Origin of the sequence: Fundidesulfovibrio terrae, assembly GCF_022808915.1 — a bacterium.
GTDB classification, from domain to species: domain Bacteria; phylum Desulfobacterota; class Desulfovibrionia; order Desulfovibrionales; family Desulfovibrionaceae; genus Fundidesulfovibrio; species Fundidesulfovibrio terrae.
The window spans coordinates 458,040-571,686 of the sequence record NZ_JAKZFS010000001.1 but is presented as its reverse complement, the minus strand read 5'-3'; the positions used below and the strand labels follow the sequence as shown (position 1 = coordinate 571,686).

The 113,647-nt window shown below is 65.5% G+C and carries 105 protein-coding genes (1 of these 105 running past the window's edge); 49 read left to right on the top strand and 56 right to left on the bottom strand.

Going from position 1 to position 113,647, the window contains the following annotated elements; genetic code table 11:
* The 15 genes from ftsZ to mraZ form a co-directional block, all read right to left on the bottom strand.
* Positions 1-741: the 5' portion of a cell division protein FtsZ gene (ftsZ, locus tag ML540_RS02610; RefSeq protein WP_243358332.1), read on the bottom strand. It extends 618 nt beyond the left edge of the window; 741 of the gene's 1,359 nt are visible here — the first part of the coding sequence; its start codon is at positions 739-741; its stop codon lies off the left edge, out of view.
* Between the two features lie 61 nt (positions 742-802).
* Entirely contained in the window at positions 803-2,035 is a 1,233-nt protein-coding gene (gene ftsA, locus ML540_RS02605; protein ID WP_243358331.1) for a cell division protein FtsA, read from the bottom strand.
* 33 nt (positions 2,036-2,068) lie between these two features.
* Positions 2,069-3,004 (bottom strand): cell division protein FtsQ/DivIB, encoded by a 936-nt coding sequence (locus ML540_RS02600; protein ID WP_243358330.1) that lies wholly within the window; start codon positions 3,002-3,004, stop codon positions 2,069-2,071.
* Positions 3,001-3,903: a UDP-N-acetylmuramate dehydrogenase gene (gene murB, locus ML540_RS02595; protein ID WP_243358329.1), complete on the bottom strand. Its 903-nt coding sequence runs from the start codon at positions 3,901-3,903 to the stop codon at positions 3,001-3,003. The genes ML540_RS02600 and murB overlap by 4 nt, the downstream gene beginning before the upstream one ends.
* On the bottom strand, positions 3,893-5,272 hold the full coding sequence (gene murC / locus ML540_RS02590) for a UDP-N-acetylmuramate--L-alanine ligase (protein ID WP_243359640.1): 1,380 nt from the start codon (positions 5,270-5,272) through the stop codon (positions 3,893-3,895). Before murC ends, murB begins: the two co-directional genes overlap by 11 nt.
* Before the next feature lie 50 nt (positions 5,273-5,322).
* The gene (gene murG / locus ML540_RS02585; RefSeq protein WP_243358328.1) at positions 5,323-6,387 is read right to left on the bottom strand and encodes an undecaprenyldiphospho-muramoylpentapeptide beta-N-acetylglucosaminyltransferase; all 1,065 of its coding nucleotides are present in this window, start codon (positions 6,385-6,387) and stop codon (positions 5,323-5,325) included.
* Positions 6,384-7,523 (bottom strand): putative lipid II flippase FtsW, encoded by a 1,140-nt coding sequence (gene ftsW, locus ML540_RS02580; RefSeq protein ID WP_423747873.1) that lies wholly within the window; start codon positions 7,521-7,523, stop codon positions 6,384-6,386. The genes murG and ftsW overlap by 4 nt, the downstream gene beginning before the upstream one ends.
* Positions 7,520-8,839, bottom strand: coding sequence for a UDP-N-acetylmuramoyl-L-alanine--D-glutamate ligase (gene murD / locus ML540_RS02575; RefSeq protein ID WP_243358327.1), 1,320 nt, complete (start codon positions 8,837-8,839; stop codon positions 7,520-7,522). The genes ftsW and murD overlap by 4 nt, the downstream gene beginning before the upstream one ends.
* Before the next feature lie 2 nt (positions 8,840-8,841).
* Positions 8,842-9,918, bottom strand: a complete 1,077-nt coding sequence (gene mraY / locus ML540_RS02570; RefSeq protein WP_243358326.1) for a phospho-N-acetylmuramoyl-pentapeptide-transferase — start codon at positions 9,916-9,918, stop codon at positions 8,842-8,844.
* A complete protein-coding gene (locus tag ML540_RS02565) occupies positions 9,915-11,309 on the bottom strand; it encodes a UDP-N-acetylmuramoyl-tripeptide--D-alanyl-D-alanine ligase (RefSeq protein WP_243358325.1) in 1,395 nt (464 codons plus the stop codon). Before ML540_RS02565 ends, mraY begins: the two co-directional genes overlap by 4 nt.
* Positions 11,306-12,778, bottom strand: coding sequence for a UDP-N-acetylmuramoyl-L-alanyl-D-glutamate--2,6-diaminopimelate ligase (locus ML540_RS02560; RefSeq protein WP_243358324.1), 1,473 nt, complete (start codon positions 12,776-12,778; stop codon positions 11,306-11,308). Before ML540_RS02560 ends, ML540_RS02565 begins: the two co-directional genes overlap by 4 nt.
* Positions 12,779-12,782: 4 nt before the next feature.
* Positions 12,783-14,720, bottom strand: a complete 1,938-nt coding sequence (locus tag ML540_RS02555; RefSeq protein WP_243358323.1) for a penicillin-binding transpeptidase domain-containing protein — start codon at positions 14,718-14,720, stop codon at positions 12,783-12,785.
* A 35-nt stretch (positions 14,721-14,755) separates the two neighbouring features.
* On the bottom strand, positions 14,756-15,205 hold the full coding sequence (locus ML540_RS02550; RefSeq protein ID WP_243358321.1) for an FtsB/FtsL family cell division protein: 450 nt from the start codon (positions 15,203-15,205) through the stop codon (positions 14,756-14,758).
* Positions 15,202-16,209 (bottom strand): 16S rRNA (cytosine(1402)-N(4))-methyltransferase RsmH, encoded by a 1,008-nt coding sequence (rsmH, locus tag ML540_RS02545; protein WP_243358319.1) that lies wholly within the window; start codon positions 16,207-16,209, stop codon positions 15,202-15,204. The genes ML540_RS02550 and rsmH overlap by 4 nt, the downstream gene beginning before the upstream one ends.
* Before the next feature lie 9 nt (positions 16,210-16,218).
* Positions 16,219-16,674 carry a division/cell wall cluster transcriptional repressor MraZ gene (gene mraZ, locus ML540_RS02540; RefSeq protein WP_243358318.1) on the bottom strand — a complete coding sequence of 152 codons (456 nt, stop codon included), beginning with the start codon at positions 16,672-16,674 and terminating at the stop codon, positions 16,219-16,221.
* Positions 16,675-16,989: 315 nt separating this feature from the next.
* Here mraZ and ML540_RS02535 point away from each other — a divergent pair, with 315 nt between their 5' ends.
* Positions 16,990-18,006 (top strand): HD-GYP domain-containing protein, encoded by a 1,017-nt coding sequence (locus ML540_RS02535; RefSeq protein ID WP_243358317.1) that lies wholly within the window; start codon positions 16,990-16,992, stop codon positions 18,004-18,006.
* 93 nt (positions 18,007-18,099) lie between these two features.
* Here ML540_RS02535 and ML540_RS02530 read toward each other — a convergent pair whose 3' ends face one another.
* Positions 18,100-18,579, bottom strand: coding sequence for a CBS domain-containing protein (locus ML540_RS02530; protein ID WP_243358316.1), 480 nt, complete (start codon positions 18,577-18,579; stop codon positions 18,100-18,102).
* 97 nt (positions 18,580-18,676) lie between these two features.
* Between ML540_RS02530 and ML540_RS02525 the strand changes: the two genes are divergently transcribed.
* Both ML540_RS02525 and ML540_RS02520 read left to right on the top strand, forming a co-directional pair.
* A complete protein-coding gene (locus ML540_RS02525; RefSeq protein WP_243358315.1) occupies positions 18,677-19,150 on the top strand; it encodes a chemotaxis protein CheD in 474 nt (157 codons plus the stop codon).
* Complete coding sequence (locus tag ML540_RS02520; protein ID WP_243358314.1) at positions 19,147-19,995, top strand: HDOD domain-containing protein; 849 nt, start codon at positions 19,147-19,149, stop codon at positions 19,993-19,995. The genes ML540_RS02525 and ML540_RS02520 overlap by 4 nt, the downstream gene beginning before the upstream one ends.
* An 84-nt stretch (positions 19,996-20,079) precedes the next feature.
* Here the strand turns inward: ML540_RS02520 and ML540_RS02515 are convergent, their stop codons facing one another.
* Positions 20,080-21,336 carry an HD domain-containing protein gene (locus ML540_RS02515; protein WP_243358312.1) on the bottom strand — a complete coding sequence of 419 codons (1,257 nt, stop codon included), beginning with the start codon at positions 21,334-21,336 and terminating at the stop codon, positions 20,080-20,082.
* 125 nt (positions 21,337-21,461) lie between these two features.
* Here ML540_RS02515 and rplM point away from each other — a divergent pair, with 125 nt between their 5' ends.
* The 3 genes from rplM (at position 21,462) to ML540_RS02500 (ending at position 23,695) form a co-directional block, all read left to right on the top strand.
* Positions 21,462-21,887 carry a 50S ribosomal protein L13 gene (gene rplM, locus ML540_RS02510; RefSeq protein ID WP_243358311.1) on the top strand — a complete coding sequence of 142 codons (426 nt, stop codon included), beginning with the start codon at positions 21,462-21,464 and terminating at the stop codon, positions 21,885-21,887.
* A 15-nt stretch (positions 21,888-21,902) separates the two neighbouring features.
* On the top strand, positions 21,903-22,295 hold the full coding sequence (gene rpsI / locus ML540_RS02505; RefSeq protein WP_243358309.1) for a 30S ribosomal protein S9: 393 nt from the start codon (positions 21,903-21,905) through the stop codon (positions 22,293-22,295).
* A gap of 122 nt (positions 22,296-22,417) precedes the next feature.
* Complete coding sequence (locus tag ML540_RS02500) at positions 22,418-23,695, top strand: radical SAM family protein (RefSeq protein ID WP_243358307.1); 1,278 nt, start codon at positions 22,418-22,420, stop codon at positions 23,693-23,695.
* A gap of 142 nt (positions 23,696-23,837) precedes the next feature.
* On the opposite strand, the gene purM is transcribed toward ML540_RS02500, so the two are convergent.
* Positions 23,838-24,911, bottom strand: coding sequence for a phosphoribosylformylglycinamidine cyclo-ligase (gene purM / locus ML540_RS02495; RefSeq protein ID WP_243358305.1), 1,074 nt, complete (start codon positions 24,909-24,911; stop codon positions 23,838-23,840).
* 75 nt (positions 24,912-24,986) lie between these two features.
* On the opposite strand from purM, the gene ML540_RS02490 reads away from it, so the two are divergent.
* From ML540_RS02490 to ML540_RS02460, 7 genes are all read left to right on the top strand, one after another.
* Positions 24,987-25,328 (top strand): hypothetical protein, encoded by a 342-nt coding sequence (locus ML540_RS02490; RefSeq protein WP_243358304.1) that lies wholly within the window; start codon positions 24,987-24,989, stop codon positions 25,326-25,328.
* Between the two features lie 66 nt (positions 25,329-25,394).
* Entirely contained in the window at positions 25,395-26,408 is a 1,014-nt protein-coding gene (gene amrS, locus ML540_RS02485; RefSeq protein WP_243358302.1) for an AmmeMemoRadiSam system radical SAM enzyme, read from the top strand.
* Positions 26,409-26,615: 207 nt separating this feature from the next.
* On the top strand, positions 26,616-26,945 hold the full coding sequence (locus ML540_RS02480; RefSeq protein WP_243358300.1) for a PilZ domain-containing protein: 330 nt from the start codon (positions 26,616-26,618) through the stop codon (positions 26,943-26,945).
* 288 nt (positions 26,946-27,233) lie between these two features.
* Positions 27,234-27,563 (top strand): PilZ domain-containing protein, encoded by a 330-nt coding sequence (locus ML540_RS02475; protein WP_243358299.1) that lies wholly within the window; start codon positions 27,234-27,236, stop codon positions 27,561-27,563.
* A gap of 285 nt (positions 27,564-27,848) precedes the next feature.
* Positions 27,849-28,367, top strand: a complete 519-nt coding sequence (locus tag ML540_RS02470; protein WP_243358298.1) for a hypothetical protein — start codon at positions 27,849-27,851, stop codon at positions 28,365-28,367.
* Between the two features lie 240 nt (positions 28,368-28,607).
* Positions 28,608-29,864 (top strand): HD-GYP domain-containing protein, encoded by a 1,257-nt coding sequence (locus tag ML540_RS02465; protein WP_243358297.1) that lies wholly within the window; start codon positions 28,608-28,610, stop codon positions 29,862-29,864.
* 40 nt (positions 29,865-29,904) lie between these two features.
* Positions 29,905-30,594, top strand: a complete 690-nt coding sequence (locus ML540_RS02460) for a hypothetical protein (RefSeq protein ID WP_243358296.1) — start codon at positions 29,905-29,907, stop codon at positions 30,592-30,594.
* A gap of 2 nt (positions 30,595-30,596) precedes the next feature.
* Here the strand turns inward: ML540_RS02460 and ML540_RS02455 are convergent, their stop codons facing one another.
* A complete protein-coding gene (locus ML540_RS02455; protein WP_243358295.1) occupies positions 30,597-31,820 on the bottom strand; it encodes an ABC transporter permease in 1,224 nt (407 codons plus the stop codon).
* Positions 31,821-31,950: 130 nt separating this feature from the next.
* On the opposite strand from ML540_RS02455, the gene ML540_RS02450 reads away from it, so the two are divergent.
* Positions 31,951-32,700: a substrate-binding periplasmic protein gene (locus ML540_RS02450; protein WP_243358294.1), complete on the top strand. Its 750-nt coding sequence runs from the start codon at positions 31,951-31,953 to the stop codon at positions 32,698-32,700.
* 56 nt (positions 32,701-32,756) lie between these two features.
* Here the strand turns inward: ML540_RS02450 and ML540_RS02445 are convergent, their stop codons facing one another.
* Positions 32,757-34,376, bottom strand: coding sequence for an FmdE family protein (locus tag ML540_RS02445; protein WP_243358293.1), 1,620 nt, complete (start codon positions 34,374-34,376; stop codon positions 32,757-32,759).
* Complete coding sequence (locus ML540_RS02440; RefSeq protein ID WP_243358292.1) at positions 34,376-34,753, bottom strand: winged helix-turn-helix domain-containing protein; 378 nt, start codon at positions 34,751-34,753, stop codon at positions 34,376-34,378. Before ML540_RS02440 ends, ML540_RS02445 begins: the two co-directional genes overlap by 1 nt.
* 121 nt (positions 34,754-34,874) lie before the next feature.
* On the opposite strand from ML540_RS02440, the gene ML540_RS02435 reads away from it, so the two are divergent.
* The 3 genes from ML540_RS02435 (at position 34,875) to ML540_RS02425 (ending at position 37,680) form a co-directional block, all read left to right on the top strand.
* A complete protein-coding gene (locus tag ML540_RS02435) occupies positions 34,875-36,242 on the top strand; it encodes an MATE family efflux transporter (RefSeq protein WP_243358291.1) in 1,368 nt (455 codons plus the stop codon).
* The gene (locus ML540_RS02430) at positions 36,235-37,113 is read left to right on the top strand and encodes a DUF2156 domain-containing protein (protein ID WP_243358289.1); all 879 of its coding nucleotides are present in this window, start codon (positions 36,235-36,237) and stop codon (positions 37,111-37,113) included. Before ML540_RS02435 ends, ML540_RS02430 begins: the two co-directional genes overlap by 8 nt.
* A 93-nt stretch (positions 37,114-37,206) precedes the next feature.
* Positions 37,207-37,680, top strand: coding sequence for an RT0821/Lpp0805 family surface protein (locus ML540_RS02425; RefSeq protein WP_243359637.1), 474 nt, complete (start codon positions 37,207-37,209; stop codon positions 37,678-37,680).
* Between the two features lie 231 nt (positions 37,681-37,911).
* Here the strand turns inward: ML540_RS02425 and ML540_RS02420 are convergent, their stop codons facing one another.
* Complete coding sequence (locus tag ML540_RS02420; protein ID WP_243358288.1) at positions 37,912-38,145, bottom strand: hypothetical protein; 234 nt, start codon at positions 38,143-38,145, stop codon at positions 37,912-37,914.
* Positions 38,146-38,288: 143 nt separating this feature from the next.
* Here ML540_RS02420 and ML540_RS02415 point away from each other — a divergent pair, with 143 nt between their 5' ends.
* The gene (locus tag ML540_RS02415) at positions 38,289-38,732 is read left to right on the top strand and encodes a DMT family transporter (protein WP_243358287.1); all 444 of its coding nucleotides are present in this window, start codon (positions 38,289-38,291) and stop codon (positions 38,730-38,732) included.
* Positions 38,733-38,818: 86 nt separating this feature from the next.
* Here ML540_RS02415 and ML540_RS02410 read toward each other — a convergent pair whose 3' ends face one another.
* Both ML540_RS02410 and ML540_RS02405 read right to left on the bottom strand, forming a co-directional pair.
* On the bottom strand, positions 38,819-40,375 hold the full coding sequence (locus ML540_RS02410; protein ID WP_243358286.1) for a sigma 54-interacting transcriptional regulator: 1,557 nt from the start codon (positions 40,373-40,375) through the stop codon (positions 38,819-38,821).
* 201 nt (positions 40,376-40,576) lie between these two features.
* Entirely contained in the window at positions 40,577-42,400 is a 1,824-nt protein-coding gene (locus ML540_RS02405; protein WP_243358285.1) for a lysophospholipid acyltransferase family protein, read from the bottom strand.
* 170 nt (positions 42,401-42,570) lie between these two features.
* On the opposite strand from ML540_RS02405, the gene ML540_RS02400 reads away from it, so the two are divergent.
* Positions 42,571-43,197 (top strand): MerR family transcriptional regulator, encoded by a 627-nt coding sequence (locus ML540_RS02400; protein ID WP_243358284.1) that lies wholly within the window; start codon positions 42,571-42,573, stop codon positions 43,195-43,197.
* A 21-nt stretch (positions 43,198-43,218) separates the two neighbouring features.
* Here the strand turns inward: ML540_RS02400 and ML540_RS02395 are convergent, their stop codons facing one another.
* Together ML540_RS02395 and ML540_RS02390 are read right to left on the bottom strand one after the other, a co-directional pair.
* A complete protein-coding gene (locus ML540_RS02395) occupies positions 43,219-44,031 on the bottom strand; it encodes a DUF4124 domain-containing protein (protein WP_243358283.1) in 813 nt (270 codons plus the stop codon).
* Between the two features lie 217 nt (positions 44,032-44,248).
* The gene (locus ML540_RS02390; protein ID WP_243358281.1) at positions 44,249-45,031 is read right to left on the bottom strand and encodes a nitroreductase family protein; all 783 of its coding nucleotides are present in this window, start codon (positions 45,029-45,031) and stop codon (positions 44,249-44,251) included.
* A gap of 190 nt (positions 45,032-45,221) precedes the next feature.
* On the opposite strand from ML540_RS02390, the gene ML540_RS02385 reads away from it, so the two are divergent.
* The gene (locus ML540_RS02385) at positions 45,222-45,683 is read left to right on the top strand and encodes a winged helix-turn-helix transcriptional regulator (RefSeq protein WP_243358279.1); all 462 of its coding nucleotides are present in this window, start codon (positions 45,222-45,224) and stop codon (positions 45,681-45,683) included.
* A 10-nt stretch (positions 45,684-45,693) separates the two neighbouring features.
* Here ML540_RS02385 and ML540_RS02380 read toward each other — a convergent pair whose 3' ends face one another.
* The 6 genes from ML540_RS02380 to ML540_RS02350 form a co-directional block, all read right to left on the bottom strand.
* Positions 45,694-46,032, bottom strand: a complete 339-nt coding sequence (locus tag ML540_RS02380) for a hypothetical protein (protein ID WP_243358278.1) — start codon at positions 46,030-46,032, stop codon at positions 45,694-45,696.
* 222 nt (positions 46,033-46,254) lie between these two features.
* Entirely contained in the window at positions 46,255-47,709 is a 1,455-nt protein-coding gene (locus ML540_RS02375; RefSeq protein ID WP_243358277.1) for an N-acetylmuramoyl-L-alanine amidase, read from the bottom strand.
* Positions 47,710-47,716: 7 nt separating this feature from the next.
* Positions 47,717-49,540, bottom strand: coding sequence for a glutamine--fructose-6-phosphate transaminase (isomerizing) (gene glmS, locus ML540_RS02370; protein WP_243358275.1), 1,824 nt, complete (start codon positions 49,538-49,540; stop codon positions 47,717-47,719).
* A gap of 65 nt (positions 49,541-49,605) precedes the next feature.
* Positions 49,606-50,724, bottom strand: a complete 1,119-nt coding sequence (locus tag ML540_RS17900) for an XTP/dITP diphosphatase (RefSeq protein WP_341482616.1) — start codon at positions 50,722-50,724, stop codon at positions 49,606-49,608.
* Positions 50,725-51,918, bottom strand: a complete 1,194-nt coding sequence (locus ML540_RS02355; protein ID WP_243358273.1) for a two-component system sensor histidine kinase NtrB — start codon at positions 51,916-51,918, stop codon at positions 50,725-50,727.
* Positions 51,915-54,326, bottom strand: coding sequence for a mechanosensitive ion channel domain-containing protein (locus ML540_RS02350; RefSeq protein ID WP_243358271.1), 2,412 nt, complete (start codon positions 54,324-54,326; stop codon positions 51,915-51,917). The genes ML540_RS02355 and ML540_RS02350 overlap by 4 nt, the downstream gene beginning before the upstream one ends.
* 91 nt (positions 54,327-54,417) lie before the next feature.
* Here ML540_RS02350 and ML540_RS02345 point away from each other — a divergent pair, with 91 nt between their 5' ends.
* The 9 genes from ML540_RS02345 to ML540_RS02305 all read left to right on the top strand — a co-directional run bounded on the left by ML540_RS02345 (position 54,418) and on the right by ML540_RS02305 (position 63,305).
* A complete protein-coding gene (locus ML540_RS02345) occupies positions 54,418-54,849 on the top strand; it encodes a hypothetical protein (RefSeq protein ID WP_243358269.1) in 432 nt (143 codons plus the stop codon).
* Positions 54,846-57,779: a glycosyltransferase family 39 protein gene (locus tag ML540_RS02340; protein WP_243358265.1), complete on the top strand. Its 2,934-nt coding sequence runs from the start codon at positions 54,846-54,848 to the stop codon at positions 57,777-57,779. Before ML540_RS02345 ends, ML540_RS02340 begins: the two co-directional genes overlap by 4 nt.
* 9 nt (positions 57,780-57,788) lie before the next feature.
* Complete coding sequence (gene rimO, locus ML540_RS02335) at positions 57,789-59,096, top strand: 30S ribosomal protein S12 methylthiotransferase RimO (protein WP_243358264.1); 1,308 nt, start codon at positions 57,789-57,791, stop codon at positions 59,094-59,096.
* Positions 59,097-59,102: 6 nt separating this feature from the next.
* On the top strand, positions 59,103-59,798 hold the full coding sequence (ubiE, locus tag ML540_RS02330; RefSeq protein ID WP_243358263.1) for a bifunctional demethylmenaquinone methyltransferase/2-methoxy-6-polyprenyl-1,4-benzoquinol methylase UbiE: 696 nt from the start codon (positions 59,103-59,105) through the stop codon (positions 59,796-59,798).
* Between the two features lie 288 nt (positions 59,799-60,086).
* On the top strand, positions 60,087-60,623 hold the full coding sequence (locus ML540_RS02325; RefSeq protein ID WP_243358262.1) for a hypothetical protein: 537 nt from the start codon (positions 60,087-60,089) through the stop codon (positions 60,621-60,623).
* 86 nt (positions 60,624-60,709) lie between these two features.
* The gene (locus ML540_RS02320; protein WP_243358261.1) at positions 60,710-60,904 is read left to right on the top strand and encodes a hypothetical protein; all 195 of its coding nucleotides are present in this window, start codon (positions 60,710-60,712) and stop codon (positions 60,902-60,904) included.
* A 131-nt stretch (positions 60,905-61,035) separates the two neighbouring features.
* A complete protein-coding gene (locus ML540_RS02315) occupies positions 61,036-61,536 on the top strand; it encodes a hypothetical protein (RefSeq protein WP_243358260.1) in 501 nt (166 codons plus the stop codon).
* A 129-nt stretch (positions 61,537-61,665) separates the two neighbouring features.
* Positions 61,666-62,271, top strand: a complete 606-nt coding sequence (locus ML540_RS02310) for a class I SAM-dependent methyltransferase (protein WP_243358259.1) — start codon at positions 61,666-61,668, stop codon at positions 62,269-62,271.
* A 95-nt stretch (positions 62,272-62,366) separates the two neighbouring features.
* Positions 62,367-63,305, top strand: coding sequence for a UbiA family prenyltransferase (locus ML540_RS02305; protein ID WP_243358258.1), 939 nt, complete (start codon positions 62,367-62,369; stop codon positions 63,303-63,305).
* A gap of 95 nt (positions 63,306-63,400) precedes the next feature.
* On the opposite strand, the gene ML540_RS02300 is transcribed toward ML540_RS02305, so the two are convergent.
* On the bottom strand, positions 63,401-63,610 hold the full coding sequence (locus tag ML540_RS02300; protein ID WP_243358257.1) for a hypothetical protein: 210 nt from the start codon (positions 63,608-63,610) through the stop codon (positions 63,401-63,403).
* Positions 63,611-63,719: 109 nt separating this feature from the next.
* Complete coding sequence (locus ML540_RS02295; RefSeq protein ID WP_243358256.1) at positions 63,720-64,448, bottom strand: DUF2231 domain-containing protein; 729 nt, start codon at positions 64,446-64,448, stop codon at positions 63,720-63,722.
* A 156-nt stretch (positions 64,449-64,604) separates the two neighbouring features.
* Between ML540_RS02295 and ML540_RS02290 the strand changes: the two genes are divergently transcribed.
* The 8 genes from ML540_RS02290 (at position 64,605) to ML540_RS02255 (ending at position 74,138) form a co-directional block, all read left to right on the top strand.
* Positions 64,605-65,588 carry a hypothetical protein gene (locus ML540_RS02290; RefSeq protein WP_243358254.1) on the top strand — a complete coding sequence of 328 codons (984 nt, stop codon included), beginning with the start codon at positions 64,605-64,607 and terminating at the stop codon, positions 65,586-65,588.
* A 2-nt stretch (positions 65,589-65,590) separates the two neighbouring features.
* On the top strand, positions 65,591-66,055 hold the full coding sequence (locus ML540_RS02285; protein WP_243358253.1) for a universal stress protein: 465 nt from the start codon (positions 65,591-65,593) through the stop codon (positions 66,053-66,055).
* Positions 66,056-66,130: 75 nt separating this feature from the next.
* The gene (locus tag ML540_RS02280) at positions 66,131-67,432 is read left to right on the top strand and encodes a hemolysin family protein (RefSeq protein WP_243358252.1); all 1,302 of its coding nucleotides are present in this window, start codon (positions 66,131-66,133) and stop codon (positions 67,430-67,432) included.
* A 93-nt stretch (positions 67,433-67,525) separates the two neighbouring features.
* Positions 67,526-69,250: a 30S ribosomal protein S1 gene (locus tag ML540_RS02275; protein WP_243358251.1), complete on the top strand. Its 1,725-nt coding sequence runs from the start codon at positions 67,526-67,528 to the stop codon at positions 69,248-69,250.
* Entirely contained in the window at positions 69,237-70,166 is a 930-nt protein-coding gene (gene sppA / locus ML540_RS02270) for a signal peptide peptidase SppA (RefSeq protein WP_243358250.1), read from the top strand. Before ML540_RS02275 ends, sppA begins: the two co-directional genes overlap by 14 nt.
* 127 nt (positions 70,167-70,293) lie before the next feature.
* Positions 70,294-71,586, top strand: coding sequence for a diguanylate cyclase (locus tag ML540_RS02265; RefSeq protein ID WP_243358249.1), 1,293 nt, complete (start codon positions 70,294-70,296; stop codon positions 71,584-71,586).
* Positions 71,587-71,907: 321 nt separating this feature from the next.
* A complete protein-coding gene (locus ML540_RS02260; protein ID WP_243358248.1) occupies positions 71,908-72,606 on the top strand; it encodes a hypothetical protein in 699 nt (232 codons plus the stop codon).
* Positions 72,607-73,436: 830 nt separating this feature from the next.
* Positions 73,437-74,138, top strand: coding sequence for a hypothetical protein (locus tag ML540_RS02255; RefSeq protein WP_243358247.1), 702 nt, complete (start codon positions 73,437-73,439; stop codon positions 74,136-74,138).
* A 79-nt stretch (positions 74,139-74,217) separates the two neighbouring features.
* On the opposite strand, the gene ML540_RS02250 is transcribed toward ML540_RS02255, so the two are convergent.
* Positions 74,218-77,130 carry an insulinase family protein gene (locus ML540_RS02250; protein WP_243358245.1) on the bottom strand — a complete coding sequence of 971 codons (2,913 nt, stop codon included), beginning with the start codon at positions 77,128-77,130 and terminating at the stop codon, positions 74,218-74,220.
* 445 nt (positions 77,131-77,575) lie between these two features.
* On the opposite strand from ML540_RS02250, the gene ML540_RS02245 reads away from it, so the two are divergent.
* From ML540_RS02245 to ML540_RS02220, 6 genes are all read left to right on the top strand, one after another.
* A complete protein-coding gene (locus ML540_RS02245) occupies positions 77,576-78,607 on the top strand; it encodes an OmpA family protein (RefSeq protein ID WP_243358243.1) in 1,032 nt (343 codons plus the stop codon).
* Between the two features lie 182 nt (positions 78,608-78,789).
* On the top strand, positions 78,790-79,593 hold the full coding sequence (locus ML540_RS02240; RefSeq protein ID WP_243358242.1) for a LysM peptidoglycan-binding domain-containing protein: 804 nt from the start codon (positions 78,790-78,792) through the stop codon (positions 79,591-79,593).
* Positions 79,594-79,779: 186 nt separating this feature from the next.
* Positions 79,780-80,445 (top strand): peroxiredoxin, encoded by a 666-nt coding sequence (locus ML540_RS02235; RefSeq protein WP_243358241.1) that lies wholly within the window; start codon positions 79,780-79,782, stop codon positions 80,443-80,445.
* Between the two features lie 197 nt (positions 80,446-80,642).
* On the top strand, positions 80,643-81,566 hold the full coding sequence (locus tag ML540_RS02230; protein WP_243358240.1) for a YceI family protein: 924 nt from the start codon (positions 80,643-80,645) through the stop codon (positions 81,564-81,566).
* A gap of 216 nt (positions 81,567-81,782) precedes the next feature.
* A complete protein-coding gene (locus ML540_RS02225) occupies positions 81,783-82,358 on the top strand; it encodes a TetR/AcrR family transcriptional regulator (RefSeq protein WP_243358239.1) in 576 nt (191 codons plus the stop codon).
* A 54-nt stretch (positions 82,359-82,412) separates the two neighbouring features.
* Positions 82,413-82,928, top strand: a complete 516-nt coding sequence (locus ML540_RS02220) for a hypothetical protein (protein ID WP_243358238.1) — start codon at positions 82,413-82,415, stop codon at positions 82,926-82,928.
* A gap of 153 nt (positions 82,929-83,081) precedes the next feature.
* On the opposite strand, the gene ML540_RS02215 is transcribed toward ML540_RS02220, so the two are convergent.
* Positions 83,082-84,245, bottom strand: coding sequence for an NAD(P)/FAD-dependent oxidoreductase (locus ML540_RS02215; RefSeq protein WP_243358237.1), 1,164 nt, complete (start codon positions 84,243-84,245; stop codon positions 83,082-83,084).
* A 51-nt stretch (positions 84,246-84,296) separates the two neighbouring features.
* On the opposite strand from ML540_RS02215, the gene ML540_RS02210 reads away from it, so the two are divergent.
* Positions 84,297-84,962, top strand: a complete 666-nt coding sequence (locus tag ML540_RS02210; RefSeq protein ID WP_243358236.1) for an HAD family hydrolase — start codon at positions 84,297-84,299, stop codon at positions 84,960-84,962.
* 235 nt (positions 84,963-85,197) lie between these two features.
* On the opposite strand, the gene ML540_RS02205 is transcribed toward ML540_RS02210, so the two are convergent.
* From ML540_RS02205 to ML540_RS02190, 4 genes are all read right to left on the bottom strand, one after another.
* Entirely contained in the window at positions 85,198-85,575 is a 378-nt protein-coding gene (locus ML540_RS02205; protein ID WP_243358233.1) for an OsmC family protein, read from the bottom strand.
* Positions 85,576-85,685: 110 nt separating this feature from the next.
* On the bottom strand, positions 85,686-86,279 hold the full coding sequence (locus ML540_RS02200) for a class I SAM-dependent methyltransferase (protein WP_243358231.1): 594 nt from the start codon (positions 86,277-86,279) through the stop codon (positions 85,686-85,688).
* Between the two features lie 40 nt (positions 86,280-86,319).
* Positions 86,320-87,822 (bottom strand): 4-alpha-glucanotransferase, encoded by a 1,503-nt coding sequence (gene malQ, locus ML540_RS02195; protein ID WP_243358229.1) that lies wholly within the window; start codon positions 87,820-87,822, stop codon positions 86,320-86,322.
* Positions 87,823-87,919: 97 nt separating this feature from the next.
* The gene (locus ML540_RS02190) at positions 87,920-88,855 is read right to left on the bottom strand and encodes a YkgJ family cysteine cluster protein (protein WP_243358228.1); all 936 of its coding nucleotides are present in this window, start codon (positions 88,853-88,855) and stop codon (positions 87,920-87,922) included.
* A 44-nt stretch (positions 88,856-88,899) separates the two neighbouring features.
* On the opposite strand from ML540_RS02190, the gene ML540_RS02185 reads away from it, so the two are divergent.
* The 3 genes from ML540_RS02185 (at position 88,900) to ML540_RS02175 (ending at position 92,074) form a co-directional block, all read left to right on the top strand.
* A complete protein-coding gene (locus ML540_RS02185) occupies positions 88,900-91,353 on the top strand; it encodes a DUF3536 domain-containing protein (protein WP_243358227.1) in 2,454 nt (817 codons plus the stop codon).
* Between the two features lie 109 nt (positions 91,354-91,462).
* Positions 91,463-91,648 (top strand): type II toxin-antitoxin system HicA family toxin, encoded by a 186-nt coding sequence (locus ML540_RS02180; protein ID WP_243358226.1) that lies wholly within the window; start codon positions 91,463-91,465, stop codon positions 91,646-91,648.
* A gap of 9 nt (positions 91,649-91,657) precedes the next feature.
* Positions 91,658-92,074, top strand: a complete 417-nt coding sequence (locus ML540_RS02175) for a type II toxin-antitoxin system HicB family antitoxin (protein WP_243358225.1) — start codon at positions 91,658-91,660, stop codon at positions 92,072-92,074.
* A gap of 6 nt (positions 92,075-92,080) precedes the next feature.
* Here ML540_RS02175 and ML540_RS02170 read toward each other — a convergent pair whose 3' ends face one another.
* From ML540_RS02170 to ML540_RS02160, 3 genes are all read right to left on the bottom strand, one after another.
* Complete coding sequence (locus tag ML540_RS02170; RefSeq protein WP_243358224.1) at positions 92,081-92,983, bottom strand: DUF429 domain-containing protein; 903 nt, start codon at positions 92,981-92,983, stop codon at positions 92,081-92,083.
* Positions 92,984-93,109: 126 nt separating this feature from the next.
* On the bottom strand, positions 93,110-95,023 hold the full coding sequence (glgB, locus tag ML540_RS02165; protein ID WP_243358223.1) for a 1,4-alpha-glucan branching protein GlgB: 1,914 nt from the start codon (positions 95,021-95,023) through the stop codon (positions 93,110-93,112).
* Positions 95,024-95,142: 119 nt separating this feature from the next.
* A complete protein-coding gene (locus tag ML540_RS02160) occupies positions 95,143-95,922 on the bottom strand; it encodes a M48 family metallopeptidase (protein ID WP_243358222.1) in 780 nt (259 codons plus the stop codon).
* Between the two features lie 110 nt (positions 95,923-96,032).
* On the opposite strand from ML540_RS02160, the gene ML540_RS17895 reads away from it, so the two are divergent.
* The gene (locus ML540_RS17895; protein WP_243358221.1) at positions 96,033-98,411 is read left to right on the top strand and encodes a methyl-accepting chemotaxis protein; all 2,379 of its coding nucleotides are present in this window, start codon (positions 96,033-96,035) and stop codon (positions 98,409-98,411) included.
* A 171-nt stretch (positions 98,412-98,582) separates the two neighbouring features.
* Positions 98,583-99,380, top strand: a complete 798-nt coding sequence (locus ML540_RS02150; RefSeq protein ID WP_243358220.1) for a prepilin peptidase — start codon at positions 98,583-98,585, stop codon at positions 99,378-99,380.
* Between the two features lie 111 nt (positions 99,381-99,491).
* On the opposite strand, the gene ML540_RS02145 is transcribed toward ML540_RS02150, so the two are convergent.
* The 13 genes from ML540_RS02145 to ML540_RS02085 form a co-directional block, all read right to left on the bottom strand.
* Positions 99,492-100,058, bottom strand: coding sequence for a lytic transglycosylase domain-containing protein (locus tag ML540_RS02145; protein ID WP_243358219.1), 567 nt, complete (start codon positions 100,056-100,058; stop codon positions 99,492-99,494).
* Between the two features lie 203 nt (positions 100,059-100,261).
* Complete coding sequence (locus tag ML540_RS02140) at positions 100,262-101,704, bottom strand: hypothetical protein (RefSeq protein ID WP_243358218.1); 1,443 nt, start codon at positions 101,702-101,704, stop codon at positions 100,262-100,264.
* Positions 101,705-101,719: 15 nt separating this feature from the next.
* Positions 101,720-102,214: a PulJ/GspJ family protein gene (locus ML540_RS02135; RefSeq protein WP_243358216.1), complete on the bottom strand. Its 495-nt coding sequence runs from the start codon at positions 102,212-102,214 to the stop codon at positions 101,720-101,722.
* Positions 102,211-102,597, bottom strand: coding sequence for a prepilin-type N-terminal cleavage/methylation domain-containing protein (locus ML540_RS02130; protein WP_243358214.1), 387 nt, complete (start codon positions 102,595-102,597; stop codon positions 102,211-102,213). The genes ML540_RS02135 and ML540_RS02130 overlap by 4 nt, the downstream gene beginning before the upstream one ends.
* A gap of 11 nt (positions 102,598-102,608) precedes the next feature.
* Positions 102,609-103,031, bottom strand: coding sequence for a prepilin-type N-terminal cleavage/methylation domain-containing protein (locus tag ML540_RS02125; protein ID WP_243358213.1), 423 nt, complete (start codon positions 103,029-103,031; stop codon positions 102,609-102,611).
* A 206-nt stretch (positions 103,032-103,237) separates the two neighbouring features.
* Complete coding sequence (locus tag ML540_RS17725; protein WP_279343199.1) at positions 103,238-103,663, bottom strand: pilin; 426 nt, start codon at positions 103,661-103,663, stop codon at positions 103,238-103,240.
* 722 nt (positions 103,664-104,385) lie between these two features.
* Positions 104,386-105,720 carry a sigma-54 interaction domain-containing protein gene (locus ML540_RS02115; protein WP_243358212.1) on the bottom strand — a complete coding sequence of 445 codons (1,335 nt, stop codon included), beginning with the start codon at positions 105,718-105,720 and terminating at the stop codon, positions 104,386-104,388.
* Positions 105,721-106,944 carry a type II secretion system F family protein gene (locus tag ML540_RS02110; RefSeq protein ID WP_243358211.1) on the bottom strand — a complete coding sequence of 408 codons (1,224 nt, stop codon included), beginning with the start codon at positions 106,942-106,944 and terminating at the stop codon, positions 105,721-105,723.
* A gap of 4 nt (positions 106,945-106,948) precedes the next feature.
* Positions 106,949-108,625: an AAA family ATPase gene (locus tag ML540_RS02105; RefSeq protein ID WP_243358210.1), complete on the bottom strand. Its 1,677-nt coding sequence runs from the start codon at positions 108,623-108,625 to the stop codon at positions 106,949-106,951.
* Position 108,626: 1 nt separating this feature from the next.
* Entirely contained in the window at positions 108,627-110,438 is a 1,812-nt protein-coding gene (gene pilQ / locus ML540_RS02100) for a type IV pilus secretin PilQ (protein WP_243358209.1), read from the bottom strand.
* 35 nt (positions 110,439-110,473) lie between these two features.
* The gene (locus ML540_RS02095) at positions 110,474-110,965 is read right to left on the bottom strand and encodes a hypothetical protein (protein ID WP_243358208.1); all 492 of its coding nucleotides are present in this window, start codon (positions 110,963-110,965) and stop codon (positions 110,474-110,476) included.
* A 3-nt stretch (positions 110,966-110,968) separates the two neighbouring features.
* Positions 110,969-111,508: a type 4a pilus biogenesis protein PilO gene (gene pilO, locus ML540_RS02090; protein ID WP_243358207.1), complete on the bottom strand. Its 540-nt coding sequence runs from the start codon at positions 111,506-111,508 to the stop codon at positions 110,969-110,971.
* Positions 111,508-113,391: a type IV pilus biogenesis protein PilM gene (locus ML540_RS02085; RefSeq protein ID WP_243358206.1), complete on the bottom strand. Its 1,884-nt coding sequence runs from the start codon at positions 113,389-113,391 to the stop codon at positions 111,508-111,510. The genes pilO and ML540_RS02085 overlap by 1 nt, the downstream gene beginning before the upstream one ends.
* Positions 113,392-113,647: the final 256 nt, after the last annotated feature.

Below are 113,647 nucleotides of genomic sequence, written 5' to 3'. Positions count from 1 at the left end.
GCTGGTGATGGCCTTCTGGGCGGCTTCCTGGGCGCGGTTCTCGCCCCGGGCCACGCCGAAGCCCATCATGGCCAGGCCCATCTCGCTCATCACGGCCTTCACGTCGGCGAAGTCCAGGTTGATCAGGCCGGGCACCATGATCAGGTCGGAGATGCCCTTCACGGCGTAATAAAGAATCTCGTCGGCCTTCTTCAGCATCTCCATGAAGGTGGCTTTCTTGGAGGCGAGCGTCAGCAGGCGGTCGTTGGGGATGGTGATGATGGAGTCCACCTGCTCCCGCAGGGCGGCGATGCCCTTTTCGGCCGCGCCGAGACGCTTCTTGCCCTCGAAGTAGAACGGCTTGGTGACCACGCCCACGGTAAGGGCACCGGCTTCCTTGGCCGCCTGGGCGATGACCGGGGCCGCTCCGGTGCCGGTGCCGCCGCCCATTCCGGCGGTGACGAAGACCATGTCGGCGTCGCAGATGGTCTTCCTGATCTGGTCGATGGACTCGAGCGCCGCGTCACGGCCGCAATCCGGGTTGGCGCCCGCGCCCAGGCCCTTGGTCAGCTTGTCGCCCAGCTGAATCTTGAACTCGGCCTTGGACTTGTTGAGCGCCTGGATATCGGTGTTGGCGGTGATGAAGGTCACGCCGCGCAGCGCCGAACAGATCATGTTGTTGACCGCGTTTCCGCCACCGCCGCCCACACCGACCACCTTGATGCGTGCATTGGATTCGAAATCGATGTCGTAGATATCCATGTCCCCTCCTCCTTGCGATTGAAACAGTTCCCCCTGAATGAACATTGCCTCTACCTCGTTCTTATTTCACATCCACGAACCACTTCCGCATGCGGCCGAGGATGCGATTGAAGACTTTCTCATCGGAACGGATGCGGAAGCGCTTGTCCGTGCCTTCCTTTTCCGCGCCGTACATGAGAAGCCCCACCGCCGTTGCGTACATGGGGCTGTTGACCACGTCCTTGAGCCCGCCCACGCGCATGGGGAAGCCCACGCGGGTCGGCAGGTTGAAAATCTGCTCGCCCAGTTCCTGGATGCCCTCGATGAGGGCGGTCCCGCCGGTGAGCACCACGCCCGCCGCGATGGAGTTCTTAAGCCCCGACTTGATGAGTTCCTGGTCCACCAGGGCCAGCATCTCCTCGATACGGGGCTCGCAGATCTCCGAGAGCACCTGGCGCGAAAGCCTGCGCGGCTCGCGCCCGCCCACGCTGATCACCTCGATGACCTCGTCCTTGCGCACCAGGTCCGACAGGGCGCAGCCGTACTTGATCTTGATCTTCTCGGCGCTGGCCATGGGGGTGCGCAGGCCGAAGGCGATGTCGTTGGTCAGGTTGTTGCCGCCAAGCGCCAAAACCGAGGTGTGCTTGATGGAGTCGTTGGAGAACACCGCCAGGTCGGTGGTGCCGCCGCCCAGGTCCACCAAGGCCACGCCGATCTCGCGTTCCTCCTCGGTGAGCACGGCCTTGGCCGAGGCCAGGGCCTCCAGCACGATGTCGGCCACGTCCAGACCCGCGCGGTGGCAGCTGCGGATGATGTTCTGGGCCGAGGTGACCGCGCCGGTGACGATGTGCACCTTCACCTCCAGGCGCACCCCGGCCATGCCCAGCGGATCGGCGATGCCGCGCTGGTCGTCCACGATGTATTCCTGGGGTAGGATGTGGATGACCTCGCGGTCCAGGGGGATGGCCACGGCCTTGGCCGCGTCCAGCACCCGCTCCACGTCCTTCTGGGTGACTTCGCCGCCCTTGACGGCAATGACGCCGTGGGAGTTGAAGCCCTTGATGTGGCTCCCGGCGATGCCCGCGTAGACCGTGCGGATCTCGCAGCCGGCCATGAGCTCGGCCTCTTCCAGGGCGCGCTTGATGGAGGCCACGGTCTGTTCGATGTTGACCACCACCCCCTTTCGAAGGCCGGTGGAAGGAGCGGTGCCGATGCCCACCACATCCACGCCTTCGGGCGAGAGCTCGCCCACCACCGCGCAAATCTTGGTGGTGCCGATGTCCAGTCCGACTATGAGTTCCGATCCCTTTGCCATTACGGGGTCCCCCTCGTATGCTTTCCTGTAAATCTATCCATGCATCTCCACCCACACCTTGCGGTTCTGGGCCGAAATGATCGCAGTGCGGTCAAGCTCGCCGCGCTTGGCCAGATTGGCCCACACCAGCCCCATATGGGTGAGGTTGTTCTTCCAGTCGTCCACGCCCACGCACAGGAGGACGTTTCTATCCATGAGCCTGACCTCCAGGCCGTATCTCCACGAGAGTCTGATCCAGGCCACCTGGTCCAGGCCGAAGGGCGTCTGCTTGGCGGCGATGGCCTTCCGCAGCTCCTCCAGCACCGGCAGGTGGCGCTCCATGCCGGACTCGACTTCGACCTGGGGCAGGGACACGAACTTGTCCGACTGCACCTTGTCGATGATGCGGCCCTCGCCGTCGGCGTAGCAGAGGCTGTCCTCGTACTGGACGAGGTAGCTGGGCTCGCGCTCCGTGACCCTGATCTTCAGGGTGTCGGGCAGCACCCGCGTCACCTGGGCCGATTCGATCCAGGGATTCTTGGTGAGCATCGCCTCCACGTTCTCCATGTTCACGGCCAGCAGGTTCATGCCGGGCTTGAGCTCGGCCTGAGTCAGCACGTCCTCGCGGGCCATGCGGCTGACGCCCGTGATCTGAAGATCGCGGATGGTGAAGTAATCGATGGTGGTCAGCCAGCGGTATCCGGCCAGAAGCCCGATGGACACCGCCACCAGGGCCACGCAGGCCACCACCAGGGTGCACAGCCGGGCGAAGAGCCCGCCGATGAGCGAGGCCTTGCCCACCCCGGCCACGGCCCCTCCCCGGGACTTGTTCACCTTCACCTTGGCCAGGGGGAGCCGTCCCTCGCGCGAGCCGGACCGGGAAGCGGTGATCTTGGCGCGGCTGTCCGACCCGCCCCCGTATGAGTGGGCGTTGCGATTGCGCCCCGAGGCCAGCCCCAGGCGCGAAGCTCCGCGTGCGACGCTGCTCACCGGACCACCCTCACTTCCAGTTCCAATTCCACGCCGAAGCGGCCCTTCACCGCCTCGCGGGCCTTGGCGATGAGTTCCAGGGCGGCCTTGGCCGTACCCCGTCCCTCGTTCACCAAAAAATTCGCGTGCATGGGCGAGAAGCACATGCCGCCCAGGCTTTTGCCCTTGAAGCCCAGCTCGTCGAGCATCTTTCCCGTGCTGTGGCCTTCGGGGTTCTTGAACACACACCCGCAGGTGGCCGCGCTCACGGGCTGGCTGGCCTTCTTCCTGGCCAGGTTCGCGTCCACTGCCGCGCGCACGGCTTCGGGCGAAGCGCTCTCGAGCGCCATCTCGGCCTCGAGCACCAGCCAGGGCGGCGCGACGCCGTCGACGGCGAAGCTGCGGTACCTGGCCGACCACTGGGCGGGCCCGATCCAGCGCAGGCCCTCCTTGGCGTCCCACAGGCGAACCCGAGTCAGCAGCTCGCCGGTCTCGCGCCCGTAGCTGCCCGCGTTCATGGCCACGGCCCCGCCCACGGTGCCGGGAATCCCGGCCAGCCCCTCAAGCCCGGAAAGCCCGAGCTTTGCCGCCCAGTTGACCAGCTTGGGCAGCATGAGCCCGCCGCCGGCGCGCACGAAAACTTTCTCTCCGCTTCTGCCGTCGCAGCAGGCCTGTTGCTCGACGATCTCGGGTCCGCCCGCCTCGAGGCTGACCACGGCGATGTCCAGGTCCGTGTCCACGGCCAGAAGGTTGCTGCCCCAGCCCAGAACGAAGGGCCGGCAGTCGTGCCGGGCAAGCTCGTCCGCGAGGCCGTGCGCATCCTCGGGGGACGCGAGCACGATCTCGGCCCGGGCGCGCCCGCCCAGGCGAAGCGTGGTGCGCTCGGAGAGCTTGGGACCGGGAGCGACCTTAAGCGCCATGCCTCCCCTCCAGGTAGTCGACGCCCACCTTCCACACGCTGCCCGCGCCCAGCGTCACCAGCAGGTCGCCGGGGCGCAGCATCACGGAAAGGGTGGCCGAGGCGGCCTCGAAATCGGGCACGTACGTCACCTTGGTCTTGGACACCTGCCGGATGCCCTGGGCCAGGCTCTGGCCGGACACGCCGGGGATGGGCTTTTCCGAGGCCGGGTAGATCTCGGTGAGCACCAGCTCGTCCACGTTCTCGAAAGTCTTGCAGAAATCTCCGAACAGGGCCTGGGTACGGGTGAAGCGGTGGGGCTGGAAGAGCACCACCAGTCGGCGGTCCGGGTAACAGGCGCGGGCCGTGTCCAGGGTGGCCTTGATCTCGGCGGGATGGTGCCCGTAGTCGTCGATGACCAGCACGCCGTCCCGCTCGCCCTTCTTCTCGAAGCGCCGCCCCACTCCCGCGAAGCCCGACAGGGCGCGCAGCGCAGCTTCCTTCGGGAGCCCCGCCTCGATGGCCACGCCGATGGCGGCCAGGGCGTTCAGCACGTTGTGGCGTCCGGGGTGGTTGAGCGTCACCTCGCCCCAGTACGCGCCGTCCATGCTCACCTCGAAGCGCGACTTGGCCCCCACCTCGAGCACCCGGCCCTTGAGCCGGGCCCGGGGCTCGTCCACGCCGTAGGTCAGCACCGGACGGTTCACCCGGGGCAGGATGCGCCTGACGCCCGGGTCGTCCAGGCAAATCACGTTCATGCCGTAGAAGGGAATGGAGTTGCAGAACTTGATGAAGCTCTCGTCGATCTCGGCCTGTCCGCCCTTGTAGAAATCCAGGTGGTCCGCGTCCACGTTGGTGACGATGGTCATCACCGGCGAGAGGCAGAGGAAGGAGCCGTCGGACTCGTCGGCCTCGGCGATGAGGTACTGGCCCTCGCCCAGGCGGGCGTTGGCGCCCATGGCGTTCAGGCGGCCGCCGATGATCACGGTGGGGTCGAGCCCGGCCTCGGAAAAGATGGTGGCCAGAAGCGAGGTGGTGGTGGTCTTGCCGTGGGTTCCGGCCACGGCGATGCCCGCGCGCAGGCGCATGAGTTCGGCCAGCATCTCGGCCCTGGGGATCACCGGGATGCCACGCAGGCGGGCCTGCTCCACCTCGGGGTTGGACTCCAGGATGGCCGTGGACTTGACCAGCACGTCGGCCTGGCCCAGGTTCTGGGCTCCGTGGCCGATGGAGATGTCCGCGCCCAGGTTCTTCAGGCGCTTCACGGTGTCCGAGAGAGCCATGTCCGAGCCGGTGACGCGATATCCGAGGTTCAAAAGCACCTCGGCGATGCCGGACATGCCGGAGCCGCCGATGCCCACCATGTGGATCTTGTTCACCTGGGTGCGCATGCCGCGCGCCGGATACAGCCTTCTTTCCTGATCGCCCACGTTAAGTCCTCTTATGCCGCGATGCGCGACAGTTCTTCCGCGATTGCCCGGGCGGCGTCCGGCTTGGCCTGGGAGCGGGCCGCGCGTCCCATGGCCTCGAGTTTGTGCGCGTCCCCGATCAGGGGCAGCACCGTATTCACCAGCACTTTGGCGTTGAGCTCTTTTTCCGGGATCACCACCGCGGCCCCGGCCTTTTCCAGGAACGAGGCGTTGACGCTCTGGTGGTCGTGGGTGGCGAAGGGGAACGGCACAAGAACCGAGGGCAGCCCGGCGCAGGCCAGCTCCGCCAGGGTGGAGGCCCCGGCCCTGCCGATGACCAGATCCGCCCAGCCGTAGGCTTCGGCCATGTCCGTGATGAAGGGCTCCACCCTCACCTTGTCCATGCCGCGGTACAGGTGGGACACCGATTCGTAGTCCGACGAGCCCGTCTGGTGCCACAGTTCGCATCCAGCCCCGGCCAGATGGGGCCAGGCCGTCACCATCACCCGGTTGACGGCCCTGGCCCCCTGGCTGCCTCCCAGAACGAGAATCCTACTTGGCACCACCCGCGAGGATCCGGTTCTGAACGATCCCGCGATTTCCGGGCGCACGGGGTTGCCCGTGACCAGGACCTTCCTTTCCGGGAAGGAGCGGGAGAGATCGGGGTACGTCACCATGACCCTGTCCGCGAAACGGCCAAGGATACGGTTCGTGGCCCCGGGAACGCTGTTCTGCTCATGCACCGCCGTGGGCACGCGAAGCATCCAGGCCGCCAGCACGGGGCAGAATCCGGCGTATCCGCCGAATCCGGCCACCACCTGGGGCTTGAAGCCGCGCACGATGCCCAGGGCCGAAAAAAGGCTCATGCCCATGCGCAGCATGGCCGGGACCGCGTGCAGTCCGCGCCCCAGCACCCCGCGCACCGGCAGGCCCTTGAATTCGATTCCAGCCTTGCGGGCGGCCTGGCCCTCGGGGCCTTCGCCGCCCACGAACAGAAGCTCCAGGCCCGGGTGCATGGCGCGAAGCTCGGAAGCCACGGCCAGCGCGGGGAAAATGTGGCCGCCGGTGCCGCCAGTGGTGATGATGGCGCGCTTCACGCGGCTTTCCTCCTGGAAAGATTCAGCAGGATGCCCACACACAGGAAACCCGAAATCAGGTTGGAGCCTCCATAGGAGAGGAAAGGCATGGCCACGCCCTTGGGCGGCACGCAGCCCATGACCACCGCCAGGTTCAGCAGGAACCCGATGCCCAGAACCAGGGCCATGCCGTAGGCCGTGAAGCGGTCGCGCAGGTCGTCCTGGGCCAGGGCCACCCGGAAGGAGCGCCACATGAGCACCCCGATGAGCGCCAGGATCAGCGACACGCCGATGAATCCCAGCTCCTCGCCCGTGACGGCCATGATGAAGTCGGTATGGGCCTCGGGCAGGTAGAAGAGCTTCTGCTTGCCCGAGCCGAAGCCCACGCCGGTGATCTGGCCCGACCCGAAGGCGTAGAAGGATTGCACCAGCTGGTAGCCCGTGCCCTGGGGATCCTGGAAGGGATCGAGGAAGGCGAACCAGCGCTTGAAGCGATAGGGCGAGTTGATCACCAGGAGCGCCGCGGCCCCTGCTCCGAACATGCCCGACACCAGCAGGTAGATGATGCGCGTGCCGCCCACCAGGCTCATGAGGAAGAAGAGCATGCCCATGAACACCGCGCCGCCGAAATCAGGCTGGATGAGCATGATCATGCCCAAAAGCCCGGTGACGACGACCGGCGGGATGAAGCCCACGGAGAACGATTTCACCAGGGCCTGCTTGCTGGAGTAGAAATAGGCCAGGTAGAACACCAGCACCACCTTGGCCAGCTCCAGGGGCTGGAGAACCATGGGGCCCGCGTGCATCCAGCGGCGCGCGCCGCCTGCCTTCACCGAGAAGGGCGGAATGAGCGTCATCACCAGAAGCCCGATGACGAGCATGAGGTAGAGGTACACCGGCCCATAGAGGATCTTGCGCGGCATCCAGGCCATGACGAACATGAGGGCCACGCCAGCCGCGAAGAACATCGCCTGTTTCTTGAAGAAGAAATATTTGTCGTGGACCATGCGCTCGGCCATGATGCCCGACGCAGAAAGCACCATGATGACCCCGAGCCCGGCCAGCAGCACGGCCACGGCGGCCAGCCACCAGTCGAAACCGGCCTTCCCGGCGTTCATGGCCGGGGCGGATGGGGTATGGGCCTGGGTCAAGCTCATTGCCTGGCCTCCCGCTCCTCGGGCAGCTGGTCCATGATGCGCGCGAAGTCGCGTCCGCGCTCCTTGTAGCTGGAATACAGGTCGAAGCTGGCCGTGGCCGGCGACAGAAGGATCACGTCGCCGGGATTGGAGTCCCGGTACAGGCGTGTGACGGCTCCCTCCAGGGTGGGCTCCCACAGCAGGGGCACCACGCCGGTCCAGGCATTCTCGAACACCTCGCGGTTGGCCCCGAAGAGCCCCACCTGGACCACGCGGGCCTTGAGAAGCTCCGCGAGCCCTTCCAGGTCGCCGCCCTTGAACACGCCTCCGGCCAGCAGGCGGATGGGCCGCTCGAAGCTCTCGATGGCCGCGCGCATGGCCTCAACCGTCGTAGCCTTGGAGTCGTCCACGAAGAGCACGCCGCCCTTCTCTCCAAGCTGCTCCTGCCGGTGGGCCAGGGGCTTGAAGGTGGACACGGCCTCGCGCACCTGCTCGTCCGTCACCCCGAGGGCCTTGCAGGCCAGCCACGCGGCCTCCATGTTGGCCTTGTTGTGGGCGCCGGGCAGGTTGTTTGCGTCCTTGAAGCGCTCGGTGGCAGTGAAATAGACGCGCCGGGCCTTGGTGAAGTCGCGGCCCTCGAGCTCGACCTTCATCTCCAGGGGCAGCACGGCCAGATCCTTTGAGGTCATGCGCGCGAAGAGATTGAGCTTGGCCTGGAGGTATTCCTCGATGTCGGCGTGGTAGTCCAGATGGTTGGCCGAGAAGTTCAGCAGCACGCCCACCTTGGGATGGAAGCTTTTCACGTTCTGCAGCTGGAAGCTGGACACCTCGAGCACGGCCACGTCGCAGGGCGCGCCCGTGAGCACGTTCTCGGACAGCGGCGTGCCGATGTTGCCGCCCACGAACACCCGCTTGCCCGCATGCTCGAGGATGTGGCCTATGAGCGAGGTGGTGGTGGTTTTGCCGTTGGTGCCGGTGACCGCCAGGATGGTGGCTTCGGTGAACCAGGATGCCAACTCCAGTTCGCTCAGCACCTGGGCCTCGGGGCACGCGGCCAGGAAGCCCTTGAGCTTTGCCACGGGGATGCCCGGCGAGAGCACCACCATCTGGGCGTCCTTGAAGTGGGCCTTCTCGTGGGGCCCCAGGGCCAGCGCCACCCCGCGCGAAACCAGGTCTTCGCGGCCGGCGGCGTCAACGGCCTCGGGATTGCGGTCCAGCAGGCGCACCTTGGCCCCCAGGGTGGCCAGGAGCTTGGCGGCGGCCACGCCCGAGATGGCGGCACCCACCACCACGGCCCTGTGCCCGGCCAGCTGTTTTCCGTGCAGAAGCGCCCGCATGCCTACCTCAGCTTCAGCGTGCTCAAGGCCACGAAGGCCAGGAGGATGGAGAGGATCCAGAACCGGATGATGATCTTGGATTCCGGTATGCCCTTGAGCTCGAAATGGTGGTGCAGCGGGGCCATCTTGAAGATCCGCTTGCCGCCGGAGAACTTGTAGTAGCCCACCTGCAGGATCACCGAGAGGGTCTCCAGCACGAACACGCCGCCCACGATCAGAAGGATCAGCTCCTGCTTGCAGACCACGGCCACGAACCCGAGCGCCCCGCCCAGCGACAGAGATCCCACGTCGCCCATGAACACCTGGGCCGGGTAGGCGTTGAACCAGAGGAATCCCAGGCCCGCGCCCACCAGGGCCGCGCAGAACACCGTGACCTCGCCCACGCCGGACACGGGCACCACCTGCAGGTAGCGCGCGATCTGGGCGTGGCCGGCCACGTACACGAACAGGGCGAACATGCCCGCCGCCACCACCGTGGGGCCGATGGCCAGGCCGTCCAGACCGTCCGTCAGGTTCACGCCATTGGAGGCGCCCACGATGACGATCACCGCGAAGGGCAGGTAGAAGAGCCCCAGGTCCGGTTGGATGTTCTTGAAGAAGGGCACGGCCAGCTTGGTGGTGAAGTCCGGGTCCAGCATGAGGATGCCCACGGCCGCCGTGGCGATGAACAGCTGGCCGATGATCTTGCCCCGGGCCGAGAGCCCCTTGTTCTGCTTCTTGACCACCTTGATGTAGTCGTCGGCGAAGCCGATGGCCCCGAAGCCCAGGAACACCAGCATGGTCATCCACACGTACTGGTTGGTCAGGTCCGCCCAGAGGAGCACCGCCGGGATGATGGACACTGCCATGAGGATGCCGCCCATGGTGGGGGTTCCGGCCTTGCACTGGTGGGCCTTGACGTCCTCGTGGATGTACTGGCCGCACTTGAGCTTGGTGAGCCAGGCGATGACGCGCGGGCCGAACACGATGGCGATGATGAGGGCCGTGGAAAAGGCGTATATCGAGCGGAACGTGATGTAGCGGAACACGTTCAGCACGGAAAGCTGCGCTGCGAAGGGAACGAGCAGGTGGTAGATCACCGTTTGTCCTCCCTTACGGAAGCCAGGAAACGCTCCAAGAAATCCTCCATGCGCTGGGAGCGCGAACCTTTGAACAAAAACGTGCCCCCGCCCTCCCGGAGTTCGTCCATGCGGGCGGCGAAATCATCGGGAGTTTCCACCTGGTGGAACCGGCCGGAATATCCGGCGGACTTGAGCCCCCGCTCCACGTGGGCGGCTTTGGGGCCCTTGAAGAAGATCACCTCGCAGCCACCCCGGGCGATGCACTCGCCCAGGTCCTCGTGGGCCAGGTCGGCCTCGGGGCCGAGTTCGCCCATCTCGCCCAGCACCAGGGTCAGCGGCTTCTCCCCGGCGATGGCCCGGGCGGACTCGATGGCTGCCTTCATGGACAGCGGGTTGGCGTTGTAGGTGTCGTCGATGACCGTGAAGCCCTGTTCCTCGCTCACGTCGAAGCGGCGTGAGGGGATTTCCGCCTGGGCCAGTCCGGCAGCGATCTGCCCGGGCGTGGCGCCGAGCACGTTGGCGGCGGCGGCGGCGGCCAGGACGTTCTCGGCCAGGTGCTCGCCCCGGCAGGGCAGAACCACGTCCATGGCCTCGCCCTGGAGCACCAGGTGGTAGATGCCGCGCCCGTCGGGCCGGCAGCCCTGGAAGCGGCAGAAGAATGGCGCGGAAGAATCCCTGGTGGACATGGCCACGACGTCGGCTCGGACAGCCTGGGCCGCGCTCCAGAGCTCGGGATAGTCGGCGCTTGCCAGGCAGACCCCGCCCTCGCGGACGAAGCCGAACAATGCGGCCTTGGCGCGCCCCACCCCGGCCATATCGCCCAGGCCCTCCAGGTGGGCCGGACCGATGTTGTGCACCACGGCCAGGTCCGGCTCGCAGATGGCCCCCAGCTCTTCCATGTCGCCCACCCGGCTGATGCCCAGCTCCAGCACCCAGAGGCGTTGGGAGTCGTCGGCGGCCAGCATGGAGAGCGGCAGGCCCAGCTGGTTGTTGTAGTTGCCGGGGTTCTTGATGGAGGGAGCCAGCTGCTCGGCGATGGAAGCCAGAAGCTCCTTGGCCGTGGTCTTGCCCGCCGAGCCGGACAAGGCGGCCACGGTGGCCCGGGTGCGCCTGCGCCAGAACCGGGCAAGGCGGCCCATGGCCTTGAGAACGTCTTCCACCACCAGCACGGGCGCGGCGGTGATTTCGGGCAGCTCGTGCGCGGCCAGAACCGCGGCGGCCCCGTCGCTGACGGCCTGGGCCGCGAAGTCGTGGCCGTCGGAGCGGCTGCCGGGCAGGCAGCAGAAGAGCGATCCGGCGGGCACGGCGCGGCTGTCGGCGGTCACGGAGGTGACGACCGCATCGAGGTGGACTCTCGCGTCGCCCTTGGCTTGGGTGGCGGCCATGATCTCGGACACGGTGAGCCTCATGACAGAAGCTCCTTCACGACGGTCACGTCGTTGAAGGGATGCTTCACGTCGCCGATCTGCTGGTAGGTCTCGTGCCCCTTGCCCGCGATGAGCAGCACGTCGCGCGGCCCCATCTCATGAAGCGCCAACCCGATGGCCTTGCGGCGGTCCGGATCGGCGATGACCTTTTTGGCGTCCGTAAGGCCCGGCATGGCGTCGGCCATGATGGCCTCGGGGGCCTCGTGGCGGGGGTTGTCCGAGGTGAGCACGGCTATGTCCGCCCACTTGGCCACGGCCCGGGCCATGAGGGGGCGCTTGGTGCGGTCGCGGTCGCCGCCGCAGCCGAACACGGCGATCACCCGGTCGAAATCAAGCGAGCGCAGGGCCTTCAGCACGTTCTCCAGGGCGTCCGGGGTGTGGGCGTAGTCCACGAAGACCGAGAGGCCCTTGCCGTTCGTGACGCGCTCGAGCCGGCCGGGAGCCCCCTGGCAGGTGGCCAGCACCGCCATCTGCTCGGGGGAGAAGCCCATGCACAGGGCCGCGCCCTGGGCGGCCAGCAGGTTCTGGGCGTTGTGGCGTCCGGCCATGGGAGAGGCGATGGTCCAGGTGCGGCCCTGGAAGCTCGTCTCAAGCTGCATGCCGTTGCCGTCCTGGCTTGCGATGCGCCCGGTGAGCGCCCGGCCGGGGTGCCTAAAGCCAGCGTCCTCGCCTTCCAGGCCGTAGCCGATGGCCTCGGGCATGTCGGCCAGGAGCTTGCGGCCGTAGGTATCGTCGAAATTGATGACCGCGTTGGCCCGGTCCTTGAGATACACCTCGAAGAGCCTGCGCTTGGAGGCGAAGTAGTCGTCCATGCCGCCGTGGTAGTCCAGGTGGTCCTGGGTGACGTTCGTCAGCACGGCCGCGTCGAAACCGATGCCCGCCAGGCGGTCCTGGTCCAGGGCGTGGCTGGAGGCCTCCATCACCGCGCCGTTGACGCCGGAGGCGGCCATGGCGGCGAGCATGGAATGAAGCTTGAGGCAGCCGGGGGTGGTCAGATTGGCCACCTCGGCGTGTCCGGGCCAGCGGTACTCCACGGTGCCCAGCACGCCCGGGACGCCGCCGTTTTCGCGCACGATGTGCTCCACCAGGTAGGCCACGGTGGTCTTGCCGTTGGTGCCGGTGACTCCGGCCAGCTTGAAGGGAAGATTCGCGGTGCCGAAGCGGGCCTTGGCCAGCTCGCCCAGGGCGCAGCGCGGATCGGGATGGGACACCAGCACGGCGCTCGATCCCTCGGGCAGCACCACTCCCGGTGCGGCCACCACGTAGGTGGCCCCGCGAGCGAGGGCCATGGGGATGAATTCCCGTCCGTCCTGGGCGTGGCCTGGCACGGCCACGAACACGCCGCCCGGCTCCACCTGCCTGGAATCGGTGTATATCTCGAGCCCCCCGGCCACGCGGGCCAGGAGCTCGGTCAGAGTCTGAAGGTTGTTTGCGCTTACGCCACTGTGCATGATCTTACGACGCCTTGGAGAGCCACAGGGTAAAGGGTTCCTTGTCCACGGCGTTCCAGGGGGTGCCCGGGATGGGATTCTGCTTGCCCACCACCAGGCCGTTGCCCTTGAGCGAGGGCACCACGCCCTTGCCCGCCAGAATCTCGGCGGCCTTGCGCAGGGGCAGGCCCACCAGATTCGGCACCTCGGCCCCGTTCACGGCCAGGTTCATGGGGGGGAAGGCCACTCCCAGGATCTCCGCGACCTCGGGGGCCGGAGTGGAAGCGGCCGGTTTCTGGTCCTGAGCGAGCTTGACGGTTTCCGGCATGCGTCCGAGGTAGGCCAGGCTCTTCATGGCCACCTCGCGCACCGCCGGCGCCGCGACCACGCCGCCATAATGGTTCGGCTCGGGTTCGTCCACCATGACCAGGACCATGTATTCCGGGTCCACGGCCGGGATGAAGCCCACGAAGTCGGCCAGGTACTTCTCCCCATAGCCCCCGGTGGCCTTGGCTTTCTGGGCCGTGCCGGTCTTGCCGCCGAGCTCCAGGCCGTCGATGTGGGCCTTGATGCCGGTGCCCTTCTCCTCTTCCACCACCTCGCGCATCATGAGCTGCACGGTCTTGGCCACCTGGGGGTCGAAGACCCGCGTTTCCGGCCAGTAGGCGCTGTCCTGCACGGGGTCGAGCACCAGGCGCAGGGGCTTCTTCACCCCGTTGTTGGCGATGATGTGGAAAGCCTGGGCCAGCTGCACCGGGGTGACGCCGATGCCCTGGCCGAAGGAGTTGGTGGCCAGGTCCAGCTTGCTCCAGGCGTTCAGGGGGCGCAAAAGGCCCTTGGCCTCGCCGGGCAGGGGCAGGCCCGTGGGCTGGCCGAAGCCCACCTTCTCGAAATAGGTGTGCAGCTTGGTGGCCCCGAGGTCCAAGCCGATCTTGGCCGCGCCGATGTTGGAAGACCAGCGCAGGATCTTGTTCACCGGCAGCACGTCGTAGGGGTGGGTGTCGCGGATGGTGGCGATGTTCTGGAAGTTCCACGACCCCCTTTCGCAGTTGTACAGGGTGTCCGGGCGGACCACCTTCTCCTGCAGGGCGGCGGCGATGAGGATGGGCTTCATGGTGGAGCCCGGCTCCAGCACGTCCAGGGCCAACCGGTTGCGCGCGGCCTTGGGGTCGGCGTTGTCGCCGCCGTTGGGGTTGAAGAACGGGTAGTTGGCCCAGGCCAGGATCTCGGCGCTCTTGACGTGGACCACGATGCAGGTGCCGGCCTTGGCCTTGTTGTCGGTGACAGCCTTGGCCAGGGCCTCCTCGGCGAAATACTGGATCTGCGAATCGATGGTCAGGCGCACGTCCGAACCATCCGCGTTGGCCATCTCGCGCCCCTGGGCGTCCAGGTAGAGCCTGCGGCCCGAGGCGTCGCGCTGCACGACGTACTTGGCCTTCTTGCCCGCCAGGATGGGCTCGTAAAGCTTCTCGAGGCCTTCCAGGCCCTGGTCGTCGTAGCCCACGAAACCGAGCAGCTGCCCGGCCATCTGTTTGTTGGGGTAGGAACGCCCGTACTCGGAGGCCAGCGACACGCCGGGGATGTTCAGGGCCTTCACCTGGGCGGCGGCGCGGTCGTTGACCCGGCGGGCCAGGTACACGAAGTTGGCGTGGCTCGTAAGCTTGCGCAGGATGTCCTTGGGGGGGACGCTCAACGCGCGGGACAGCGCCAGGGAGGCTTCCTCGGGGTTCTTGACGTCCTTGGGCTGGGCCGAGACGGCGACGAACTCCACGGACTTGGCCAGAAGCTGGCCGTTGCGGTCCAGGATCACCCCGCGCTTGCCCCGGTCGTACTCGGAGGCCAAGTGCTGGCGCATGGCCTGCTCGGCCAACTGGGGACCCTGCACGATCTGCAGCACGCCCGCCCGCACCCAGAGGCTGGCCCAGAAAAGGAAAAACACGCCGCCCACGACGATAAGTCGCATGCGGCTGAAATCCCTGATCTGTTTCTGTCCCCTGCTCATAGCGCCTTCTTGCGGTCCGGGCCTGGGTCACCGGCAACGCGGTCCTGGCTCTTTTTCTTCTTGGGCTTCTTGTCCGAAGCGTTCGCGTCCTTGGGCTGGGCTTCCTTCTTGGGCTTCTCGGGAGCGGGAGGCGCGGCCTTGATCACCGGAGAGGCCATCTCGTCGCCGGCGCCCGACAACCGGCGGATCTGGCCGGGCCTGGCCTGGGTCAGCCCGTACTGGGCCGCCAGGGTGCGCAGGCGCTCCGGGGTGAGCAGGGTGTTGCGCTCCACCTCCAGCTTGGAGATGAGGGCCTCCTGGGAGTCGATCTCGGTCTGGAGGCGCTTGAGCTCGTAGGCCATGTCCACGCGCTCAATGTTCACCCAGGTCAGCCCGAGGCCCAGGGCCAGCAGGGTGAGCACGGAAAACGCCAGGGTCAGGGCCCATTCCTTGGTCACGCCCTTCACGCGTCGCCTCCGTCCAGGCCCTTCATGCCTTCGGGCAGAAGCTCGGCCATGGGATCGCCCAACCGCTCGGCAACGCGGAGCTTGGCGCTCCTGGCGCGGGGGTTGGCGGCGGCCTCCTCGGGAGTGGGAACCAGGGGTTTCTTGGTCAGGATGCGGACTCGTGGGGAGTGCCCGCAGGTGCAGTAGGGCTGCCGGGGCGGGCACAGGCACCCGGAAGCCTCGCGCCTGAAGGCCGTCTTCACCAGACGGTCCTCCAGGGAGTGGAAGGAGATGACGGCAACGCGGCCGCCGGGGTGAAGAAAGTCCACGATCCGGTCCAAGAATTCCTGCAATTCCTCAAGCTCATGGTTCACGGCCATGCGCAGGGCCTGGAAGGTCCTGGTGGCCGGATGGTTGCGCGCGGTGGCCCGCCACTTGGGCGGATAGGCGTACTCCACGATCTTCGCCAGCTCGAGGGTGGTCTCGATTGGCTTTTTCTCGCGCTCGCTTACGATGGCGCGGGCGATGCGCCCGGCCTGGGGCTCTTCGCCGAACTCGCGGATGAGGTCCCGCAGTCGCTCGAAGCTCCAGAAATTCACGATGTTCTCCGCCGGTTCGGCTCCATCGGCCGTGCTCATGCGCATATCCAGGGGACCGTCGGCGATGAAGCTGAAGCCGCGCTCGGCCTCGTCAAGCTGGGGGGAGGAGACGCCCACGTCGGCCAGCACGGCGTCCACGCCGTCCCAACCCACTTCGGCCAGGGCCTCGGGAAAGCGCGAAAAACGCATCTGGATGGCGTGCAGCCTGCCGGGATAGGCAGACAGGTTGGCCGTGGCGCGTTCTATGGCGGTTTCGTCGCGGTCGAGGCCCAGGATTTCCACCTTGCCCTCCGTTGCGTCCAGGAAAGAGAGGCTATGCCCGCCAAGGCCCAGGGTGGCGTCCAGTATGCGCATGCCCGGCCTTACGGCCAGCAATTCGCACACTTCCCTGGACATGACTGGAAGGTGCCGGGGGTCGAACTGCACCGTGGCCCCCTAGAGTCTCAACTCGAAGCCGGCCTGCGACAGGGCGGCCATGTCGGCGTCGAAGCTGTCTTCGGTTTCGCGCCGTTTGGCTTCGAAAGTTGCCTTGTCCCACAGCTCGAACTTGGTCACCACTCCGGCAAGCACGCAGTCCTTGTCCAGCTTGGCGTAGCCGCGCAGATAGGGGGGCACCAGGATACGGCCCTGCTTGTCCAGCACGACCTCCACGGCCCCCGAGATGATGAAGCGCTGAAGATTGCGCAGCCTGGAGTCCAGCACGTTGATCCGCAGAAAGCTTTCCTCGATGCGTTCCCATTCGGGCATGGGATAGCCCACCACGCAACCGTCGAAGTTGGTGAGCATCAGCTTGCCCTCGGGGGATGCCTTGAGCACCTCCTCCCGGAACTCGGGAGGAAGCATCAGACGCCCCTTGGGGTCGAGGTTACGCTCTGAATGACCACGGAACATGCTTGTCCCTCACACAATCTACCACTGATTACCACTCTTTCCCACAGTCTCTCGAACAATCTCCCCGCCATGTCAAGTGAAAATGGGAAGCGCTTCAAATGAAAAAGGAAATAAATGCGGGTCCAAGTGGGAGCAAAGCCGCCGCAGGAGGCTTCATTTCGCCCCGGCGTGGCAAAAGCGCGTGAAAACAAATACTTGAAGGGAGCGCACTCCGAGGGAAAATCCACCCGTGCTCTTGCCAGAGGGCCCAGGTGAGGGTAACAAGCCCAGCAAGCCGGGAATTTGCACGGCGAGCCCTCAACCAACCGCCGGAACATGAGCGAAAACCGCACGTCACAGAGTTTCGAGGACCTGGAAGAGGAATTCTACCAGATAAGCCCCGACATCCTTCAAAGCTTCAACAAATTCAGGCCCCCCCTCAACATCTTCAAGCTCAAGGAAGACGTGGTCCGCCTGCTTCCTTATTATAAGGTTGGGGAGCGCCTCTCCAAGGAGCAATCCGAGGAGCTTGAACAGCTGGTCACCGAGGGGCTGATCTTCGTCTCCCGAGCCGACCATCCGGTCTACGTGAAGCACATCTCCTACCAGCTGGACCTGGTGCTCATGGACCGCCACCTCACCGAGGCCGAGACCGCGGACATCATCCAGACGGCCCTGACCCGGCGCATGACGGAATTTCTGGAGCAGCCCGTGAAGGCCGTGGCGGACAAGCTCGTCTCGGACCTGATGGTGCTTACCGAATACCTCTGGCAGGACACCAACCGGGGCAAGGCCCTGTCCCGCCGCGTGCACAAGCAGCACACCCTGGCCAACCACTCGGTGAATTGCGGCATGGTGGGCATCCAGCTCTTCATCCAGACCACGCCCGAGGACTTCCGCGAAGGCCCAAAGGCCCGCCAGACCTTCGACCGCGTGGCCCTGGGTCTCTTCCTGCACGACGCGGGCATGAGCAAGATCCCCTCCTTCCTGCGCGACAAAACCCAGACGCTCACTTCCGAGGAGCGCCAGAAGCTTCTCAAGCACCCTCTCTTGGGCATCGAGATGCTGGCCAAGCTCGACCTCAAGTTCCCCGAGGTGGAGCAGTGCGTGCTGCAGCACCACGAACGGATTGGCGGCGGAGGATACCCGCAGAAGCTCGCCGGGGCGGACATTTCCGACCTGGGTCTTCTGGCCGCGGTGACGGACTCCTACTGCGCCATGCTCACCGACCGCCCCTATGCCAAGGCCATGGAACCCGCGGCCGCGGCCAACGCCCTGGGGGGCGACCCCAAGTACGATCCCAGGTACTCCAAGCAACTCATGCAGTACCTGCTGGCCACCAAGCAAATGTAGCGGCCCAGCGCCGCCCGGGACCGGACGCGAAAAGGCCCCCGGCCCGCCATGTGCGGGCCGGGGGCCTTAAAATTGCCTCGCAAGGCTCGCGCCTTACGCTTCCAGCTCGTCCCAATCCATCTGCATGAACAGGTCCTCGGCGGCGATGACGCCCAGCACCTTGCCGCCCTCCATCACCACGGCCCAGCGCCGGCGGGTGGAGAGCATGGCCTCCAGCACCGCGGCCAGCGGGTCCTGGGGTTTCACCACGGGCACGTCGCGCTCCACCACCTCTCCGGCTCGCCGGGAGAAGCACTTGCGGCACACGTTGCGGAACCGGGCTTCGAAATCATGCCCCGCCTTGAGCTTGAGCGAATCCTCCAGGGCGTTCTGCTCCATGTAGAGCAGAAGCCACCAGGCCGTGATCACACCCTTGAAGCCCCCGTCCTCGGCGAGCACCACGGCGCAGGCCCGGTCGGGCTGCTCTTTCATGGCCTTGCGCAGGCTCGAAGCCACTTCGCGCAGGCTGTCCGACTCGCGCACGCAGACGTTGTCCGTTCTCATGACATCCCAGGCTCGATCACGTAGCAGCATGCCAGCTCCTTGAGTGGGCCCGGCGCTTTACCACCGGCCGGATTTTCCGTACTTTATCTGGAGCCAGCCCCCTTGAAAAGTCCCACGAGGCGAGTTCGTGAAAAACCGTATCACCGTCAGCATCTCCGACATGAAAATATCGCGCAAGCGAGGCGAACTGCTCATCACGCATTCGCTGGGCTCCTGCCTGGGGCTCTCGGCCTGGGACGCGGTGGCGGGCGTGGGGGGCCTCATCCACTGCCTGCTGCCCAGGGCGTCCTCCCCCGACGTGAAGAACCCCTTCATGTACGTGAACCTCGGTGTGCCCCGGATGATCCGCAAGATGGTCTCCATGGGCTGCACCAAAGGGTCGATGGTCTTCAAGGCCGCCGGATGCGGCAGGATGCTCCTCATCCAGAACCAGTTCGACACCGGCGCGCAGAACCTGGCCACGCTGACGGCCCTGTTCGCGAAAAACGGCGTCAAGCTCGCCGCAGAGGACGTCGGAGGTTCCATCCCCAGGACCATGAGCCTGGACGTCGAAACCGGTCTTGTGACCATCAGCTCGCAAGGAAAGGAGTGGGAGATATGATAAGCCGTGACGAAATCATCTCCCAGACCAGCTCGTTGCCCCAGATTCCCGCCCCCGTGGCCAGGATCATGACCTATCTGGGCAAGCCGGACGCCGACCTGAACACCGTGGCCTCCTTCATCGAATACGACCCGGGGCTCACGGTCAACGTGCTGCGCATGGCCAATTCCAGTTTCTTCGGAGGCGGCGGCGCCATCACCACGGTCAAGGACGCCCTCTTCCGCCTGGGAATGCGGCGCATCGTGCAGATGGTCATCGCCTCGGGCGTGGCCCCCAACGCGCGCGGCCCGGTGTCGGGGTACGGCCTGGCCCGGGGGGAGCTCCTGCGCTTCTCCATCGCCATCGGCGTGGCCGCCGAACTCGTCGCCGCCAAGACCGGGATCGCGGCCCCGGACTATACCTTCACCGCGGGCCTCTTGAGCAACATCGGCAAGGTGGTCATGGGCAAGTTCCTCGAGATGGACCCAGGTCCCGTCCTCTCGCTGGCGGCCAAGGAAAACGTCTCCTTCGAACAGGCCGAACGGACCCTTTTCGGCATCGACCACGCCGAACTGGGTGCCATCCTGCTCAAGCGCTGGGAGCTGCCCGAGCCCATCGTCACCTGCGTGCGCTGGCACCTGGACCCCTGCTCCGCTCCCGCGCAGGACGTGGCGCTGGACCTGGTGCACGTGGGACGCGTGCTGGCCACCATGGCCGGCATCGGTCAGGGGGTGGACGGCCTGAGCTACCACGTCTGCCAGGCCAGCTTCGACCGCCTGAAGCTGACTCCCGAAGCGGCCACCGCCAGCATGGAAGGCATGGTGAGCGGCCTCGAGGAGATCGAGGCCATCCTAGGGCAGGTGTAGCCCCTCAGCCCGGCGCGCGCGTCCTTAGGCCCAAGCCTCCCGGGGAAACGGGATGCGGGGGATGCCGGAGGCCGCTCCGGGGCGCTAGTCGAAATCGGCCAGCAGCGCGCCCACGTGCACGGTATCGAACAGCACCGTAGAGGCGTACTTGCCCCGGATGCGCCACAATCCCTGCTGCAGATGGTCCGAGGCTATGCCGTTCCGGATCGCCGTGTACGCTTCCAGGAACGCGGCCAAGTGGTCGCACATCTTGAGCAGTTCCCCGTCCTTCGGGTCGAATTCGTTGGCGTTGTACTGCGCCTGGAGTTCCGCCGACGTCACCCGTTTCACATGGCCGTCCACCACGGCGCACGCCTGGAACTCCGATCCCACGGAGAGCCCCAGGAAGAACGACAGCCGGTCCACCAAGTCAGCGTAGCCGCCCCGGCGAAGCGGGTCGAGGATCACCCGCTCCAACTCCTTCTCCTCGTACTCCTTGATGAGGTCGCCGATCTGCTCCACGGACTGCTTCACTGGCGAGATGATATCACGCGTGAGAAGCTCGGGCAGGTCGTGGAAAAGCCCGCCGAAGAAGTTGTTCTGGGCGCGGACCGGACAGGCCCCCACCGACAGCGAGAAGAAATAGGCGTAGCAGGACACGATGAACATGTGCCCGAGCACGGAAGTCTCCGGGATGCGCGGAGTCTGGGACCAGCGTTTCTGGAACCGCAGCTGTCCGCACACCTGGGCGAAATGTCCGATGGGCGTGCGCGACTGCCCGAAGAGGCCCTCCTTGAGCTCCAGCACCCCGGCCAGGTCCTGGTGGCGCTCCAGGCCCTTGCGGAAGGAGTCCTCGATGTCCATGAGCTCGGTGTCCTGGCGGTTCATGGACTTGATCAGGTTGAACTCCCAGCCGCTGGCATAGAGGTGGGCTGCGCTCAAGATGCGCCGGTCCAGGCTGTCCTCGCCGGGCGTGGCCAGATAGGTGGTGAGGCGGCCCCAGAAGCCGTCGCCCATGCTGCGCACCCGGGGGGCAAGCTCCGTGAACACCCAGTCGGTGAGTTGGGCGTAGTGGGCCGGGTTCTCCTTTATCTTATAGAAGATGGGCGGCTTGATGTCGGTGATGACCAGGCGGTAGAGGTAGTCGAAGATGCCCCCCTCCACGATGCGCCCGCAGAGCCGCGCGCGGTCTTCGGGGGGCATGCCCTTGGAGTTGAGCAGGAAGAGCACCCAGGCCACCATCATCTTATGGGCCTGCTTGTCCACCTCCATGAGTTCGGCCGGGCGGAGCTTGTCGTTCCACCGTTTCATGGAGGAGCCGGAAAAGATAAGCTGAAGAAGGCTCTTGCGTACGCTTGTCATCCTATGTAACTACTCCCGGCCCGAACAAAGCTCAAGAAGCGAAAAAATGAGCGAAAGAGTGTTGACAGAGGGGACGCAAGTCCGTAGAGGACTCGTCTTCCCATTCGCATGGAGGACATTTCGTCATGAAGACATATAGCCCGAGCAGCAAGGAAATCACCCGAGATTGGGTGATCGTGGACGCCGCCGACAAGGTGCTTGGCCGCCTGGCCAGCATGATTGCGCAGCGCCTGCGCGGCAAACATAAGCCCGAATTCGCCCCCCACATGGACGCAGGCGACTTCGTGGTGGTGGTCAACTCCGAGAAGGTGCAGGTCACCGGCCGCAAGCTCGACCAGAAGATGTACTACCGCCACAGCGGCTGGATCGGCGGCCTGAAGGAAACCGTCCTGAAGGACATGATGGCCACCAAGCCCGAGCAGGTGCTGATCAAGGCAGTCAAGGGCATGCTTCCCAAGAACCGCCTGGGCCGCGCGATGCTCAAGAAGCTCAAGGTCTACACCGGGACCGAGCATCCCCACGCCGCCCAGCAGCCCAAGCCCCTGGCTTAATCTACGGAGCAGAACATGAGCACCGATCACTTCTACGGAACCGGACGCCGCAAGACCGCCGTTGCCCGCACCCGCCTGGTGCCCGGCACCGGCCAGATTCTGGTCAATGGACGTCCCGTCGATGAGTATTTCCCCCGCAACGCGCTGCAGGGCATCGTGCGTCAGCCGTTCACTCTCACCCGTACCCAGGGCCGGTTCGACGTGAACGCCACCCTGGACGGCGGCGGCATCGCCGGTCAGGCCGAGGCCCTGCGCCACGGCATCTCCCGCGCCCTGCTGCAGGCCGACCCCGAGTTCAGGCCCGTCCTCAAGAAGGCCGGACTGCTCACCCGTGACGCCCGCGCCAAGGAACGTAAGAAGTACGGCCAGCGCGGCGCCCGCGCCCGGTTCCAGTACTCCAAGCGTTAATCGCCGCGAGACTCGAGACTGCAAAGGGCCGTCCCCGCCGGGGATGGCCCTTTTTGTGTTTCCCCCAGCTTCTCTTCGCCGCGTGATCGCGCTACAAACGCCCGGCCAGGAGGCCGCCAGCCATGTCATCATCCGAGAAACTGCGCCCCATGCTCGTCTTCGCCGACGCTGCGGGCAACATATACGACCACCCCGAGCTGGAAATGCTCGTGCGCCGGGGGGACCAGTTGGGCACCCCGCGCCCGGACGAACTCATCCCCCTGCCGCCCGAAAGCGAGTTGTTCCTGCTGCCCGGGCGCTCGGCCCTGGGCTTCGACCCCGAATCGGGCGAGGTGGAGGAACTCGAGGAGATGGCCGTGGCCGCCTTCGTCTCTCCCGGCCATACGCTTTCGGCCACCACGGCCTACGCCTCGCGGCCAGGCTCGCCCACCCTGCCCCTCTTCGCCTACGGGGCCGTGGGCATCGTGGGCGAGCGCTTCTACGTCTGCGCCAAGCGCGTGGACCAGGACCAGCGCCAGGTGTTCACCGGCGTCCCCAAGAAGAAGATCACCTCCGGGGCCAAGGCTCTCATGGAACGCTTCCCCAAGAACCGGCTGGTGAGCCATTTGGCCGGATGCGCCCTGACTTCGTGCTGTCCGGCCGCGCGCAATCTGGCGCTGGGGCGCTTCGAGGCCCCGCTGCCCACCTCGCGCGTCTGCAACGCGCGCTGCATGGGCTGCCTGAGCCTGCAGGAAAAGGATAGCGGCTTCCCTTCCACCCAGAATCGCATCACGTTCCGCCCGACTCCCGCCGAGGTCTGCGAGGTGATGCTGGCCCATTCGGAGCGCGAATCGAGGCCCATTTTGAGCTTCGGCCAGGGCTGCGAGGGGGAACCGCTCACCGAGGCCGCCCTGTTGGCGGAAGCAACGAAGCTCTATCGATCCAAGGGCGGCAAGGGCACGGTGAACGTGAACACCAACGGCAGCCTGCCGGACACGGTGGAATCCCTGAAAGAAGCCGGCTTCGACTCCATGCGGGTGAGCATGGTCAGCGCCCGCGCGCCGTTGTACGAAGCCTACACGCGCCCGCAGGGGTACGTCTTCGCCGACGTGGCCCGGACCGTGGCCAACGCCAAGGCCGCCGGGCTCTTCGTGAGCCTGAATTTCCTCTATCATCCCGGGGTGAGCGACACCGAGGAGGAGCTCGAGGCGCTTGGAGCCCTCATCGAGGGCTCCAAGGCGGATTTCGTGCAACTGCGAAACCTGAACCTGGACCCGGAACTCTACGGCCGCATCGTGACGGGCTCGGTGGGGTACGGGGCCAGCATGGGGCTTCAAAACTTCATGAAGCGGCTGCGCAAGCGCTGCCCCTGGCTCAAGTACGGCTACTTCAACCCCTACCTGGGCATCGACGCGGCCTGACCTCCACACTGGCGGCGCGGCAACACCCGAAACCCGCCAAACCGAGAGCCGGGGTAAGGCGGGAGGCATCCCCCCCCGTGGCCGCTGCAACAAAAAAGCCCCCGTTCACCGGGGGCTTTATGTTTCTCGAGGAAGAACGCGATCAGCCCACGCAGGCGTCGCCGGTGGGCATGTCCACGATGACGCGTTCGCCGTCGGGGCTGCCGAGCTTGACGATCTCGCCGATATCCCAGGCGGTCTCGTGCAGAGCCTTGAGGCGGTTCAGCACGTCGTCGGCGACGTCCTGGTCAACGACCATGATGTAGCCGATGCCGCAGTTGAAGGTCTGGAGCATTTCCGGCCAGGAGAGGTTTCCGGTGTCCTTGAGCCAGCTGAACACGGGGGGCATGGCCCAGCGGTCCATGGACAGGTGCGCGGCCACTCCCCGGGGCAAGATGCGGGGGATGTTCTCGTAGAAGCCGCCGCCGGTGACGTGCACCATGCCCTTGACCTGGAAGTCGCGCATGACGTTGAGCACGCTCTTGACGTAGATGCGCGTGGGAGCGAGCAGCGCCTCGGCCAGGGTCCCTTCGCCGCCGGGGAGCTTGTCCTTGCCGGCTAGGCCGGACTGGGCCAGCACCTTGCGGATGAGCGAATAGCCGTTGGAGTGCGGCCCGGTGGAGGTGATGCCGATGACCCGGTCGCCGATGCCGATGGAGGAGCCGTCCACGATGCGGGCGTTGTCCACGATGCCCACGCAGAACCCGGCCAGGTCGTAATGCCCGGGGGGGTAGAAATCGGGCATCTCGGCGGTCTCGCCGCCCAGCAGGGCGCAGCCTGCGTCGGAGCAGCCGTGGGCCACGCCCTTGATGACCCGCTCGGCCACATCCACATCGAGCTTGCCGGTGGCGAAGTAATCCAGGAAGAACAATGGCTTGGCTCCCTGAACCAGGATATCGTTGACGCTCATGGCCACCAGGTCGATGCCCACGGTGGAGTGCCCGTCCATCTCGAAGGCGAGGAGCAGCTTGGTTCCCACGCCGTCGGTGGAGGAAACCAGGACGGGTTCTTCGAAATCTTGCAGATCGAGTTTGAAAAGGCCGCCGAAACCGCCTATATCCGTGATGACACCCTTGTTGAAGGTGGCCTGGGCCAGGGGTTTGATGCGGTTCACCAACTCGCCGGCGGCGGCGATGTCGACGCCAGCGCGGCGGTAAGCCTCGGCGCGGTCGCTCATATCGGGAATGCTCCTGTGTGACTGATTGCATTCTATTAAGCCACACGCGCCCGGAACACAAGGAGGTGCTTTGAGATGACAAAACTGAAACCGTGCGTGGCCGCTCTCGCGCTTGCGCTGCTGATGGCCGCTCCGGCCTCGGCCCAGTCCGGGGACGACGACGGCCGCCAGGACGTGACCATCGGCAATCCCGACCGCATGCGCTCCGGCGTCAACGAGCGCGGCGACAACGAGATGGTCATCGAGTCCAAGACCAAGAGCCAGCAGCAGACGCCGAACATCGGCCCCATCTACGTGGTGCCCCAGGTGAACCAAGGGACGGATCCGGCGGTGATCCCCGTGCCCGCGCCACAGGCCGAGCCCAAGAGGCAGCCTCAGGGCCAGCCGCGCCCCGGCGGCATGCCCACCAGGCCTTGATCCGGGGCAATCCTCAAGCGAACGTCACACCAAACCCGGCCCGGGACAGGGCAAGCGAGGAGCACCATGCATCCGGCACGACTCTGGAAGCCTCTGAAGGACACGTCCCTGCAATGCAGGCTGTGCTCCCACTTCTGCGTCATCGGCGCGGGCGAACGGGGCCGGTGCGGCGTGCGGGTGAACCAAGGCGGCGAACTCTTCACCCTGGTCTACGACCGGGCCGCGGCCATCAACATCGACCCGGTGGAGAAAAAGCCTCTCTACCATTTCCTGCCCGGGAGCCGGACGTTCTCCTTCGGCACCATGGGGTGCAACCTGGGATGTTCCTTCTGCCAGAACTATTCGCTCTCCCAGCCGCCCAGGCTGGGCCAGCCCATCGAGGGGCACGATGTCACGCCCGAGGCGCTGGTCCGGGCCGCGGTCGAGGCGAAGTGCGCCAGCATCTCCTACACCTACTCGGAACCCACGATATTCTTCGAGCTCATGCAGGACACAGCCCGTCTGGCCAAGGACAGGGGCCTGGCCAACATCATCGTCTCCAACGGGTTCATGAGCCCGGAATGCCTGGACGAGCTGGCCCCCCTGGTGGACGCGGCCAATATCGACCTCAAGGGCTTTACGCCCAAGTTCTACGAGGAGATCTGCCAGGCCCGGCTCGACCCGGTGAAGAAGAACCTGGTGCGCATGTGCGGTCTCGGATGGTGGCTCGAAGTGACCACCCTGATCATCCCGGGGCTCAACGATTCGCCCCAGGAGCTCGCCGCCATGGCCGCGTTCATCGCCGTGGAGCTCGGCCCGGACACTCCCTGGCACCTCTCGCGCTTCCACCCTGACTTCAACATGCAGGACCGTCCGCCCACCCCGGTGGCCACCCTGGAAGCGGCCTGGGAGACCGGCAAGAAGGCTGGACTTCGCCACGTGTACGTGGGCAACCTCCCCGGCACCCCGCACAATTCCACCCACTGTCCCGAATGCGGCAAACCCGCCATCGTGCGCGAAGGGTTTACCGTCACGGGAGGATCAAAGGACGGGAAGTGCCCCTCCTGCGGCAAGAGGATTGTTGGCCGTTTTTCCGTTTGAGCCCGAGGTGTTAAGTTTTTCGACTTCCCGGCCGGGGCGACCTTTTTTTCCGGCCGCGCGAGGGCCCTTACGATCCGGAATCATTCATGAAAGCATTCCGGCCCGTTTGGTTCGCATTTTGCTGCCTTATTTTCGGCGCATGCCGCTCTGGGCAACGCCACGGCTGGGGCCAGCCTTTCCAGGACACCCTCGACAAACGGAGACGCCATGTACGAGCGCAGACTCTACGCACGGACGTATGCGCAAAGACACGCCAACGGCTGCGACTATACTCTCGATATCGACGGCCACTCATACAAGACGCAGCTGATGGACATTAGCCGGGGGGGAGCCAACTTCAGGCTGCTCGACATGCCGACTTACAATCTTACCGGCAAGGAAGGCAGTGTAAAAGACGACTTCTTCGACCACAAATACCTCATGGGTGTGAGCTACACTGTGGTCTGGAGCCAGTTCAACGAATTGGGCATATCCTTCCTGAAGCCGCTTGCCGAGCATACCGGGGCGCTGAGCTACTACTCCAGCTACCGGCCGTGAGCAGCCGGCACGCATTTCCCGGCCGCCCTACGGCCGGGGAATGCATCCGTATCCGGGGTTTCCCGCCTTTACCCGCTTTTCCTCTGCTGTAAATTTTTTCGACTTGCGTGTCCGTCATTTTACAACAGTTTCGCCCAAGCCGTGCGTTTGCGCCTGGAATCATTCGTAAAGGCAGGCAGTGCAGACTGGTTCGCATTTTGCTCTCTCTACGTTTGGCGTTGCCCCGAAAGCGATGCCGCGCGGCAAGGAATGATTAAACCCTGACAACCCCCGATGACAGGAGGCGCTATGTACGAACGCAGACGTTATGCACGGACGTACGCGCAAAGGCACGCCGACGGTTACGACTATAGTATCGAAATTGAAGGCCAATACTACAATGCACAACTGCTGGACATCAGCCGCGGAGGAGCGAAAGTCAAACTGGTCGACTCGCCGGAATACAACTACACCGGCAAGTATGGCACCGTTAAGGACGACTACTACGACTATCAATACCTGAAGGGCATGGACTATACGGTGGTGTGGAGTCAAGGAAATGAACTGGGCATCGCTTTCCAGGAGCCGCTCGCAGAGCACACCGGAGCCCTGGGGTACTACTCCAGCTACCGGGCCTGAATGGCGCATGCCTTTAATCCCGGCCGGGTCCCCCGGCCGGGGGACCTCCCTAGAACACCCAGCGCACCTCGATCTCCCTCGAAGCGCCCCCTGATACGTCCCGCCCGCTCCGGCCTGGCGCCCATTCCTTGTTCCAGCAGGCTTGGGCGGCAGCGCCCGGCGTGGCCTTCCGTGCGCAGGGCAACACGGCGCATCCCGGCCGAACCGCGAGGGGAACATGAAAACTTGTCCATCATTCCTCCTCCGGGGTTGCCGGAAAAATTTCAGACTGGTAATGTTCAGCCCATGATCAATCGAACACCGTACTCCAAATCCACAACCGCATCCAGAAAAAATCCGTCTTCCGCTTCCTTCAACTGGGCCCACCTGGCCCTGCTCCTGGGCTTCGCCTTCCTCCCCGGCTGCGCCAAGAAGACCGCCTGCACCGTAGCGGACCCGGCCCCCGTGGCCTGCTCCCCGGACAAGCTCTTCGCCCTGCGCAAGAGCGACAAGAACTCGCTCACCGTGACCGCCATGGCCTACACCGCCTCGAGCGTGGGCAAGGGCCGCAAGGCGCTGCCCCGAGCGGCCAACGGCGAAGTCCTTACCCCCGACATCAGCGCCATCGCCGTCTCGCCCGACCTCATCGAACAGCACGGCCTGAGCCTGGACAAAACCGTGCGTATCTCCGGCCTGGAAGGCGAATTCAAGGTCATGGACCTCATGAGCCCGCGCCACTCCAAGAGCATCGACATCTACTTCGGCAACGACAACGCGGGCGCGCGCCAATGGGGCAAGCGCACCCTGGTCTTGTCCTGGGAATAACAGATCCGTCGCGTGGGCCGCGAGGCCCTGTCGATCCACTCGCAGGGGCTGGAGGTTCCTCCCCTCCAGCCCCCCCTTTCGGGGCTGCGCCCCTGAACACGTCCACCCTCGCCCAAACCGCCCGGTTCCGCGGATGAATCCGGGGGCTCGCTTGCGTTCCGCCCCCCGGGCGGTGTAGCGTCCCAGGGCAGCGGAGCGCGCCGCGCGCCGCCTTCCGTCCTTCAAACACGCCGGGTGGCCATGCTGAAAAAAGTTCGCGTCTTCGATCTGCAGGTGGGCATGTACGTGGTGGACACCGGGCTGTCCTGGCTCGACCACCCCTACCTTTACTGCCAGGAAGGCCCCGTCGAATCCGACGACCATATCCGCGCCATCCGCGCCGAAGGGTTCGCCGAGGCCTTCATCGAAACCGACAGGGACGCCCTGGCCCAAGGCGCGGCGCGCATTTACGACAAGGAAGCCATCGACCGGGCGGTGGCCGAAGCCCTGTGCGAAATCCCCGCCGAGCTCAAATCCAACAAGAACACCCCCCTGGCCCAGGAGATGCGCGAGGCGGCCCGCGCCCACGCCGCGTCCATCGCGGCGGTGCGGCTCGCCATGGAGGCGGCCGCCTCGGGAGCCCCCGTGGACGCCAAGGCATGCCTGGACGCCGCGCGGGACATCGCCGCCAGTGTCATGCGCAACCGTGACGCCCTGGTCTGCCTGACCAGGCTTCACGACGGCGGAGGCTACCATATCCGCCACTGCGCCGGGGTCAGCGCCCTGTCCGCGGCCTTCGGCGACTACCTGGGCCTCGACCGCGGCCAGGTGGCCGACTTGGCGCTGGCCGGGCTGCTCCACGACATCGGCAAGGCCCTCGCGCCTCGCGAACTCCTGGAAAAGCCGGGCAAGCTCTCACCCGAGGAATTCGCCCTCCTCAAGCGCCACCCCGTGGAAGGCTGCACCTTGGTCTCGGGGGCGTCGGGGGTAGTGGGAGCGCCGGGCGGCCCGACCGTGCCTGGGCACGTGCTGCGGGCCATCGCCGAACACCACGAACGCCACGACGGTTCCGGCTACCCACGCGGCCTCAAAGGCTCCGAGCAGAGCTTGTTCGGCCGCATCCTGGCCATCGCCGACGTCTTCGACGCCCTCACCCAGGACCGCCCCTACAAGAAGCGCCTGCTCCCGGACAAGGCCATGAGCGTCATGTTCGCCTTGCGCGGCCGCGACCATGAGCCCGCCCTGCTGGAACGCTTCATCAAGGCCGTCGGGGTCTATCCCACGGGGAGCCTGGTGCGCTTGAGTTCCGGGGAGCACGCCGTGGTTGGCGAATCCAACCCCCACACGCCGCTGCGCCCGAAAGTGACCGTTGTTTTCGACCAGGACATGGCCCCCATCCATCCCGTGCAGTTCGACCTTTCCGGCAGGGACGGCCCCGCTCCGGCCAGGCCCGTGGAAGTGACCGGCATCATCGACCACAGGCCGCACGGCATCCGGGCCGGAGAGCACCTGCTGTGAAGCGGGCCGGCTTCAGCCGCGCCCATCAGAGGAAATCCCCATGCCAGCCAAACGACCCGCCACCCCCGAGGATCACCGGGCCATCATGGACGCCCTGCTGGCCCGGTTCGCCTGGCCCGTTGAAGAAGAATACATGCACGAGGCTTTCGAGGTCATCACGGACCATGCCCGCCGCAAGCACACGGTTCTCTGGCCCCGCGACACCCTGAACCGCGAGCCCGCCTTCGGGCGCTACCTGCACGAGATGGCCCACGCCCTTCTGGCCGAGCAGGTCCACCCCCAGTTCTCGCGTCCCTACTTCGCCCGGGGCCTGGACCCCGCCCTGAAGAACACCTACTCGCCGTTGCTCGACACCGCCCTGGACTGGTTCGTCCAGGCGTTGCTCATGGAGGTGGCCCCTGGACCGCAGGGCGACGACGTCGATGCCCGCTACCGGCAGGCCGCGAGCGTGCTGCGCCAGGGCGGAGCCCTGCCCAGCGTGGAGTTCGTGATCGATTCGGGAATGGCCCTGGCCTCGTTCAGCCACTATCGCGGCCTGGAAGTCGACACCCAGGGCAAGCTCAGCGAGGTGGTGCAGGCGTTCTTGCGCACGCCGCCGGACAAGCCCACCTTGTTTACGCTGCACGGACTGGTGCGCAGGCTGGTGGGGGTGTTCGGGATGCACACGGCCCACCTGGTGCACGAACACGGCTTCGAGCGCTGGCGCCTCGACCCGGTCAAGCGCGACTGACCCTAGGCCCGGTCGCGCAGCACCTGGAGCACTTCGACGTTGGCTGCCTGCCAGGCCGGATAGGCTCCGGCCGCCACTCCCAGGAGCGCCGACCCGCCCAAAGCCTGGAGAATGAGCCAGCCGTCGTAGACGTAGGGGAAGCTGCCCGCCGCGTAGACCACGGTGATGAGCGCCAAGGCCGTCAGCACCCCCGCGCCGCCGCCAACGGCGCTCATGACCCCCGCCTCCAGCAGGAACTGCCGGACGATGTCGCGCTTCTTGGCGCCCATGGCCCGGCGCACGCCGATCTCCAGCCTGCGCGCCCGCACCAGGAGGATCATGATGGACAGTATCCCCAGTCCGCCCACCGCGAAGGACAGCGTGGAGCTGATGAGTCCCAGCACGTCCACCAGGTCCAGGGCCTGCTGCTTGAGCTGCATGGTGTCCTCGGCGGAGAGCACCGAGAAGTCGTCGCGCTTGCCCCCGGCGATGTTGTGGCGGGCGCGCATGAGCGACGTGGCCGCCTGCTTGACGCGGTTGAAATCGGTGCCGTCGGCCATCTGCAGGAACACGCCCGTCACCCAGGTCTGGTTGGCCATGCGCCGCATGTAGGTGGACAAGGGCACGAAAACCTGTTCGTCCTGATCCGTGCCGGAGATGTCCGAGCCCTTCTCCTCCATCACCCCCACCACCGTGAGCCCGGCCCGGAACACGTACACCACCTGCCCCGTGGCCTTCTGCGGATCGCCGAAGAGGCGCTGGGCGATCTTGAGCCCAAGCACTACCACCTTGGCCCGGTCGCGCTCCTCCTCCCAGGTGAAGAAACGCCCCATCCCGGGCTGAAAACTGCGCACGGCCGGGTACTCGGGCCAGGTGGCCACCAGCTGGCACTGGATCTTGGTGTTGCCCGAACGCACCGGCATGGGCCGGGTGATGACCGGCACGGAGCGAATCACTCCGGGAAGGGAACGGATCACGGCCTGGGCGTCCTCGAGCTGGAAAGTGTTGGCTCCGCCTGCGGTCCTCGCGTCCCCGCCCCGGCTGAAGCGGGTCTGCCCGGCGAACACGGCGAACAGGTTGGGGCCGAGCTTCTCCACCTCGATCTCGGCCTGGCGCACCATGGCCTTGGAGACGTGGCGCACGCCGGTCAGGGCCAGGGCGCCCAGGAACACCCCCAGCATGGCCAGCACGGTGCGCAGTTTGTGGGTGGCGAGCGCCTGGAGGGCTATCTTCAAGCTCAGGAACACACCCGGACCATATCCCGTCCGGCCCGGACGGGCAATGCGCCCGACGTTGCGTCCGGCGCGACAAAAACGTAGGAGGAGATCCGTCGGGCTGTCCCCGTCCGGCTCAACCTCAACCATCTCCCGGTGGACCATGCCGCGACGGCCCACTTACCCCCTCGCCAAGCAGATCATCCGCGCCCTCTGGCTCGGCGCTATCCTGGCCCTCACCCTCCAGGCCGCCGCCTCGGCCCAGCCTGCCGTGATCATCGGCACCAAGGACATGCCCCCGCTCAGCTATGCCGACGGCTCGGGAAAGCTCGACCGGGTGATCGCCGAGGCGTTCCGCAGGATCGGCGTGCGGGCCGAATTCGCGCTGCTGCCGTCGGAACGGTCCCTGGCCGAAGCGTCAGCCGGGGTCATCGACGGGGACAGCAACCGCGTGGAGGGAATGGAAGAACGGTATCCGAACCTGGTGAGGGTCCCGGAGAGCGACGTCACCTACGATTTCACGGCCTTCGCCCGGCATTCCGCTTCCGGCGCGCCGGACTGGGAGGGGCTGAAAGGCCGCGACGTGGGCTATCTGATCGGATGGAAGATTCTCGACGAAAACATCCGGGAAGCGAACGTCACCAAGGTGGCCAATGCCCGCGAGCTGTTCACCCTGCTGGAGAGCGGGCGCGTGGAAATCGTCGTGTACGAACGCCGCTGCGGCGAATACTCCATGCGGGAACTGGGGCTCACCGATGTCCGGGCCCTGGAACCGTCCCTGGCCAGGCGCGAGATGTACCTGTACCTCAACAAGAAGCACGAGGGCATGGTCCCCGCCCTGGCCAAGGCCCTCAAGGACATGAAGGCCGACGGCACTTATGCGGCCCTGCTTTCAGGCCCGGACGGGAAGTAGGCTCCCCCTTGCCGGCGGCCCGGATGCCTGGGCCGCCTCCGCCTGACGCGCGCACCCTACTTGCCGAACGGGCAATGCGGGAAGGTGCAGCGCTTGCAGTTCATGCAGAACCCGCCGTGCCCCAGCCGGGCCAGCTCCGCCCGGCCCATGGGGACACCGGCCAGCACCCTGGGCAGCAGAAGGTCCAGGCTGGTCACCTTGTGGAACAGCGCGCACGCGGGCACCCCCATGACCGGCACGTCCCCGAACCGGCCGAGCAGGGTCATGTTGCCCGGCAATACGGGCATGCCGAAAATGGCGCCCTGAAGCCCGGCGTCCAAAAGGCCCTGCATGGTGACGTCGCCCGGGTCCACGCTCATGCCCGCCGTGGTCATGACCAGGTCGCAGCCGGCCTCCAGGAGTTCCCGGGCTCCGGCCGCAATGGCCTCGGCGTCGTCCGGGGCGAAGCGCACCTCGTGAAGCGTCGATCCGAGAGCCTCCAGCTTGCCCGAGAGCACGGCCGCGAACTTGTCCTCCACCAGCCCGGTGAACACCTCTGTGCCGGTGATGAGCGCCCCGGCCCGGGCGGCCCGCAGGGGACGGACGTCCGCCAGGGGCGAACTCGTGGCCAGGCGCAGGGCGTCGTCCAGTATCTCCCTGGCCAGGAAGAGCGGGATGGCGCGCACCCCGCCCACGGCTTCTCCTTGCTGCACCAGGGTGCCGTCGTGGCGCACGGAGAAGGCCACGTCGGCCAGGGCGTTCAGCACGGCCAGGCGCTCCGCGTCCACGCACAGGAGTCCGTCGCGGGCGGCCAGCAGGGTGATCTTGCCCTCGCGCGGCGCGCCGGCCGGCTTGAGCCCCCCCGAGGCGCACAAGGCCTCGGCCAGGGCTACGGCCGCGTCGTCCTCGTGCGCGAAGCCCTCGGGCTCTCCGCCCTCGCCCGCAACGTACACATGCATGCGGCCCATGCGCTGCAAGCGGCACAGGTCCTCAACGCCGATGGTCTGGCCGCGCGAGAAGGCCGCGTCCTTGGACTTGCCCGGCTCCACCTGGGTCATGTCGTGCAGGGCCTTGCGGCCCACGGCCTCGGCCACGGGCACGGCCCGCAGCTGGGGCCGGTTGGCCGCCCGGACGAAGGGGGTGTCCCCCTTGCAGGCCAGGCACACGCAGCCGTGCATGGACGGATACGCCTCGCCGCAGGAGGGGCACACCGCGATGGCCCCCTTGGAGCGCTTGCCCAGGAACGCTTGCGCCACCTGGACCGGGCTCACGGAAAGGATGGACTGCCCGGCTTCGAAAATCTCCTCGCGCAGCTTGTCGGAATCCTGGTCGCGCTTGGGGGTGCGTTTGAGGAACCAGCCCGCGATCTCGGGGAAGGGTTCGAGCTTGGCGGGGTCCATGAAGGCCCGAAAGCCCGCGCCGGAGTACTTGTCGTAGAGGGTCAGGGCGTAGCGGCCCGAATCCTTGATGCGCAGCCACCCGTTGCCCACGGTGCAGGGCGTGAACAGTTGTACGGCGTCGGGCAGGCAGGCCTGGGTCTCGCACAGGGCCTCGAAGAGCGTGCCCTCGGGCAGGTTCCCACGGGCTGCGTCCACCATGAAGCCGCCCACGATGAGCCCCGGAGCGGGATAATTGTGGAAGGCCGTGATGCGCTCCAGATATTCCTCACGTGAAAATCCGCAGACAAGCCTCTCCATCAGCTTACGTTCCCTCCGGGTTCCTCGTAGGGCTTCACCGGCCAGGGGAACCGCTCCGCAGCCCGCTTGAGGGCGTAGCTCTCCACGTCGCCGTGCCACTCCTTGAAGGCCAGGGCCAGGCTCTCGCCCAGCGGCGTCAGCACGAACCCCCTGTGCCCCCGCGACTTCTCCACCAAGGGTTCCCCGGTTATGGCCTCGCTGGCCTTGAGGCGCCCCCAGGCCGCCCGGTAGGACATGCCCATGGCCTTGGCCGCCTGGTTGAGCGAGCCGGACTCGTGGATGCGCAGCAGAAGCTCGGCCCGGCCGAGCCCCAGGAGCATGCCGCCGGGGGTCTCCAGCCAGAGGTGTATGCGAAGCGTAGGATGGACTGAGGGCACCGGGGCCTCCCTTGACTTGTTTATGCCTGTGTTAACATATCTGTGTCGGGGCTAACATAAATGAAACCCTCGCACAATCCCCGTTGACCCAAACCCTGGACATACGTACCCCAGAACCGCCATGACCACCGCCGCAAGCCCCTACCGCTCCATCTGGCAGCTCACCTGGCCCCAGATCCTGATGATGGTGTTCCAGTTCCTCATCGGCGTGGCCGATGTGTACGTGTGCGGCCGCATCGGGCGCGAAGCCCAGGCGGCCATGGGGCTGGTGAGCCAGGCGCTGTTCTTCTTCCTCACGGTGGCCATCGCCGTGGCCAACGGGTCGGTGGCGGCGCTCAGCCAGTCGCTGGGCGCGGGCCGGAAGCTGCGCGCGGCGCGCTTCGGCGGGCTGTGCCTCCTGTCCGGCGTGCTGCTCTCCGGGGTGATCGTGGCCTTGGGGCTGCCCCTCAAGGGACTCTTCCTGTCGCTTCTGAACGTCCCCGCCGAGGTGCGCGGCCCGGCTGCCTCGATTCTGGGCCTGTGGCTGTGGCTTTTGCCCATCAACTACCTGTTTCTCATCACCAACGCGGTGCTCAGGTCCCACAAGATGGTCATGGCCCCGCTCTACGCCATGGGGCTGAGCTGCGCGCTCAACGCCTGGCTGGATTTCGGCCTGGGACTCGGCTGGTGGGGCATGCCCGCCATGGGATACATGGGCGTGGCCTGGTCCACGTTCTGGTCCATGACCGGAGGGCTCCTCATCAACCTGGCCCTGCTGGCCCGGGCGGGCCTCCTGAACCGGGGCATGATCCCGGCCTGGCGCTGGGCGCGGGTGGCCTGGAAATACGTGTTCCGCGTGGCCTGGCCCTCGGGGCTCATGCAGGTGGTGTGGCACACGGGTTATCTGGTGCTCCTGGCCATCACCGGCGGGCTGCCTTCGGGTGGGGTGGAGGCCCTGGCCGGGTTCGCCGGAGGGGCGCGCATCGAGTCGGGAGTGTTCCTGCCCGCGTTCGCCTTCAACCTGTCGGCCTCGGTGCTGGTGGGGCACGCCCTGGGCAGAGGCGACGCCGCCGAGGCCAAACGCATGGGCTACCGGGTCTGGGGCTTAGGCATGACGGCCATGACGCTTCTTGCGGCCTGCCTGTGGCCCTTCTTGCCCCAACTCTCCTGGGCGTTCGCCCCGGATGCGGGAGTAGCGGCCCAGGCCGTGAGCTACCTGCGCTACAACCTGATGGCGGTGCCCTTCACCTGCACCAGCATGATCCTGGCCGGAGCTTTGACCGGAGCCGGGGCCACGGTGTACAACCTGATCGTATTCGGCGTGTCCATCTGGCTGGTGCGGCTGCCCGTGGCGTGGTGGCTCGGGTGGAAGGCTTGGGGCACGGCCGACGGCGTGTGGTTTTCCATGCTGGTGTCGCAGGCTTTCCAGGCCACGGCGCTGCTTATGGCGTACCAGTTCAAGGACTGGTCGCGTTTCTCCATGATCAAATCCAGGAACAACCGTGAATAGAGAATACGTTCCCCTCTCCCTGGACGGCAGGGAAAAGTACCTGGCCTGTCTGGCCGCCTGCCCGCAGAAAGTTTCCGACTACTCCTTCGCCAACCTGTGGGGCTGGTGCGAGGAATACGGACTGGAATGGTCCTTCGGCGACACCCATGTGTGGCTGCGCCAGACCAAGCCCACCACGACCTACTGGGCTCCGGTGGGCCCCTGGAACAGCGTGGATTGGGCCAAGTGCCCCACCCTGGCCAAGGGCGGCTCGTTCATCCGCGTGCCCGAGTGCCTGGCCGCCACCTGGCAGGCCGCCCTGCCGGGCCGGGTGGCGGTTTCGGACGCCCGCGAGCACTGGGACTACGTCTACTCGGTGCCGGAACTCGTCAAACTCTCGGGCAACCGCTTCCACAAGAAGAAGAACCTGCTCTCGCAGTTCACCAAGTCCTACTCCTTCGAGTACCATCCGCTCACGGCCGACTGCATCGAGGAGGTGCTCCAGATGCAGATGGAGTGGTGCATGTGGCGCGAGGCCGAGTGCGACGCCACGCTTGCGGCCGAGAACCGGGCCATCGCCCGCGTGGTCAAGGACTGGGACCGCCTGACCAACCTGCTGGGCGGGGCCATCCGGGTGGACGGGCGCATGATCGCCTACACCGTGGCCGAGGCCCTGGACGACACCATGCTGGTGATCCACTTCGAGAAGGGCCACACCGGGTTCAAGGGCGTGTACCAGGCCATCAACCAGATGTTCCTGGAGAACCAGGGGCAGGACTACCAGTTCGTCAACCGCGAGCAGGACCTGGGCGACGAGGGGTTGCGCAAGGCCAAGTCCAGCTACAACCCGGTCAAGTTTTTGGAGAAGCGCGCGGTGACCATTTCGGGATAACCGCGCAAGATGAACACACTTTCAGTAGCCAACATGGGAAGCCTGGCGTATAGGCCGCGCAATTTCCCCTTGAGGAGGACGGTCGTGAAGCACATGGCCAAAGTGATTCTGTTCGTGTTTTGTCTGCAGCTTCTAGCCGCCTGCGCTCCTGACGGCCAGATCACCAAGCGCGACGTGGGCATGGTGGTGGGCGGAGCGGGCGGCGCGGTGGCCGGCCAGGCCATCGGCGGAAACGATCCCGCCGGACGGGTGATGGGTACGATCCTGGGCGTGATCGTGGGCGCGGCCGTGGGCGGCTACCTGGGCAGCCTGTGGGACGACTACGACCGCAAGCAGGCGGCCTACGCGCTGGAAACGGGCCGGGACAACAAGCCCGTTGCCTGGCACAACCCCAACACCAACAGCGAAAACACCATGACCCCGGTGAGAACCTATTACGAGCCCGCGGGCACCCCCTGCCGCGAGTTCACCCAGACCATCTACATCGACGGCAAGCGTGAGACCGGCCGCGGCACCGCCTGCCGCCAGCCCGACGGCACCTGGCGCATCACCAACATGCAGCAGTGACCGACCGCCGGGAACGCCTTCCCGGCGCTCCCGGATCGCGGACCGCCAAGGCCCGCGTCCTAGCCTTCACCACGTGCCGGGCGCATTCGCGTCCGGCACGCGCATTTCACCGCTCCTCCCGTACTGTATTGCCGCCTGCGTCTGCCACCGTGCAGCCAAAACCTCCAAGGGCGGCACGCATGCGCCGTACGATGTCGCGCGCCATGGCGCGCCGGATTCACGCCCACGGGCCTACTGGCGAGCACCGTCCTTCTTGACCACCGGCCCTTCCTGGCCCGTCAGGTGGTTCATGGCGTATCCGCCCTGGTAGACCATGCCCGTGCTCGTATCCAGGACGTATTCCAGCTCGCCGTCGCGGAAGTACGCATAGCGTCCCACGGAGCGCCCCTCGGCGTAGGCCCACACGAGAATCGCCAGCAGGACCAGCAGCGCGGCCTTGAAGAAGAGATCGAACTTGTCTTTCATGACATCCTCCGGCCTGAGGCATGACCCCGTCCCGGCGCCTCGTCAAGGGATTGACCAAAGGGCGAGATTGGGGGACTTCGTCTCACCGGAGCTGAGCACCCCGCCTAGCGCGGTGCTCGCACCCATGACAAAGGGAGACGCCCATGGAAATGCTTCTCGTGCTCATGGCCGTACTGGCCGGGGCTCTCGTCCCGGTGCAGGCGGGGCTTAACATGCTGCTGCGCCAGCACCTGTCCGACCCCACCCAGGCGGCCTTCATCTCGTTCGTCGTGGGCACGGTGGTGCTGCTCGCCTACTGCCTGGCGCTGCGCCACCAGTGGCCGAGCCTGGCCGAGATGTCCAAGATTCCGCCGGTGCTCTGGATCGGCGGGGCGTTCGGGGCCTTTTTCGTGGCCACCACCATCTACCTGGGACCCAGGATCGGCGCGGCCACCATGACGGCCTTCATCCTGGCGGGGCAGCTTACGGCCTCGCTGCTGCTGGACCATTTCGGGGCCATCGGCTTTCCGGAGCACGCCGTGAGCCCGTGGCGCATCGTCGGCGTGGTGCTGCTGGCAGTGGGAGCCTGGATGATCAAGGCGTTCTAGGCCGTCTCCATATCGATCGACGCGAAGCGAGAGGGGATTCCAAAGGGACTGGTCCCTTTGGCCGCCGGAGGCTCTTTCCCTCTCTTCTAATTCATCTCCAGCCCGGGCTCCCGCCCTTTTCTCTCGTTGACCATGCGCTCCAGGCCGAACTTCTTGATGCGGTAGCCCATCTGGCGGAGGGTGAGCCCCAGCTCCCGGGCGGCGCGCGACTGCACCCAGTTGTGGCGCTCCAGCGCGCCCACGACCTCGCGCTTCTCCATGTCCTTGAGGCTCCCCTGCCCGTCCTGGGGAGCGTGGGCCACGGGCTTGCCCGCGGTGAAGAAGTACGGCGGGATATCGCCCAGGTCGATGCGTTCGTCCTCCACCATGATGGAGAGGCGCTCCACCAGGTTTTCCATCTCGCGCACGTTGCCGGGCCAGTCGTACTTGACCAAGGCGTCCAGGGCGCGCGGCGAGAAGGAGAGCCTGCGCCCGTATTCGCGCGAGAGCTTGTCCAGGAAGTGGTTGAGCAGCGCCGGGATGTCCTCGCGGCGCTCGCGCAGCGACGGCACCAGCACGGGGAAGACGTTCAGCCGGTAGAAGAGGTCCTCGCGGAACTCGCCCAGGGTGACGGCCTCGGCCAGGTCGCGGTTGGTGGCGGCGATGATGCGCACGTCCACCTTGCGGGTCTTGATCCCGCCCAGGCGCTCGAACTCGCGCTCCTGCAGGAAGCGGAGCAGCTTGGACTGGATGCCCCCCGGGAGTTCCCCGATCTCGTCCAGGAAGATGGTGCCCTTGTCGGCCTCCTCGAAGCGGCCCGGCTTGGGCGCGGCCGCACCGGTGAAGGCTCCCTTTTCGTAGCCGAAGAGTTCCGACTCCAGGAGGTTCTCGGGGATGGCCGCGCAGTTGACCTTGATGAAGGGGTACTTGGCCCGGTCCGAGAGTTCATGGATCATGCGGGCGGTGAGGGTCTTGCCCGTGCCCGATTCGCCGAGCAGCAGCACCGTGGCCCGGGTGGGGGCCACCTTCTCGATCATCTGGTGCACGCGGGTCATGGGCTGGGACTGGCCCACGATGAAGAAACGGTGGTAACTCTTGGAGAGCTTGAAGCGAAGCGAGAGGTTCTCGCGGCGCAGGTTCTCCTCGCGGGCACGCACCAGCTTGCCCAGCTGCACGAACTGGCTGATGAGCGCGGTGACGATGGACAAAAAGCGCACGTCCTCCTCGAAGGAGACGTCGTCACCGAAGATTCTGTCCACGGTGAGCACGCCCACTGTCTGGCCCTTGAGCAGGATGGGCACGCCCAGGAAGGCGATGCGCCCGCGCTCCAGGCGGCGGGACTGGGTGCGGTCCAGGAACAGGGGTTCCTTGGCGATGTCCGGCACCACGAAGGGCTTGCCGGTCTGGAAGATGCGCCCCGTGACCCCCTCGTCGAGCTTGTAGACGCCGCGCTTTTTCTCTTCGGAGGACAGGCCGTGCGAGGCGCGGATGGTGAGCAGGCTGGTCTCTTCGTCCAGAAGAGTGACGGTGGCTCGCTTCATCTCCATTGTTTCCGAGAGGATGCGCAGTATCTCGCCGATGGTCTGGTCCAGCTCCAGAGCTTGACCTATGATTTGCGAAATTTCGTAAAGAACCTTGAGTTCGAGCTGGCAGACGGTGTTCATGGCTTTCCCGAGCGGATTGTTGGGGGCCGTTTTTCGAAACCTGCCCTGTTCCGCAAGAAAACCCTAACTACAAAATTGTCACATGGCAATCACGAAAAACGACGGACAAATCCTTTGGCGGACATAATGTCTCATAAAACGAGGCAGGGCCTCGCCGGAAGCCCGACGAGGCCCTGGAATTATTTTTTACGAATTCGTTAATCAGGCGCTTCGCCTGAATCCGCCCTGGTGGAATTCGAGGAACCCGGCCAGCCCTGCCTTGCCCATATAGCGCTCCAGCTGCTTGCGGTCCGTCTCCAGGAGGTCCACCACGATGAGCCCGTCCAGGGCGTCGCTGAAGCCGCGGTCCACGTTGAAGGCCAGGAGCTTGCCCCCGAGCTTCAGGTACTGGCGCAGCAGCACCGGTATGCCTTTGCGGTCGCTCTCCACGGAGCTGACCAGCTCCGACAGGCGCTCCACGTCCGCCACCAGGGTCTTGGCCGCGTGCTTGAGCCAGGACGCACCGCGCAAGGGCGTGCGCGGCTTGACCAGCCTGGAGAGCCCGGGCATCTCCCGGCGGGACTCGAAATACCCGGCGATGAGCTGGCGCGAGGCGGCCTGGTACTCGTTGGTGATGCTCACCGGTCCGAAGAGCTTGCGGTACCTGGGCTCGCGGGCCACCACCGTGCCGATGCCCCGCCACAGGAGCAGGAGCGAGTTGTAGTTGCGCTGGTATTCGGGTCGAACGAAGCTGCGCCCCATCTCCAGGGCCGGCCCCAGCTCGTGCAGGAAGGCGGGCTTGAGCTTGAACAGCGTGGTCACGTAGAGCCCGCCGGGGCCGCGCGCCGCCAGTATCTCGTCGGAGCGCCCCAGGCGGTAGGCCCCCACCACTTCGTGCTTCTTCCCGTTCCAGATGAAGACGTGGGCGTAGTGGGCGTCGAACCCGTCCAGGTCGCAGGACTTGCCCGTGCCCTCCCCCACCTTGCGGAAGGTCAGCTCGCGCAGCCGGCCGATCTCCTTGAGCACCTGGGGAATCTCCCGGGCGCGGGCCTCGTAGACTTTGTACTCCCCGCTTTCCAGCAACAGGCTTTTTTCGGGCAGCCGGGCCAGCTCCTCGGCCATGAGCCCGGCGTCCTGCGGGGCGGCCAGGGCCTCCTGGCGGGAGATTGTGCGCACCGGAAAACGCTTGAGGATGCGCCCCTGCCGCAGTGAAGCTCCGCCCAGCACCTCGGTGCGCAGGCGCAGGTAGTCGGCGGCCTGGCTGTCGGTCATGTCCGCCAGCCGCTCGGCTCCGATGGGCTGGCCCACCCGGACCTCCACGGTCTTGCGGGATTTGTTCACGAACTCGCGGCCGAGCAGCATGGTGCGCAGCCTCGGGTGCAGCATCCCGGCCAGGTGGAACACCGGCCCGTTTGCCCCCGAGAAGTGCACCGGCACCACCGTGGCCCCGCAGGACTTGATGATGCGTGCGATGGACGGGCTCCAGCGGGGTTCGGCCACGCGACGCTCGCGCACGGAGAAGTGGGCCACCTCGCCGGCCGGGAACACGCCCAGGCAGGCCCCGTCGCGCAGCCAGGCCACGCTCTCGCGCAGGGGGGCGATGTTGCGGGCCAGGGACTTCTCGCCTCCGAAGGGGTCCACCAGGATGAACATGTCGCGCAGCTCGCGGATGCGCCCCAAAAGGTAGTTGGCCATGATCTTCACGTCCGGGCGCACCGCGTGGAGCATCTCGGCCAGGAGCAGGCCCTCCATGCCGCCGAAGGGATGGTTGGCCACCACCACCACGGGGCCGTCCTTGGGGATGCGGGCCAGGTCCTCGGCCGTGGCCGAGCTGCCGAAGCCGAAGGCGCGGATGAGCCCGCGCAGGAAGTCCGAGCCCGTGGCCCCTTCGGGGATGCCCCGCCAGCGTTCCGATATCCTGTCCAGCGCCAGGACCTTGCCCAGCGGCTTGCCCACGGCCTTGATCACCGATCTGGCCAGGGGGTTCTTGATGCTCGCCTCAAGGGAGAAAAGATCGCCCCGATGGGGCGTGGTCGTGTGATTCATGGCTGCCTCCCGATAGTGTGGAGTCCTGTCGCCCTGAGCTACCCGCGCCATGTTGCGGGATCATGAAGTTCCGGTGAACCTTGCCGCAACATACGCCCGTCCGCCACGAGAACGTTGACGCGCCCTCCCGCCCGATCTACTCAACTGGAAACCCTCCCGAGGAAGCCACCGTGACCGAAACCAAGCTGTACTCCATCTCGGCCATCGCCAAGCTGCTGGACCTGCCCGAGTCCACCCTGCACTACTGGAAGAACCGTTTCGGCCAGGCGCTGCCGAGCGTCGGCCAGGGTCGCCACAAGCGCTTCCCGGCGGACGCCGTGGAGGTGTTCAAGGCCATCGGGGCGCTCCTGGAATCCGGAATGTCCCTGTCCGACGCCAAGGCCGAGCTGCTGCGCCGCTACCCGCCCCAGGCCGGTCCGGGCGAACCGCTGGTGGTCACGCCGGTGCCCGCTGCCGGATACGCCGGAACCGGGACCATGTCCGGGGAGGAGATGGCCATGCGCATTGGCGCGGCCATGGCCGAGGCCATCGGGCAGCGCCTGCAGGGATACCTGGCCCAGACCCAGCCCGGCCACCCCGTCCCGCCGCTTCAGGCCGCCCTCCCCGAGGAAACCGTGGACGCCCTGAAGGCCGAGTTGGCGAGGTCCCAGGCCGAAATCGAGGGACTGAAAAAGCTCGGTGAGGACATGACCGGCAAGCTCAAGGTGCTGGAGGCCGAGCTGATCCGGCTGCGCAAGGATGGCAGGGAGATGGAGAAGCACCTGCTGGGCAAGATCAGGAACGCGGGAACGAAATGACACCCGTTGCGGCGCGCCGCCTCAGTACAGCCTCTTGTACTGCGACTTGATCAGTTCCGCATACTGCTGGCTCACGGAGGTGCATTCGGAGATCTTGGCGTCCATGCGGCCCTTGGCCTCGAGGCCGCGTTGGTCCACCACCCGGCCCGCCTGGGTGTTGTTCCAGTCCTTGATGAGTTCCTGGGCCTTGCCGCAGGTCTCGTTGACCGAGCGGATGAGCACGTCGGTCTCCTTGGCCTGCCGGGGCGACTGGAAGACCAACCCTTGGTAATAATATTCGAAGTTGGGAATTTTCTCGTCCACCACGAATCCCCCCGTGGTTTCCAGGGCCACGTTCACCCCCGGCGAGAGCTCCACCACCACCCAGGCGTGGTCGTAGGCTTTCATGGCCTTGTCCGGAGCCATCCCGGCGGTATCCACCTTGAAGCTGCCCGCCACCACCTTGGGGGCGAAATTCTTGGTCTTGAGGATGTTGGCCATGTCCAGGGCCATGTCCACGCACACGAAATAGTCGGCCATGGAATAGGTGTGGCTGCGCTTGTACTCGGCCGCGAGCTTCTGGAGCTCCACGTACCGGGCGTCGTTGCGGGCGCTTGCCAGCATGGCCTGGATCATCTCCCTGCGACCGCCCTGCACGGGCTGGCCCTTGACGCCGGTCATCTCGGTGACGTTCTTGCCCGCGTCCAGGGCCTTGCGGTCGGACATGTGGACCACGCCCTTCTCGTCCTTCCAGGTGTAGACCTCGGCCAAGCCAGGCCAGGCCGCCAACAACAAAGCCGCCAGGACCACAAAACCGGCCGCGCAAAGCGACACGCGCGTACATGGCAAACGCATCACGACCTCGCGAGAAGGGATGGATCGGCGGGGAAAGCACGCCCAGCCTTGATCAACCTAGTGGCCGCGCAGCCCCTCGTCAAGGGCGGACACGGCCTCCGGCGCGAACAACCCGGCCGAGGCTCCCGCTCAGCTGGGTCCCAGCCTCGAATGAACCGTCCCTCCCCCGGCGGAGGGCGGCCGTCGGAGGGGGACGGGAACGGAAGGGGGCCGGAGCCTACACCCAGGAGATGCAGGCCTCGTTTCTGGGCGGGATCAGGCGGTAGCGGTACTTGGCGTGGCCGATCATGAGCCCGCCCTTGGCCGTGCGGCCCTCGGGGATGCCCAGCAGCGCGGACAGGGCCGGGCTGGCCTGGGCGGCGCGGGTCAGAAGCCCGGCCCAACAGGTGCCGAGCCCGGCCGAGGCCGCCGCCAGCTCCAGGTAGCTGAGCGCGATGGTGCAATCCACGTCGCCCCAGGCATAGTCCGCCGGGCAGTGGGCCACCACGAAGGCCGGGGCCCCGCGCAGGGCCGCGTCATGGCCCTTGTCCCAGGCCTCGACCATTTTCGGATAGATGCCCGCGCCCCGCAGCCACTCCATGCACAAGCCGGCGGCCTGCCTGACCTTGGCCGGGTCCGCGCAGGCCACCCAGGACACGTGCTGGGTGTTGACCGCCGTGGGGGCGTAGCGGGCCGTGTCCAGAAGCCCGGTCAGCACGGCGGGGTCCACGGGCTTGTCCTTGTAGGCCCGAACCGAGCGCCTTGTGAGCATGAGCGCGCGCACGGCCTCTTCTCCGGGCAGGTTCTTGGGCACCGGGCGGCAGGCTCCGGCGTCCACGTTCACGTTGGACAGGGCTCCATGGGGGCACACGGCCACGCAATGCCCGCAGGCGATGCAGGTCGCGTCCGGAGTCTGCCGGGGAAAGCCGTCGGCGTCCGTTTCGATGCATCCCACGGGGCAGACTTCCAAGCACATGCCGTCACGCTGGCAGGCGGACGTATCGACGGTGATGAGATCCATTGGCTTCCTCGCTTGCGGTTCGCGTCTGCGCCCGGGCCGCCGGGTCCCTCCGCCGGGATGCGGCCAGGCTGGACACGTTTACCGTTTGCGCCGCTTGTACTATTCTTGCGGCGCTTGGCAAGCAGGCACAAACCGGTGCGCTGGTTCCCTCCCGGGAACCACCCGCCAAACACCCCAGGCAGGCCCGAACATGACCAAGAACGCTCCCCGCTGCATCCCCAAGGAACACAACGGCAAACAGTATTACTGCTCCATGGAGCTGGCGCTCATGATGGTGGGCGGCAAGTGGAAGCCCATCATCCTCTGGCTGCTGGGGGCGCAAGGGACGCTTCGCTTCGGCGAGCTGCGCAGGCTCATGCCCAACGTGACCCAGAAGATGCTCACGCAGCAGCTGCGCGAACTGGAGGCGGACGGACTGGTGTTGCGCCGGGCGCATCCCCAGGTGCCGCCAAGGGTGGAGTATTCGCTCACCGGGCGAGGCGCGGGGCTGGTGCCCATTCTCAAGGAGTTGAGTGCCTGGGCCAGGGAGATCGAGGCGGAAAAGGACGCGACGGCGCGGCCGGACGAGCCTGCGGCTCCGGCACCTGAAGGCGACGGCTCCGCCTGCTCCGGGACTGTCCGCCTGTCCCGGAGCGGCGGCGCAAGGGTCTGACCCCGTTCCGCTACGGCGTCGTGGTGGTCGTGCCGCCGATGGGCACGAACGCCTGGTTGCCGGTGGTGATGGCGAACGGCCCGCGCGCCAGGAGCGTGTTGTCGAAGGCCGTGAGCGTCTCCCCGTTCTGGAGCTTCTTCTGGGCGCTGCTGTAGGCGGCGGCCGTGACCACCTGGGTGGAGTAGTTCATGTACACCTGGATGGCGTTGTACACGTTCTGCTGCTGTGCGGTCATGCCGCTGTAGAGCAGGCCTTCGAGGCCGGGATAGGTGAACGAGGGCGAAGACTGGGCCAGGGCGCTCCCTGAAAGAGCGGCCATACAGACGAGAGCCAAAAGACACCTTTTCATGGCAAATCCTCCTGGTTTGACAAACCCATACCAGGAATCGGCCGAGAGGCAAACAATCTTAAGGGGGCGAACGCCCTCTCAGCCGGACACCCCCCTGAACGTCTCAAAAAACGGGATTCCAAAGGGGCTGGTTCCAGTGGCCGCCGGAGGCTTCCCCTTGCCGGCCGCAGCCGTCCACCGCCAACGATCCGGCCTCTCCCCGGGCGTCCTCCCTGGTCCCCGTTACCCCTTGTCCGCGAAGCGTTCGATGCGTTCCTTGTAGGCCTTCACGCCGTCGGCGATGCCCTGGGCCAGGCCGTCCAGGTACTTGGCGTCGCGCAGCTTGGCGGCCTCGGCGGGGTTGGTGATGTAGCCGATCTCCACCAGGATGGCGGGCATCTTGGCCCCGAGCAGCACGTAGAAGGGAGCCTCGTGCAGTCCCCGGTCGCGCAGGTTGAGGCTCTTGCGGGCCTGGGACAGGGCCGACTGGTGCGTGGTCTTGGCGAAGTCGCGCGACTCGGTCAGCTTGGAGGCGTGCATGAGGTCGTCCAGGATCTTCTGCATGTCCGAGATGCGCCTGGGGTCCACGGCGTTCTCGCGGGCGGCCACACGCACCTCGTCGGCGGTGGAGGCCAGGTTCAGCGAATAGGTCTCCAGGCCCGACGAACCCGGATCGGGGTGCGCGTTGCAGTGCACGGACACGAACAGGTCGGCCTTGCGCGCGTTGGCCATGGCCGTGCGCACCTCCAGGGGGACGAACTTGTCCTGGGAGCGGGTGTAGAGCACCTCGAAGCCCATGTGCTCCAGGCGCTTGCCCAGGAGCTTCGCGACCTCCAGGGTGACGTTCTTCTCATAGAGTCCGCCGGGGCCGTGCGCGCCGGGGTCCTTGCCGCCGTGGCCCGCGTCCACCATCACCGTGTGCACCGTGAGCCCCAGCTGCTCCACCAGCTGCTTGGCCATCTTCCGGCGCCCGGGGGTGGCCAGGTTCACGCCTGGGGAGCCGGGCTTGCCGTCGTCGGCCATCACCGGCGAGGGCGCGGACGCCTGCGCGCCCTTCCCGTCGGTCTTGGCCTTGGAGCCGTCCTTGCCCGCCTTGTCCCTGGCGGATTTCCCGGATGCGTCCTTCTCCGCGCCCTTGGCCTGGGCCGGATCTTTTTTGGAGGCCTCGCCCTGCACGTCCACGATCACCCGGCAGGGATTCTCCAGCTCGAACACCTGCTGGTTCTTGAGGTTTTCCACCTCCACCACCAGGCGGGCCACGCCCGGCTTGAAATAGCTCAGGCGCACCTTGCGGGCCACGTCGCCGCGCACGTCGAAGCGGCTGGGCACCCCGGGCTTGATCACCGTATCGTCCAAGTCCACATACAGGCGGCGCACGCCGCCGTCCTTGGGGTCCGGCGGCAGGAGCTGCCATTTGCGCCCGGCCTCGCCTGAGAGCACCAGCACGATGCGCGAATAGTCGCGTCCGGAATAGACCTGCACGTCCGTGACCACGGCCTTCTTCGGGGCCTTGGCCCCGGCGGCGGGTTTGGGCGCGTCCTTTTTCGCGGATTTCCCGGCCGGTTTCGAGCCGGTCCGGGCGGAAGCGGCGGCGTCTTTGGCCCCGGGCTGCGCGGACTCAGCCCAGGCGGGCACGGTGAACAGGACCAGTCCGGCCCAGAGAACGGCGGCAAACGCGAGAAAGGTCCTGAACTTCACTTCGGGGCTACTCCACCGTGACGCTCTTGGCCAGGTTGCGCGGCTGGTCCACGTCCTTGCCCAGGTAGTCGGCCATCTCATAGGCGAAGAGCTGCAGCGCGGGCAGGAGCATGAAGGTGTTCATGGGCCCCCACACCTCGGGCACCTCCCAGGCGTGGTCCACGTGCAGCTCGGACCCGGCCCGGGTGAGGGCGATGACCTTGCCACCGCGCGCCTGCACCTCCTCCAGGTTGGATTTCACCTTTGGGAAGAGCTCGTCGCAGGGGGCCAGGGCAAAGGTGGGGAACTTGGGGTCGATGAGGGCGATGGGGCCGTGCTTCATCTCGCCCGAGGCATAGCCTTCGGCATGGATATAACTGATCTCCTTGAGCTTGAGCGCGCCCTCCAGGGCCAGGGGATAGCACGGGCCGCGCCCCAGGTAGAGGAAGCTGCGGGCCTCGGAGTAGGCCCGGGCCAGCTCCTGGGCGCGGGTGCGCATGCGCGGAAGCTCCGCGGCCAGGATGTCCGGCAGGTGCGTGAGGGCCTTCAGGCAGTTGGCCCGCGCGTCCGGAGGCAGCACGCCCTTCTCCTGCCCCCAGTGCAGGGCCAGCAGGGTCAAGAGCGTCAGCTGGGAGCACATGGCCTTGGTGGAGGCCACGGACATCTCCGGACCGGCCTGGGTGTAGATGACCCGGTCGGACTCGCGCGAGACAGTGGAGCCCACCACGTTGCACAGCCCAATGACCGTGGCCCCGCGCTCGCGGGCCAGACGCATCCCGGCCAGAGTGTCGGCGGTCTCTCCGGACTGGGAGATGGCCAGCACCGTGTCGCCGGGGCCCAGGATCGGATCGCGGTAGCGGAACTCGGAGGCGATCTCCACCCGGGTGGGAATCTTGGCCCAGGTCTCAAGCAGGTACATGCCCCACAGCCCGGCGTGGTAGCTGGTGCCGCAGGCCACGATGGTCAGGCGCGTGGGGGCGGGCAAGCCTTCCAGGTCCGGCAGGTGGGCCTTGCCGGCCTTGTGGTCGATGCGCCCGGCCAGGCAGTCGGAGATGACCCGGGGCTGCTCGAAGATTTCCTTGAGCATGAAATGCTTGTAGCCGCCCTTCTGGGCCGCCTGCACGTCCCAGGCGATGTGCTGGGGGGTCTTCTCCACCGGCTCCAGGGTGGCGGCGTCCATCACCTTCCAGGAATTGGCGTCGATGCGCACCATCTCGCCGTCCTCCAAGAAGACCACCTCGCGGGTGTAGGGGAGGAAGGCCGGGATGTCGGAGGCCACGAAATTCTCGCCTACGCCAACGCCCATGACCAGCGGCGAGGACTTGCGTGCGGCGTACAGGATGCCGGGATGCTCCAGCGACACCACGCAGATGGCGTAGGAGCCGTCCACCCGCGACAGGGCCTTGGACACGGCCAGGTCCAGCTTGCCGGTCTCGGCCAGGTACTTTCCCACCAGCTGCGCCAGGACCTCTGTGTCGGTCTCGGAGGCGAAGGCGACGCCCTGGCTTTTAAGCTCCTCGCGCAGTTCCTGGTAGTTCTCGATGATGCCGTTGTGCACCAGGGCGATCTTGCCGGAAGCGTCGCGGTGGGGGTGGGCGTTGCGCTCCACGGGCAGGCCGTGGGTGGCCCAGCGGGTATGCCCCATGCCCGAGGTGGCGGTGTGCGACGGGGACTCGGCCAGCCGGTTCTCCAGGTTGATAAGCTTGCCCTCGGCCCGCACCACGCGCAGTTCGCCCCGCTGCACGTAGGCCACTCCGGCCGAATCGTATCCCCTGTATTCCAGGCGCTTGAGCCCTTCGATGATGACGGGCACGGCGGGACGGTGTCCGCTATATCCGATGATGCCGCACATGGTTCATCCTTTGTCGGAGTTTGTCAAAATCGGCTATGGTCAGTGTGCGAAAAGCCGGGCGGCTGTCAAGAAGCCCCGTCCGGAAAGAAGGTGGCCTTCACCCGCTTGGAAACGGTCAGATAGTAGACAGCGATGGTGGCCGCGAAGAGCCCCGGCAGGGCGTTGGCCAGGGCGGCCATGGAGGCCATGTCCCTGACGTTCGGGGGATAGGCGAAATACTGGGTCGCAAGGTATTCCACGCCGCTGGCCAGGGGCACGGCCAGCCAGGCGATCTTGGCCAGGAGCACCGCGCCCTTCCTGCGACGGTAGAGCGATATGCCGCCCCAGAACACCAGGAATCCCACCATCGTGGCCAGGACGTTCTCAAGGGTCAGGGCCTTGGCCACCTCGGCGGCCAGCTCGCGCGGAGGGCCTCCGGGGGCCTCCAAGGCCTGCATGAACTTCAAGTTGCGCGAGACGATGAACGCCGCCAAAAGCGGCACCGCGCCCATCATGGCCATGCTCAAAAACTTGAGCCAGCCCTTCACGCCCTCGTACCTGTCGCGAAAGTCGCGCTGCTCGGGGGTCATGGCGGCCTCGCGGGCAAGCTTGTCCACGAAGCCGGGAAAATATTTCATGAGCTCGCGCATGGCCCGGCCGCGGTGGCTGCGGGAGTTCTTCTGCTCGGAGGTCATCTCGGCGGCGGTGAGCCTGAGTTCCGGATCGTAGAAGAGCGGATCGTAGCCGAAGCCGTTGTCGCCCTTGGGCTCCAGGCCGAGCCTGCCGAACCAGACCCCGTGGAAGACCAACTCGTGCCCGTCCGGGGCGTGGACCACGATTGCAGAGATGAACTTGCAGGCCCGCTTGTCGCCCTGCACGTCCTTCATGGCCTCGAGGATCTTCTCGTTGTTCGAGGCGTCGGTGGCGTTCTCGCCCGAGTAGCGGGCCGAGCGCACGCCGGGTTCATTGCCGAGGGCGTCCACGCTCAGCCCCGAATCGTCGGCCAGGGCGATGAGGCCCGTGGCCTCGCTCACGGCCTTGGCCTTGAGCCGGGCGTTGTCCTCGAAGGTCTCGCCGGTCTCCTCGATCTCGCCGATCTCCGGGAACCGGTCCAGCCCGAGGACCTCTATGTCCTGCCCTTCCAGCATGGCCTGCAGTTCGCGCACCTTGCCAAGGTTTCGCGTGGCCAGCACCACCTGCGTCACTTACGCCTCCTCCTTGCTTCCCACGCCCGCGATCCACTTGGAATCATGACGCGGCGCGGCCTTGCCGGACACGTCGGACTCGTCGGCGGCCATGAGCGGCGAGAGCAGCAGGCGCACCGTGGTGCCCTTGCCCACTTCGCTTTCCAGCTCGACCGAGCCTCCGGACTCGTCCAGAATCTTTTTGATCATGGCCAGGCCCAGTCCCGCCCCCTTGTCCTTGGTGGAGAAGAAGGGGTTGAACACCTGGTCCAGGTTCTCAGGCGGGATGCCCGCGCCGGTGTCGGCCACCTCGGCCACGGCCCTGTCGCCGCGCATGTAGCAGCGCAGGTCGATGCGGCCGCCGCCCGGCATGGCCTCCATGGAGTTCTTCACCATGTTGATGATGCACTGCTTGATGAGTTCCGGGTCGCCGTGGACCATGGGCAGTCCGTTGCCCGCCTCCACGCGCACCTCGATGCCCTGCTTCTGGCAGGCCAGGGACATGAGCTCCATGGTGGCCTCGGCCACCCGGCTCACGTCCACCTGCCCTTCCATGCCCTGGGTGGGGCGGGAGAAGTTGAGCAGGCTTTTCAGAATCTTGTCCAGGCGGTTGGATTCCTCCAGGATGACCGACACCTTGGAGCGGGCCTTGTCGTCCAGGGAGCCCGAGCGCAGAAGCGAATTGGCGAATCCGGCGATGGCGAAGAGCGGGTTTCTTATCTCGTGGGCCACGTAGGTGGAGAGTTCGCCCACCGCGGCCAGCTTCTCCGATTGCTGGAGCCTGCGCTCCATGTAGGTGCCCTGGGTGACGTCGCGGCGCAGCACCACCACGTGGGAGAGCGCCCCCGCGCCGTCCATGACCGGATAGAGGTACACCCGGAAATACTGCATGCGCCCGTGGGAATCCACGGAGGTGTAGACCTCCTCGCTTTTGCCGCCATGGCGCACGGCCTCCCAGCGGGACACGTCCATCTCGGGCTCGCAGATGCCCTTGAAACCGGCCAGGACCTCCCAGCAGGGCTTGCCCTGGTATTCCTCCCGCTTCCCTCCGAGCCGGTCCGTGACCGCTCGGTTGACGTCCACCACGCACGACGCCGCGTCCAGGATCACGATGTCGTCGGGAATCTGGTCGATCACCGAAGAGAGCAGGTTGCGCTCCTGGGCCAGGGTGAGGGCGCAGACCTTCCCGACCGCGTCGGAGGGGGTTTGGTTCATGGCTCTTTTCTACCTGCTTCGGGTGCGGAGTCAAAGCCAATTTGCCTTTCCGGGTCGGGCCGCGCGCCGGTGATCACCTCGCGCTGCTGGAAGGGAATCCCGATGCCGTTCTCCCGGAAGATGCGCTCCACGGCCATGTGGATCTCCGAGGATGTGCGCCCGGCGTTGTCCAGGTCGTCCACCCAGAAGAGCAGCTTGAAGTTGAGCGAGGAGTCCGCGAAAGCCGTGAACTGGGCCGTGGGCTTGGGGTCGGCCAGCACGTGCGGGTGGGCCGAGGCCGCCTCCACAAGAAGCGCGTGCACCCGGGCCGTGTCCGACCCGTAGGCCACGCCCACTTCCAGGGAGCGCCGCACCCGGCGGTCCTTGTGGGACCAGTTGACGATCTTCTGGGCGATGAGGTCCGAGTTGGGCACGAAAAGCGTGGCGTTGTCGAAGGTCTGCACGATGGTGTTGCGGATGTTCACCCGCTGCACCACGCCCCATATCTCGCCGATCTGAAGGATGTCCCCGGCCTGCACCGAGCGCCCGAAAAGAAGGATCAGGCCGGAGATGAAGTTGTTGATGATGTTCTGCAGGCCGAAACCGATGCCCACGGACAGGCCGCCGGCCACCACCGCTAGGCTGGTGAAGCTGGCCCCGGCCAGGCGCATGGCCGTGAGCACGTAGACGCCCCAGACCAGGTAGGTGGACAGGGTCTCCAAAAGGTTGAGCACGCCGCGCTCCAGGTCCGGGCGCCGGGCCGGGAGCTCGGCGATGAGCCGGTCGGCCACGCGGGTGGCGGCGCGCGCCAGATAGAAACCGATGAACATGGCCGAGAGGCGGGCCAGGTCCAGGCTGAAGCCGCTCTCCTCCACGTCGGCGCTGACCAGCGACCAGAACACGCTGCGCCCGCCCATGGCCATGGACAGCCAGAACAGGAAGCATCCGGCCATGCTGATGGCGGTCAGGGGCAGGGCCACGCCGCCGACCAGCCCCTTGGCCAGTTCCGAGGCCAGATCGTAAGACGGCCGTGCCGCAAGGCGCTCCACCAGCCCGTACAGGCCGAGCCCGGCCTGGAAAAAGACCAGCAGCAGGAACCACCCTTCGGTGGCGAGCATGGTCACGTTCATCCAGCCGAACAAGGCGGGCAGGCACAGCACCGGATAGATCCAGCCGGACCACGCGGCCAGCCGCGACACCACGTCGGCCGGGGCGGCCAGACAGGCCGATCCGGCCTGGTCCGCCACAGCCGCCTTGGCAGCCCTGGCCCCGGCCCGCCGCACCAGCCATCCGGCCAAGGCCAGGATAACCACCCAGGCCCCGCCGCGCAGGGCCTCGGGCATCCAGGGCATCTGCAAGAGCACCGCGCAGGCGAACATCCACCAGTGCAGCCCGGCCGGATTCTTCGCCGGGGCCGCCTCCCCCAACTGCCAGGAGCGCAAGAACCACGACAGGCCGAGTACGCCCCGGGCCATGAGTATCTCCGCCAGGGCGCTGGTCTCCGCGCGCACCAGCACGAAGGCAGGCCCCGACGTGGCCCAGAGCACGGCCGCGCCCAGGCTCAGCCAGGCCAGGCAGCCCAGGGGTCGGGTCATCCTGAAGCCGGGGATGCGCGTCCCGAGGCGCTTGAGCGCCACGGCCGATGCGCCCACCAGCACAGCCGCCAGCCCCAGCAGGCGCACCAGCACGTCGCGCAGGTGGGCTTCGCCGCCGTCCAGGAAGGCCGAGTACACTCCCGCGAACCGGGAGGGGTCGCCAAGGCGCTGCTTGGCCTCCTGCCAGGCACCGAGGGAGAGCAAGGCCTTGCCCGGGGCGAGGTAGTAGTCCTTCCAGGCGCGGGGGATGCGATCCGTCACGGCCTGGGCCGAGCGCCCGATGCCCGACTGCAGGTCCCGCGTGGGGCTTAAGCCCTGGTCCAGCACGGTCTTCACCCGGCCGAGCTTGCCCTTGAGCTTGCGCAGGTCGCCCAGGAAATCCCCCAGGGCCTTGTTGATGTCCTGGGAGGGGCCTTCGGCGGCCTGGCGGGCGAACTCGGTCTCGAGTTCGGCTAGGCGCTCCTGGAATTTCTTGAGGTCCGTGTCGGCCTTCTGGAAGGGCTGGGTCACGGCGTCCACGCGGGCCTGGAGAATCTCCAGCCCCGCCAGGATGGCCCGCAGCTCCATGGGATTGCCGCCGGTGGCCCGACCCAGCACCATGAGCTCGTCCAGCTTCTTGCGCAGGGCCGAGAGGTCCTGGCGGGTCTGCTTGACCATGCCAGGCAGGTTCTGGGACACGCCGTCCACGTAGTCGATCTGATACTGGAGTTCCTCGTAGTTGCGCTGGAGCATGAGCTTCCAGCTCTCGCCCTCCTCGGCACGGGCCGGGTGCGGGTTCACCGCAAAAAGGGTGATGACGACGAGAAGAAAGCCCGATATTCGTATTCGCGGCATGGATTTCCTTTTACAGGCAGTCTCATTGCAGAGTATGTCCATATCAACACAACCTCGGGATGATTCCCGGCCTTCCGAATATTCGAGAATCGTGACGCATTCAACCAGAAGCTCCAGCCAGCCGTCCCTGTCGCGCCGCTTACGGCGAATAGTCCTGTCACTCGGCATACTGGCCCTGCTCGCGCCGTGGGGCCGGGCGCACGCCGCGGACATGGCGGAACAGCGCTCCTCCGCCCTGGAGGTCACCGTCGTATCCGTAAGCCGCGACGCCCAGGACGCCTGGGTTCGCGTGGCCACCGACAAGGGGGAGTATTTCACCCAGGCGGGCGTGGGCTTTCCGCTCAAGAACGGCCAGGGCAAGCTGCGCCTCGACGGAGCGGGCGGCCTGGAAGCGCTCCTGATCGCCAACGCGGGGCGCCCCGTCACCCTGCTGCTCTCCCAGGACGTGGACGGCCTGATCCTGGGCGTCATCCCCCAGGGAGCCCTGGCATCCCTGGACGGAATCGTCCTGGAGGCCCGATGATCCTCGCGCCTGAGCCCTCCTCCCGCCCTGCCCGGGCCTGGATCGTAGCTGCCATAACCCTGGCCGGTTTCGCCCTGCGCTTCTACCTACTGGACCAGCAGCACTCCTGGTGGGACGAGATCGTCACCGTGACCCGGGCCATGCTGCCCTTGGACGAGCTCTGGACCAGCCTCAAATTCCAAGGGCCGTCCCCGGTCTCGACCGACTGCAGTCCCCCGTTGCACCACCTGTTCATCCATTTCAGCCTGCTCATGGGCAGGACGGATTTTTTCCTCAAGCTGCCGAACGCGGTCTTCGGCACCCTGACCATCCCAGTGGTCTACCAGATGGTCAGGCGCCTGTACGGCTCCAGGGCCGGAATCTGGGCCGCCCTGTTCGTGAGCCTGACCGCCTTTCATGTCAGCTATTCCCGCGACGCACGGTGGTATTCACTCACCTTCCTGGCGGCCACCTTCACGCTGTGGATGTTCCTGGCCGTGCTTCAGGACGGGCGCAAGCGCCATTTCGCGTTTCTGGCCCTCGGCGCGGCGGCCCTGTGCTATTCATCGTACACCGCAGTGACCCTTCTGGGCTCCCTGGTGCTGAGCCTGGGAATCTGGCGGGCCTTCTCGTCACCCGGCGGCAAGCCCGCCAACCGGAGGGCGGCGGGGGTACTCCTGGCCTTGCTGACGGCCGGAGTGATCTATCTTCCCTGGGTCGGAGGCCAGATCAATACGTATTTCGCCTTCCACGACCCCTCGGTCACCCGCCCCTTCACCCTCGAAGGATTTCTGAAGCTGCTGCCGCCCTTCCTGGCCCCGCATTATTTCTCCCAATTCGACCTGAGACCGCTGGCCGTGGGGGTCACACTGGCGGGCACGGCCGCCTTCGCGGCGCGCGGACGACTGTTCCAGTTCCTGGTGCTCGCGCTGTGGACCTTCCTCCCCGTGATCGCCGCCTACAACGCCAAGATCGCCTTCGGCCTGAGCCCCAAATACCTGATGCCGCTTTTTTTCTTCCTGGCCACGATGATCGGGGCCGGAGTCGACTGGCTGGCCGGGCTCGCCTCGCACACGGCGGGGCGTTTCGAGTCCGCCGCGCGATGGACCATGGGAGCAGCGCTTACGCTGGCGCTGTGCTGGATGAGCCTGGCCCATTACCCCGACCATTTCCTCAACCCCCTGGACAGCTACAAGGAGCCCATGTCCTGGCTGGCCCGGCAGCAATACAACGCGCGCTACCTGCTGTTCGGCAAGAGCCGCCAGCACAAAGCCATCGCGGATTGGTATCTCCCGGGAGTGTACGCCGGGGCCGAGTCCCTAGACGCCACGGGCTATAAGCGGGCCGTGGTGCTGCGCAATACCGGCGCCGCGAGTCCCGAAGGCGCCCGGGTGATCAACGATATGCAGACCTCCAGGATGGGCATCCTAAACCGCGCGCCGCTGCTCATCGTCCCGGACTCCCAAGGGCGTTGGCATTACGAAGATCGCTTCGGTGACTTCCGAGCCTATTCGGACGCCTCGAAGCTTCACAATGTCTGCGTCCAGCCGGATTTCACCAACATGGCCCAGTACGACCTCACTGCTCCCGGCGAGGTCGAATACACCTTCGCCAACCCCACTGGGCGCGCCATCGAAGATCTGACGGTCCGCCTGGGCGTGCAGCTTTCGCGCGTGGAGTTCATCACCCCGGACACCGTCCTGGAACTGCTGGCGGCGGGACCAGACGGCAAGACCGTAACGCTGGCCCGCGTCGACGCATCCGTGTTCGCGAAAACAGGGGCCGCGGGCACCAGGGAGTTCATCCTGAAGTTCCCGGCCGAGCTCACCAGCCAAGGCTCCATCCGGTTCCTGGCGCGCTTCCACAAGGGGGAGCGCAACGGTGATTTCGCGCTGGCGTACCTGGCCTTCGACGCGTCCTTCGCTCCCGGCTCCAGTGCCGCCTCCATGGTCGACTTCGACGAGGCAAGTGCTTACGCGGCTCACATCGCCGCCAATTCCCAGGTGTACGCCTACTCGGAGGATTCGGAGCCGCTCGACATGGACGGCCCCTACGTTTTCGACTTGGCCGCGCCCGGCGCGAAACAGGCGCTCTCGTCCTACCTGAGCCGCCACCCTGGGGACCGCCCCGTAGCCGCTCTCGCGGATGCCGCCGGAACCATTCGATTCCTCTACCACGATCCGCTGCTCCAATCCCCCTTCATGCACGTCGGGGGCACCGCCATGCCCGTGCATCCCGCGACGCCCGCCGACTCGGGTGGATACGTCCTGTCCGGACGCCTGGACTACCCCGTGCTGCACATGGGGGACGCATCCTTCCCGCTGCTGCTGAAAACGCCGCCGGGAACCACCGTCACAGTCGTCCCCGGCGGGGAGGGCCGCCTGTCGTTGAGGCCGCGCTTCACCGCGCAAGCCTTCACCCCTGGGCAGCTGACGTCCTACAGTTCCTTGCGGACACTGCCCGGGCAGGATTGCCTCACCTGCTCATCCGAAAAAGAGTGCCGCTTCGGATTCAGCTTCGCCAGCTTTTTCCCCATGACCGAAGTGCGCGTCGTCTGGTATCCAAGGCTTCATTCCGACCATGGACGCCACAACAGCGTGACGCTGTCCGCGTCCGTGGACAAGGCGGAGCAGACCGTGCTCGGCTCCTTCCGAAGCTCCGGCTCCGGCATATGGGACGGCCCGGTCCGGCGCGTAAGCGTGCTCGCTCTGAAAAAGCCGGCCAACAGCCTGGACCTCTTCTTCACGCTTTCAGGCGACGCCGCGCAGCTGTGGTCCGGCGACGGCTTCGAGATGGTCATCGAGGCCAAGCTCGACACGCGTTCCGCACCGCTCCTGCCGTTCCGGGATATGGTCCCGGTTTGGGCCGACGGAGGGAGCTTCAACGACTTTGGCATCTTCACGAGCCCAATACGACCTGTTTTTTTCGACAGACTGGAAATATCACAGTAGGATAGCGACATGCCGCCCTCTTCCGACATCCCCATATACACCATATCGCTGGGTTGCCCCAAGAACCTGGTGGACTCCGAATACCTGCTGGGCGGCCTGCCCGGCCGCGCCAAGCCTGTGGACCGGCCCGAGGACGCGGCCGTGGTGCTCGTGAACACCTGCGGCTTCATCCGCCCGGCAGTCGAGGAATCGCTCTCGGAAATCCTCGGCGCGGCCGAGGCCTTGCGCGGCCTGACCCCCAAGCCCCTGCTCGTAGTGGCCGGGTGCCTGGTGAGCCGCTACGGCGAGGACCTCAAATCCGGCATGCCCGAGGTGGACCTGTGGCTCACCACCCACGAGCTGCCCGACTGGCCCGCCAAGATCGCCCTGGCCCTTAAGCGCAAGGCGAACGCCCAGCCCGCGCGGCTGTTCTCCAGCCCCGCGAGCTACGCCTACCTCAAGATCAGCGAGGGATGCCGCCACGCCTGCCGCTTCTGCACCATCCCCTCCATCCGGGGAAGGCTCGCAAGCCGCCCCCTCGCGGACCTGGAGACCGAAGCCAAGGCCATCCTGGCCAGCGGCCGCAAGGAGATCATCCTGGTGGCCCAGGACCTCACGGCCTACGGCCAGGACATGGCCGATCCCTCCTCGCTGAGGGCGCTCCTGGAACGGTTGCTGCCTTTGTCGGGACTCGAGCGCCTGCGCCTGCTGTACCTCTATCCGGCCGGGCTCACGCCGGAACTGCTCGATTTCATGAAATCCGCCGGCAAGCCCTTGCTGCCCTATTTCGACATTCCCCTGCAGCACGCCCACCCGGACATCCTGAAATCCATGGGTCGCCCCTTCGCCAAGGACCCGCGCCGGGTCATCGACCTGGTGCGCTCGCGCTTCCCCGGGGCGGCCATCCGCACCAGCCTCATCGTGGGCTACCCCGGCGAGACCCGCACCCATTTCAACTACCTCATGAACTTCGTGCGCGAGGTGCGCTTCCAGCACCTGGGCGTGTTCGCCTTCCAGTGCGAGGAAGGCACCCCGGCCGCGGCCATGCCCGGCCAGGTGGGCATGAAGACCCGCCAGTCGCGGCGCGAGGTCATCATGGCCGCACAGGCCGAGATTTCGGAAGAATGGCTGTCGGGATTCGAGCGCCAGGAGCTGGACATCCTGGTGGACGCCCCCCATCCGGAATGGCCCGGGCTGCACGTGGGCCGCGCGTGGTTCCAGTCGCCCGAGATCGACGGCGTGACCTACGTGTCCGGCCCCGGCGTCAAGCCCGGAGCCATGGTGCGGGCCACCGTGGAAGAGGCCAAGACCTACGACCTCGTGGCCCTGGCAGGTTAGCTCCTCATGCGCGATTTCGAAGTCAGACGGATGTTCGACACCATCGCCGAGGGCTACGACATGCAAAACAGCATGTTGTCGCTGCGCATCGACGTGCTCTGGCGCAAGAAGCTGGCCCGGCTCATTCCGGCGGACCGCCCGGTGACCGTTGTGGACGTGGCCGCGGGCACGGCCGAGGTGGCCATGGAGATCGCCCGGCAGCGCCCCAGAGCGAGCATCGTCGGTGTGGACTTCACTCCGGCCATGCTCAAGGTGGGCCTTCTCAAGCTGAAAAAACGCGGCCTGGGCCACCGCATCCGCATGGCGGCCGGGGACGCCCGCCGTCTGCCCCTGCCCGACGCCTGCGCCGACGTGGCGACCATCTCCTTCGGCATCCGCAACGTGCAGGAGCGCGACCAGGCCCTGTCCGAGTTCTTCCGGATACTCAAGCCCGGCGGCAGGCTCTACGTCATGGAGTTTTCCCTGCCGGACAACTCCGTGCTGCGCTTTCTCTACAAGCTCTACTTCGACCACGTGCTGCCGCCCTTCGGCAACTGGCTCTCGCGCACGGACTACGCCTATTCCTATCTGATGGAATCCGTGTACGCCTTCCCCGGCCCGGAGGAATTCTCGGCCGAGTTGAGACGCGCCGGTTTCACCCAGGTGGGCCAGACGCCGCTGACCGGCGGCGTCGCCAGGATACACGCGGGCGCGAAGCCCTAGCCCCCCACCCGCACCCCGGTTTCCGGCAGCCTTTTTCGTTTCCTCCCCCCAAGCCCCCGCCACGAGTCCGGAGTTCCCCTTCCGGGGACAACCGGAATTATGCGCAATGGTTTTCACCCGTTATGCGCCACCGAAAAACCATGCTCCACTGATGCTGCGCAGGACATCTGCAAACTCCCGCCATTGCACGATGAAATTTCCAAAGCCTTTATTCCCCGCACCTTGACGCCGCACGCAAAAATGGTGCAATGGTTGACAACTACCACTCTCACGACACGGAGGATCGCCATGTCCATACGTTGCATGAAGCTGGTTTTACTGTCCTCATTTTCCGGATTGCTGTTGCTCCTTATCCTCCCGGGCTGCGCCAAACAACAAGCGGCCTCCCGATCCACCGAAACCGTCGTCGCGCCCGCTCCGGCCCCACGCATCGTCCGCCAGGCCGAGCAGGACTACTACGTGGACAGCAGAGGGGCGCTGCACCTCATCGTACGCCAGGAGATCCAGACCGGCGGCGGCCTCTACTACATCGAGGGCGACGAGCGGGCCTACATTTCCGACCCCACGGGCCGGCTCTACTACCGCGAACCGACCGGCACGGTGATCTACATCGAGGACCTGAGCCCTCCCCCCCAGGCCGTCATCATCCCCAGGCAGCCCGAAGTGTATGTTCCCGTCGCCCCGGCGAGAAGCATGGAATCGTGTGAAAGCCAGTGGCGAAACTGCATGGCCGGATGCGAGGGCATCTCGCCCAGGCAGCGCTACGACCGGCCCAACTGCATAAGCGACTGCGAGGCCATACGCAGCGGATGTCCGGGCCGCTGACGCCTGGTCCGGAGGCGCTTGCGTACGGGAGCGCCTCCGGCGGGGCAAACGAGGCGGCCAGGGCCGCCGTCCGCAGGGAGGCTCCCATGCCTACCGGGTACGTGAAGAAACTGGCCGAGGAACACGGCATGCCCCTGGAGGAGGCCGAGGAGAAATGGAAGGAGGCCATGAAGCGGGCCAGGGAGGAAGGCAAGGCCGAGGACTATTTCGCCTACGTCACCACCATCTTCAAGTCCATGATGGGGGAACCCAAGAAAAGCCACCGTGCGCACAAGGAATGACGGGCCGCCCCATACGTTGCCGTCCTTGAGCCAGCCCCAGGCCCTGAAAAAGGAAAAACACCCGTGTCATTCCCACGCGGATATGGCATGAAGAATAATCCATGCGTCCAATCCCGGGGAGGAGCGACATCATGAACATCCGCACCGCGATGAAGGTCTTGAGCATCCTGCTCTGCTGTTTTGCCGTAACGGCGCTTCTCGCGCCCCAGGCCGCCCTGTCCCAGGATAAAGCCCCTCCGAAACCCGCGGCCAAGGCGGATTCGCCCTCGGGCAAGGTCTCCCTGACCCTGGGGCAGGCAGGGTTCCTCATAGGCGCTTCCGGGGGCAAAGGCACGCTGACCTTCCGCGGCAAGACCTACGCCTTCGAGCTGGGCGGCATCGGCATCGGCGAGTTCGGCGGGTCCAAGGCCGTATGCGAGGGCGAGGTTTACAACCTCACCCGGATCGAGGATTTCCCCGGGGCCTACGTGCAGCTCAAGAGCGGCTACACCGGGACCGAGGGCAAGGGCGAGATCTGGCTCAAGAACTCAAACGGCGTGGAACTCGAGCTGCGCTCTAGGACTAAGGGCCTTGAGCTGACCGCCGAGGCCGAAGGCGTGATGATCAAGTTCAAGGAAGCCAAGAAGAAATAGGCGGTCTTTGTGACGGGCGCGGCCGCATGTCCCGGTGTATCCGCGCCCGTTCTTCCTTGACACCTCGGGTGGTGTTCGTCATTATTTCTAAATGATGGAAAAACGCACCCTTAGCCCCGGATGCCGGTCATGTTCGTGAACTGGCCGGAACGCTTCTTCTGCAATTCGTTCGTGCGCCGCTTCATCCAGCGCGGCCAGGCCCAGATGTGGCGCGGCATGCGCAAGATGGCCCCGGGAGGCGACGCGCTGGAGATCGGCTGCGGCAACGGGGCCGGGGCGCAGCTCATCCTGGAATATTTCAAGCCCCGCAAGCTCACCGCTCTGGACCCCGACCCGGCCATGCTGCGCCTGGCGCGCAAGCGCCTGGCAGGACCGGTGGCGGACGGAGTGGCCGAAGTCATTGAAGGCGACGCCCAGAACTTGCCCTGCGAATCCGCCAGCCTGGACGCCGTGTTCAATTTCGGCATCGTCCACCACCTGGAGGACTGGCGGCGCGGCATCGCCGAGGTGGCCCGGGTGCTCAAGCCCGGCGGGGCCTTCTACATCGAGGAGATCTTCCAGGGGCTCTACGCCAACGCCTTTTTGCGGCACGTGGTGGCCCACCCCGAGCACGACCGCTTCCAGGCCCCGCAGTTCAAGGCGGCCCTGGCCGACAAGGGGCTCGTCCTGCTGCCGGGACACCACGAGTCGCACATGACCATGCTGGGCGTCGCCGTCAAGAGGGAAGACCCATGACCCAGGTCCTGGCCGACCCCGCCTCTCGGCACCGGGTTTTCAAGGGTCTGGGAACCAGCGACCCGGAACAGGACCACTAAGCAAGAGGAGCCTTCATGCAGTTGTCCGCGGCCCTGCCCTCCGGGGCCTTCAACCGCCTCAAACCGTTCCTGGCCCTGTCGCGCACACCGCACGGAGTCATGGACATGGCCATGCCCGTGGCCGCCGCCCTGCTCTGGCTCGGGAAATGCCCTCCAGCCGGCGTCATGCTGCTGGGCATCTTCACCGTGTTCGCGGGGTACACCGCCGTCTACGCCCTGAACGACCTGGCCGACTACAAGACCGACCGGAACAACTTTCTTGACGGGCAGGGCGACAACTCCGGCTACCTGGACGCCGTCTACGCCCGCCACCCCATGGCCATGGGCCTGATCTCCATGCGCGAGGGGCTCGTCTGGGCCGGTTGCTGGGCCGTGGCTTCCCTTCTGGGCGCGTACATTCTCAACCCCGTGTGCGCCCTGCTGCTGCTGGGAGGATGCGCCCTGGAGGTGGGCTACTGCTGGCTGCTCAAGGTGAGCCACCTGCGCGCGCTCGTGAACGGCGTGGTCAAGTCGCTGGGCGGCGTGGCCGCCGTGCTGGCCGTGGACCCGGCCGCACCGCTCTGGTTCCCGGCCCTGCTCTTCTGCATCACTTTCTGCTGGGAGATTGGCGGGCAGAACATCCCGGCCGACTGGTTCGACCTTGAGCTGGACCGCCGCCAGGGAGCCAAGACCATGTGCGTGGTGCTCGGCACCGCACGCGCGGCCAGGGTGAGCTTCTGGACGCTGTGCGCGGCCACGGTTCTGGCCGGGGCGCTGCTGGGGCTGTCTGCGGCCAAGCTACCGAAAACGCTGGTGATCGCGGCCACGGCGCTCAACATCTGGATCATGCCCTGGCAGGCGCGCATGCTTATGATCGCCCCTTCGCGGTACAGCGCCTCGAAGCTGTTCACGAAAGCTAGCTACTTCCCGCTGGTGATGCTCGGGGCTGTGGTGGCCTGGATGGCGGTCCGGTAGGGAAGAAGGGGAAGAGGGCGCTGCGGCTTCCCCCGCCAGGGAACTTCTTTCCCCGGATCCGGTATGGCTTCAGGGGGCGTGAGCGGCCGTGAAGCTCAACTCGTCAGGTCGCGGTAGACCTTGTATCCCAGCAGGGCGAAGGGCCACGCGTGCCAGAAGAGATCGAAGATATCGATGGGCTTCTTGAGCGTCCCTTCGAAGAGCATGTGCAGTTTCTCCATGATGTGGGGCTGCGGGTAGAACGGCGCGAAGCCCAGGACGAGCGCCAACGGAACCAGGTATTTGTACTCGAGCAGATTATTCATCACCCTTCTCCCGATTCTTCCGACGCCGGTCCGCGCCCGGATGATTCCCCGCCGGTCTGCGCGAAGCCGCCGAAGGCATCTTCCTCTTCTCTTTCTTGAACTCTTGCTCCTACTCGTGCGTGGGGAACGTAAGCCCCGCTCCGAACCAGCCGACAACCCCCATTACCGGCAGCATTGAGGCCACCAGCAGCGCGAACCGGGACGCCCCCGCTCCGCCGCCGGAAAGCACTGCCGGATTCACCATCCACCAGATAACCGCCGCCGCGAACTGGAGCAGCAGCACGGGCGAAAGCAGAAGCTTCACCTTGACGGGCGTCATGAAGTTCAGGGCGTAATTGTATTTCCAGGTGAAGAAGCCCGTGACGATGGCCACGGGCGTGAAAAGTACCCCGGCGATGTTCATGGCGTGCACGGCGGCCTCGCAGAGGTCCGCCCCGGTCACCAGGTAGAGCGCCAGGAACATCACCGCTCCCGTGGCGAAGGCGATGGGGAAGTGCACGGTCATGGGGTGGGGATGACGACGGAAGAAGGGGCTCTTGCGCAGGAGCCAGGGAAGTTCCTGGTCGTGGCCGTCCTTGCGTTCCACGGCGCACTCCACGGCCACCACCCCAACCTGGGGGTAGCGGGCCAGGCGGTCCTCGTCGTGGGGGGCCTGGGAGAAGTCCACGGTGAGGTCCAGCCCTGCGTCGTGGCGGTTCATGTGGCGTCCGGCCTTCCAGAGCTTGGAGCCGGTCACGTCCACCACCTTGCCCTTGTAGGCCACGTAGGCCGGGCGGCCGTCCTTACCGTCGTACCTGGCCAGCTCGTCCAGCGTGAAAATCCTCTGTTCTTCGGGCATTGGCGGCGCTCCTGGTGATGTCCTGGAAATATGCTAGTTTGGGGGTACACCAAGCGGCCCGCGCTGTCGAGAACGAGGCCGCGCGCCCCAAGGGTTTCATCCCCCTCTTGACTCCCCCCGTGCGTCCATGCATCAGGGTATCTGAGGTGGAAAGCCATGGACATGCCGGCCTGCCGGGACCAAATCCTCGAGGATCTGCACCGCCTGTTCCCCGGACGGGAACTCGAGGCTCCCCGCATCTTCACCGACACCACCGATTTCTATTCCATCAACTCCGGCGACGTGATCTTCCTGGACGAGACCCACCGCTTCCTCGTGGGGAACAACGCCCGCGAGGGCCGCTTCGGCCTGGACGACGAGGTGAAATACTGGGTCAAGCGCGCCAGGAACCTGGCCACGTGCGAACGCAACATCCTCAAGCTGGTCTTCTACGAGCGATTCAACACCCGCATCGGCGACATGGAGGTCGAGTGCTTCCGCAGCCCGGGCAAGGAATCACGCATCCTGGAGCTGGTGCGGGGCAACCCCGGCTTCATGCAGGGGACCACCCTGCTCGACGAAGCAGGAAACCGGGTGCGCGTCCTGGAGGTGGTCTCCGGCAGGAGCCTGCAGGACGAAATCCTGGCCTTCGACTGCGGCCACGAGGAGTATTTCCACCAGGCGTTTCCGGCGGTGTTCCGGCGCTTCATGGAGAGTGTGGAGGCCATCGCCCTGCTGCATTCGCTCGAGGAGAAGCACGGCGACGTGCGCCGGGACCACATCCTGGTAGAGTCCTGCACGGGCCGCTTCCGCTGGATCGATTTCGACTACAATTTCCTGCACCTGGAGAACATCTTCAGCCTGGACATCATCGGGCTCGGCAACATCCTGATATTTCTGGCTGGCAAGGGCGACACCATCGTCAGCGACGTGAAGCGCGACCATCCCGGCGTGTTCGACACCCTGTACTGGGAAGACACCTCGCTGGTCTGGCAGAACAGGGTCGCCAACCTGAAGAAGCTCTACCCCTACATCCCGGAATCCCTGAACCGCATTCTGGTCCAGTTTTCCAACCAGGCGACGCTGTCCTACCAGCACGCCGGGGATATGCTCGAGGACCTCGCGGCAATCCAGGACGACCTTCCGCTCCCGGAGGAATGACCATGGAACAGGCAAGCGCCAGACACATCCTGGTGGCGGTGGACGGCTCCGACAACTCCCGCCGCGCCGTGGAGCATGTGGCCGAGGTGCTCGCCGGCACGCGAGGCTTCCGCTTCACGCTGCTCCACGTCGTCGCCGAGCCCGACCCGGACTATTTCGCCAACGATCCCGCCAAACGCCTCGAATGGATCGCCAACCAGCGCTCCGAGGCCATCGGCTATCTGGAGGAATACTCCCGCATTCTGGCCAAGGCCGGAATCGACCCGGCCGCCATCACCGAGGAGGTGCAGGAACTGCGCTGCCCGTCGCTGGCCCAGTGCATCCTGGACGAATGCACCCGGCGCGGGGCCGGCGTGCTGGTGCTGGGCCGCCAGGGACGGGGCGCCCGGGAGGAGCTTCTCCTGGGCAGCGTGTCCAAGGCCGCGGTGCACAACTCCAAGGGCCGGGCGGTGTGGGTGGTGACGTGACGCGCCCCCGCCCTGCCCCATGACCGCCGGGCGGGCCTTGCATCGCGCCCGGCCCGGCGGTAGACGGACGCGATCATGCTCTCCTTCATCCTGCAATCCTGCGCTGTTTTCGCGCTGATCCTGGCCAACGGATTCTTCGTGGCGGCCGAGATGGCCGTGGTCACCTCGCGCAAGGCCAAACTGGCCCAGATGGCCTCGCGCGGAAGCAGCGGGGCCAGGACCGCCCTGGAACTCTCCGAGAAGCCCGAGGCATTCCTGGCCACGCTCCAGATCGGCATCACCCTGCTGACCATCCTGTCGGGCGCCTACGGCGAAGCCTCGCTGGCCCACCACGCCGAGGAACTGCTCGCGGAGATTCCCGCGCTGGCCCCCTACGCGCGCGGGCTGGGCTTCGGCCTGGTGGTGGCGGGCATCACCCTGGCCACGCTGGTGATCGGCGAACTCGTGCCCAAGCGCCTGGCCATCGCCGCGCCCGAAGCCATAGCCTCCCGGCTGGCGCGGCCGGTGTCGGTGATGCTCACCGTGGCCGCGCCCCTGTCCACGGTGCTGTCGGCGTCCGCCAAGCTGGTGCTCCGCGCCTTCGGGGTGAAGGAAGAGCGCGCCTCCCACGTGAGCGAGGAGGAGTTGAGGCTCCTGGTGCGCCAGGCCGCCACGGCCGGGGTGCTGGAGGAGGCCGAGCGAGACATGCTGGAGCGGGTCATGCGCCTGGGCGACCGCCCGGTGGGCACGCTCATGACCCACCGCTCGCGCATCGTGACCCTGGACCTGGACGAGCCAGGCCGCATCCCGGAGATCATCCGGGCCACGCCCTTCAACCGCTTCCCCGTGGTGCGCGGCGGCCTGGACAACCTGCTGGGTGTGGCCGAGGCCAAGGACCTCCTGGCCGTGAACGTCTGCGAGAGCGCCCTGGACGTTCTGCCGGTGCTCATCCAACCGCCCCACGTGCTGGAGACGACGACCACATTCAAGCTCCTGGAACAGCTCAAGATTTCCGGACAGAACCTGGCCGTGGTGGTGGACGAGTTCGGCGACGTGCAAGGGCTGGTGACCTTCACCGACGTGCTGCGGGCCATCGTGGGCGACCTGGTGCTGCCCGGTGATTCCCGCGAGCCGCGTATCGCCGTGCGCCAGGACGGCTCCTGGCTCATCGATGGCATGACCCCGGTGGCCGAGGTGTTCGACCTTCTGGACCAGGACTCCCCCGAGGGTGACTTCCAGACCCTGGCCGGATTCGTGCTGCACGCCCTGGGGCGCATCCCTTCGGTGGCCGACAGCTTCGAGCACGGCGGCTGCCGTTTCGAGGTGGTGGACATGGACGGAAGAAGGGTGGACCGCGTCCTTGTGCAAAAGCTCTCAAACAACCTGGAAAAGGCTTGAGATGGGCGTTTTATCGGTTGTCAGTGCTGGGCTTTTCGGGTACGGGTCTGAATCCTTTTGCGAGGGAATATCCTGTTGGAGGTCAACCAACTCATGGTCAACACTGAACAGTCTGAAACTTCTACCCCCACTGACATGGAAGTCAATTTCGAGGCCGCTCTCGAGAACTACCTGAACGAAGACTTCGGGGATCTCGAGGAAGGCGTCATCACCAAGGGCGTGGTGGTGCGCGTGGGCAAGGAGCACATCCTGGTGGATGTGAACTTCAAGTCCGAAGGCCAGATCCCGGTGTCGGAATTCACCGACCCCGAGGGCAACGTCACCGTCGGCGTGGGCGACGAGATCGACGTCTACGTCGTGGGCAAGAACGAGTCCGAGGGCACCATCCACCTTTCGCGCGACCGCGCCAAGCGGATGCAGCTCTTCGACAAGCTGGAAGACCTCCAAGACAAGGACGACATCATCACCGGCCGCATCCAGCGGCGCATCAAGGGCGGCTACACCGTGGACCTGGGCGGCGTCGAAGCCTTCCTGCCTGGCTCCCACGTGGACCTGCGCCCCGTGCCCGACATGGACGCTCTGGTGGGCAAGGAATTCGAATTCCGCGTTCTCAAGATCAACCGCCGCCGTTCCAACGTGATCGTGTCGCGCCGCGTGCTCCTCGAGGAGCGCCGCGAGTCCCTGCGCCGTGACCTGCTCACCACCCTGGAGGAAGGCCAGACCGTCACCGGCCGCGTCAAGAACATCACCGAATACGGCGTGTTCGTCGACCTGGGCGGACTGGACGGCCTGATGCACATCACCGACATGTCCTGGAAGCGCGTGAAGCATCCCAAGGAGATGGTCAGCCTGGGCGACGAGCTCGAGCTGAAGGTGCTCTCCTTCGACAAGGAGAAGCAGAAGGTCTCCCTGGGCATGAAGCAGCTCACCCCGGACCCCTGGCAGAACATCGCCGACAAGTACCCCATGGACCGCCGCATGTCCGGCAAGGTCACCAACCTGGTGGACTACGGCGCGTTCGTCGAGCTGGAAGCCGGAGTCGAGGGCCTGGTGCACATCTCCGAGATGAGCTGGACCCGCAAGCTGCGTCATCCGTCCCAGATGGTTCACCTGGGCGACGAGGTCGAAGTGGTGGTGCTTGGCGTCGATCCCGACAAGAAGCGCATCAGCCTCGGCATGAAGCAGGTGAAGCCCAACCCGTGGGATCTGGTGGCCGACCGCTACCCCGAGGGCGCGGTGCTCGAGGGCACGGTGAAGAACATCACCGAGTTCGGCATCTTCATCGGCATCGAGGACGGCATCGACGGCCTCATCCACGTGTCCGACATCTCCTGGACCAAGAAGGTCCGCCACCCCGGCGAGATGTTCAAGGTGGGTGACGTCGTGCGCGCCAAGGTGCTCACCGTCGACAAGCAGTCCGAGAAGTTCACCCTGGGCATCAAGCAGCTCTCCGACGACCCCTGGCACGACGTGCCCGCCCGCTATCCCGTGGGCGCCACCGTGAAGGGCACCGTGACCAACATCACCGACTTCGGTCTGTTCGTCGAGGTGGAGGAAGGCATCGAGGGCCTGGTTCACGTCTCCGAGATCAGCCGCAAGAAGGTGAAGACCCCGGCCGAGCTGTACAAGGAAAACGACCAGATCGAAGCCCGCGTCATCCACGTCAGCGCCGACGAGCGCCGCCTGGGCCTGTCCATCAAGTCCTTGAAGGACGACGAGGACAAGCGCAAGGCCAAGGAATACCGCACCTCCGGCCCCGAAGTGGGTGTCGGCCTGGGCGACCTCCTGCGCCAGAAGCAAGAGGATGCCCAGCAGTAACGAGACCAACCCGCCGAAGGGTTTCAGGCAGCGCCACCCGGTGCTGTTCACCTTCGGCGTGCTTTTGATGGCCATGGCCCTCTCTGTGGGGGCCATGGCCTTTCTTTCTTCGGCCTCCTTCGAGGACGAGGAGTTCGCCTTCGCGTGGCCCGACTCCGAGCAGATCGGCGTGGCCTACCTGGACGGGACCATCGAATCCTCTGCGCGCATGGTGGCTTTTCTGCGCAAGCTGCGCGAGGACGGCGCCGTCAAGGGAGTGCTCCTGCGCGTGAACTCCGGCGGCGGCGGCTTCGGCCCCTCCCAGGAGATCTTCCGGGCCGTGAAGAAGCTGGCCGAGAAAAAGCCCGTGGTGGCGTCCTTCGGCTCCGTGGCCGCCAGCGGCGGCTACTACGCCGCCTGCCCGGCCAAGGTCATCTACGCCCTGCCCGGCTCCATCACCGGCTCCATCGGCGTGCGCAGCATGTTCCCCAACGTGCGCGAGGCGTCCGAGCGCCTGGGCTTCTCCTTCAACAGCTTCACCACCGGCAAGCTCAAGGACGCGGGCTCCCCCTTCCGGGAGATGACCGGCGAGGACAAGGCCTACCTCCAGGAACTCATCACCGATCTGCGCGACATCTTCGTGGCCGACGTGGCCCAGTCCCGCAACTTGAGCCCCGACGCCATCAACTCCCTGCAGGGCAAGGCCATGACCGCGGCCAACGCCCTCACCATCGGGCTGGTGGACAAGATGGGCGGCCAGGAAGACGCCCTGGAGGAACTCAAGAAGCTCGCCGGGGTCTCCAAGAAGCATCCCAGGCTGGTGCGCGGCCCCAAAAAGGAGACCTCGCGCTTCGAGGAATTCTTCGGCCGCATGGGCGCAGCCTTTGTCCACGGCATGACTGCCTCCGAGTCCGGCCTTGATCTGCGCGCCGAATAAACCTTAGCCTCCCTGCATACCAGTTCCCCGCGATTTCTTCGGACCTCGTTGACACAGTCGTTGTTTCGTGAAATTCTGCCTCCAAATTCTTTACAGGCATGGCGCGGTTGGGATGACGCAACACGGATTGAACAATCTCAGTGTGTTAATCGTCGAGGACGACGCCCCTTCGCGTCTCGGCCTCACCCTGGCCCTGGAGACCAAAGTCTGCCAGGTCATTCAGGCGGATAACGGCGTCACCGGCCTGGAATACTACCGGCGGCTCTCGCCCGACGTCATCATCACCGACATCCGCATGCCCTGCATGGACGGCCTGTCCATGATCCGCGGCGTTCGCGACACCGGCGGCGACCCCTTCGTCATCGTCGCCTCGGGCTACGGCGAGGAAGGGTTCTACCTCGACGCCATCGAACTCGGGGTGAACCTTTTCATCAAGAAGCCCTACCACGCCGAGGACATTTTCAGCGGCCTCCATCGCGCCTCGGGCGAGATCGGCAAGCGCAAGCACGACGCCTACCGCAGGGCGCTCTCCGACGGCCTGCTGGCCAACGTGCCCAACTGCCACCTGCTCACCGACGGCAACCATGTCCTCTACTTCAACGATCCCCAGCAGATCCTGCCCCGCCAGGCGTCCGAACGCCAGGAACTCGGCCCCTACCTGCGCGGGAATTTCACCCTGGCCCTGCGCCACGGCATGGCCCAGTCCTCCCTGCCGCAGAGCATCCTGCCGTGGCTTGCCCGCCATGCCGGACGCGAATTCATCCTGGCCGGCATCGCCTCCCCCAAGCACAGCCACCCGGCCCGCTACCTCCTCAGGATCGATCAGGTCTGCCTGCACGACGAGGAGCTGCACCTGCTCACCTTCACCGACATCTCCAGGATCGAATCCGAACGGACCCGCTTCTACCAACTGGCCGGGCGCGACTTCCTCACCGGCGTCGGCAACCGCCAGGCGTTCGAGACGGAATTGTCCCGCGAGATGGGGCGGGCCAAGCGCTACGGATCCGACCTGTGCCTGGTCATGCTGGACATCGATGACTTCAAGGCCGTCAACGACCTGTTCGGACACCAGACCGGAGACTCCGTGCTGGTGTCCCTGGCGCGGACCATCTCTACCTGCGTGCGCGTGACGGACATCGTCTGCCGCTTCGGCGGCGAAGAATTCATGGTCGTCATGCCGCAGACCTCCCTGGACGGCGCCCTCAGCGGGGCCCGCAAACTGGGCGAAACCATCGCTGCGCAGGATTTCGGCATCAACCGGCAGCTGACCGTCAGCATCGGCGTCGCCCAGTACCAGGACGACGAAGCCAGCCAGACCCTGATCCGCAGGGTGGACAACGCCCTCTACGAAGCCAAGAACGCCGGGAAGAACCGGGTGATCATCGCCCAGGGAATTCCGTTCTCCTGCGCCGAGAATTGATTCCGGGCTAAGCCCCGCCTCCGGAGGCGAAGCCCTCCTGCCGTTCCGTTCGAGATCGATTATTGGGCCTTGAACGTTCTTCCCTCTGTTAAAACCCCGCCTGGTTTATTTCACCTTTCTTCCCATATAGCGCTATGTGGGGTGCAATTTCATTACTCCCGGGTATGCTTGAACCCATTCCGGCTGAAACGCCGGAGGGTTGGCTGCAAGCTTTCCGAAGCTGGTCAGGCCGATCGAACGGCGATGGACCGGCCAAGCTCCCTGGCAAGACTTGGCTGCGATGAGTGGGAAAAAGCAACCGCGCTCAAGGGAGGAAATACCATGGGCAGAGATTTTGAGGATTCAAACGAGAACAATGGAGTGATTATCATCCCGCCAGGCGAGGGAGCTCCGCCAGTAAACCCGGGGACGGCATACGGCACGGTCGACCGGAGCAACGTCAAGAAGATTGATTCGGACACGCCTGCCCCGCTGGACTTGAACATCTATGGCGCGGCCCAGAACAAGGCCCACCCCATCGCGGACTATGCCCAAGCGCAGACGAACAAGGTCCTGGACAAGGCTGTGTACAACAATTCCGCGCCTGCGGGGAGCGCTGCGTCCAACGCCCTGAAGACGCAGACGCGCCAACAGGATTTCGAGGATTACTCCTCCAAGTATGGCGACACGCCGATCATGGCGCAAGACCGTTCAACAATAAGCTCTTCTGAACCGGCCATAGATACTCGCCCCAAAATGCGAATGGCGACGGAAGAAGAGATACAACAAAGGCTGCATTCGAATACCCTCCCCACCCGTAACGCCGCACTGCAAGGCGGTGTTGGTTTCATGGCCGGGCTTGTAGGGGGACCAGCTGCGGCATTGGCCGGCGGCCTAGGTGCTGCGACCAACGCCTTAATTAGTGGTACTCCAAGCTGGATGAAGGACAGCTACGAGCATGAATTGAGGACTGAGCCGAGCGTCCCTATTTTTGAGAACATGACGCCAGACGAAATTGGCACATACTACGGTCGTCCCTGAAGATTTAAAGCAGGCTGACTATTAGTCAGCCAGCTTTTTCATAATATACACCAGCGAATCGAGGCACATGGAATAATATATCACAACTACGGCAACGTAATAACCGAAAATTTTAAAAGCTGCATCAAAAAATATCAAGCAAGCTGCTCTCACTACGCCCACCATACTTTCATTATACTAACAACAAGCTGTATCACAAACCCAAAAGAAGCAAATGCAAATAATAACATTTTTATTGACTTGCTAACACGATAAGATAACGGTTGAATCTCTCTGTCAGGGAGCACAAGCAACTCCAATTCCATAGCAGCCTCCACCTCCTAACTGCGTATAAACAATACTGCAGCAACAATTCCAGCAATAAAAACAACAGCCTCATACAAAGCCCTCGCTTTATCCGGCCACTCAGATAGTGGTTTGATTCTCATCATAAACACTCCAGCTGCGAATCGTGGTTCTCTGGACAGTTTACAAAAAAACTTCGCCCTCACCCAAACTTTTTTCCCACATACCGCTATATGGGATGAAATAAAAGCGCTCCTGCCTACACTTCGGGGAGCTTTGGCTAAGAGCCAAGGCAAAACACCATCCTACAGGAGGAACCCCGAAATGCCTTATTCACCATCTACCCGCACCGACCCCGCCGCCTCGGAAGCGGCCGACCGGCAGGCTCTCAACGAGCAGCGGTACAAACGCTACATCGAGCACCTCGCCGGATTCGCGCCCGGCGAGTCCGACCTGCCGGACGAAGAAATCATGCGACGCCGGGCTCAAGCCCAGGAATCGAGCGCGGCGGAATCCGGCAGCCGGGGATCGCACCCCTGGCGGCCATGCCCCGGACCCCATTCCAGTCCATACTGGCCAGGCTCATGGCCACTCCGGGCATGATCAACCATCTGAACGCCGTGGACATCGACGGCGACGGCAATCCCGATGTCATGATCCCGCCCCTCGGGCCGCCGCCCCAGGACCCGATGGGCCGCATGCGCTGGCAGGCCATGGCGGAACAACGCTCGCGTCTTGTCGAAACGTACAACCGGAACAAAGCACAAGGTCGGGCAGCGCGCAAGAACAATAACGACAACACACTGCTCCAGACGCTGGCGGCGGCCGACCCGCTTTTCCCCACGGTATATCCCATGGTGGCCGACTACATCCGCCACCTCCCCAGAGGGCTTGGACAACACGTGATGCACGGGACCAACTCGCACCCAGGCTTATTCCTGGAACTCTACAAGCACATCCGGGATTACCTGGAAGCCGCCATATGGGGCAACTCTCCGGCCAGATCCGGGGCCATGGCGTCTCGCTCCGCGCAGGCCGGGGCAGAGGACCCGCGCGCCAGAATTCGCCGGGCCGTGGCCGGGCGCATGAGCGCTCCGGTGTTGGAGAACGCCGGGATCATGGATGACCGCCTGCCCGGGGCAACGCGCGCCGCCGAACTCGCCGCGCTCAAGGCCCGCTGCAAGGCCGGCAAGGCAAGGGAGGGAGACCTGTTGCGCTACATTGAACTGAGCATGCCCGAGAACTGAACGCGACGGGCGGGGCGGGCATAAGCCCGGCCCGCCCATCAATCACATCTCGAACATATACGGAATATCGACGCCAGGCTTACATGGCCCTGTTTATCTCCAGGCCCTTCAGCGTCTTGCCCGCGTCCTTCAGCCCCTCCTCGGAGCCCAGCACCACCACGGGCGCGCCGTGCATGGCCTTGGTCATCACCTCACCCGCGCGGCGCAGGTCGTCCAGGGTGGTGTTCATGACCTGGCGGCGTACCTCCTGGCGGGCCTCGTCGGAGTCCCCGGCCCAGTGCCGGGCCATGGAGGCGTGTCCCTGGGCGTCGGGCAGCAGGTAGGAATCGATGTCGCCCACGGTGCCGATGATGGCGCGTTCCAGTTCCTCGGCGGGAATGTCCAGCCTGGACAGGAACTCCCCGGCCTCGGCGAAGGCGTCCAATGTCTTCACGATGTTGGGGTCGCGGTAGGAGAGCATGGCCAGCACCCCCGACCAGCGGTCGAAGGAGCAGAAGGACCCGTAGGCACCGCCGCGCACGCGCACGCGCTCCCAGAGGTAGGCGTTGCGCAGGTAGCGGCAGGCCACCAGCATGGAGCCATGAGGGGTGTAGCCGAGTTCGTTCAGGTCGCGGCCCTGGGCCACGAAGTTCACCTGCACCGGCGCGGACAGGCCTTCGCGCTCGGGAAGCGCGAGGCTCGGCCAATCCTGCGGGGAATAGCCCCCGGCGGCCAGCGAGGAGAGCATGCCGCCGAGCCTGGGCTCGAAGGCTTCGTAGTTCTTGGCGTCCAGGGTGACGTTCACCTGGAGGTTGTCGCGCCGGAGCACCTGATTGCGCAGTTCCTGGAGCCCGTCCCTGAGCCAGGGCCAGGAACGGTCGAAATCCGCGGCCCAGGCGCGCAGCGACTCGACGCCGGTGAGGCCGGAAAGGCGCTCCTCGGCCAGGGCGGCGCGGTGGAAACGGGCCTTGAGCCTGCGCGACGCATAGACGTGCCCGGACGGGGCGATGCGGCGCTCGGCGCGGGCCTTGGCCTCGAAGAGCATCTCCTTGAAGCGGGTCTCGTCGGCAAGGTTCGCCCGGGTCATGGAGTCGCACAGGATTTCCAGGAACTCGCCGGTGCGGTCCGGGGTGGCCTTGCCCGAGAGGATGAGCCTGGAGGAGGCGCGGCCCGGCCCAGCGTCCTTCACGGCCGACAGCGACACCTCGCGCCCGACGCCGCCGGTCTTGCGGGCGGCACGGTTCAAGAAGGCGGCGAAGTCCTCGCGGTCCGTGCCCATCTCGAAGAGAGCGCGGCCGAAGAGCGGCACCAGGGGCAGAAGCTCCGGACTCACGCCGGCCAGGTCGAATCCAAGCTCCAGATAGATGACCCCGTTGGTGGGCAGATCGTGGAAGAAGACCGCGCCGTCGCGCCACTGGCCGGGGATGGCCTTGTTTTGCGTGGGCAGGTCCTTCAGGTGCAGCTTGGGGATCGCGGCCAGGGCCTCGGGTGCGTCCGGGGTCTCCTGGAAGGTCTCGATGCGCGCGGCAAGATCGATGGCCTTCTTGCGCCCGGATTCAGTGAGCGCGGCCTGGGCCGAATCCAGCCGGGCCTTTTCCTCGGCCACCAGTCGTTCGGACATCTCCGGATCGGGCAGCAGGTTCACGCACACCCGGTGGGAGTTGTCCAGGAAATGCTCGCGCAGAAGGGCCGTGAGCGGCTCTGAGCCGTTGACGAGCTTGGCCTTGAGGGCGTCCAGGGGGGCCTGGAAGCGGATGGGGGCCAGGGGGTCTCCGCCGTGCAGCCAGGTGGTCAGGGCGCGGAGCATGAGCGAAAGGCCGCGAGGGAAGGAGCCGGTGTTGTTCTCTCGCAGGCGGAACTCGATGGTGTTGAGGGCGGCCTCCACGGCGTCGCGGTCGATGCCCGCCGCATGGACGGCCTTGAGGGTGTCCAGCACCAGGGCTTCGGCCTTGGGGAGGTTTTCGGGGTCCACGCCCTTCAGGCCTATGGAGAAGTACATCTGGCGCAGTTCGGTCTCGAGACCGCCGCCGGCCAGGTCCTCGCCCAGGCCCGAGCCGATGAGGGCCCGGCGCAGGGGCGAGCCCGGCAGGCCGATGAGGGCGTGCTCGAGCACCGAGAGGGCCAGGACCTCCTCCATGTCGCGCACTTCGGGCAGCAGCCAGTTGAGGGTGAAGTAGGCTTTGGGGGCAGGGCCGCCCTCCTGGGGCTTGGCGCAGGCGTAAGGAGCCTCGATCCGGCGGGGCTCGGTGAACCTGGGCTGAAGGCCCACCTCGGAGTCGATGCCCAGCGCGTCGTAATCCTTGAGGTATTCCTCCAGGATCTCCAGCCGGGAGGCCGGGTCGTCGTCGCCATAGAAGAAGAACTTGGCGTTGGAGGGATGATAGTAGCGGCGATGGAAATCCTTGAACTGCTCGTAGGTGAGGCTCGGGATATGGGCCGGATCGCCGCCGGAATCGACGCCGTAGGTCACGTCGGGGAACACCTGGCGCTGGGACTGGTCCGAGAGCAGGCTTTCGGGCGAGGAATAGGCGCCCTTCATCTCGTTATAGACCACCCCCTTGAAGACGAGTCCGCCGTCCTTGGGATGGTAGTGCCAGCCCTCCTGCCCGAAGATTTCTTCCGGGATGCGCGGGTGGAAGACCGCGTCCAGGTAGACGTCCACGAGGTTGTGGAAGTCGGCCAGGTTGGCGCTGGCCACGGGATAGCAGGTCTTGTCGGGATAGGTGAAGGCGTTGAGGAAGGTCTGGAGGGAGCTCTTGAGCAGCTCCACGAAGGGCTCCTTCACCGGATACTTGCGCGACCCGCAAAGCACGGAGTGCTCGAGGATGTGGGGCAGGCCGGTGGAGTCCGCCGGGGGGGTGCGGAAGCTCACCCCGAAAACCTTGTTTTCGTCCGGACAGCTCAGGGAGAGCAGTTCGGCCCCGGTGCGCTTGTGGCGGTAGAGCCGGGCCTGGATGGAATATTCGTCGATGCGGCCGTCGTGCACGAGTTCGAAGGCGTCTATGGCGGACATTGTCTCTCCCTTTCGTGATGTTGCCCTCTCCTAACGCAGGGGGCGCGCACAAGCCAAGCCTGCCGAAAGCCGAGTTGTGATTTTGGCTTGCCATCTTGACGAGGTTGGGGCAAGAAAGATTAAAGTTTGTTCACAATTGAGGGACTGCACCCCCTCGCCAAGCGTGACGGGAAGCGGCTGCAGGCAAGGATTTGCAGGAATATGCCGTGGTTGCTTGAGAGTGATGCGGCCAAATCCTTGCTTAAACTTTTGAAATGAACTAAAGAGGAATCCGTTCCGGGAAAATCGCTTGCCCAGAAGGCGATTTTTCAGGTATCGAATACGGGAGGAGACGCGTGATCCTCGCCGGGAACCGGTCCCGGTTGATCCGCGTTATTTGGCTCTGAGGGTGGCTCAATTTTTTACGCGACATCACTTTGATCCGGAAGGAGGACTTATGTCGGGCATGAAGAAAATGCGCATCATCGTGGCCATGCTGATCATGGCCCTGGTCGGCACGGCTCTTCCGGCCGCTGCCAAGAAAATGGTTCCGAAGGTGGACAACTTCATCCTGTTCGTCGACCACTCCAGCTCCATGGCGTTTTCCTACAAGGGACAGCGTTATGTGCAGTTCGGCGGAGTGTCCAAGATCATGATGGCCAAATCCACCCTGGTGGAACTGAACAAACTCATCCCCGCCCTGCCCTACAAGGCCGGCCTGGCTACCTTCGCTCCCTTCAAGGAGTACGCCAAGGTCGCTCCTTACGACAAGGCCGCCATGGACAAGGCCATCGCCCCCATCAAGACCGACTATGAAGCCTACGGCCGCATGACCCCCATGGGTGTTGGCCTGCAGGACCTCGACAAGGTCATCGGTGGGCTGTCCGGCAAGACCGCCGTCATCATCCTCTCCGACGGCGACTCCAACCTGGGCGTGGATCCCGTCGGCGTGGCCAAGCAGATGCAGGCCAAGTACGGCGACAAGATCTGCTTCAGCGTGATCAGCTTCGCCGACAACAAGCACGGCGAGATGGTCAACAAGGAAATCGCCGCCCTGTCCAAGTGCGGCTGCTTCGCCCTGGGCGAAGAGATCCTGCGCAACCAGGCCGCTCGTGAAGACTTCCTGAAGTGCTCCCTGTACGACTTCATCGACGACGAAGTGGTGATCTTCCGCTCCATCTACTTCGACTTCGACAAGTACAACATCAAGAAGGAATTCATCCCGGTTCTTGACGAAGGCGTCGCCATCATCAAGTCCAAGCCCAACCTGGCCGTGATCCTCGAGGGCCACACCGACTCCATCGGCTCCGAGAAGTACAACATGGCCCTGTCCATCCGCCGCGCCAACAGCGTGAAGGCCTACTTCGTGAAGAAGGGCATCGACGCCGGCCGCATCACCGCCGTGGGCTTCGGCAAGATGAACCCCCGCTACGACAACAAGACCGCTGAAGGCCGCAAGATGAACCGTCGCGTGGAGATCAAGTTCAAGTCGAACTAGTCCCCTAGCGCCGATCAGCGAAACATGCAGGCGGGGCCGAAAGGCCCCGCCTGTTCTTTTTGGTCTCCGAGCGGTTGCCCTGAAGAGCGTCATGGCTTATCTTCGGTTTCGCTTTCCGCCAGACGCCGGGGATTCCGGCGCGACCGGCGGAAGGGTCTTCCAGACCCAACGGAGGTTCGTTCATGGTCAAACCCATCATAGCAGCCCTGACGTTAAGCCTTACGCTCACGGGATGCGGCCTGCTGGGCGGGGACAAACCCGAGCCCGCGCCGGTGGCACAAGTCAACCCGGAACCGGCTCCCCCCCCGCCGCCGCCCCCGCCGCCGCCCCTGACCCACACGGTCAAAAAGGGTGAAAGCGTGGCGGTCATCGCCAAGAAGTTCGGCGTCCCCGCCGGCGAACTCATGGCCGCCAACAAGCTGGCCAACGCCAAGGCCATCAAGGCAGGCATGGTGCTGACCATCCCGGGCAAGACCGCCGAGCCTGCCACCCCCAAGCCGGTGAGCGGAAAGGAACCGGCCCAGGAGAACGAACCCAAGGCAGCCAAGGGTTCCAAGGGCGATCCTTACGGAGTCGAGGCCGCCACCGCGCCCACCAAGGGCAAAGGGAAGAAGGGCGGCAAGTTCGTGGACGACGACGCCACCTACGAGAAGGTCAAGACGGATTTCCACGAATACGCCCGCAAGTGGCTGGAGAAATCCACCGCCCTGGCCCAGAACACCAAGGACCGCAAGGAAGTGAAGATGGAAGACGGCCGCTACGTGGCCAGCTACTCCGTCATCCTCCCGGACACCATGCAGACCGAAGTCAAGCGCGTGCAGTACGACGACACCCCGTATGTGGGGCACATCACCTATCAGGTGGAGGTGCACCGCACCTATGGCCCCACTCCTCAGGCCGCGACCGCTGCCACGAACGAGGAGGTCAAGCAGGAGTCCATGCGCGAAATATTCAGCTATTCCGGGCAGAAACGCGCCTGGCGCTAAACCGCCTCCCTCAACCGGTCAAGCCCCGCCCATGCGCCGCATGGGCGGGGCTTTTCGTTTTGGCCAACCGGAAAAGTTTTCGCCGGATGAACGATTTTGAGATGCATTTTCCCAAAAAGTGTGTAGACTCAAATGAGCTTAGGAATCATTCAGAATAATACAAACCGTCTTTTCAGGAGGATAACCATGTCTCACGAATACGAGCATCACCACGGCCATCACCACCATCATGACGGTGGCGAATGCTGCTGCCAGGAAACCGCAAAGGTCGGCAAGCCCGTGGAGAACTTCACCATGGAAACCTACGACCCCGCCGAGGGTTTTTTCGGCGAGGTGAGCCTGGAGAAGATAAAGGCAGACAAGAAGTGGACGGTGCTGGTGTTCTACCCGGCCGACTTCACCTTCGTCTGCCCCACCGAACTCGCGGATCTGGCCTCGAAGCACGCTGCGCTTGAAAAGCTCGGCTGCGAGGTGATCGCTGTGTCCACCGACACCAAGTTCAGCCACATGGCCTGGCGCACCAGCGAGAAGCTTCTGGAGAACGTACGCTACAAGATGGCCGCCGATCCCACCGGAAAGGTCTCGCGCTATTATGGTGTCTACGATCCCGAGTCCGGGTTGGCCCTGCGCGGCACCTTCGTCATCAATCCCGAGGGCGTGCTGGTCTGCGCCGAAGTGAACTTCTACAACGTGGGCCGCAACGCAGACGAGCTGGTGCGCAAGATGGAGGCCAACAGCTACCTGAAGGACCACCCGGCCGAGGCCTGCCCGGCCAAGTGGACCCCGGGCGAAAAGACCCTCACCCCTTCCGAGAAGCTGGTGGGCAAGGTCTACGAGGCCCTGACCTCCTAGCCGTCCCTCGCGCTCACGCCTCTGCAAGCCGGGCGCGGATGCATGTCCGCGCCCGGCTTCGTTGTTTTCCTGGGCGTGCCTGAAAGAGCGCCCTGCCCTGCAATTTTTCTCCCCATCCCGAGCCTCTTGCGCTACAGGAAGGACAAACCATCCGTTCGACGCATCCGGGCGGACATCCTTCTTTCAGGAGGCTTCCCATGGCCCACGTGAAAAGCATTGCCGCCGCCAACCTCAAGCAGTGGCTGGACGAGGGGCGGAACCTGGCCGTCGTCGATGTGCTCCCCCCCGAATATTTCGCCGCTACGCACATACCGGGCGCGGTAAACCACTGCGTCTACCAGGTGGTCTTCCTGTCCGAGATGGAGGCCGCCTTCCCTGACAAAGCCCGCCCCATCGTGGTCTACAGCGCCTCGCACCACTGCCACGGGGCCCAAGACGCTGCCGAGAAGCTCCTGGACGCGGGATACGAAGACGTCACCGCCTGCCAGGACGGGCTGGCCGGCTGGAAGGCGGCCGGGCTCCCCTTGGAAGGAGACGCGCCGGAGCCGCTGTCACCCTCGGACCTGGGCTCGGGCGACTTCTCGCGCATGGCCGACCCCGCAGCCAGCCGCATTGAGTGGATCGGGCGCAGCCGCAACGGCCGCAACTCCGGAACCGTCCCCATTTCCCAGGGAGAACTGCGCTTCAAGGACGGCCGCCTGGTATACGGTTTCTTCGAACTGGACCTGACGAGGCTCGCCAACGAGAACATCCCGGACCCATCCTTGGCGGCGGTGCTGATCGCGCACCTGCAGTCCCGCGACTTCTTCCTGGTGGACGTGTTCCCCACCGCCCGCTTCGAGACCACCCACGTGACCACCATGGTGGGCGTGGGCAACGGCGAGGCCAACTTCGATGTAGAGGGCCAGCTGACGCTTCGCGGCGTCACGCGCGATCTCCGCTTTCCTGCCACTGTGGAGCGCCTGGACGACGGCCGCCTGGCGGCCGAGGCCCACTTCGACCTGGACCGCACCTGCTGGGGGGCGAGCTACGGATCGGGCCGCCTTTTCGAGAAGCTCGGCATGCATCTGGTGCACGACATCATAAGCATCCAGCTGCGTGTGGTGACGCAGGCGGTGTGAATCAGGAGCCGGAGGTGACACCACCTGCGGCCCGGGAACACGGATACGGGCGGCGCTCCCGGCTCGAGGCTCAAGCGGGCCGGGAGCGCCGCCTTGCGCCATTTCGAGAGTTCGCCTCGGCAGGCACCGCCAGGGCAAGAGTCTCCAAATCCGGCCTCGTCCATTTTCCTAAATTTACTCTTGACCGAACTAGACGACCGGTCTATTACACGCGGCGTGAAGCAGGACACCAAAAAAGCCATCATCGAGGCGGCCGCGCCGCTCATCTACCGCCAGGGGTTCCACCGCACCGGCCTCAAGGAGATCCTGGACGCGGCCGGAGTTCCCAAGGGATCGTTCTACTTCTATTTCAAGTCCAAGGAGGACTTCGGGCTGGCGGTCATCGACCACTATCTCGAAAACCTGCTGGCCACGCGCAGCCATGTCCTGGCCGACGGCGCCCCGCCCCTGGAGCGGCTCCGGGCCGTGTTCGCGGGCAGGCGCGACCAGCGCGAGATGAACGGTTGCGAGGGCGGCTGCCCGCTCGGCAACCTGGCCCAGGAGATGAGCGACCTCTCGCCGCGCATGCGAGAGCATCTGCAAGGCGCGCTCGCAAGCATAGCTAAAGTGTTCGCGCAGCTGCTCGCCCAGGCCCGCGACCGGGGCGATCTCCCCCAGGACTTCGACCCCGACCAGACCGCCGGGTTCATCCTGGACGCCTGGGAGGGCGCGCTTCTTCGCATGAAGACCGAAAAGAGCGTGGCCCCCCTGGACCGCTTCATCCACTTCGTTTTCAACAAGATTCTCGTCTAGGCTCCGTTTTTTTGCCAACAAACTAGCCGACCGGTCTACTACAAAGGAGACGCAATGCTGCTGCAAACCACCGATCCCGCCAAGGCCACTGGCCGCCTCAAGGAAATCTACGACTTCTTCCCGCCCGAGGTGGGCGTGCCCAGGACGCTCAGGCTCTACAGCGCCAGCCCCGGACTCCTCGACAAGCAGTTCGGCGTCATCGGCTACTTCCGGGACCACCCGCGCCTTTCGGCCAGCTTCATGGCCGCCCTGCGCTACGCCGTGGCCGTGAAGGCCGGACACGCGGCCTGCGAGCTCTTCAACGGCAATCTGCTGCGCAAGATGGGCCTGGAGGAGCACGAGATTGGCATGATCCCGCAGACCGGCTCCGAAAAGCCCCTGGAGGAGAACGAGCAGGCGCTCCTCAACTTCGTGCTGAAGGCGGTGGACGCCCCTCAGTCAATCGGCAAGGCCGACATCGAGGCGGCCACCAAGCTCGGCTACCAGGAATCGGATCTGCTGGACGCCATGGTCATGGCCGGAAACATGGTGGGATCGTCGCTGGTCTGGAAGACGTTCGGCAAGGACTAGCCATCGGGCCCGGACCCCGGACCGCCCCACGAATCGCTGCCGTGGTCAGGTCAAGAGCCGGCCGCGTCCTGACGGGTCGCGGTCCTGGCAGTCGAAACAAAAAGAGGCCGCCCATGGGGCGGCCTCTTCTGGCGAGCATCGCCCTTCGAAACGTCAAACCAGCTTGCGCAGGAGCTTGAACGAGCGCATGCCGTGCACCATCTCCTGCAGCCTGGTCCCGCCGCCGCCCAGGAACGCCCGCACCGGCAGGATAAGGCCCGTGCGCACGAACCAGTACAGCGCGTCCCGCAGGTGCTTGGCCCAGGTGAGTTCCGGAAAGATCTCCTTCTCAAGCGCGGCCGTGTACACGCCGCAGGGGTCGGCGCTTTTGCCCAGGCCCTCCAGGCAGGCCCGCGCGGCCAGCTCCCCGGTGCGCAGGGCGTAATGAATGCCCTCGCCGAAAAACGGCTCCACCAGCCCGCCCGCGTCCCCGGCCAGGAGCGTCCGCCCGGCGTAGGGCTTTTTGAGCCAGTTTCCGTAGGGCAGCGGATGGGCCTTCACGGGCAGGCCATGATCCTTGGGAATCCCCAGGAACGCCAGGAACTCTTCCAGGCACTGCCGGATCATGCCCGCGGGCTTGTTGCGGTACAGGCCGCAGATGCCCACGATCACCCTGTCGCGGTGGGGGAAGCTCCAGCAGTATCCCGCGTCGATGAACCCGGAATAAATGGTGGGGAAATCGGCCGTCACGTCCTCGTGCAGCCCCTTCACCCCGCCCAGCCATTCACGCGGAAGGTACAGTTCCAGGCCCATGCCCTGGCCCTTGCGCCAGCGCTCCTGGTCGATGCCGCAGTGCGAGCGCACGGTGCTGAGCGCCCCGTCCGCCCCGATGAGCAGTTTTCCGGAAAACTCCCGCCCGCCTGTTGTGCGCACCACGGCCCGAGCCGGATCGGCCCAGGCCACGCCCTCGCCTTCGACCACCTCGGCCCCGGCCAAGCGGGCGCGCTCCAGGCACCAGACGTCGAACACGCGGCGGTTCACGAAATGGAACGGATAGACCAGCGCGCCCTCGGAAAGCGACGCCTCCCGGTGGCGGATGCGGTAGTAGGAGCTCTTGTGGTTGACCACCCCGGCCGCCTCCAGCGCGGCCACGGGCACGCCGAACACCCGCTCCAGGGTGCGCACGGTCTTCCAGGTCAGGAGCCCGGCGCACAGCTTGTCTCGCGGGAAAACAGCCCTGTCCAGCACCAGCGTCCTGGCCCCGGCCGCCGCCAGCACCGCCGCGGCCGCCGAACCTGCCGGGCCGCCGCCCGCAATGATCACATCATAGCCTGTCATCTTGCCCCCAGAGGGTCCACCTGATACCCGGTTGAACGCCTGGAGGCAACGATGCAAAGCGGCAAGCGCCTGCGCGCTGTGGTCTTCGATTTCGACGGCACCCTGGCCCGTCCGGCCCTGGACTTCGCCCTGATGAAACGGCGTATCGCCGCGCTGGCAGCGCGATCGGGCGTCCCCGCCGAGCCCGGCCCCCTGCCCGCCCTGGAGTGGATACAGGCCCTTGCGTCAGCCATGGGAGAACCGCAAGGCTCGGCCTTCGAGCGCCAGGCCCACGCCCTCATCGAAGACATGGAACGCGAAGCCGCCGCCCGCACCAGCCTCTTCGCCTTCGCCCGCCCCGCCCTGGACCGCCTGCGCGCCCGAGGCGTGGCCAGCGCAGTCATCACCCGCAACAACCGCAACTCCGTGGACGCCGTCTTCCCCGACGCGCGGGTGTACCTCCCGGTGGTGCTCACCCGCGAGGACGTGGGCGCCGTCAAGCCCGACCCCTCGCACCTGCTGGCCGCCCTGGAGGCCGTGGGCGTGGCGCCGAGAGAAGCCCTCATGGTGGGCGACCACCCCCAGGACGTGCTCACCGCCCGCCGCGCCGGGACACTGGCGGGAGCCGTGGCCAGCGGCGGCACCACCTGGGAGGAGCTGGCTCAGTCGGAGCCGGACTTTTTGGAAGAGGACGCCGGGATGCTGATCGGGAAGCTGGAAGAGCGGGGATTTATTTAAGAGGGGAGAGGGAAGATGCCTCCGGCGGCCAAAGGAACTTCGTTCCTTTGGAATCCTTTATAGCTTCGCGTCGATCGATGCGAGTACATCAAAAGAGGCAGGGAGCGCGCAAAGCCGCGCCCCCTGCCTGTTCTGTTAAATAAAAATCCAGAATTATCGCCGCTTGCGGCGATGACGGTCCGCCGGTGCAAGCGCCGCCTTGGGCGTGGCATCGGCGGCCTCCCCCCGGGCGGAGCTAGACCTGCACGAACTCCAGCTGGCGCTGCAGGGTCTTGTGCACCGGACAGGCCTTGGCCACGCGCAGAAGCTTCTCGCGCATCTGGTCGTCCAGGTCGCCCGTGAACTCGACGGAATACTCGAACACCGCCTTGGCCGAATCGTCCCGGTTGAGATTCACCTTCACGATGACGCCCGTAAGCGGGATGCCGTGCTTGCGCGCCGACATGCGCGTGACGATAGCAATGCAGTTGCCCAACGAGGCCTCCAACAGGGCATGGGGATTGAACCCCTCGCCCGTGCCGCCATGGTCCGGCGTGGTGTCCGACACGGCCTCGCGCACGCCGTCGGTGAAGCGCACCTGGAAATCCTTCTCCATACTCTCGCAAACGATCATGTTCCCTCCTGATACTCAATACCCACGCACTGAGCGCGAAGCGATGCGGGATTCCAAAGGGACTGGTCCCTTTGGCCGCCGGAGGCTTCTTCGCCTCTCCTCACCGCTGCTCACGCGCGCAACACCGCAATTCCTATGAGCCCGAACAGGCCCCACCGTATTTCGACCGGGGCAATCCCCAGCCCGGCGAGAAATCCCTCCAGCCCGCCACCGGCCATGAAATGGGCGTAATAAGCGTGGTGCTCGCGCCCGGCCAGGCGTTCCACCGCCTTGACGCCAAGCGCCAGGATCCCGCGCGCGGCCGTATCCGGCTTGAGATAGTCCACCACCGCCACCATGCCGCCGGGGCGAGTGACCCGAAGCATCTCGCCCATGATGGCCGGGCGCGCCTGGGGCGGCTTCTCGTGCAGGGCCAGGGCGACTGAGCAAAAATCGAAGGCCGCGTCCGGAAACGGCAGCCGCCGTGCGTCACCCAGCACCAGCTCTCCAGGCATAGGCTGGCGAGCCGCCCGGATCAGCATGGCCGGCGAGATGTCCAGGCCCGTTGCCCGCACTCCCGCGCGGTGAAGAAACAGGCATTGCCGCCCCGTGCCGCAGCACACGTCCAGGGCGCGCCCGGCCCCGCTCGCGACTGCCAGGGCCGCCACCTCGCGCCTGAGCGGATCAAGCGCCCAGGCCGTGGCCGCGTCGTACACGGACGCCATGGGCGCATATTCATCCGCGTCGCCGCCCGTCATTCCCACCTTACCTGCCACGCCCGTACAGCCCCGTCATGGCCTTGAGCTTCGCGGCCAGCTCGTCGCTCAGGGCGTGGGCGGGGCAGCGCCAAGTCCAGTTGCCCTTAGCTTTGGAGGGCATGTTCATGCGCGCCTCCTGGCCCAGGGCCAAAAGGTCCTGCATGGGGGCCACGGCCAGACGCGCCACGCTCATGTAGGCCAGCCTAAGCATGGCCCAGGGCACCTCGCCGGAGTCCATCCAGCGCCCCACGTAGTCGAAGAAGGCCATGCGCGAGGGCTCGTCGGCGTCGTTCTCGAACCATCCCCGGGTGGTGTTGTTGTCGTGGGTGCCGGTGTAGGCCACGCTGTTCTCCACGTGGTGGTGCGGCGCGTCGAGATTCTCGCCCACGCCCGGCCCGAAGGCGAACTGGAGCACCTTCATGCCCGGAAATCCGCACCCGTCGCGCAGTTCGCGCACGTCCGGCGTGATGACGCCGAGGTCTTCGGCAAGGATGGGCAGGGTAGGGAAGTGCCTGAGCAATGCCTTGAAGAACGCCTCGCCCGGCGCGTCCATCCAAGTACCATTCACGGCGGTCTTTTCCTCGGCCGGGATTTCCCAGTAGCCGGCGAAGCCCCGGAAGTGGTCCAGGCGCACGAAATCGTAGAGCTTGAAGTTGTGGGCCAGGCGCATGATCCACCAGGCGAAACAGGTGCGCTCGTGTTCGGCCCAGTTGTAGACCGGGTTGCCCCAGCGCTGGCCGGTCTCGCTGAAGTAGTCCGGCGGGACTCCCGCCACGCTGACGGGTTCGCCGTCCAGCCCGAGCTTGAAGAGTTTCGGGTTGGCCCAAACGTCGGCGCTGTCCTGGGTGACGTAGATAGGCGCGTCGCCGATGATGAGGATGTCCAGGGAGGACGCGTATGCCTTGAGCGCGGTCCATTGCTGCGCGAACAGGAACTGGGCGAAGGCTTCCTTGAGGATTTTCGTGGCCAGGGCGTCCCGGCGCTCCTCGAGTGCGTCCGGGTGGCGGTCGCGCAGTTCGGCGGGCCAGCGCGTCCAGGACATCCCCCCCAGGGAGTGTTTGACGGCCTTGAACAGGCAGTAGTCGTCGAGCCAGTGAACGTTGTCCGCGCGAAATCGCTCGAACCTACCGTTATTTTTAAGTTTTCCAGAGTTGCGGGCGAACGCCGCCTCAATGAGGCGTTCCTTGAAGGCGGCGGCGGCCGGGAAGGCTGCGCGTGAGGGATCGTGGTCGGACACCTCGCCCAGTTCGACGGGCTCGATCCAGCCGTCCTGGACGAGCAGATCGGGGCTTAAGAGCAGGTGGTTGCCCGCGAAGGCCGAGTCAGACGAGTACGGCGAATCGCCGATGAAGCTCGATGTGGGAGTCAGCGGCAGTATCTGCCAGCAGGACTGCCCGGCCCGGGCCAGAAAATCGAGGAAGGCCCGCGCCCCCGGGCCCATGTCGCCCACCCCGTAGGGGGAGGGCAGGCTTGTGACGTGAAGAAGCACTCCCGCGCCGCGTCTGTGCATCGAGCATCTCCTGGCTCAGTCTGGCAGGCATGGTTCAGGCCGATTGCATCCTGCCACCGATGCCGCCGTCTTGTCATCCGTTTGGTGCGCCGCCGCTTCATCCCTCCGAAGCTGAGAACCCGTCGGCCGCCTGAGCGATGCGCCCCCGAAAGGACTCCATGAGCGACAGGCAGTTGCGCAGAACCGTGGTGCGGGCGCGCTCGGCCTTGTCCTTGCGGGCCAGGGCCGCGTCCACGGCCTTGGCGGCGAGCTGCGTCTGGCGCGTAAGACACGTTTCGGCGCGCTTCGGGCTCACCTGGCCCGAGGCCACCAGGTAGACCAGTGCGGGCACGAAGGGCAGGTCCAGCTTGCCGTTGCCCTTGATGGCCAGCAGCACGTCCGAAAGGCTGGGCATGGGACTGAAGTTGGACGCGGCCATGCCGTAATAGGGCAGGAACACGGAATCCTTGCGGATTACCTCCTGCCTGGCTTCCAGCAGGGCGCGCGCCTCGGGGTCCACGAGCTTGCCCTCGCTCCAGAAGAGCGGGGCCTGCTGGCTGAAATCGCAGGGCAGGCGTTTCTCGAGCGGTGCCAGGGGGACGTTCTGGAGCATCTCCGGGTACAGGGCGTCCAGGGGGAAGACGCGGCAGCCCAGGGGCCGGCGCTCGTAGATGGAGCACGACCCTGCCGCGTCCAGGGCCGGGCACTTGGCCGCGCCCGCCTCGAAGTCGCCCAGGCCGCAGGCGCTCACGGAAAGAAACGTCACCACGCGCTCGCCGGTGGCGCGCACGCGCCCCACCTGGAACACGGTGTCCCGGCTCTGGTCCAGGGCCAGCTTGTCCTTGCGGAAGGCCAGGGTGGTGAGGAGCTCCTCGTGGGTGATGGGCACTGCCGGGTGGTTCTTCTTGAAGTCGCCCAGGTTCCAGGTTTCCATGGAGAACACCAGGGCCAGCAGGAATTCCTGGTCGTACTCCAGGGCCTCGGCCAAGCCCAGCTGAATGCTGGCCCGGCAGCACTGGCCGCAGCGAATGCAGTCGAAATGAACGCTTTTCATCTTCCTGTAATGCCTCTTTCGTAGAATTGGACTATGCACGGGGCATGATCAGACACGTCTGCATCCACTGCCACTTCTACCAGCCCCCGCGCGAGAACCCCTGGCTCGGGGAGGTGGAAGTGCAGGACTCCGCCGCGCCCTACCACGACTGGAACCAGCGCATCGCCGCCGAATGCTACGGCCCCTGCGCCAAGGCCCGCATACTGGACGCCCAGGGGCGCATCGTCAACCTGATCGATGTCTATTCGCGCATTAGCTTCAATTTCGGCCCCACCCTGCTCTCGTGGATGGCCCGGCACGAGCCGCGCATCCACGAGGCCGTGGTCCAGGCGGACAAGGCCTCGCGCAAGCGCTTCGGCGGCCACGGCTCGGCCCTGGCCCAGGTCTACAACCACATGATCCTGCCCCTGGCCAACCCGGACGACAAGCGCACGCAGATATTCTGGGGCGTCCAGGACTTCATGGCCCGCTTCGGACGCGACCCCGAGGGAATGTGGCTGCCCGAATGCGCCGTGGACACCCCAAGCCTCGAGGCCCTGGCCGACGCCGGAATCAAGTTCGTGCTCCTGGCCCAGCGCCAGGCGCGCCGCTCCCGCCGCCTGGGCAGGACGCCCGCCCCTTGGATCGAGCACCATGGCGACCTGGACCCCACCGCCGGCTACCGCATAGAGCTGCCCTCGGGGCGCTCCATGGCCGCCTTCTTCCACGACGCCCCCATCTCCTCGGACCTGGCCTTCAGCAACCTGGCCCACGACGGCCAAGCCTTCTACGACCGTCTCCTGGGCGCGTTCACCTCCGCGGGGCGCGACTGGCCGCAGCTGGTCCACGTGGCCGCGGACGGAGAAACCTTCGGCCACCACCATCCCGGCGGGGACATGGCCCTGGCCTACTGCCTGGGACGCCTGGAGGGCGACCCCTCCGTCAGCCTCACCAACCTCGGGCTCTACTTGGCCAAACACCCGCCCGTGTTCCAGGTGGAGATCCACGAGAACTCCTCCTGGAGCTGCATCCACGGCGTGGAGCGCTGGCGCTCGGACTGCGGCTGCAACTCCGGCTCGCGCCCGGGCTGGACCCAGGCATGGCGCGCGCCGCTCAGAAAGGCCGTGGACTGGCTGGCCGCCCGCGCGGACTCGATCTTCGAAAGCGAGGGCGCGAAACTCTTCAAGGACCCGGCCACAGCCCGCGACGCCTCCATCCGCATCATCCTGGACCGCTCGCCCGAGAACACGGCCGGGTTTCTCTCCGAGCATGCCCTGGCCCCGCCCTCTCCCCAGGACGCCGTGACCATGCTCAAGCTCCTGGAAATGGTGCGCATGGCCCAACTCACCTTCACCAGTTGCGGCTGGTTCTTCGACGAAATCTCCGGCATCGAGACCGTGCAGATCATGCAGTACGCCGCACGCTGCACCGAGCTCGCCGAAGATCTCTCCGGCCGCAGCATCGAGAAGCGCTTCGCGGCCATGCTGGCCCTGGCCCCGTCCAACGTGCTGGAAAACGGGGCCAAGGCCTACGAAGCATACGCCCGCCCCGCCAGGGCCGGTCTTCGCCATGTGGCCGCCCACGCCGGGGTGGCCGCCCTCTTCTCCGACCGGCCGGAAACCTACGGCCTGGGCCGCTGGACCGTGCGCGCCATCGGGCTCGCCGCCCTGCGTTCCCCGGAGTTCTCCGTTGTCAGCGGCCAGTGCCAGGCATCATCGGAACTGACCCGCGAAAGCCAGGATTTCACCATCGCCGCCGTGCACATGGGCGGTCACCACGCGATCTGCGGCGTGGACCGCTTCGAGGGAGCCGAGGACCTGCACCGCCTGCGCGCGAGCCTGGCCCGGGCCTTCGAGCGCGGCGACAAGGCCGGAGCGCTCTCCACGCTCCACTCGCGCTTCGTCGTGCACACATACTCCCTGGCCAACCTCTTCAGGGACGAACAGCGCTCCATCCTGGCGCGGGTCATGGCCCCCGCCCTGGAGGTCGTCGCCGAATCCAATCGGCGCATCTTCCGCGAAAACCTGGAGAGCCTGAAATTTCTGGCCTGGGTCCATTCGCCCCTGCCGCGCGAGGTCCTGGACGCCGGACGCAACGCCGCCCAGCGGGACCTGGAGGACATCTTCGCCTCGGACGCGTTGGACGCCCCGCGCCTGAAGGACGTCGCCGCCCAGGTGCGGCGCTGGGGGCTCGAACTCGATACGGGACGGCTCGGCATGCTGGCCTCGGTCTGGGTGGAACGGTTCGCCCGCCGCTTCGCCGAAAAGCCGCGCGTCGCGGCAAGGCTCGAGACGCTGCTCACGGCCGTGGAGCTGTGCGTGCCGCTGGCGCTGCCCGTGGCCCTGCGCGAAGCCCAGGACGCCTGCTTCGATGCCGCCCGGAAGGTCTACCCGGCCATGAAGGCCAAGGAGCCGAAGGGGGATTGGGTGCAGGCGTTCGAGCGGCTTGGACGGGTGTTGAAGGTGAAGGTGGAGAAGGTCGTGGGGGAAGAGAAGGGGAAAGAAACCAAGAAAGAGTAAGAGCCTCCGGCGGCCAAAGGGACTTCGTCCCTTTGGAATTCCCTATCGCTTCGCGTCTCGAACGGGAGCCCTTGCTATTCTATCAAATTAGATATATCATTCGAAGACTATGAACGGACGCGAAGTGATCGAGCGGCTCAAGGCCGAAGGCTGGGCGATCGACCGCATCCGGGGCAGCCATCACGTCATGATGAAAGAGGGCTGTCTTGTGCCTGTACCCGTTCACGGCTCACGCGACATACCAGCCGGAACGCTGGCCGCCATCCAGCGTCAGACCGGCGTGAAGCTCAAATAGGAGGACACCATGGAGATCCGTTATCCGGCTGTCCTGCACCCGGAAGAAACCGGGGGATACCATGTCCAGTTCGTGGATATGGATGACACCTTCACCTACGGCGAAACCGAGGAGGAGGCTCTGTTCAACGCGACAGAAGCGCTCTCGGTGATGCTGGAAGCCAAGCTCGAACACGGCCAGCCCATCCCCGTGCCCTCCCCCAACGTTCCGGATGGGCATTACGTGTCGCCGGACGCGAAAACCCAGGCCGCGCTGCTGGTTCACTTCGCCCGAGGCGACCGCCCGCTGGCGGACCTTGCCAGGGCGCTGGGCACGTCGTGGCCGTCCGCAAAGCGCCTGGAAGACCCCTCCCACTGGCCGTCGCTCAAAACGTTGGAGCGGGCAGCCGCGGCGTTGGGCAAGAAACTGGTGCTGGCGTTCGAGTGATCGGGTTCAGTCCTGCACCCGACAGTGCGGGTCCATGATCCAGCCCTCGAAGGCCAGGATGGCAGGGTCGATGAAGTGGGGGCCGGGCAGACCGAAGTTCTCGTTTCGTTTGGACCAAGCCCAGGCGGCCTGGATCGCGCAGATAAGGCTATCGAGAGAGTCGCCCGTGTCGTCGTCCAGGGCGGCCTTCCGCACTTCGGGAGCCATGGTCGCCGTGAATCCGTACCTTGCGCGAAGATGCGGGCCTTCCATACTCCCGAGTATGGCCTCCCGCCTCTCCCGGCGGGTGCGCCGCAGTTGCGGCCCCATCTTTTTCCGGTTCTCACACTTGTAGCCCGGGCCGTTCGCAATGGCCCGCACGAAAAGGCCGGGATAGGCCTCCACGGCCACCACCGGCGAATCGTTCATCCGCACTGGCACCACGCAGAAATCCCCACGCAGAAACACCTTCACGCCCTCGAAATACATCTTGCCCACTGGGGTATAATACAGGGTCTGCGGGCTCTGGGCCTTGGCCCGGGCGTCGGCCGCCCTTTTGTGCTGCTTGTCCCCGGCCTTGCGGTGGCGCTTGTAGTCTTCGAACAGGCCGACGAACTCCTCCCGCCGTAGAGCGGCGATGCGGGATGCGAAAGCCTCCCAACACGCTGGCCAACCAAGATCCGAGAAAACGGGATTGGCCGCCGAGAGCATCTTATGGGACTGCGAGAAGGGAAAATCGAACCCGGCCACAACAGGACCGGTGTCCAGGAGCAGGCACAGCAGGTTTTCGAATACATCCTCCGCTCGCGCGCCGCCCACGGCGCGCAGGGCTGAAATACTCAACTCCCTCCCGGCAAGCTCTCCTTCCGCCACCACCAGGGGTTTCGTCGCGCAGGGCGCGCTAGTGAAATCCACGCCGTATACACGCATGACTACCTCTGCTCCATTGAACCCGAGACGCTATAACAGGTCCAGGGAACGAAGTTCCCTGGCGGGAGAGTCCAGAGAGGGCAGCGCCCTCTCTGGCCGCCGGAGGCATCTTCACTCTTCCCTCTTCTACTCCGGCTTCAGAATCACCATCCCCATGGGCGGCAGGGTCAACGTGAGGGTATGGCTCCTATGGTGGCTTTCGGTGGCCTCGGCCATCACCCGCCCGGCGTTGCCCACGCCCGAGCCGTGGTACCAATCCGAATCCGAGTTGAGCATTTCGCGCCAGAGTCCGCCCTGGGGCACGCCCACGCGGTAGTTCTCGCGCACCACGGGGGTGAAGTTGAAGCAGGCCAGGACCATGTCTCCACGGTTCTTTCCGAAGCGCAGGAACGACAAAACGCTGGCCTCGGCGTCGTGGAAGTCCACCCATTCGAAGCCCTTGTGGTCGAAGTCGGTCTGGTGCAGGGCGGGCTCGGCCTTGTAGAGGGCGTTCAGGTCCTTGACCCAGCGGCGCACGCCCTCGTGCCCCGGGAACTGCAAGAGGCCCCACTCCACTTCGGCGTCGTGGTTCCATTCGGCGCGCTGGGCCACCTCGCCGCCCTGGAAGAGGAGCTTCTTGCCGGGGTGGGTCCACATGTAGCCGTAGAGCAGGCGCAGTCCCGCGAACTTCTGCCAGTCGTCGCCGGGCATCTTGCCCATGAGCGAGCCTTTGCCGTGCACCACCTCGTCGTGGGACAGCGGCAGCACGAAGTTCTCGTTGAAGGCGTACCAGATGGAGAACGAGAGCTGGCCGTGGTGGTATTTGCGAAATACCGGGTCCTTGGAGAAGTAATTCAGGGTGTCGTGCATCCAGCCCATGTTCCACTTCATGCCGAAGCCCAGGCCGCCGAGGTAGGGCGGGCGCGAGACCATGCCCCAGTCGGTGGACTCCTCGGCGATGGTCTGGATGCCGGGGAAGTTGGTGTAGGCGGCCTCGTTCAGGCGCCGCAGAAGCTCGATGGCGTCCAGGTTCTCCTTTCCGCCGAAGCAGTTGGGCACCCATTCGCCGTCCTTGCGGGAGTAGTCCAGGTAGAGCATGGAGGCCACGGCGTCCACGCGCAGGCCGTCGGCGTGGTAGTGGTCCAGCCAGAAGAGGGCCGAGGAAATGACGAAGGCGCGCACCTCGTGGCGGCTGTAGTTGAAGATGTAGCTCTTCCAGTCGGGGTGGTAGCCCTGGCGTGGGTCCTCATGCTCGTAGAGGTGGGTGCCGTCGAAGAGCCCCAGGCCGTGCCCGTCGGTGGGGAAGTGCGAGGGCACCCAGTCGAGGATGACCCCGATGCCCGCGCGGTGCAGGCTGTCGATCAAGTGCATGAAGTCCTGCGGCGTGCCGAAGCGGCTGGACGGGGCGAAGTAGCCGAGCGTCTGGTAGCCCCAGGAGCCGTAGAACGGGTGCTCCATGACCGGCAGGAACTCCACGTGGGTGAAGCCCATCTCGGCCAGGTAGCCGGGCAGCTGGTCGGCCATTTCCCGGTAGGAGAGCGAGTCCCAGTTGTGGTGGTGGCGCTTCCAGGAGCCCAGGTGCATCTCGTAGACGGACACGGGCGCGTCCAAGGCCTGGCGTTCGGTGCGTTTGGCCATCCAGTCCGCGTCGTTCCAGGAGAAATCCAGGCCCCAGACCACCGAGGCGGAGCGCGGCGGGATCTCCCAGGCCATGGCGAAGGGATCGGCCTTTTCCAGATGCCTGCCGTGCACGCGGGAGGTGATGTGGTACTTGTAGACCGTTCCGGAGCCCACGCCGGGCACGAATCCTTCCCATATTCCCGAGCCGTCCAAGCGCACGGTCATGGGGTGGGCCTTGCGGTCCCAGCCGTTGAAGTCGCCGATGACCGAGACCTTGCGGGCGTTGGGGGCCCACACGGCGAAGAGGGTGCCTTCCCGGCCGTCCACGGTCATGGGGTGGGAGCCCAGCTTCTCGTAGAGGCGGAAGTGTGTGCCTTCCTTGAACAGGTAGATATCGTGGTCGGTGAAGAGGCTCACACCGTGGATGACGCTTGCGGCCATGGGGGCTCCTGGATGCGGTGAAAATATCAGAACCGACAATAGGCCAATTGCCCGGCGAGGGAAAGGGGCGCGGCGGTTCTTTCGGCGAAGCGACGGGGAGGGTCCGGCGTGCGGGGGCTTCAGCCCTGCGCCCAGAAGGGCACGTAGCGGCGGGCGGTCCTGAGCTGGCGGTCCAGCGCGAGCGCGCCGGGGTGGATGGACTCCAGGAAACGCCAGTACTTCTCCGAGTGGTTCAGGTGGACGGTGTGGGCCAGCTCGTGGGCCAGCACGTAGCGGGCGATCTCGGGGGGAAGAAAAAGCAGGCGGGCGTTGAGCGAGATGCCGCCCTTTGCCGAGCAACTGCCCCAGCGGGTGCGTTGCAGCCTCACGCTCACCGTCGAATACGTGAGCCCCGTGCGGCGCGATTCTGCCTCCAGCAGAATCGGCAGCTCGCGCGCGGCCTCGCGCTTGAGCCAGGCGCGCAGGGCCAGCCCCACGGACTCCCGGGCTGCGATGTTGCCGGACACGTCCAGGCTGCGCTCCCCCGAGGCACGCACCCGTACGCCGCCTGCAGGCTCCCTTGCGTCCGGGACGTGTCCCGCCTGTGGCGACACGTCCCGCCGGGCCGCCCCGAAGCGCCCCGCCAGGCGGTAGCGGACCGAGAGCTCCCGCCCCACGGCCCGAAGCTCCACGCTGGCTGGGGGCAGCTCGGCCTCCCGGCGCATGGACTGGGCCCTCTCCAGATGGTGCGTCACCCAGTCCAGCCGGTCGCGCACGATGTCCGGCACGAGCTCCGGGTCGAACCCCTCGGGCGTGACCACGGTGAGCCCGTTGCGGGGCGTGATGACCAGCCGCACCCGCCGGGAGCGGCCCGAGGAGCGCAATTCGTAGGGGGGAAGAAGGGTCGAGGTCGGCGTCACGGTTTGAGTATGGTCCAGGCTTCGCTTGCTGTCAAAAAGGGTATGTCGTATGAAGAAGTCACGCCACATGACGAATTTGTCAATTGCAGCTATTTTGTTGGAGGCTTACCGTGCCGTCGTTTTTTTGCAGCATCCGCATCCCCGTCAGGCTGGCCATCAGCAGCCTGATCTTCGCCCTGCCCATCGCGTTGTTGACCTACTTCACCATAAACGGCCTGGACAAGGACATCACTTTCGCCCGCATGGAGATCACCGGAGACGCCTACCTGCGCCCGCTGGTGAAGCTCCTGGAGCACCTGCCCAAGGCCCAGGAAACCCGCTCGGCCATCGACCAGGACTTCGCGGCCCTCTCCAAGGTCCAGGCCCAGTACGGCGAAGACCTCCGCTTCACCCCGGCGGAGCTGGCCAAGCGCGGGCGGGAGCAGTTCGCGCCCGATGTGGTGGAAAAAGCCTGGCGCGCGGCGCAGGCCAACCCCACCCCCGAGTCCCTGGACGCCGTGGTGGCGGGGGTGCGCGGCATGATCGCCCACGCTGGCGACACCTCCAACCTGATTCTGGACCCTGATCTCGACAGCTACTACCTCATGGACGTGGTGCTCCTGGGCCTGCCCCAGACCCAGGAACGCATGGCCAAGGCCCTGCGCGAAGCCCTTCCCATGACCGGCGGAAGCGACCTATCCCTCCAGGAGCGCAGCACGCTCTCGGTCTACGCGGCCATGCTGCGCGAGTCCGACCTGGACCGCATCGTGGCCAGCGTCACCACCGCGCTCAAGGAGGACGAGAACTTCTACGGCGTGTCCGAATCGCTCCAGGCCAACGTCCCGGCCAAGCTGGAAGCCTACTCCAAGGCGGCGGGAGCATTCGTTTCGGCGCTCGAACGCATGTCGCGCGGCGCCAAGCTCAGGCCCCAGGAGCTTAAGAAGCTCGGCGACGAGGCCCTGGCCGCCAGCTTCGCCCTGTGGGAGACCTCGTCCAAGGAACTGGACGTACTCCTGGAGAAGCGCATCGCCTCCTACCAGGTCAACAAGATGTGGGCCCTGGGCCTCTCCCTGGCGGCCATCACCGTGGCCGGCCTTGGCGTGCTCCTCATCGCCAGGAGCATCGTGGCCCAGCTCAACGGGCTGCGGGCCTACGCCAAGAAGGTGGCGGGCGGCGACCTCGCGGCGCAGCCCTACGCCGGATGCCAGGCGGAACTGGCCGAACTGTCCGCCGACCTCCAGACCATGGTCAAGGAGCTCAGGAGCAAGCTCGGCTACACCATCGGGCTGCAGAAGGCTTTCAAAGTGCCCCTGCTGGTGGCGGACAGCGACTCCAAGGTGACCTTCACCAACCAGGAGCTGCTCGACTTCATCGAGATCGGGGGCGATCCCGAAGCCTGGTACGGACTCACCGTGGCCGAACTGGTGCGCAACGACGCCACCAAGGAAACGGTCATGACCAACTGCCTCAAGAACAACTCGTGCATGTACAAGGCCGAAATCGCCTTCACCACCCGCAAAGGCAACATCCGCCACGCCCTGGTGGATTCCGAGCTCCTCCACGACCTGGACGGCAACGTCATGGGCGTGGTGGGCGTGCTCTCCGACATCACCGACATCAAGCGCCACGAGTCGGAGCTGGAAAAGCGCAACAATTCCCTGGCCCAGGCCGTGGCCACCTCCCAGGAGATCGCCGAGGGGCTCGGGCAGGCCATGCGACGCTTGGCCGAGTGCATCGCCCAGGCCGCCGAAGGGGCCACTCTCCAGAACGAGCGCGCCACGGACACCGTGAACGCCATGTCCGCCATGAACGCCTCGGCCCAGCAGGTGGCCGACCTGGCGGGCGAGGCCGCCCTCTCCGCCGACGAGGCCAAGGGCACCGCCCTGGAGGGCGAGAACATGGTCCGCACGGCGGTGAAGGCCATCTCTTCGGCCCAGGCCCAGATGCTTACGCTTCAGGAAAAGATGCGCGAGCTGGGCTCCCAGGCCGACAACGTGGGCAAGGTGCTCCAGGTGATCGGCGACATCGCGGACCAGACCAACCTGCTGGCCCTGAACGCCGCCATTGAGGCCGCCCGGGCCGGAGACGCCGGGCGCGGCTTCGCCGTGGTGGCCGACGAGGTGCGCAAGCTGGCCGAAAAGACCATGCAGGCCACCCACGAGGTGGGCTCCACCCTGGACGCCATCCGCTCGGGCGCGGCCTCCACCCTGTCGGCCACGGAGAAGGCGGCCACGGAGATCGTGGAATCCACCCGTCTGGCCCAGTCCTCGGGCGAATACCTGGGGCGCATCGTGTCCATCGTGCAGGGCTCCTCGGACCAGGCCAAGGCCATAGCCGAAGCCGCCGGGGACCAGGCCAGGGCCAGCGGCCAGGCCAACCAGGCCGTGGCCGAGATCGAAAGCGTCTCCTCGCGCACCGCGCAGGGCATGGAGGAAGCCTCCGAGGCCCTGGAGGACGTCAACCACCAGGCCACCAGCCTGGAGGAGCTCATCCGGGGCATGCGCAGCTAGCCCGCCCCAGGCGAAATCGCGCCCTCAACGGACGCCCGCCGGGCCCTGCGCGCCCGAGCGGGCGTTTTTCCTTGAAGCAGGGTCGTGGCGCGGGGCGTCCATCCGTGCGGGAAAGTCCGTTGTTGTTTGAGCGAGAGCTTTTGCTTATACAGGCAAAAAAAGGAAGGCCCGATGTTTCCGAAAGAATTGCTGCCTCTTTTCCCCTGGATGGCGGGCTTTTTGGGGCTCATTCTCGGGAGCTTCTACACGGTGTGCGTGCACCGCTACCTCACGGAGCAGTCCATCGTGTTCCCCGCCTCCCACTGCCCGCACTGCAAAGCCAAGCTGCGTTGGTGGGAAAACATCCCCCTGCTGTCGTACATCCTGCTGGGCGGGCGCTGTTCGCACTGCAAAACCCCGATCTCCTGGCGCTATCCCCTCATGGAGGCTCTCAGCTGCGCCTGGGCCGTGGCCGTCGCCGTGAAGTTCGGCCCCGGGCTCACCTGGCTGGCCCTCATGGCCGTGGGCGGGGTGTTCCTGGTGGCCTCGTTCATCGACTTGGTGCTCTTCATCCTACCGGATTTCCTCACCTATCCCGGAGCCGTCCTGGGCGTTGCCACGGGCATATTCGGCTTGGGACTCACCTGGGATCAGAGCCTGCTTGGGGCCGGATTCGGCTTCGGGCTCTTCTGGCTGCTGCGCTTCGTGCACATGCACATCAGGGGCGTGGAAGGGCTCGGACTGGGCGATGTGAAACTCATGGCCATGATCGGAGGGCTCACGGGCTGGATGGGGCTCCCTGCGGCCGTGCTCTTCGCGGCGGTCGGGGCGCTCGCGCTGGCGCCCGTGTTCAGGCTCGCGGCCAGGAGGGAGGCCCAGGGGGAACAAGGACCGATGCGCATTCCCTTCGGGCCGTTCCTGTGCCTGGGGTGCATGGCGGCCCTCCTCTGGGGCGAGGGATTCATGCGGCTGATGGCGGGGAAGATGTAAAGGAAAAGGCCCGGAAGGGGAGGAGAAGAAGCCTCCGGCGGCCAAAGGGCTCCGCCCTTTGGAATCCCCTATCGCTTCGCGCTGTTCGATGTCCGGGCGGACGCGGGCGGGTCAGATGGCCTTGCCGTAGCGCGCCCTGACCTTCTCGATGTAGGATTTCGTCTCGGAGATGGGCGGCACGCCCCCGCACCGGCTCACCGCGCCCGGCCCGGCGTTGTAGGCGGCCAGGGCCAGCTTCACGTTGCCGCCGAACCTGTCCAGCAGCTGGCGCATGTAGCGCGTCCCGGCCTCGATGTTCTTGGAAGCGTCGAAGCTGTCCTTGAGCTTCAAATCCTGCGCGGTCCCCGGCATGATCTGCATGAGGCCCTGCGCCCCCTTGGGCGACACCGCCCGCACCTGGAACCCAGACTCCACTTCCACCATGGCCGTGACCAGCGAGGCGTCCACGCCGTAGCGCCTGGCCTCACGGGCGATGATGGCCGCGATCTGCCCCCGGTCCGCGCCCGCTGGAATGCGGAAATAAAAAAACGGTCTGTAGTCCGCGTTGGACTTGATGTCGGAAAGATGCACCACGCCGGACGAGTCCTGGTAGTGGTATATGGTCTGCGCCTCCGGAACAGCCGGGATGGCCAGAAGAACCAGTGCCGCGGCCAAGGCCGCCGGAATGATTTTCGACATGGGGCTCCCCTCCGCGGATATGGAAGCAAAACACTTGCCAGTCAAGCATTAGCTGTGCATCGCGGGCACGAGAGGAAGCACCATGCTCCGGCTGCGTCGCAATCGTGACGCTCGCCCATGCTGGCGCCTGGGTCTTTACGAATGCGTTGGAACAGCCACCCTACTGCGGTCCGAAGGTGCACCACGGAACAAGGCGGCAGAGTTCAGCGCATGCCGATCTTGGGGATGGAGAAGTTGTACTGGCCCGTGGACGCGCCCGTGGACACCTGGAATCCGAACACGAAGAACTGGAACATGGTGTGTTCGGCTGCCGTCATGTAGACTGTGTACTGAATGGTTGGCGTCGCACCCGCGTAATCCGTGGAGATGTCGTTGCATCCAACCCCGGTGCAGTTGTGCCACGTCTTAATGACATAGGCGTACATGTTGTAGTGCGCATCGGTGGAGACCGACGACACCACCGAGCTTGGCCGGATCACCTCGATGCGCACAGGGACGGGGCTGGCCGTGCCCACCATGTTGGTCCTGGTTATGGACAACAGGCCCGGGCGCCCCGAGCCTCCGGGATCGTTGTCGGTCCCGTCGGGGTTGAAGGGCCTGTAGTCGGTCTTGTCGTTGGCGTAGCCCAGGTTATGCACGTTGTCGTCGAAGCCGTAGTAGGACGACGTGGCGTAGGAGTTGGTGGGCGCCGCGGCTGCGGTGGTGATGGTCCAGGTGCTTCCCCAGAAGATGTTGGCGATGTGGTGGTTGTCCGGATCGTTGCGCCCGTCGCTGCTCACCGTGGGGGAGCCGGAGTGCCCGCTGTTGGTGTAGATGTCGAATTCCACCCCCATCTTGGGCGGACGTATGCCCAGGCCGTTGCCCCAGTAGGGGTAGCCCGGTCCGGCGTAGCCCAGGAACGATCCGTGGGACACGCCTGCTGGCGGCCCTCCCGCGTCGCGCGGGGTGTTCCAGGTGCCGTTCTTGATGGAGAACACGAATCCGTCGGCGGCGGAGCCCGAAGAGATGCTGTAGGTGAAATACACCCGGAAGCCGTTGAGCAGGCTGCCTATGCCGTTGGTGAAGTTGGCGCTGGCGATGGAGTTGCCGCTCCCCGCGAACCTCGGGTCGAAGCTGATGCCGGCTGTGTAGTCGTTGAGCGAGCTGGCGTTGACGGACACGCCCGTGGGCGTGGCCACGGCCGTGCCGGGCTTGGACTGGACGATGTAGATGCCCGTGCCGCTGTTGGGGGCGTTGATGACGTTGGTGACGGAGTAGTTGGCCTCGAATTTCGTGCCCGCGTTCACGGTGCCCACGGAAGTGACCACGTAGTCGTAGGCGTTGGACGCGCTGACCGACACGGAAAGGGTTATCTTCTGGTTGGTCGGAAGCCCCGTGGTGATGACCCGTCCGTCGAGGGTGGTGAGCGCGTTGTTGGTGGCGCCGCTCAGGATGTCCGAGGCGTAGTTGCTGGCGTAGTTCATGCCGGATTCGGCCAGCAGGCGGGCCTGGGTGTCGAAGGTGAGCATCATCTCGTTTTTGCGGGCCGTGGAGAAGATGTTCAGGACGGCCCCGGACAAGGCCGCGATGATGGTGATGGCGGCAATCACCCAGATCAGTGAAAAGCCCCCCTGGTTTCCGACGCCGCTGGATTCATGCCTGTTCATGGCTCTGGCCTCGATCTATTGGAAGCGCTGCGTATTCAGCTCGATCTTCGCCGTGTACGTCTTCGTCACCGTGATCCTGGCCCCCTTCACCTGCACCGAGAGCGAGATACCCACGGGAACGGCGGGGCTGGTCGTATAGTTGGGGGCCGTGACCGCGAACCCCGTCCCGGAGACGACGTTGTTCAGGAGCGTATTCCCGTTGAGCTGCAGGTTCGTTCCCGACAGCTGGATGGTGGATTGCGTCGCGTCCGTGCGGTAGTAGTACGTTATGCTGGAGGCCGCGAACGTATAGGCCCGCTTGGTGTCCATGTTGGCTATCTCGTGCGTGATTCGCGTGAGCGCTCCCTGGATGTTCTCCTCGGCAGCGGACACGTTGCGCTCCTGTATCATCCCCTCGACGATGTTGAAGAGAATAGCCAGGCTCCCGGCCGCGACCATGCTCAGGATCACCAGCGTGATGATCACCTCCAGAAGGGTCGCCCCCCGCTCGGATATTCTCTCTTTTTTCATAACTGCTTCGTGAAGACGTACGTCACGCTCTGCCCGGAGGCGTTGTCCTTGATGGTCACCTTGAGGGCGGTGTCCAGATCCGTCGGATCGAACTTGAAGGTGTTGTCCTTGGTGATGGTCTGGCTCGAGCTGAGCCCGTAATTGCCGCTGGCTATCCTGGTGTTGAGCTGCGACAGGTCGTGCAGGTACGTGCCGTTGCTGTTGTAGTCGGCCACGATGCTGGCCATGATGGTCTGCACGCTGAGCGGCGTGTTCATGAAGCCGAAGGGATCGGTGCCGCGCGTCACGCTCGGCTTGAAGAAGGGAACCACCATGGCCGCCATCACCGAGATCAAAATGAGGGTGATGATCAGCTCGATCAGGGTGAATCCGCTCGTTTTCATGCGCCCCCCTTTCACGGAACGAACCCTGTGCCCGTCGTGATCGTCACGGGGCTGGAGGGGTAGCCGGTCACCGCGTAGGACAATGTCCCCGTAGGCTGGCCCCGGTTGTCGAAGGTGGTGGTGCCCGCCGCGACTCCGGCGGTGGTGAAGGCGATGGTGTAACTTGTCGGGGTCGCTGTGTTGCGCTGCACGGTGAGGGTGGAGCCGGCCACCTGGAGCTGCCAGGTGTATATGTCCGACAGGGCCCGGGTGCGGACGTAGCGCAAGGTGGACTTGAGGGTCTCGGCGTCGGAGATGGCGTCGGCGTTCAGGTTGGAGAAGCGCGGCAGGGCCACCGCCGCAAGAACCCCGATGAGGATCAGGACGATGGTCAGCTCTTTGAGGGTCACACCCTTCTGGCCGTCGAAATTTCTGCTGTCCTTGCGAGGGGTCATGGTTTTCGCCTTTGGGGCTCGCTTACACCCTGCTCGTCCCGCATCCGGCCATCCGGACCGGCCCTCTGCCTGTTTACAAGCCGCTTACGCTCTCACGATACTCTCCCTGCTCGAATCCGCCAAGGTCCCTCAGCGCACTCAAGCCGGGCGGAACCATCTGGTCCCGCCCGGCTGAAGCTTTCAGTCTGTGCCGTCAGGCTGGGCTGTTACTGAAGGGTGATGGTCTTGACCGTCGGATCGGGCACCAGGGCCTTCACCTTGGCCACCTGCCCGTTAATCGGGTCGGGAGCGGTGGCCAGGGTCACGGTGATGCCGCTGGCGGCGGCAGTGTAGGTCACGGTGAAGTCGCCCACGGTGGTGTAGCCGGGCACCGACAGGTTGGTGGCCAGGGTGGCCATGTCAGAGAAGGTGCCCTTCAGCAGTTCCTGGGAGTACTCCATGGTCACGTTGGAGGCGCCGGCGGCGATGGCGCCCTGAATGGCGTTCTTCGCAGCAGAGGTCTGCATGTCGAGGTACTTGGGGATGGCCACGGCGGCCAACATGCCGACGATAACCAGGACGGCGATAACTTCGATCAGGGTGAAGCCGCTTTGAGCCTTGCCGGTGTTGATGGTGCGGGTGGTGGTGTTCATGACTGTTCCTCCAAAAGAGTGTTGTGAAATTTGTGTCCGCCTCCCCCGAGGCGTCCCTCTCCTTGCCCTTTCGCCCCTGGAAGGCGTTTGTCCGCTTGGGCATCGTCGCCGGTTTGCCGTGCGCCGATGCTAGCCATAAAGCATTCGCCGTGCCAACTTCGCAGCGACACAGCTAACATATTGAAGTAAAACAATTTGATGCTCGATCGCGCAGCTAGTTGCGCGATATATACCCTCTGTTTCCTCCAATTCGCGGAGGCCGGGCAACATGCCTCGGTGCTTCGACAATCCCCCTTGCACCACGCTTGCGCACGAAAATGAAGCCATGCCGGGGGTTACCGATGCAGGGCCGGCTTCAGGCCTGTTCGGCGTTACAGGCGAAAATTTCGCAGGACTTCGCATTCTTGGAGCCTCAAATTTTCGGGAATTGGGGGCGGGCAAAGACGTCCACGCGCAACGAGAGCAGGGTTTTCCGAGAGGATGCCGAGCCAGCCCTGCGGAAACACAAGAAATAAACAACAATAGACTGTCAGCGGAGGGTGAAAATTTAACTGTTTTATCGCCTCGTGACCGCCCGGAGCTTCCGGGCCAGGGCCGGTTACCGGGTGTGGGAAGGCGGGACGGAGGGCTCGGGGACCAGACAGGCGAAGGCGATTCGGAGCCAGGCTTCACGCCCGCCGCCGAATCCTGGCCGTTTTAGGAGGCAGCCCTTTCAGAGAAGGTCAGTTACGCTTGTACGAGGCAGGGTCCACACCGTACTTCTTCACCCGATGCCAGAGGCTGCGCTCCTTGATGCCGAGTATCTCGGCAGCGCGCACCTGCACCCCGTTGCACCTGACCAGGGCGGCGATGATGAGCCCCTTCTCGATCTCCTCGAGGCGTTCGTCCAGGTCCTTGGCGCGGCTTTCGGGCATGATCGGCAACTGCGGCTCCGAGGCCGACACCAGGCGCACCTGGGACGGAAGATGCTCGGCCAGGACGACCTCGTGCTCCCCGGCCAGCACTGCGGCGCGCTCGAGGGTGTTGCGCAGCTCACGCACGTTGCCGGGCCAGGCGTAGGCCATGAGCAGCTGCAACGCCTCGGTGGCGATGGTGAGCCCTGGCCCGAAGCGCTCCAGGAAATGCGTGGCCAGCAGCGGGATGTCCTCCGGGCGCACCCGGAGGGGCGGCAGCAGCAAGGGGAAGACGTTGAGCCGGTGGTAGAGGTCCTCGCGGAACTCGTTTTTGCCGATCATCTCCTGGAGGTTCTTGTTGGTGGCCGCCACCAGCCGGACGTTGAAGCGCACGGGTTTGTCCCCGCCCACCCGCTCGGCCTCGCCGTTCTCCAGGGCGCGAAGGATCTTGGCCTGGGTTTCGATGGGCATGTCCCCGATCTCGTCCAGGAAGAGCGTGCCCCCGCTGGCCTGCTCGAACTTGCCCTTCTTGGCCGCGATGGCCCCGGTGAAGGCCCCCTTCTCGTGCCCGAAGAGCTCGCTCTCCATGAGTCCGGGGGGGATGGCCGCGCAGTTCACGGCCACGAAGGGCTTGTCCTTGCGCTTGGAGTGGGCGTGGACGGTGTTGGCGAACAGGTCCTTGCCGGTGCCGGATTCGCCGGTGAGCAGCACCGTGGCGTCGGAGGGGGCCACCTTGGCCACCTGGGCCAGCACCCCACGCAGGGCCCGGCTCTCGCCGATGATTTCAGGGAAGAGCGCCTTGGCGTCCAGGCTCTCCAGCACGTGGGTGACGTGCTCGAACATCTTGTCCAGGGCGTCGATCTCGGCACCCCGGGCCCTCTCCATCTTTTCGGCGGGCTCCTTGAGCATGGGCAGGTTCTTGGCCCGGCCCAGGAACTGCTTCACGGGCCTGAGCACCAGCCTGCCCAGCAGCATGGCCACCCCGAACACCGTAAGCCCGGTCCCGGCAGCAGAGGCGTAGCCGAACTGAACCCTGGTGAGCCCCGCCAGGTAGCCGAGCTCCCGGACGGCCGTCAGCCCCAGGACGAACAGCGCAGCAAGCCCGCCCAGGATGAAGGGGATGAGCACCCCCAGGGAGATGTCCACGCGCATTCGCTGGAACATTCATTTCACCATCTTGGTCATGTCCCACATGGGCATGTAGATGGCCAGGGCGAAGAAACCCACCACTCCGGCCAGGCCGAGGACCAGAATGGGGTTGATGGCGGCTGACAGGCTGGCCACGGCGTAGGCCACCTCGTCGTCGTAATGGTTGGCCACGGCCTGGAGCATCTCCTCCAGGTTGCCGGACTCCTCGCCCACGGAGACCATGTTGATGACCATGGGAGTGAAATGCTTGGTGTGGCGGAAGGGCGGGGCCAGGCCACGGCCTTCCTTGAGCTGCTCCTTGATCTGGGCGAATTCGAGGGCGATGGCCGCGTTGCCGATAGTGCCGCCCAGAATGTCCAGGATGGCGAGCACGGACACGCCGCTGGCCTGGAGAATGGCGAAGATGGCCGCGAACCGGGCCATGGCGGCCTTGGTGAACAGCGGTCCGAACACGGGCACCCGCAGCCAGAAGCGGTCCCAGACGAGCCTGCCGCGCTCGGTCTTGAGCACCCTGATGAACCCCCAGATGAAGGCGATGACCCCCACCAGCACGAAATACCCGTAGTCCGCGAAAAAGTTGTACATGTTGATGGCGATGACCGTGGGCCAGGGAAGCTCGATCTTCGCGTTGGCGAAGATGCCCACGAACTTGGGGATCACGAAGGTCAGGAGCACGTAAAACGCCAGCGCCAGGACGATCACCACGGTGATGGGGTATTGCAACGCGGAGTTGATGTCCGCCTTGACCTTGTGCTCGTGCTCGATGAGGTAAATGAGCCGGTGCAGCACCTCCGGCAGCGCTCCGGACTCCTCGCCCGCCTTCACCATGTTGCGGTACAGGTTGGAGAACACCTTCGGGTGGGCCGAGAAGGCCTCGAAGAGCGTCTTTCCCTGCTTGATGTCGGCGTTCATCTCGCCGCATATCCGCTTGAGCTTCAGGTTCTCGGACTGCTCTTCGAGAATCCTGAGTATGTCCAGGATGGAGATGCCCGCCTGCATCATCGTCCTGAACTGCTTCGTGAACAGGATGATTTCCTTGACCTTGACCTTGGTCAGGTCAACCTGCTTTTCCGCCCACCACGCGGAAAGCCCCGCCGGCCGAGCCCCCTGGGTGATGGACACGGGAATGTAGCCCATGGACAAAAGCTTGCGTTGGGCGCTTTCGGCCGAGTCCGCTTCCAGCGTTCCCGTGACCGTACGGCCGGTTTCGCTCAGAGCCTGGTAGGAAAAGGAGGGCATCGCGTTATTTGAGGATGACTCTGAGTCCCGAGGGAGTCTTTTCCACCTGCGGCCGGACAGGCCCGACCGAGGCGTCCTTGAGATAGACCGCCACCCTCAGCTTATCCGGATGAACGGCGCTGCGCACTTTGTCAATACGTTCCGAGCCCACGGGCAGCTCCCGGTCCGCGCGGCGCTCCCAGTTGCCGGGGAGATCCACCAGGATTCGCGCGGGGTTGGGCTTGAATCCGGACTCGAAACGGTCAACGGGATAATCGGTAAGTATTTCCAACGTCTCCACGCCGTCCACGGCCGAGAGCCGCACCCCGGTGAAGCGGGGCGGCCCCTGCTCGCGCGGGGATTTCGCCCCGGAAGGCTCGCCTGAGGGCTGCATGGCGGCCTCGGAGGCCGGACCGCCAGGCTGGCCCAACTGGCTGGACAGGGCGGCCGCGGATTCCTGCGCAGGCGCGCCCGTCTGGGCCGCGTTCCCCGGCTGCCCCTGTTGGTCCTGCTGGCCGCTCGCGCTCGGCGTCACCGGGCCGGAAACGCCCCGGGAGTCCCCGGCCAGGGCGTCCTGCTGCGACGCGTCCTGGGCTTGCGGCGCTGGTTTCGGCGGGGTTCCCGGGCCGGACACCGCGCCCCCCCCTGCGGAACTGTCCGCTGTGGTTGCCCCGGCACCACCCTGGGCTGCGCCCTTGTCCCGGTCCGGGCGGAACCAGGAAGCCACATCCGGCAGGGATATTCCGGCCACGGCGCCCTTGAGGCGGCGTAGGTCCAGGCTGTCGCCTCCGAAGTACATTCCGGCTCCGGCAGCCAACACGAGAAGCGCCAACACGGCGGCCGCCGTCCTGGGCCAGCGCCTGCGCCTGGGCAGGCCCAGGGTGCGCCAGCGCATGCAGCTGCGCACCACGCCCCAGGTGACGCGGGGGCGCTCCTTGATGATCACCGCCAGAAGCGCCTGATGGCACAACTGCACGATCTGGCGCGGAAAGCCGTCCGTGGCCAGGTACACCGCCAAAAGCGCCCAGAAGCTGAAGAGCCCCTCGGGGGAGATGTCCTTGGAGCACATGGCCAGGCGGGCCTGGATGAGCTCGCGGGTGTCCTGGAAATCCAGGGGGCCGATGCGGAAGCGCAGGTTCACCCGGTCGGCCAGGTTGGCCTTGGCCTCCAGGATGGGCTCGAACTCCAGCTGCCCGAAGATCACGATCTGCAGGAGCTTGTGCTCGTTGGTCTCGAAATTGAGCAGCTCGCGCAGGATCTCCAGGCATTCGAGCGACATCTTCTGGCCTTCGTCCACGATGAGGGCCACCAACTGGTCCTCTTCCACGGCAAGGCCCCAGAGGGTGTTCTTGATGTGCTCGCGCAGCTGCCAGTCGCTGGCGGCCCGGGCCTCCCCTCCATCCATCCCGAAGCAGCCGCAAAGATAGACCAGAAACTCTCGCGCGTCCGAAAAGGACGGGTCCAGCACCAGATGGGTCACCACCCCCTGGCGCTCCCCCAGAAGGCGGATGAGCTGGCGGCACAGGGTGGTCTTGCCCGTTCCCACGTGCCCGGTGACCACGCACAGGCCGCGCTTCAAACGCAGGGCGATCTCCAGGGCCTGGAGGCATTCCCGGTGCTGCTTGGTGCGGTAGAACAGGTCCGGGTCCGGCGAGTTGGAAAAGGGCTCGCGGCGCAGATTCAAGAGTTCGAAATAACGCATGTCAGCCGCCGACCCTCCCTGTCTGCGGCGCGGACGCGGGCGGCCCCATGGGGATGGGCTGTCTATCAGGCGACCTGGACGGACCGGATTGCCCGGTGGGTGCGCCCGGCGCGGAAGGGGCCAGTCCGGGCGGCGGCGGGGCGGAGGGCTGCTGGGAAGGGCTCTTGAGCACCGTGGGGGTGATGAACACCAGGATGTCCTGCTTGGTGCTGTCATTGTTGGTGTTCTTGAATAGGTAGCCCGCCCCGGGGATGTCCTTGAGGCCGGGGAATCCCTGCTCGCTCTTGGTCTTGGAGTGCTTGGCCAGGCCGGAAATGATGATTGTCGCCCCGTCCTCAACGATGAGGGTGGTGTTGGTCTCCTTCTTGCGGATGGGGGGGTTGCCCTGCACCCATTGGCTCTGGTCGGTGACCACCTCGTCGTTCTTGATGATGAGCTTCATGCGCACGTTCTTCTCGTCGATGACGTGGGGAGTCATCTCCAGGCGCAGCACGGCGTCGATGAACTGCACGTTGGTGCCGTTCTGGGACACGGTGACGTAGGGAACGCGTTCGCCGTTCTCGGTGAAGGCCATGTCGTTGTCCAGGGTGGTGAGGGACGGCTCGGAGACGATGTTGAGCTTGCCCTCCTTGGCCAGAGCGGTCAGCTGCATCTGCAGGATGTTGCCGTTCAGCAAGCCCCACATGAAGTTGAGCGCCGTGCCCTGGGCGCCCAGGCCCGTGCCCGACCCGTTGATGGAGGCCGGATAGTTGAAGGCGTAGCCGTAGCTGGAGGGTCCCAGGCCGTAGATGGGGGTCAGGGTCCGGGTGCCGTCGGTAGCCACGGAGACGTTGTTGCCGGAAAGCACGTAGCCGCGGTTGCCGTTGGCGTCCGGCTGGGTCTTGAAGAAGCCGCCCCACTGGAAGCCCAGGTCGAAGAGCGATTCGCGCGAGGCCTCCACGATGAACGCCTTGAGGTGCACCTGCAGGCGCGGTTCGTCCAGCTTCTCAACGAGCTTCACCAGCATCTCGGCGTGCTCGCGGGTGGCCTGGATGATGATGGAGTTGGAGTGCTTGTCGGCGACCACCAATCCCTTGATCTTGCCGGCCAGCTCGTCCGAGCCGCCCGGCGCGCCGCCCGGCGCGGCCCCCGGCGCCGCTCCAGGTGCGCCGGCCGGAGCCGTGGACGAGGCCAGATACCCCTTGAGGGTCTTTTCCAGCTCCGTCACGTCGGCGTAGTTCACCTGTACCTTGGCCGTGACCACCGGCTCCACGGTCTTGAGCTTTTCGTTCTGGGTCATCTTCTCGGCCACGGCCTTCTTCATCTCGTTCTGGCCCTTCATGTCCTCGAGGGTCATGACCCGGATGATCTCGCCGTCCCAGTCGTAGGAGAGGCCGTTGGCGTTGAGGATGGAGTTGAACGCCTGATCCCAGGGCGTCTCGCTGACGTTCAGGTTCACCTTGTATTTGCCCTGGCTCTCGGGGGCCTGCAGCGAGGCCGACAGGATGATGTTCTGGTTGGCGATGCGCGCCATGGAGCGCAGCACGGCCTGGAGATCGGTATTGTAGAAGTTGAGCGACACGCGCATGACGGGCAGGTTGCGCTTAGGGACGTCGGCGGCCTTGCCGTCGCCCTTCACCTGCAGCTGGGAGAAATCCACCTTGCGCGGTTCGGGAGTGTAGGTCTTGTCCTTGGTCTCTTCGGCCAGGTTCTGCCATTTCTCGATGAAGGGCTCCTTCTCCGGTTTCTTGGCGCAGGCGGCCAGACCGGCGATCAGAACGGCCGCCAGCACGATATGCAGAACCGGAACCCTCGGACGCATCATGTGGTTCATTCTCTGTTTCCTTGGCGCTTCTCGCCGCGCCTTCCCTAATGGCCCGCGAAGAAGCTGGGGTCCTGATAGGGGATGCGTACCTTGTTCTTGCGGACGAGGCCCTGAAGCACTACGGCCTCGGGCGAAATCTCGGACACCTCGAATCCGCCGCTCTCCAGCTGCTCGCCCACCTGGTATTCCCGGCCGTTGATCACAGCCAGGCTGCGCTCGCCCACGCGTACGAAACCGGTGAAATGGAACTTGTCGCGGTCCACCTGGGCCTCGGGATCGGGCGGTTTGGGCGACAGGGGGTCGCGGGGCCAGGGCTTCTGGGCGTTGTTCACGGCCTGTATCTCGCGCGGGGAGAGCTGGATGCGCTCCAGCGACTGCAGCTGGGATTCGGCCGCCTTCTTGGAGTCGGCCAGTTGCTGGGGCGTCATCTCCGGCGACCGGGGCGCGGACGACGGCCAGAGCAGGTACACGGCCGCCACCAGAATGGCCGCGCCCATGCCCCCCAGGAGAATTTTTTCGCGCTTCGAGACGTCCATGCCCTACTCCGCCGCCAGCCAGACCTTGACGGTCACGTCCCGGGGTCCGCTTCCGGGCTGCAGATTGAATGATTCGATGTTCTCGTAGCTGGGCATCATGGCCAGCTCGCCCAGGAAAGTCCGTATCTGCTCCAGGGTGCCCCGCACGTGGATGTTCACCGCCAGGAACTTGGAGCCCTTGCCCAGGGAACCCGGGTCCGGGGTCACGGACTGGACCTCCAGCCCGGTCTTCACGATGAATTGGGCCAGGGAGTCGGTGAGTTCCGAGACGTCCTTCTGTCCCAGGCTCTGCCTCTCGGGAAGCTTCGGGGCGGCGGCCCCTCCGGCTTTGGCGATGGCCAGCATTTTCAAATAGATGGGATGAAGCGCCCCCTGCTCCTCAATGCGGAAGCGGGTCTGCTCCATCTGCCGGTCAAGGTCCTGCAGGCTTTTCTGCATGGGCAGGATGCCCAGCAGCACGAACAGCACGAGCACTCCCGAGCCGATCAGCAGGTACAGGGCGGTCTTGGGCGGCAGGCTGCCGAAGCCGGAACGGGGAGCCATCAGCGCCTCACCTGGCAGGTCAGAGTGAATCTCAGAACGTCCTCCCCGGCCGCGGTCAGTTCCAGGGAACGCTTGCTCACGGACGGCTCGCCCAGGAGGGGCGAGGTGCGCAGGCGCACCAGATACGCCGACAGAAGCGATTCGAGTATCTGGCTGTCGCCCTTGACGTATCCTTCCAGGGTCAGGGTGTCCAGATTCTCGCGGGTGTTCGGCTTGAGGCCGGGCTTGGGCTGGCCCGGCTTGGCCTGGGCGTCCTGGGCGGCCCCGAGCTGGGGCTGTTCGTCAGGGGTGCCCAGGTCCAGGGTCACGTTGAAGAGCCGGACGTTCTCCGGGGTGAGATCGGTCACGTCCCGCAGCACGGCGGAGGCCAGGTTGCGGGCGGCGAAGCGGCGCATGTTGTCCACGGACTGGCGCACCTTGCTGCCGGTGCCCAGAAGAAGCGGCATGTCCACGAGAGGCTGGTACTCCCCGAGCCGGCGTTCCAGGGCGCTCAGTTCCTCGCGCTTCCAGTACGCCTGGGTCTGCTGCCAGACGAGCACCCCAAGCATGGATACGGCCGCGCCCAGCCAGCACAGGGCCACTATCTTGTTGAGTCCGGCGACGCGGTCCTCCTCCTCCTTCTGCTTGTATGTGTAGAGGAGGTTGCAGGCGGAGCGGACGGCCCAGGTCAGGCCCAGCACCAGGCTGTAGGGCAGGCGTTCGGCCAGGGTCAGCGAAGGGGCGGCGATCTGGAGCCTGCCCAGGTTGTCCGGGGACAGGGGGTCCAGGTGCGAGCAGGGCACGCCGAGCTTTTCGGAAAGGTGATCCAGAAGTCCCGGCTCGGCCCCCAGGGGGCCGCTCAGGATTAGGCTGCCCACCTGCTCGTTGCCCAGGGTGACGGCATGGTGGGAGAAGGTCATCTGCACCTGGCGCAGCAGGCGTTCCCAGGCGGGCTTGAGCATCTCCAGGATGTCCCCGCTGGAGAAATCGCGCCCCGGATGCCCCGGGGGAAGCCCTTCGCGGCCGCCGGCCAGGTTCTCGAGCAGCAGCCGGGCCTCGTCCACGGAAAGTCCCTTGGGCCGGACCGTTTCGGCCGGGGCCCCGCCGTCCATGGATTCGAGCTCGATGGTGATGGCGGGCGAGAAGACCGGCTCCTCCGGCACCACTGCCACGGCCTCGCCGGGCTGCGGCTCGGGTTCCGCCTTTGGTGCGCTCGGGGTGTATTCCTTGGATTCGTCCGACAGGGCCTGGGCCATGGCCGAAAGCCCGCCCTTGAGCACGCGTACGAACTGGAGTGCGCCGCCTCCGAAAATTTCCAGGCGGGAGTAATCGCCGCCCAGGTGCAGGCAGGCCCTGGTCTGGCCGCCGTTTTCCACCCAGCCGCCGCGCAGCAGGTCGCGCATGGCGATGGAGGGCAGGGTCAGTCCCGCCAAGGGGTAACCCGCCTGGAGGAACAGGTTGCGCAGCTTCTCGAACTCCTCGCGCTTCACCGTGTAGGCCAGCACGGAGAGCTTGGGCGCCCCCTTTTCCATGATCTCGCCTTGGAGCTCGTAGTCGAAAACCACCTCGGCGTCGTCGAAGGCGGCTTCCTTCCTGGCGGTCCAGTAGATGGCGTTGGTGAGCTGTTTCTTGCCGGTCTTGGGCACCTGCAGGAAGCGCAGGTCCGCGCTCTCACCGGACACCATGGCCCAGACGTCGGCGTCGGCCTTGCCCAGGAACTCCTTGAGGGCCAGGCGCAGCACCAGGGAAAGTTCCGGGGCGTCTGGCCCCTGTTCGGGGATGGAGACCGTCTTGAATTCCAGGGAGCGGGCGCGCCCCGACGCCAGGGTGAGCTTGACCATGCGCACCTGGCTGTCGGTCACTTCCACCCCGATGCGCACGTTCTTGGAGCTTGCCTGCGCCACACCGCCCTTTTTCCACGGCACGGTAAAGCCCCAGCGCGATTTCGGCGCCAACGGCTGCGGCGCGGGAGAGTCCCCCCCGCCACCCTTCTTTCCCGTGCCCCGGATCAACTCCAGGAGCTTTTCGGTGGACGATGCTTTGGGAGATGTATCCACTGCCGAACGCTCCGATCCATTTTGCCTGTCGTTTGGTTTTATCGATGGCGATTTGCAGGAAAAAGTCAAGTGTTCATGTGTCTCCGCAATGTAAATTCCAATG

What these genes read in the sequence shown, in the direction of transcription:
- ftsA (WP_243358331.1), bottom strand. Translation starts at nt 2,035, where the DNA reads ATGGCAAAGGGATCGGAACTCATAGTCGGACTGGACATCGGCACCACC.
- murB (WP_243358329.1), bottom strand. Translation starts at nt 3,903, where the DNA reads ATGGCGCTTAAGGTCGCTCCCGGTCCCAAGCTCTCCGAGCGCACCACG.
- murC (WP_243359640.1), bottom strand. Translation starts at nt 5,272, where the DNA reads ATGCGCACCCAGGTGAACAAGATCCACATGGTGGGCATCGGCGGCTCC.
- ftsW (WP_423747873.1), bottom strand. Translation starts at nt 7,523, where the DNA reads ATGAGCTTGACCCAGGCCCATACCCCATCCGCCCCGGCCATGAACGCC.
- murD (WP_243358327.1), bottom strand. Translation starts at nt 8,839, where the DNA reads ATGCGGGCGCTTCTGCACGGAAAACAGCTGGCCGGGCACAGGGCCGTG.
- ML540_RS02565 (WP_243358325.1), bottom strand. Translation starts at nt 11,309, where the DNA reads ATGAGGCTCACCGTGTCCGAGATCATGGCCGCCACCCAAGCCAAGGGC.
- ML540_RS02560 (WP_243358324.1), bottom strand. Translation starts at nt 12,778, where the DNA reads ATGCACAGTGGCGTAAGCGCAAACAACCTTCAGACTCTGACCGAGCTC.
- ML540_RS02555 (WP_243358323.1), bottom strand. Translation starts at nt 14,720, where the DNA reads ATGCGACTTATCGTCGTGGGCGGCGTGTTTTTCCTTTTCTGGGCCAGC.
- mraZ (WP_243358318.1), bottom strand. Translation starts at nt 16,674, where the DNA reads ATGTTCCGTGGTCATTCAGAGCGTAACCTCGACCCCAAGGGGCGTCTG.
- ML540_RS02535 (WP_243358317.1), top strand. Translation starts at nt 16,990, where the DNA reads ATGAGCGAAAACCGCACGTCACAGAGTTTCGAGGACCTGGAAGAGGAA.
- ML540_RS02530 (WP_243358316.1), bottom strand. Translation starts at nt 18,579, where the DNA reads ATGCTGCTACGTGATCGAGCCTGGGATGTCATGAGAACGGACAACGTC.
- ML540_RS02520 (WP_243358314.1), top strand. Translation starts at nt 19,147, where the DNA reads ATGATAAGCCGTGACGAAATCATCTCCCAGACCAGCTCGTTGCCCCAG.
- ML540_RS02515 (WP_243358312.1), bottom strand. Translation starts at nt 21,336, where the DNA reads ATGACAAGCGTACGCAAGAGCCTTCTTCAGCTTATCTTTTCCGGCTCC.
- rplM (WP_243358311.1), top strand. Translation starts at nt 21,462, where the DNA reads ATGAAGACATATAGCCCGAGCAGCAAGGAAATCACCCGAGATTGGGTG.
- rpsI (WP_243358309.1), top strand. Translation starts at nt 21,903, where the DNA reads ATGAGCACCGATCACTTCTACGGAACCGGACGCCGCAAGACCGCCGTT.
- ML540_RS02500 (WP_243358307.1), top strand. Translation starts at nt 22,418, where the DNA reads ATGTCATCATCCGAGAAACTGCGCCCCATGCTCGTCTTCGCCGACGCT.
- purM (WP_243358305.1), bottom strand. Translation starts at nt 24,911, where the DNA reads ATGAGCGACCGCGCCGAGGCTTACCGCCGCGCTGGCGTCGACATCGCC.
- ML540_RS02490 (WP_243358304.1), top strand. Translation starts at nt 24,987, where the DNA reads ATGACAAAACTGAAACCGTGCGTGGCCGCTCTCGCGCTTGCGCTGCTG.
- amrS (WP_243358302.1), top strand. Translation starts at nt 25,395, where the DNA reads ATGCATCCGGCACGACTCTGGAAGCCTCTGAAGGACACGTCCCTGCAA.
- ML540_RS02480 (WP_243358300.1), top strand. Translation starts at nt 26,616, where the DNA reads ATGTACGAGCGCAGACTCTACGCACGGACGTATGCGCAAAGACACGCC.
- ML540_RS02475 (WP_243358299.1), top strand. Translation starts at nt 27,234, where the DNA reads ATGTACGAACGCAGACGTTATGCACGGACGTACGCGCAAAGGCACGCC.
- ML540_RS02470 (WP_243358298.1), top strand. Translation starts at nt 27,849, where the DNA reads ATGATCAATCGAACACCGTACTCCAAATCCACAACCGCATCCAGAAAA.
- ML540_RS02465 (WP_243358297.1), top strand. Translation starts at nt 28,608, where the DNA reads ATGCTGAAAAAAGTTCGCGTCTTCGATCTGCAGGTGGGCATGTACGTG.
- ML540_RS02460 (WP_243358296.1), top strand. Translation starts at nt 29,905, where the DNA reads ATGCCAGCCAAACGACCCGCCACCCCCGAGGATCACCGGGCCATCATG.
- ML540_RS02450 (WP_243358294.1), top strand. Translation starts at nt 31,951, where the DNA reads ATGCCGCGACGGCCCACTTACCCCCTCGCCAAGCAGATCATCCGCGCC.
- ML540_RS02445 (WP_243358293.1), bottom strand. Translation starts at nt 34,376, where the DNA reads ATGGAGAGGCTTGTCTGCGGATTTTCACGTGAGGAATATCTGGAGCGC.
- ML540_RS02435 (WP_243358291.1), top strand. Translation starts at nt 34,875, where the DNA reads ATGACCACCGCCGCAAGCCCCTACCGCTCCATCTGGCAGCTCACCTGG.
- ML540_RS02425 (WP_243359637.1), top strand. Translation starts at nt 37,207, where the DNA reads ATGGCCAAAGTGATTCTGTTCGTGTTTTGTCTGCAGCTTCTAGCCGCC.
- ML540_RS02420 (WP_243358288.1), bottom strand. Translation starts at nt 38,145, where the DNA reads ATGAAAGACAAGTTCGATCTCTTCTTCAAGGCCGCGCTGCTGGTCCTG.
- ML540_RS02415 (WP_243358287.1), top strand. Translation starts at nt 38,289, where the DNA reads ATGGAAATGCTTCTCGTGCTCATGGCCGTACTGGCCGGGGCTCTCGTC.
- ML540_RS02410 (WP_243358286.1), bottom strand. Translation starts at nt 40,375, where the DNA reads ATGAACACCGTCTGCCAGCTCGAACTCAAGGTTCTTTACGAAATTTCG.
- ML540_RS02405 (WP_243358285.1), bottom strand. Translation starts at nt 42,400, where the DNA reads ATGAATCACACGACCACGCCCCATCGGGGCGATCTTTTCTCCCTTGAG.
- ML540_RS02395 (WP_243358283.1), bottom strand. Translation starts at nt 44,031, where the DNA reads ATGCGTTTGCCATGTACGCGCGTGTCGCTTTGCGCGGCCGGTTTTGTG.
- ML540_RS02390 (WP_243358281.1), bottom strand. Translation starts at nt 45,031, where the DNA reads ATGGATCTCATCACCGTCGATACGTCCGCCTGCCAGCGTGACGGCATG.
- ML540_RS02385 (WP_243358279.1), top strand. Translation starts at nt 45,222, where the DNA reads ATGACCAAGAACGCTCCCCGCTGCATCCCCAAGGAACACAACGGCAAA.
- ML540_RS02380 (WP_243358278.1), bottom strand. Translation starts at nt 46,032, where the DNA reads ATGAAAAGGTGTCTTTTGGCTCTCGTCTGTATGGCCGCTCTTTCAGGG.
- glmS (WP_243358275.1), bottom strand. Translation starts at nt 49,540, where the DNA reads ATGTGCGGCATCATCGGATATAGCGGACACCGTCCCGCCGTGCCCGTC.
- ML540_RS02355 (WP_243358273.1), bottom strand. Translation starts at nt 51,918, where the DNA reads ATGAACCAAACCCCCTCCGACGCGGTCGGGAAGGTCTGCGCCCTCACC.
- ML540_RS02350 (WP_243358271.1), bottom strand. Translation starts at nt 54,326, where the DNA reads ATGCCGCGAATACGAATATCGGGCTTTCTTCTCGTCGTCATCACCCTT.
- ML540_RS02340 (WP_243358265.1), top strand. Translation starts at nt 54,846, where the DNA reads ATGATCCTCGCGCCTGAGCCCTCCTCCCGCCCTGCCCGGGCCTGGATC.
- rimO (WP_243358264.1), top strand. Translation starts at nt 57,789, where the DNA reads ATGCCGCCCTCTTCCGACATCCCCATATACACCATATCGCTGGGTTGC.
- ubiE (WP_243358263.1), top strand. Translation starts at nt 59,103, where the DNA reads ATGCGCGATTTCGAAGTCAGACGGATGTTCGACACCATCGCCGAGGGC.
- ML540_RS02325 (WP_243358262.1), top strand. Translation starts at nt 60,087, where the DNA reads ATGTCCATACGTTGCATGAAGCTGGTTTTACTGTCCTCATTTTCCGGA.
- ML540_RS02320 (WP_243358261.1), top strand. Translation starts at nt 60,710, where the DNA reads ATGCCTACCGGGTACGTGAAGAAACTGGCCGAGGAACACGGCATGCCC.
- ML540_RS02315 (WP_243358260.1), top strand. Translation starts at nt 61,036, where the DNA reads ATGAACATCCGCACCGCGATGAAGGTCTTGAGCATCCTGCTCTGCTGT.
- ML540_RS02310 (WP_243358259.1), top strand. Translation starts at nt 61,666, where the DNA reads ATGTTCGTGAACTGGCCGGAACGCTTCTTCTGCAATTCGTTCGTGCGC.
- ML540_RS02305 (WP_243358258.1), top strand. Translation starts at nt 62,367, where the DNA reads ATGCAGTTGTCCGCGGCCCTGCCCTCCGGGGCCTTCAACCGCCTCAAA.
- ML540_RS02300 (WP_243358257.1), bottom strand. Translation starts at nt 63,610, where the DNA reads ATGAATAATCTGCTCGAGTACAAATACCTGGTTCCGTTGGCGCTCGTC.
- ML540_RS02295 (WP_243358256.1), bottom strand. Translation starts at nt 64,448, where the DNA reads ATGCCCGAAGAACAGAGGATTTTCACGCTGGACGAGCTGGCCAGGTAC.
- ML540_RS02290 (WP_243358254.1), top strand. Translation starts at nt 64,605, where the DNA reads ATGGACATGCCGGCCTGCCGGGACCAAATCCTCGAGGATCTGCACCGC.
- ML540_RS02285 (WP_243358253.1), top strand. Translation starts at nt 65,591, where the DNA reads ATGGAACAGGCAAGCGCCAGACACATCCTGGTGGCGGTGGACGGCTCC.
- ML540_RS02280 (WP_243358252.1), top strand. Translation starts at nt 66,131, where the DNA reads ATGCTCTCCTTCATCCTGCAATCCTGCGCTGTTTTCGCGCTGATCCTG.
- ML540_RS02275 (WP_243358251.1), top strand. Translation starts at nt 67,526, where the DNA reads ATGGTCAACACTGAACAGTCTGAAACTTCTACCCCCACTGACATGGAA.
- sppA (WP_243358250.1), top strand. Translation starts at nt 69,237, where the DNA reads ATGCCCAGCAGTAACGAGACCAACCCGCCGAAGGGTTTCAGGCAGCGC.
- ML540_RS02260 (WP_243358248.1), top strand. Translation starts at nt 71,908, where the DNA reads ATGGGCAGAGATTTTGAGGATTCAAACGAGAACAATGGAGTGATTATC.
- ML540_RS02255 (WP_243358247.1), top strand. Translation starts at nt 73,437, where the DNA reads ATGCCCCGGACCCCATTCCAGTCCATACTGGCCAGGCTCATGGCCACT.
- ML540_RS02250 (WP_243358245.1), bottom strand. Translation starts at nt 77,130, where the DNA reads ATGTCCGCCATAGACGCCTTCGAACTCGTGCACGACGGCCGCATCGAC.
- ML540_RS02245 (WP_243358243.1), top strand. Translation starts at nt 77,576, where the DNA reads ATGAAGAAAATGCGCATCATCGTGGCCATGCTGATCATGGCCCTGGTC.
- ML540_RS02240 (WP_243358242.1), top strand. Translation starts at nt 78,790, where the DNA reads ATGGTCAAACCCATCATAGCAGCCCTGACGTTAAGCCTTACGCTCACG.
- ML540_RS02235 (WP_243358241.1), top strand. Translation starts at nt 79,780, where the DNA reads ATGTCTCACGAATACGAGCATCACCACGGCCATCACCACCATCATGAC.
- ML540_RS02230 (WP_243358240.1), top strand. Translation starts at nt 80,643, where the DNA reads ATGGCCCACGTGAAAAGCATTGCCGCCGCCAACCTCAAGCAGTGGCTG.
- ML540_RS02220 (WP_243358238.1), top strand. Translation starts at nt 82,413, where the DNA reads ATGCTGCTGCAAACCACCGATCCCGCCAAGGCCACTGGCCGCCTCAAG.
- ML540_RS02215 (WP_243358237.1), bottom strand. Translation starts at nt 84,245, where the DNA reads ATGACAGGCTATGATGTGATCATTGCGGGCGGCGGCCCGGCAGGTTCG.
- ML540_RS02210 (WP_243358236.1), top strand. Translation starts at nt 84,297, where the DNA reads ATGCAAAGCGGCAAGCGCCTGCGCGCTGTGGTCTTCGATTTCGACGGC.
- ML540_RS02205 (WP_243358233.1), bottom strand. Translation starts at nt 85,575, where the DNA reads ATGATCGTTTGCGAGAGTATGGAGAAGGATTTCCAGGTGCGCTTCACC.
- ML540_RS02200 (WP_243358231.1), bottom strand. Translation starts at nt 86,279, where the DNA reads ATGGCGTCCGTGTACGACGCGGCCACGGCCTGGGCGCTTGATCCGCTC.
- malQ (WP_243358229.1), bottom strand. Translation starts at nt 87,822, where the DNA reads ATGCACAGACGCGGCGCGGGAGTGCTTCTTCACGTCACAAGCCTGCCC.
- ML540_RS02190 (WP_243358228.1), bottom strand. Translation starts at nt 88,855, where the DNA reads ATGAAAAGCGTTCATTTCGACTGCATTCGCTGCGGCCAGTGCTGCCGG.
- ML540_RS02185 (WP_243358227.1), top strand. Translation starts at nt 88,900, where the DNA reads ATGATCAGACACGTCTGCATCCACTGCCACTTCTACCAGCCCCCGCGC.
- ML540_RS02180 (WP_243358226.1), top strand. Translation starts at nt 91,463, where the DNA reads ATGAACGGACGCGAAGTGATCGAGCGGCTCAAGGCCGAAGGCTGGGCG.
- ML540_RS02175 (WP_243358225.1), top strand. Translation starts at nt 91,658, where the DNA reads ATGGAGATCCGTTATCCGGCTGTCCTGCACCCGGAAGAAACCGGGGGA.
- ML540_RS02170 (WP_243358224.1), bottom strand. Translation starts at nt 92,983, where the DNA reads ATGCGTGTATACGGCGTGGATTTCACTAGCGCGCCCTGCGCGACGAAA.
- glgB (WP_243358223.1), bottom strand. Translation starts at nt 95,023, where the DNA reads ATGGCCGCAAGCGTCATCCACGGTGTGAGCCTCTTCACCGACCACGAT.
- ML540_RS02150 (WP_243358220.1), top strand. Translation starts at nt 98,583, where the DNA reads ATGTTTCCGAAAGAATTGCTGCCTCTTTTCCCCTGGATGGCGGGCTTT.
- ML540_RS02145 (WP_243358219.1), bottom strand. Translation starts at nt 100,058, where the DNA reads ATGTCGAAAATCATTCCGGCGGCCTTGGCCGCGGCACTGGTTCTTCTG.
- ML540_RS02140 (WP_243358218.1), bottom strand. Translation starts at nt 101,704, where the DNA reads ATGAACAGGCATGAATCCAGCGGCGTCGGAAACCAGGGGGGCTTTTCA.
- ML540_RS02135 (WP_243358216.1), bottom strand. Translation starts at nt 102,214, where the DNA reads ATGAAAAAAGAGAGAATATCCGAGCGGGGGGCGACCCTTCTGGAGGTG.
- ML540_RS02130 (WP_243358214.1), bottom strand. Translation starts at nt 102,597, where the DNA reads ATGAAAACGAGCGGATTCACCCTGATCGAGCTGATCATCACCCTCATT.
- ML540_RS02125 (WP_243358213.1), bottom strand. Translation starts at nt 103,031, where the DNA reads ATGACCCCTCGCAAGGACAGCAGAAATTTCGACGGCCAGAAGGGTGTG.
- ML540_RS17725 (WP_279343199.1), bottom strand. Translation starts at nt 103,663, where the DNA reads ATGAACACCACCACCCGCACCATCAACACCGGCAAGGCTCAAAGCGGC.
- ML540_RS02115 (WP_243358212.1), bottom strand. Translation starts at nt 105,720, where the DNA reads ATGTTCCAGCGAATGCGCGTGGACATCTCCCTGGGGGTGCTCATCCCC.
- ML540_RS02110 (WP_243358211.1), bottom strand. Translation starts at nt 106,944, where the DNA reads ATGCCCTCCTTTTCCTACCAGGCTCTGAGCGAAACCGGCCGTACGGTC.
- ML540_RS02105 (WP_243358210.1), bottom strand. Translation starts at nt 108,625, where the DNA reads ATGCGTTATTTCGAACTCTTGAATCTGCGCCGCGAGCCCTTTTCCAAC.
- pilQ (WP_243358209.1), bottom strand. Translation starts at nt 110,438, where the DNA reads ATGAACCACATGATGCGTCCGAGGGTTCCGGTTCTGCATATCGTGCTG.
- ML540_RS02095 (WP_243358208.1), bottom strand. Translation starts at nt 110,965, where the DNA reads ATGGACGTCTCGAAGCGCGAAAAAATTCTCCTGGGGGGCATGGGCGCG.
- pilO (WP_243358207.1), bottom strand. Translation starts at nt 111,508, where the DNA reads ATGGCTCCCCGTTCCGGCTTCGGCAGCCTGCCGCCCAAGACCGCCCTG.